Raw genomic sequence first — 115343 nt, 5'->3', positions numbered from 1 at the left:
GGCCAACGTGCTCGTGATGGAGCGCATGGTCGGCGTGCCGATCAGCCAGGTGGACAAGCTGCGCGCGGCGGGTGTGGACATTCCGAAGCTCGCGCGCGAGGGCGTCGAGATCTTCTTCACGCAGGTGTTCCGCGACGGCTTCTTTCATGCCGACATGCATCCCGGCAACATTCAGGTGAGCCTCGATCCCGCGCATTTCGGCCGCTATATCGCGCTCGATTTCGGCATCGTCGGCGCGCTGTCGGACTTCGACAAGAACTACCTCGCGCAGAATTTTCTCGCTTTCTTCAAGCGCGACTATCACCGCGTGGCGACGCTGCATATCGAATCGGGGTGGGTGCCGCCCCATACGCGCGTGGAAGAGCTGGAAAGCGCGATTCGCGCCGTGTGCGAACCGTATTTCGACCGGGCGCTGAAGGACATTTCGCTGGGCCAGGTGCTGCTGCGCCTGTTCCAGACCTCGCGGCGCTTCAATGTGGAAATCCAGCCGCAGCTCGTGCTGCTGCAAAAAACCATGCTCAATGTCGAGGGCCTCGGGCGCTCGCTCGATCCGGAGCTCGATCTCTGGAAAACGGCGAAGCCTTATCTCGAGCGCTGGATGACCGAGCAGATCGGCTTGCGCGGCTGGTACGAGCGCTTCAAGATCGAAGCGCCGCAATGGAGCAAGACGCTGCCGCAATTGCCGCGCCTCGTGCACCAGGCGCTGCTGCACCGCCAGGAGCCGGGCGGTTTCGCGAACGATGAGACGATCCGCGCAATGCTCGCCGAGCAACGCCGCACGAACCGCCTGCTGCAGGGCCTGCTGGTGTTCGGCGTGGCCGTGGGCGTGGGCATGGTGGCGGCACGCGTGTGGCTCGCGTTCGCCTACGGCGGCTGACGGACCACGAGAACAAGGAGTGAGACGATGAGCGACCCGACCCTGCCGCCGCAACCGGGCGACGTGCCCGAGTTCGAAACCCGCGACCCGGCGTCGCCGTCATTCTGGGATGAACGCTTCGTGCGCGGTTACACGCCCTGGGATCAGGCGGGCGTGCAGCGCCAGTTCGAAGCGTTCGCCACGGCGCATCCTGAGGCCGCCGTGCTGATTCCGGGCTGTGGCAACGCCTGGGAGGCACGCTGGCTCGCCGAGCGCGGCCGCGCGGTGCGCGCCATCGACTTCGCGCCAGCCGCGGTCGCGAGCGCGCGTACGGCGTTGGGGCAGTACGCCGGCGTCGTCGAAGAGGCGGACTTCTACGCCTACACGCCGCCATTCGTGCCGGCCTGGGTGTTCGAGCGCGCGTTCCTGTGCGCGCTGCCCAAAGCCCAGCGCGCGAGCTACGCCGCCCGCATGGCCCAGCTGTTGCAGCCCGGCGCGTTGCTCGCGGGCTACTTCTTCATCGGCGAGACGCCTAAGGGGCCGCCGTTCGCCATCGCGCGCGGCGAACTCGACGCCTTGCTCACGCCGTACTTCACGCTGGCCGACGATCAGCCCGTGGCCGACTCGCTGCCCGTGTTCGCCGGGCGCGAGCGCTGGCTCGTGTGGCGCCGCAACGACGTCGCGCCGCCCCGCGTTTGAGCTGTCCGACGCGCTCACGCCATGCGCGCGCCGCCTTGCATGGCCGCGCGCGCTCTTGATGTGCGCCCAACCTGCCCTCATCTGTCCCGAGGCGGCTGCAACCCTTCGACCCATCCCCGATGGACACCCCACCCCGGTAAATGCCAGGGGCGATCCTGGGTTTGCGGCTATAATTCAAGGCTTTGCAAGCAATTATCAGATTTTCATCAGGATAGAGATCATGCCGATCTACGCTTATCGCTGCGAGTCGTGCGGCTTCGACAAGGACGTGCTCCAAAAGATGAGCGATGCGCCCCTGACGCAGTGCCCGAGCTGCGGCGCGGACACGTTTCGCAAGCAGGTCACCGCAGCGGGCTTCCAGCTGAAGGGTTCGGGCTGGTACGTCACCGATTTCCGCGGCGGCAATGGCGGCAAGAGCACTGCGGCGACCGGCGCGAAGGCGGCCGGCGAAAACGCGTCGTCGGAGGGCAGCAAGCCGGCCGGCGAAGCCGCCGCGAGCGCTTCCGGCGATTCGGGCGCAGCCGCGAGCACCACGAGCAGCCCGGCGAGCACGCCCGGCCCGGCAGCTGCCTCGACCTGAAAAACCTGCGGCGCGACTCCTGCATCTGCGGGATCCGCGCCGCGCCGAAGCCGTGCCGGCAGCCCGTTTGCCGCGCGGCCCCGCATGGCGGTGTACATGACGATCAAGAAAGCGACGTTCAAATCGGTATTCCTGACCGGCCTGCTGGTGCTGGTGCCGCTGGCCATCACGCTGTGGGTGCTGAACCTCGTCATCGGCACGATGGATCAGACGCTGCTGCTGCTGCCCGAATCGTGGCGGCCGGAGCGCATGTTCGGCGTGCGCCTGCCGGGACTCGGCGCGGTGCTCACGCTCGCGTTCATCTTCGGGGTCGGTCTGCTCACGCACAACTTCATCGGCCAGAAGCTGGTGGAGTGGTGGAACGCGCTGGTGCGCCGCATTCCGATCATCGGACCGCTGTACGGCAGCATCCAGCAGGTTTCCGATACACTGCTTTCGAGCAACGGCAATGCCTTTCGCAAAGCGCTCCTGATCGAATACCCGCGCAAGGGTTCGTGGACGATCGCGTTTCTCACCGGTATTCCCGGCGGCGACGTGGTCAACCACCTGCAGGAAGATCACGTGAGCGTGTATGTCCCGACTACGCCGAATCCGACGTCGGGATTTTTCCTGATGGTGCCAAAGAGCGAGGTGGTCGAGCTGGACATGACCGTCGACGCCGCGCTCAAGTATATTGTTTCGATGGGCGTGGTCGCGCCGGCAACCTCACCACGCCGCCCCATCGATCCTCCGCTTTAATACCGGACGACGCGCTGCCGCGCGCCGGTCCCGTTCATTCATGCATAACGAAAGACGAACATCATGTCGATGAGATCTGAATACTGCGGTCTGGTGACCGAACAGCTGCTGGGCCAAACTGTTTCGCTGTGCGGATGGGTGCAGCGCCGCCGCGACCATGGCGGCGTCATCTTCATCGACCTGCGCGACCGCGAGGGCCTCGTTCAGGTCGTCTGCGATCCGGACCGCGCGGAAATGTTCAAGATCGCCGAGGGCGTGCGCAACGAGTTCTGCGTGCAGGTCAAGGGTCTCGTTCGCAATCGTCCGGAAGGCACCGTCAACGCGAACCTCACGAGCGGCAAGATCGAAGTGCTGTGCCACGAGATCGTGGTGCTCAACGCGTCGGTCACGCCGCCGTTCCAGCTCGACGACGACAACCTCTCGGAAACCACGCGCCTCACGCATCGCGTGCTCGACCTGCGCCGTCCGCAGATGCAGCACAACCTGCGTCTGCGCTACCGCGTGACGATGGCGGTGCGCAAGTATCTCGACGCGCTCGGCTTCATCGACATCGAAACGCCGATGCTCACGAAGAGCACGCCGGAAGGCGCGCGCGACTATCTCGTGCCGTCGCGCGTGAACGCCGGTCAGTTCTTTGCGCTGCCGCAGTCGCCGCAGCTCTTCAAGCAGCTCCTGATGGTGGCGAACTTCGATCGTTACTACCAGATCGTCAAGTGCTTCCGCGACGAAGACCTGCGCGCCGACCGTCAGCCCGAATTCACGCAGATCGACTGCGAAACGTCGTTCCTCGGCGAGCAGGAAATCCGCGACCTGTTCGAGGACATGGCGCGTCACGTGTTCAAGGAAACGATCGACGTCGACCTCGACGCGAAGTTCCCGATCATGCCCTACGCGGAAGCCATGAGCCGCTTCGGTTCGGACAAGCCGGACCTGCGCGTGAAGCTCGAATTCACCGAGCTGACAGACGCCATGAAGGACGTCGACTTCAAGGTTTTCAGCGCCCCGGCCAACACGAAGGACGGCCGCGTCGCGGCGCTGCGCGTGCCGAAGGGCGGCGAGTTGTCGCGCGGCGACATCGATGGCTACACCGAATTCGTGCGCATTTACGGCGCGAAGGGTCTCGCGTGGATCAAGGTCAACGAAGCGGCGAAGGGCCGTGACGGTCTGCAAAGCCCGATCGTCAAGAACCTGCACGACGCCGCGATTGCCGCGATTCTCGAGCGCACCGGCGCGCAGGACGGCGACATCATTTTCTTCGCGGCAGACCGCGCGAAGGTCGTGAACGACAGCCTGGGCGCACTGCGTCTGAAGATCGGCCACTCGGAGTTCGGCCGGGCCAACGGCCTCGTCGAGAAGGGCTGGAAGCCGCTGTGGGTCGTCGACTTCCCGATGTTCGAGTACGACGAGGAAGAAAACCGCTACGTGGCCGCGCACCATCCGTTCACCAGCCCGAAGGACGAGCACCTCGAGTACCTCGAAACGGATCCGGGCCGCTGCCTCGCCAAGGCTTACGACATGGTGCTGAACGGCTGGGAAATCGGCGGCGGCTCGGTGCGTATCTATCAGGAAGACGTGCAGAGCAAGGTGTTCCGCGCGCTCAAGATCAACGCGGAAGAAGCGCGTGCGAAGTTCGGCTTCCTGCTCGACGCGCTGCAATACGGCGCGCCGCCGCATGGCGGTATCGCGTTCGGTCTGGACCGTATCGTCACGATGATGGCCGGCGCCGATTCGATTCGCGACGTGATCGCGTTCCCGAAGACGCAACGCGCCCAGGACCTGCTCACGCAGGCGCCGAGCCCGGTGGACGAACGCCAGCTGCGCGAACTGCACATCCGTCTGCGTCAGCCCGAGCAGAAGACGGCGCAGTAAGCCGCACTCCTGCTGCGAAGGCCTGCGAGGGCTTTTGCATCGCAACAACAAAAAAGGCGCATCGTGCGCCTTTTTTGCTTTTTGCGTTAAATTATCTTCAGACGCGCCGCAAGCGCGCAGCGCGCGTTCCCTCCCACGCTCCATCACCATGCAGAAGCCGCCGAAGATTCCGGAATCCGTACTCGTCGTCATCCATACGCCGCAACTGGAGGTCCTGATCATCGAACGCGCCGACCGGCCGGGTTTCTGGCAGTCGGTCACCGGCTCGAAAGATCGCCCGGACGAGCCGTTCGCCGAAACCGCCGTGCGCGAGGTGGGCGAGGAGACGGGTATTGCTGTCGGCACGGTGGGCGTTCCGCAGGCGGCACTGCTCGACTGGCATCACGAGATCGAGTACGAAATCTATCCCGTGTGGCGCCATCGCTATGCGCCCGGCGTCACGCGCAACACCGAGCACTGGTTCAGCCTGGAAGTGCCCACGGGCACAGCCGTCACGCTCGCGCCGCGCGAGCATACGGCTTATGTGTGGCTGCCCTACGAGCAGGCGGCGGCGAAGTGCTTCTCGTGGTCGAACCGCGAGGCCATTCGGCAGTTGCCCATGCGGCTGCATGAAGCGCGCGAGGGGCGCGGGTGAGTGCAAGATGAGCGAAACCAGTACCGATCCCGGCATTGAATCGCAGCGCGTGGTGAGGCTGCGCGAGGCGTTGCTTGGCCGGCGCTATCGTTCGCGCTATCGCTTCACGAGCGGCAACGACGTGCGTCTGTTCGGCTCGAGCGCCGATCTGTTCGGCGCGATGATCGAACGCATCGACGCCGCCGAGCGCGACGTCGCGCTCGAAACCTATATCTTCTGCGAAGACGACATCGGCCGCGCGCTCTCCGATGCGCTCGTGCGCGCGGCGGCGCGTGGCGTGCGCGTGCGCGTGATCACCGATGGCATCGGCTCGCCGCGCATCGCGCTCTTCGAGGCCTGGCCGGGCGCGGGGTTGGAGCACCGCGTCTACAACCCGCATATCTTCGGGCGCTTCGGCTTTTCGCGCACGCACCGCAAGCTCGCCGTGATCGACGATCAGTTCGCCTTTTGCGGCGGCATCAACGTGATCGACGATTTCGAACAGGACGGCCACAGGCTGCCGTATGCGCGCTGGGATTTCGCCGTTGAGCTGCACGGTCCCGTGGTCGTGGACGTGCGTCTCGCGATCGAGCAGCAGTGGCGGCGTATCCGGCTCGGCTACCGGCCGCCGCTGCCCCAGCAGGTCTCGCCCGGCGTGCCCGCGAGCGCGGGCTTCATGTCGCCGCATCCCACCGGCCACACGGTGGGGCGCCCCACGCAGATGGTCGACGATGCGCTGCGCGCGCTTGCGCCCACCGTGCGCTCGCCTCGGGCGAAGCGCTTCTTCACGCGTCTGCGCGAGCGCCTTCGCGCGAGCGTGCGCGATCCGCGCGCGGCGCAGGTGCCCTGCGTGGCGTTCGTCGCGCGCGACAACGTGGTGAACCGGCGCGCCATCGAAAAAGCTTATCTCGATGCCATCGGCGAGGCGCGCAAGGAAGTGCTGCTCGCCAATCCGTACTTCATGCCAGGCCGGCGGCTGCGCCGCGCGCTCGTGGGCGCCGCGGAACGCGGCGTGGCGGTCAGGCTTCTGGTCGGGCGAAAGGAATTCAAGGTGCTCGACTACGGGGTGCCGTTCCTCTATCACCAGCTCCTGAGTGCGGGCGTGCAGATTGCCGAGTATGAAAAAACGATGCTTCACGGCAAGGTGGCCGTCGTCGATTCGAGCTGGGGCACCGTGGGTTCCTCGAACCTCGATGCGCTCAGCCTCGTGCTCAACAACGAGGCCAACGTGCTGCTCGTGCAGCATCCGCAGATCGAACAGTTGCGCGGCGAGATCCTCGCCGCGTTCGGCGACGCGGCGCAGATCGACCGCGCGCGTTACGAGGCGCGGCCGTGGCACGTGCGCGCCGTGAACTGGCTCGCCTGGGCGTTCTACCGTGCGCTCATGAAGCTCATCACCGTGGGCGGCTACGACTAGAAACACAACGCTGCCATATGAACCCGCGCACGTGCAATCGAGAGAATGTCGGCTTGCGCGCGGCGCACGAACCCCGAAAATTAGAATACCGGTTAGAAACCGGTTTCTAATAAAGTCCTTGTTTCGCGGACGGCTGTCCTCAACAATAGTACGGCCGTTCGATTTAATTCAGGCCCAGATGTAAGCAGTTAATGAGCAGTTGACGGCGACATCGCGGCCACATCGTTACGGTAAAGAAAGCTATGCGAAAAGGCGAACAGACACGGGCCGCCATTCTGGATGCAGCACTCGACCTCGCAGGTCGCGATGGCCTTGAAGGCCTGACCATCGGCCTGCTCGCCGAGCGCATGCAGATGAGCAAGAGTGGCGTCTTCGCTCACTTCGGATCCCGGGAAGACCTGCAGGTCGAGGTGGTGCGCGAGTACCACCGTCGATTCGAGGAAGAAGTCTTCTTTCCAAGCTTGCGCGAGCCACGCGGTTTGCCGCGTCTGCGTGCGATGCTGTCGCGATGGTTCGAGAAGCGCATTCACGAAGTCACGACCGGCTGCATCTACATCAGCGGGGCCGTCGAGTACGACGACCGCGCGGACAGCCAGGTGCGCGAGACGCTGGTCGCAAGCGTGTCGATGTGGCGCGCGGCGCTCCTGAGGGCCATTTCGCAGGCAATCGAAGAAGGCCATTTGCGCAAGGAGACCGATCCCGCGCTGATGCTCTTCGAACTGTATAGCGTGACGCTCGGCCTGCATCATGACGGCCGCTTCCTGCATCTGCCGGACGCGGTCGAGCATACGTGGGCCGCGTTCGAGAGGCTGATTGTTTCGTATCAGAGCGAGACCCGGTAGCGCCCAGGCCGCAACATCGAAGTCGCGGCGGCGCGCGAGGGACCCGAAGCTCAAATTTTGGAGAGAAGACATGGGACAGTACACCGCGCCGCTGCGCGACATGCAGTTCGTCCTGCACGAACTGCTGAACGTGGAAGGCGAAGTGAAGCAGATGCCGAAGCACGCCGACCTCGACGCCGACACCATCAACCAGGTGCTCGAAGAAGCCGGCAAATTCTGCTCCGAGGTGCTGTTTCCGCTGAACCAGGTCGGCGACCGTGAGGGCTGCACCTACGCCGGCGACGGCGTCGTCACCACGCCGGCCGGTTTCAAGGAAGCGTACAAGCAGTATGTCGAGGCCGGCTGGCCGGCGCTCGGCTGCGATCCCGAATACGGCGGCCAGGGCCTGCCCGCGTTCGTGAACAACGCGCTCTACGAAATGCTGAACTCGGCGAATCAGGCGTGGACCATGTACCCGGGTCTCTCGCATGGCGCCTACGAGTGTCTGCATGCGCATGGCACGCCCGAACTCCAGAAGGCCTATCTGCCGAAGCTCGTTGAAGGCGTGTGGACCGGCACGATGTGCCTGACCGAGCCGCACTGCGGCACCGACCTCGGCATCCTGCGCACGAAGGCCGAGCCGAACGGCGACGGCTCGTACGCGATCACCGGCACGAAGATCTTCATCTCGAGCGGTGAGCACGACATGGCCGAGAACATCATCCACCTCGTGCTCGCGCGTCTGCCTGATGCGCCGCCGGGGACCAAGGGCATTTCGCTCTTCGTCGTGCCGAAGTTCATCCCCGCGGCAACCGGTGAGGTGGGCGAGCGCAACGGCATCCAGTGCGGCTCGATCGAGCACAAGATGGGCATTCACGGCAACGCGACCTGCGTGATGAATCTCGACGGCGCGAAGGGCTGGCTCGTCGGCGAGGCGAACAAGGGCTTGAACGCCATGTTCGTGATGATGAACGCGGCGCGTCTGGGCGTTGGCATGCAAGGCCTCGGCCTGACCGAAGTGGCGTACCAGAATTCGCTCGTGTATGCGAAGGAGCGTCTGCAGATGCGCGCGCTGACCGGTCCGAAGGCGCCCGAAAAGGCCGCTGACCCGATCATCGTGCATCCGGACGTGCGCCGCATGCTGCTCACGCAGAAGGCCTGGGCCGAAGGCGCGCGCGCCTTCACGTACTGGTCGGCGCTGCAGATCGACAAGGAACTCTCGCATGCCGACGAAAGCGAGCGCAAGGAAGCGGCCGACCTCGTCGCGCTGCTCACGCCGATCATCAAGGCCTTCCTTACCGACAACGCTTTCGAGAGCACCAACCTCGGCATGCAGGTGTTCGGCGGGCATGGCTTCATCTCCGAGTGGGGCATGGAGCAGTACGTGCGCGACGCGCGTATCAACCAGATCTACGAAGGCACGAACACGATCCAGTCGCTCGACCTGCTGGGCCGCAAGGTGCTGGGCGACATGGGCGCGAAGCTCAAGAAGTTCGGCAAGCTCGTGACCGGTTTCGTCGAAGCCGAAGGCATCAAGCCGGAAATGCAGGAGTTCGTGAATCCGCTCGCCGACATCGGCGACAAGATGCAGAAGCTCACGATGGAAATCGGCATGAAGGCGATGCAGAACCCGGACGAAGTGGGCGCGGCCGCGGTGCCGTACCTGCGCACGGCGGGCCACCTCGTGTTCGCATACTTCTGGGCACGCATGGCGCGCATCGCGCTCGACAAGGAAAGCTCGGGCGATCCGTTCTACAAGTCGAAGCTGGCCACGGCGCGTTTCTACTTCGCGAAGCTGCTGCCCGAAACGGCCACGTCGATCCGCCAGGCGCGCGCGGGTTCGAAGACGCTGATGGAAGTCGACGAAGCGCTGTTCTAAAAAGCCAACGGGGCGCGCGCCTTGCAAAGCCGTGCGCCCAGCCAACACGATGTCCACAGGCGGCCCACGTCGACACGCGCCGCCCTCACACCTCAATCCGCTCGACATTGCATACCCGCTGGAGGAACAACGTGAGCAACCTCAATATTCGCAAGGTGGCCGTGCTCGGCGCCGGCGTGATGGGCGCGCAGATCGCCGCGCACCTGATCAACGCCCGCGTGCCCGTGCTGCTGTTCGATCTGCCCGCGAAAGAAGGCCCGAAGAACGCTATCGCGCTGAAGGCGATCGAGACGCTCAAGAAGCTCTCGCCCGCGCCGTTCGGCGTGAAGGAAGACGCGCAATACATCACGCCCGCGAACTACGAAGACGACATCGAGAAGCTCGCGGAGTGCGACGTGGTGATCGAGGCGATCGCCGAGCGCATGGACTGGAAGCACGACCTCTACCAGAAGGTCTCGCCGCATATCGGCCCGAACGCGATTTTCGCGACCAATACCTCCGGCCTGTCGATCACCGAGCTCTCGCATGGCTTCGACGACGCATTGAAGGCGCGCTTTTGCGGCGTGCACTTCTTCAACCCGCCGCGCTACATGCACCTTGTCGAGCTGATCCCGACGGCGCACACGCAGCCCGAAATCCTCGACCAGCTCGAATCGTTCCTCACGAGCGTGGTGGGCAAGGGCGTCGTGCGCGCGAAGGACACGCCGAACTTCATCGCAAACCGCGTGGGCGTGTTCTCGATCCTCGCGGTGATCGCCGAGGCGAAGAAGTTCGGGCTGCGTTTCGACGAAGTCGACGACCTCACGGGCTCGCGCCTTGGCCGTGCGAAGTCGGCGACGTTCCGCACGGCCGACGTCGTCGGTCTCGACACGATGGCGCACGTCATCAAGACGATGCAGGACAACCTGAAGGACGATCCGTTCTTCCCGGTCTACGAAACGCCGGCGGTGCTCGCGGGTCTCGTGGCGAAGGGCGCGCTCGGCCAGAAGACGGGCGGCGGCTTCTATCGCAAGGAAGGCAAGGCCATCAAGGTGCTCGACGCCAACACGGGCGAGTACGTCGACGGCGGCGGCAAGGCCGACGAACTGGTGGGCCGCATTCTCAAGCGCCCGCCTGCGGAACGCTTGAAGCTCCTGCGCGAAACGCAGCATCCGCAGGCGCAGTTCCTGTGGTCGATCTTCCGCGACGTGTTCCATTACATCGGCGTGCATCTGCAGTCGATTGCGGACAACGCGCGTGACGTCGATCTCGCGATCCGCTGGGGCTTCGGCTGGAACGAAGGTCCGTTCGAAGGCTGGCAGGCCGCGGGCTGGAAGCAGGTCGCCGAGTGGGTGAAGGAGGACATCGACGCGGGCAAGGCGCTGTCGAATGCGCCGCTGCCCGCCTGGGTGTTCGAAGGCCCGGTCGCGGCGAACGGCGGCGTGCACGGCGCGGAAGGGTCGTGGTCGCCCGCTGAGGCGCGCTTCGTGCCGCGCTCGACTCTGCCGGTGTACGAGCGCCAGGTGTTCCGTGCTGCGCTGTTCGGCGAAACGAGCGCACGCGATCCGAGGACCTATGGCAAGACGCTGTTCGAGAACGACAACCTGCGCGCCTGGGTGGACGACCGCGCGGGCGAGGACGACGTCGTCATCGTCTCGTACAAGAGCAAGATGAACACGATGGGCCCGGGCCTGCTCGACTCCCTCGTGAAGGCCATCGACATCGCGGAAGAGGGCTACAAGGGCCTCGTGATCTGGCAACCGACGTCGCTCAAGCTCGGCGCGCCGGGCGGCCCGTTCTCGGCTGGCGCGAACCTCGAAGAGGCATTGCCCGCGTTCATGATGGGCGGGGCGAAGGGCATCGAGCCGTTCGTGAAGAAGTTCCAGGACACGATGCTGCGCGTGAAGTACGCGAACGTGCCGGTGATCACGGCGGTGTCGGGCATCGCGCTCGGCGGCGGCTGCGAAATCATGCTGCAAAGCGCGAAGCGCGTGGCGCACGTCGAGAGCTATGTCGGCCTCGTGGAAGTGGGTGTGGGTCTCGTACCCGCGGGCGGCGGCCTGAAGGAAGCGGCAATCCGGGCGGCCGAAGGCGCGCAGGCGATCGGCGCTGTGCCGAGCGATCTGCTGCGGTTCCTGCAAAAGTCGTTCGAGAACGCCGCGATGGCGAAGGTCTCGGGCTCGGCGCACGAAGCGCGTGCGATGGGCTACCTGAAGCCTTCGGACACGATCGTCTTCAACGTGTTCGAACTGCTCGACACGGCGAAGAAGGAAGCGCGTGCGCTGAGCGCCGCGGGCTACCGTGCGCCGCTGCGCGCCACGCAGATTCCGGTGGCGGGCCGCTCGGCGATCTCGACCATCAAGGCATCGCTCGTGAACATGCGCGACGGCCGCTTCATCAGCGATCACGACTTCCTGATCGCAAGCCGCATCGCGCAAGCGGTGTGCGGCGGCGACGTCGAGGCGGGCAGTCTCGTCGACGAAGAATGGCTGCTCACGCTCGAGCGCCGCGCCTTCGTCGATCTGCTCGGCACGCAGAAGACGCAGGAACGCATCATGGGCATGCTGCAAACCGGCAAGCCGGTGCGCAACTAAGCGGCACGACGCACACCGATACTGGAGCAAGAGATGAGCAAACAATTGCAGGACGCGTACATCGTCGCCGCGAGCCGCACCCCCATCGGCAAGGCGCCGCGCGGCGTGTTCAGGAACACCCGCCCGGACGAGCTGCTGGTTCACGCGATCAAGTCGGCCGTGGCGCAGGTGCCCGGCCTCGACACGAGCGTGATCGAAGACGCCATCGTCGGCTGCGCGATTCCGGAAGCCGAGCAGGGTCTGAACGTGGCGCGTATCGGCGCACTGCTCGCGGGTCTGCCGCAAAGCGTGGGCGGCGTGACCGTCAACCGCTTCTGCGCGTCGGGCCTCACGGCGCTCGCCATGGCCGCCGACCGCATCCGCGTGGGCGAAGCCGACGCGATGATCGCAGGCGGCTGCGAGTCGATGAGCATGGTGCCGATGATGGGCAACAAGCCGTCGCTCTCGCCGCACATCTTCGATCGCAGCGAAGACATCGGCATCGCCTACGGTATGGGCCTGACCGCCGAGAAAGTCGCGGAGCGCTGGAAGGTGAGCCGCGAAGCGCAGGACGCGTTCTCGGTCGAATCGCACCGCCGCGCGCTCGCCGCGCAGCAGGCGGGCGAGTTCAAGGACGAAATCGCGCCGTACACGATCGTCGAGCGTTCCCCGGATCTCGCTTCGGGTGAAGTGAACGTGAAGGAGCGCCTGATCGAGCTGGACGAAGGCCCGCGTGCCGATACGACGCCCGAAGGCCTCGCGAAGCTGCGCGCCGTGTTCGCGAACAAGGGTTCGGTCACGGCCGGCAACAGCTCGCAGACCTCGGATGGCGCGGGCGCGCTGATCGTCGTCTCCGAAAAGATCCTCAAGCAGTTCAACCTCACGCCGCTCGCGCGTTTCGTGAGCTTCGCGGTGCGCGGCGTGCCGCCGGAGATCATGGGCATCGGCCCGAAGGAAGCGATTCCGGCGGCGCTGAAGGCTGCGGGCCTGAAGCAGGACGACCTCGACTGGATCGAGCTGAACGAGGCGTTCGCCGCGCAGTCGCTGGCGGTGATCCAGGACCTCGGCCTCGATCCTGCGAAGATCAACCCGCTCGGCGGCGCGATTGCGCTGGGGCACCCGCTCGGCGCGACGGGCGCGATCCGCGCCTCGACTGTCGTGCACGGCCTGCGCCGCCGCAACTACAAGTACGGCATGGTGACGATGTGCGTCGGCACCGGCATGGGTGCGGCGGGCATCATCGAGCGGCTGTAAGCGTTCGTCCGTTTAACGCATTGGCGATATCGACACGGTTCGCAGACTTCGCGGTCTGCGGACCGTTTTTCGTATCACGATTGGCAGGCGAGGAGACAGGTAAATGAGCAACGAAATCCTGGTCGCACACGAAAACGGTGTGCTCACGATCACCATCGACCGGCCCGCGCGCAAGAACGCGCTCACGCCCGCGATGTATCAGGCAATGGCCGACGCGCTCAGCGGCGCAAACCAGGACGCCTCGGTGCGCGCGGTGCTGCTGCGCGGCCACGCCGAGATCTTCACGGCCGGCAACGACATCGAAGACTTTCTGAAGGCGCCGCCCGCAGGTGCCGATTCGCCGGTGATCCGCTTTCTCGACGCCATCGCGGCTTTCGAGAAGCCGCTTGTCGCCGCGGTGAAAGGGCCGGCGATCGGCGTGGGTACGACGCTGCTGCTGCATTGCGACATGGTCTATGCGGCCGACAACGCGCGTTTCGCCATGCCGTTCGCGCAACTCGGGCTGTGCCCCGAAGCGGCTTCGTCGCTGCTGCTGCCGCGCATTGCGGGCTACCAGGGCGCGGCGGAAACGCTGCTGCTCGGCGAGACCTTCGACGCGGCGCAGGCGCATCGCATGGGCTTCGTGAACCGCGTGCTGCCGGCAGCCGAACTCGACGCGTTCGTCAGCGGCCAACTGGCGAAGCTCGTGGCGCTGCCCGCGTCGTCGCTGCGCGTGACGAAGTCGCTCATGAAGCGCGCGCAGACTCACGAGATCAAGACGCGCATGAGCGAAGAGTTCGTGCACTTCGGCAAGATGCTGCTCGCACCCGAAGCCCGCGAGGCGTTCACGGCTTTCCTCGAAAAGCGCAAAGCGGATTTCCGGCAGTTCGATTAAGGCGTAAGTGGTGCGTCAGGCCGTTTCGTAATCGACGAACCCGGACTCGCGGCAAAAGCTCACGAGCCGCAGTCCGGCGCGCTTTGCGATGGCGATGGCAAGCGAGGAGGGCGCCGAAATCGTCGCGACCATCGGAATGCCCACGCGCGCGGCCTTGCGCACCAGTTCGTAGCTCGCGCGGCTCGAGAGGAAGACGAACCCCTGCTGCGTGTCGGCGCGCTCCATCACGAGTTGGCCGATGAGCTTGTCGAGCGCGTTGTGGCGGCCCACGTCCTCGAAGGCGCGCAGGATCGCGCCGTGTTCGTCGCACCACGCGGCCGCGTGCAGGCCTCCGGTGAGCTTCGTGAGCGCCTGATGCTGCGGCAGTTCGCGTGCGGCGCGCGCGATGGCGTCGGGCGCGAGGCGCGCAGCGAAGCCCGTATCGGGCACCGGCTCGGGTTCGAGATCGAGCAGGTCGATGCTCTCGATGCCGCACACGCCGCAGCCGCTGCGTCCGGCGAGTGCGCGGCGCCTTTCCTTGAGTTCGACGAACGCCTGCTGCACCACGGTCAAGTGGACTTCGGCATGCGGCAGATCCGACTCTGCATGCCAGTACACCTCGATATCCTGAATATCGGCGTTGCGCCCGACGATGCCTTCGGAGATCGCGAAGCCCACGGCGAACGCTTCCAGGTCGCGCGGCGTGCACATCATGACCGCGTGCGAAATGCCGTTGAAGACGAGCGCGACGGGCCATTCCTGGCCCACGTGGTCCTCACGCGTTTGCACGGCGCCGCCGCGGTGCCGATGCACGCGCAATTCGATGGCGCCAGGCTGGCCTTCGGTTTCGAGGGGATTCGTCGTCGTGATCGGCGGCCGGTTTGCGGTGCTCATTGGCGTGCGGGTTGGGGTGCGGGTTGGGGTGATCGAGCGCGAAGCTCCATCAGTTCTTGTGCGGCGCGGCACCGCAGCGCCGCCGGGGGACGGCGGGGCCGCGCCGCGCGCGGAAGGTTCTAAAATACCTCAAGCGGGCCGCCCGCGCTTGTCTGCGCCTTTGCCCGCCTCGCGAGGATACCGTCATGGCATTGAACGAAGCTCCGCTGCTTTTCCGGTTCGAGGTCGACTCGTCGGAAAACCTCACCTACATCCCGATGTGCGTGCGCTTCAATCTGGATCGCTTTGGTCTGCGCATCTCTCTCTCGCAATGGCAGTTGCTGCCCTACGAGGACCGCCGGCTGCTGGCGTGTTTCCCGGTGGACGAGGACACGCAAATCGAGCCCAATTTCGACCACGCGCTCTTCGAGATGATGCGCACGCACGCGAACGTCGAACCCGAATGGTTCGCGCCCGAGGAGGCGCCGGCCTGGCGCGACTTGAACGCGGTGCCGGGCGGCATTGCGCTGCAGTCCGAGCTTGCCAGCCTGCAAGCGCCCGGCGTGGAAGACTGGGCGCAGCTCAACCCGTTCCAGCGCTACGTGCTCGCGAAGCTCGCGCGCAAACCCGAAAGCAATCACGACTTCGCACCGGCGATGCACGAGTTCGGGCTGGCGGTGCCGCGGTAACGGTTTCCTGCTGTTTCCCAGCTGTTTCCCAGCTGGATCCCGCCGCTCCCGCCGCTCCCGCGCGCCACGATGCATCGCCGATCCAAACCCGATTCCCGCCACGCGCGGCTGCCGGACGCCGCCACGGCTCGTTTTCCGCTTCTTCCTCCCCATTTACCCTCAAGGACCCAGCCGGCCCTGCCGTTATTTCGGGTTGGCGCGTCAGGCGCCGACCGGTCGCGCGCAGTCGTGACCCATCATCCCGCGCTTACGGCGTGGGCGCGAACGACGCTCGGCATTCATGAACCTTCTTTTTTCGAAGCGCCAACTCATCAATCTGGTCGTCGTCGCGGCGGCCGTTGGCGCGAACGCTTTTGTCGCGTGGACGCAGATCGACGGTCAGCGCGAGATCGACCGGCGCGCGAGCCAGGCGGCGGCGATCCACCACGACCTCGACCGCTATCGCGATGCGCTTGGCAGCGGCGTGAGCGCGCTGGGCCGTTTCGCGGTGCAGGGCCGGCCGGAATCAGCCGCCGCGCACGAGGCGCGCACCGCCTTGTTCGACGAAACCGCCCGCGCGCTGCGCGCGGAACTGGCCGGCAACGCAGACCTCGCCGCCCGTTTCGACGCGCTGGCGGCGCAGGGCGCCGCGATTGCGGGCGAGATCGACGTGACGCTTGCGCGCGCCGAGCAGCGCGTTGCCGACGAGCGCGGGCAGGTTGCCGTGGCGGCGGGGGCGAGCAGGACCGCGGCGGCGCAGGCTGGCCCGGCCGACGGTGCGGCCAGCCAGCAATTCGGTACGGCAACGCCCGCGAACGCCGCGCGCTCGCCCGCCGCGCCGTGGGGGGCGAGCGAGGCGCTCGCCCGCGACGCCGCCGCCGCGAAGACGATTCCAAACGGGAGCGCCGACACGCGAACGGCCGGTCATGTCGTGACCGGCACGGTCTTGCCGCTGCGGCCGGCGGCGGATGAGGCGGCGAGCGCCGTGACGCTGGATACGCTAACCGTGGCGCCGGCTGTCGGGAACGGCGCGGCGGACGGTGCCCAGAACCCCGTCACGGCGACCGCTGCACTGCCCGACCCGGCGGCGCCGTCGGCCGCCACTGCCGCGTGGCTCGCCGGCGAATACATCCGCATCGACGATCTCGTGGACCAGATCGACGGGCAGCTCGCGTCGCTGCAACGCGCCGAGGAACTGGCGCTTGCCGCCGCGCTCGCCGACTCGACGCGCTCGGGCGGCCGCGCGTTGTGGCTGCTGATCGTCACGATGCTCGCGGGCGCGACGCTCCTCATCTACACATTCGGCGCGCGCGAGAGCGCCGCTCGCGAAAAGCTGCGCGCCGTGAGCGGCATGCGCCTGCGCAGCGAGCGCTTTCAGGGCCTTTTCGACGCGCATCCGGTGCCGATGTACGTGTTCGACCGCGAGACGCTGCGCTTTCTCGCCGTGAACACTGCCGCGATCCAGCAGTACGGCTACAGCGAGGAAGCGTTCCTCGCGATGACGATCCGCGATATCCGTCCCGCCGAGGACGTCTCGCGGCTCGAGCAGCACCTCGCGCGCTCGGACCTGCTCACGCGGAACGTGCGCACGATGGCCGGCATCTGGCGCCATCGCCGCCGCGACGGCTCGATCATCAGCGCCGACATCTCGCACCACTCGCTCACCTTCCTCGGCCGCGACGCCGTGTTCGTGCTCGCCGACGACGTCACCGAGCAGATCAAGGCCGAAGCGGAGGCGCAGCGCTCGAACCAGATGCTCGAGTCGGTGATCGACAACATTCCGCAGCGCATCTTCTGGAAGGACGCGCAGTCGCGCTATCTCGGCTGCAACATGACCTTCGCGCGCGACGCGGGCCTCGCGTACCCCGAGCAGATCATCGGCAAGTCCGACGACGACCTGCCGTGGCGCGCCTACGCCGACGGCATGCGCGAACAGGACCGCGAAGTGATCGAGTCGGGGCTGCCGCGCATCAACTACGAGGACAACCACACGATAGACGGTCTGCACCGCACGACGCTCACGAGCAAGCTGCCGCTGCTCGACGGCGACGGCCGCGTGATCGGCGTGCTCGGCTCGTACTCGGACACGACCGAAAGCAAGCGCGCCGACCTCGCGCTGCGCCTGCAAAGCCGCGCGCTCGACGCCTGCGTGAACGCCATTCTGATCACCGCGCCGGGCCCCGGCGGCAGCAACCTGATCGAATACGCGAATCCGGCGTTTCGCCGCATCACGGGCTTCGATCCGGCCGAGGTGATCGGCCAGGACTGCCGCTTCCTGCAGCGAGACGACCGCGATCAGGACGGACTTATCGCGGTGCGCAAGGCGCTGCTGTCCAATCGCGAAGTGAGCGCCGTGCTGCGCAACTACCGCAAGGACGGCGCGCTCTTCTGGAACCAGCTGCTGATCGCGCCGGTCCCCGATCTCGATGGCCGCATCACGCATCACATCGGCATCATCAACGACGTGACCGAGCTGATCCGCTACCAGGAGCAGCTCGAATACCAGGCGAACTACGACAGCCTCACGCTGCTGCCCAACCGCAACCTCCTGCGCGACCGTCTCCAGCACGCACTGCTCGCGGCGCAGCGGCACGACACGGGCGTGGCGGTGGTGTTCATCGACCTCGACGGCTTCAAGAACGTCAACGACAGTCTCGGCCACAGCGTGGGCGACCGGCTGCTGGGCGTGGTGGCCGAGCGGCTCCAGCGCTGCACGCGCACGACCGACACGGTCGCGCGCCACGGCGGCGACGAGTTCGTGATCGTGCTTACCGACACCATCGACGAGAAGTCGCTGATCGGCTGGATGGAGCGGGCGCGCTCGCTGATCTCGGAGCCGGTGTGGATCGACGGTACCGAGCTGTATGTGGGCTGCAGCATGGGCGCGAGCGTCTACCCGCAGGACGGCAGCGACGCCGAAACGCTCATGAAGAAGGCGGACGTCGCGATGTACCGCGCGAAGGACATGGGCCGCAACACGTTCCAGTTCTTCGAGCCCGAAATGAACGCGAATGTGGGCGCGCGGTTGAATCTCGAGCGGCGCCTGCGCCGCGCGCTGCGCGACGGCGAGTTCCTGCTGCACTACCAGCCGCAGGTGGAGATCGAGGGCGGGCGCATCATCGGCATGGAGGCGCTCGTGCGCTGGCGCGATCCGGAGGTTGGGCTCGTCTCGCCTGCGCAGTTCATTCCCGTGGCCGAGGAGAGCGGCCTGATCGGCCCGCTTTCCGACTGGGTGCTGCGCGAGGCCTGCCGGCAGAATCGCGCATGGCAGCTAGCGGGGCTGCCGCCGGTGCGCGTGTCCGTGAACTTCTCGGCGAAGACGTTCCACCAGCGCGACATTGCGCAACTGGTGAAGGACGTGCTGCACGAAACCGGGCTGCAAGCCTGCTGGCTCGAAATCGAGCTGACCGAGAGCACGCTCATGCGAAATGCCGAAGAAGCCGTGTCGATGTTGAACGAGCTGCACGCGCTCGGCATCGGCATTGCCATCGACGACTTCGGCACCGGCTATTCGAGCCTGAGCTACCTGAAACGCCTGCCCGTGGACCGGCTCAAGATCGACCGCTCGTTCGTGGCCGACATCGGCACGAGCAGCGACGACGAAACGATCACGGCGGCGATCATCGCGCTTGCGCACGAGCTGCAGTTGCAGGTGATCGCGGAAGGGGTGGAGACTTCGGCGCAGTTCGCCTTCCTGCGCGAGCGCGCGTGCGACGAGCTGCAAGGCTACTTTTTCGCGCCGCCGCTGCCCGGCGACGAGGCCGCGGCGCTGTTGCGCGCGAGCGCAACCTGCGAGGAAGCGCCCGGACTCGCGTGGACGGGCTGAGCCCGGCGCCATGGCCGGGCGTTCGCGGTTGCTCCGGCCGTTGCCCTTATTCGATCGGCGGCAGCTGGCGCGGGCGGCGGTCCGCGCCGGTCGCGACATAGGTGAGCGTGGCTTCCGTCACCTTGACGACTTCCTCCTGGAGGCGCATGCGCTGCGCGTATACCTCGACCTCGACGGTCACCGAGGTGTTGCCGGTCTTGACGATCCCGGCGTAGAAACTCAGCAGGTCGCCCACGAACACCGGTTGCTTGAACACGAACGAGTTCACCGCGACGGTCGCGACGCGTCCGTTGGCGCGGCGACTCGCCGGAATCGAGCCGGCAATATCGACCTGGGCCATGATCCAGCCGCCGAAGACGTCGCCGTGAACGTTGGCGTCCGAAGGCTGCGGCACGACGCGCAGCGCAGGCGATTTTTGGGGGAGCGGGAAGGAGTCGGTCATCGGGCTTCCATTGAAAAGGGATCGAACGGCGCAAGGCGTCGCGGCGCGGGCCTGGGGCAGGCGGGGCGCGTCCGGCGTGGGGCGCTCAGCGGCGCGCGCCGCCTTCTGCGACAATACGTGGATCAGGAATTGTACGGGAAAGCATAAGGCGCGGCGGGCGGGTCGACTAGAGCCCTCCGCCTTCGCGAAACCCGTCGCCGACCGCCCCACATGACTCGCCGTGCCGTTTGCAGTGCGCGAGGCTGAGTTCACCGAACTGGCCTTCGCGCACCGCATGGCACGGGCATCTCGCCGCTTGCCCCATGCGCCGCTTTCCCGCTTCCAACGAACCCGCGCTGCCCGCCACCGGACCGCGCAACGACTGGCAGACGATCGTCTCGCTGCTGCCTTACCTCGCGGCCTACAGATGGCGCGTGGCGTTCGCGCTCACCTGTCTGATCGGCGCGAAGGTGGCCAACCTCGGCGTGCCGATCGTGATGAAGCACATCGTCGACGGCCTCGCCTCGGTGCGTCATCTCACGGCGCTCGGTCGTGCGGAGCACGCGCCCGGCATCGTGCTCGCCGGCGGCATCGGACTGCTCGTGGTGGCGTACGCCGTCGTGCGCCTGTCGACTTCGCTTTTCACCGAACTGCGCGAAATCCTCTTCTCGAAGGTGACCGAGAGCGCCGTGCGCCAGCTCGCGCTCAAGGTGTTCCGCCATCTGCACGCGCTCTCGCTGCGCTTTCACCTCGAGCGGCAGACGGGCGGCATGTCGCGCGACATCGAGCGCGGCACGCGCGGCATCACGCAGCTCATTTCGTACTCGCTCTACAGCATCCTGCCGACGCTCGTGGAAGTGGGCCTCGTGCTTGGCTTCTTCGTGGTGAAGTACGAGGCGTACTACGCGATCGTCACGCTCATCGCGCTCGTGGCGTACATCGTGTTCACGGTGAAGGTGACGGAGTGGCGCACGCATTTTCGCCGCACGATGAACGAGCTCGATTCGCGCGCCAACGCACGCGCGATCGATTCGCTCATCAACTACGAGACCGTGAAGTATTTCGGCAACGAAGAGTGGGAGACGAAGCGCTATGACGAAAACCTGCACCGGTACCGGCAGGCCGCAATCAAGTCGCAGCATTCGCTTTCCGCGCTCAACTTCGGGCAGCAGGCGATCATCGGCACCGGGCTCGTGTTCATCCTCTGGCGCGCCACGCAGGGCGTGATGGCGGGGCGGCTCACGCTCGGCGACCTCGTGCTCATCAACACCTTCATGCTGCAGCTCTATATTCCGCTGAATTTCCTCGGCGTGGTGTATCGCGAACTCAAGCAAAGCCTCACCGACATGGACCGCATGTTCACGCTGCTCACCGTCGAGCGTGAAGTGGCCGATGTGCCCGGCGCGCAGGCGCTCGCGGTGCGCGGCGGCGAGGTGCGCTTTGCGCACGTGAATTTCGCGTACGAGCCGTCGCGCCAGATTCTGCACGACCTGAGCTTCACGATCGCGGCGGGCACGACCACGGCCGTGGTGGGGCATAGCGGCTCGGGCAAATCCACGCTCGCGCGGCTCCTGTTCCGCTTTTACGATCTCGATCGAGCGAGCGGCGGAGCGATTACGATCGACGGCCAGGATATCCGCGATGTGACGCAGGATTCGTTGCGCGCCTCGATCGGCATCGTGCCGCAGGACACGGTGCTGTTCAACGACTCGATCTACTACAACATCGCCTATGGCCGGCCGACTGCGAGCCGCGAGGAAGTCATCGCGGCGGCGCGCGCGGCGCACATTCATGCGTTCATCGAGAGCCTGCCCAAGGGCTACGACACGCCCGTAGGCGAGCGCGGCCTGAAGCTTTCGGGCGGCGAGAAGCAGCGCGTGGCGATCGCGCGCACGCTGCTCAAGAATCCGCCGATCCTGCTGTTCGACGAAGCGACGTCAGCGCTCGATTCGCGCTCGGAGCGCGCCATCCAGCACGAGCTCGACCAGATCGCGCGCGAGCGCACGACGCTCGTGATCGCGCACCGGCTCTCGACGGTCGTGCACGCGCAGCAGATCATCGTGATGGATCACGGGCGCATTGTCGAGCGCGGCACGCATGCGCAATTGCTGCACGCGGGCGGACACTATGCGCAGATGTGGGCGCTTCAGCAGCAGAAGGCGGGCGAGGCGCCCCCGTCGCAACAGGGGCAGGTGCAGGGACAAGTGGAGTTGCCGGCAGCGGGCGGGAAGTAAAGCGCGCCGCGCCGCGTTTGCCCGGCGCGTTGCGTTGCCGGTTTCAGCCGTGGTGCGCGCCAGTCGGGTTGCGCAGCGCGGCGTCGAGTGCTTCGAGCTGCGCGGGCGTGCCGACGTTTTCCCATACGCCTTCGTATAGCTCGCCGCTCACGCGTCCTTGCGCGATCGCCTCGCGATAGTACGGCGTGAGCGCGCGCTTCGTGCCGGGCGCGAGATCGCGGAACATGCGCGTGTCATAGAGGCCGATATTGCCGAACGTGTAGCGCGGCGCGCCTTCGAGCGCGAGCCGGCCGTCCACGCCCAGCGCGAAGTCGCCCTTCGGGTGGAACGGCGGGTTCGGCACCATCACGAGATGCATGCCCGGCTGCGCTTGCGCCGCGAGTGCCCGCGCGTGCGTGTTCAGGCGCGCGAAATCGTAGGCGCTGTAGATGTCGCCGCTCACCGCGAGGAATACCTCGGGTGCGCCTGCCGACTCGATGAGCGGCAGCGCTTTGGCAATGCCGCCCGCCGTTTCGAGCGCATCGTGCTCGGGCGAATAGTGGAGCGTCACGCCAAAGCGCGCGCCGTCGCCGAGCGCGGCTTCGATCTGCGCGCCAAGCCACGCGTGATTGATGACGATGCGCGTGTAGCCCGCCGCCGCGAGCCGCTCGATCTGCCAGACGACGAGCGGTTTGCCGCCCACGGCGAGGAGCGGCTTCGGGCAGGCGTCGGTGAGCGGGCGCATGCGTTCGCCGCGTCCCGCGGCGAAGATCATGGCGGTGCGGCCGTGGCCCGCCCCGGCCGGCGTGTCGTTCGATTGGGTCATGACGGCCCGTTTCAGAAGGTGTAAGCGACTTCGACCGCGCTGCCCTGCAGCTCGTCGATGAGCCGCGCGAATGGCGCGAGCGGGCGGTAGCGGTGCGCGACCTTGCTCGCGTAGGCGAGAAAGCGCGGCAGGTCGGCCATGTAATGCGGTTTGGCGTCGCGATAGTTGATGCGGCAGAAGAGGCCGAGCACCTTGATGTGGCGCTGCAGGCCCATCCACTCGAGCTGGCGGTAGAACTCGCCGAAGTCGGCATCGACAGGCAGTCCTGCCTTCTTGGCGCGCTCCCAGTAGTGCGCGAAGCAGTCGAGCTCGAACGCCTCGTCCCAGCTCAGGAACGCGTCGCGCAGCAGCGAGACGACGTCGTAGGTGATCGGGCCGTGCACGGCGTCCTGGAAATCGAGCACGCCGGGGTTGGGCGTGGCGATCATCAGGTTGCGGGGCATGAAATCGCGCAGCATGAAGGTTTGCGGCTGCGCACGGGCGCTCGCCACGAGCAGGGCGAAGGTGCGATCGAGCACGCCGCGCGTGGCTTCGTCCACCGTGCGGCCCAGATGGCGCACCAGATACCACTCGGGCATCAGCTCCATCTCGCGGCGCATGAAGGCTTCGTCGAAGTCCGGCAGCACGCCCGGGCGCGAGCTGAGCTGCCAGCGGATCAGCGCGTCGATGGCGTCGCGCATCAGCTCGCGCGAGCGCGCGCCGGGGCCGGCTTCCTGCAGCGCTTTCAGGTAGGGCGCGGTGCCGAGATCGGTCACGAGCATGAAGCCCGCGTCGAAATCGGCTTCGAGCACGCGCGGCACGTGTACGCCGGCCGCTTCGAGCCACTGTGCGATCTGGGCGAATTCGCGGCTTTTTTCGGGCGGCGGGGCGTCAACGGCGATCAGCGTCGCGCCGTGCGCACCCGCACTCGCCAGGCGGAAATAGCGCCGAAAGCTCGCGTCGGCCGAGGCCGGGGCGAGTGTTGCGAGGTCGAGGGCGTACTGGCCGGCGTGGCAGCCGAGCCACGCGGTGAGCCGGTCGCGGCGCGGGTCGGTCTGCGAGGCGGCCTCTGAGGTGGCCTTGGAGGCGGCAGGGGAAGCGGCGGGAGAATGCGCGGCGGAAAAGGTCATGAAAGCCAGAGGCAAAATCAGTGGATCAACGTCTTGCCATATAATACCCCACGACTTTTTTGACGCGACTCGCGCCAAAGCCCGCATGACGGTTCGCTCGCCGCATTCATCGTCGCTCCAGGGTTCGATGAATTGTAATTAATTGTTTGCAGCCCGGCCTCGATCCGGTTCATCGGGAGGCGGGTGCCCAGGCGGGCCACCATCATGGAGAGGGCAGGCGGCCGGGCCGATTCGCCAAAACCATACATGCCGCCCAGACAGTTTTTCCAGACGATCTCCCCTAGTGACGACGGCGTGCCGGGCAAGCGGCGGCTCATCGCGGCACTCCTGGCCGTACCGGGTCTGGTGCCCGCGCTCGCGCACGCCCAGCTCTCGGGCGAGGCCGCGCAGCCCCAGCAGCTGGACGGCCCGTGGAGCCTGCGGCTCGCGCCGCAACTCGAGGATCATCCCAATGCGTCGGGCCAGCACCCGGCAACCTTCGTGCTCGGCGATTCGACGACCGGCACGGTGGACACCGACCTCGCCGTGAAAGGCGCCGCGGAGCTGCGCCAGGGTTCGAACGTGGTGAAGGGCGACGCCCTGCACTACGACCAGGACACCGACATGGCCAATGCCTACGGCAATGTCGTGGTGGTGCAGAACGGCACGACGTTCTCGGGGCCCGAGGCACATTTGAAGGTCGAGGCGAACGAGGGCTTCATGCCCGCGCCGAAGTACCATTTCACGCTGACGGGCGGCTCGGGCAGCGCCGCGCGCGCCGACCTGCTGGACAGCGAGCGCTCGGTGCTCACGACCGGCACCTACACCGCGTGCCACTGCTCGACCAATCCGGCCTGGTACATCAAGGGCAGCGAGTTCGATTTCGATACCGGCAGCGACGAAGGCGTCGCGCACAACGCCGTGCTGTTCTTCCAGGACGTGCCGATCTTCGCGAGCCCGTGGCTCTCGTTCCCGCTTTCGGGCGACCGCCGCAGCGGCCTGTTGCCGCCGACGTTCTCGGTCAGCTCGACGAACGGCTACGAAATCTCGCTGCCGTATTACTTCAACATCGCGCCGAACCGCGACTTCACGTTCACGCCCGAGATCATCTCGAAGCGCGGCGTGTTCCTGCAGGGCAACTACCGGTATCTCTCGACGAATTACTCGGGGTCGATCACCGGGACCTTCCTGCCGGACGACGCGATCACGAAGACGAACCGCTACGCGCTGTTCATCCAGCACAACCAGAACTTCGGCAACGGCTTCGGCGGTTACGTCTACTACAACAAGGTCTCGGACAATACCTATCCGTCCGACCTGTCGTCGCCGGCCAACCAGTTCCTGAACGGCACGCAGACGCTGTACCAGCAGGAAGCCGGCCTCACGTACAACAACGGGCCGTGGTCCGTGCTGGGCCGCTACCAGCACTGGCAGACGGTCGAGTCTTCGACGCCGCCGTATGGCCGCGAGCCGCAGTTGAACGTGAAGTACGCGAAGTACAACGTCGGCGGCTTCGACTACGGCATGGAAGCCGACTACTCGCGCTTCCGCATCACGGAAGACAACGCGACCGAAGGCGACCGCGTCGTCTTCAACCCGTACGTGTCGTACTCCCTGATGGGGCCGGGTTACTTCGTCACGCCGAAGGTGCAGTGGCACTTCGCGTCGTACAACCTGAGCAACATCGGCCCGGCGGGCACGACCTTCGGCTCGCCTGTCGGCACGCCGAAGAGCTTCACCGAATCGATCCCGACCTTCAGCTTCGACACGGGTCTCGTGTTCGACCGCTCGGTCCACCTGTTCGGCCAGGATTACATCCAGACCCTGGAACCGCGCCTGTACTACGTGTACACGCCGTATCGCAACCAGCAGTTCGCGCCCCTTTTCGATACCGCCGAGTCGGACTTCGGCCTCGCGGAAATCTTTACGCCGAACACCTTCGTCGGCAACGACCGCATTGCCGACGCGAACCGCATTACGGCCGCGCTCACCACGCGCTTCATCGACGCGGCTTCGGGCGACGAGCGCGCGCGCTTCGTGATCGCGCAGCAGTACTACTTCCAGGACCAGCGCGTCACGCTCAACCCGGGCGAGACCACGAGTCAGGCGACGCATTCGGACCTGATTGCGGGCGCCGCCCTGAAAATCGGAGCCGGTTTCGCTTCGGAAACGGCGTTCCAATATAATGCCGACAGCAACCAGCTCACCAAGGCGAGCGTCGGTTTCGGGTACAGCCCGGGAACGAGCCGCGTGTTGAACGTGGCCTACCGCTATACGCGCGCGAATACCACGCTCGACTTCCAGCCGATCAACCAGATTCTGATCTCGGCTCAGTGGCCGTTCTCGCACCGGGTGTACGCGGTGGGCCGCTTCAATTACGATCTGAACGGCCATCGGATCGTCGACGGCCTGGTCGGCATGCAGTACGACGCCGACTGCTGGGTGCTCGGGATCGGCCTGCAGCGTTACGCGAACGGCCTCAATACGTCGGGCGCGCCGAATTCGTCAACGCGGTTTCTCGCGCAGCTTACGCTCAAGGGACTATCGAACGTCGACAACGGGCTGGTGGCCGCGTTCAGGACGGCAGTGCCGGGGTACACGCAACTGCCGGGTCAGGCGCCGCCGGATTCACGCTTCACTGATTATCAATAACGCGTGATCCGGAGCGCATTGCCTTGCGCAAGGCGCGTCGGGGCAACGCGGTGTCGGTTGCATAGAGACGGGCGAAGCGTGCCCGCCAACATTGGAGTATCTGTGGGAATCATGAAAAAGCTTCGCCTGGCAGCGTATGCTGCGAGTCTCTTCGCCGTTGCAGGCGTGTTGCCGGCCGCGCCGGCGCAAGCTCAAGGTCTCCCGGCTGCCGACAACGGCCAGACGGTCGACACGATCGCCGCAGTCGTCAATGACGGCGTGATCACGCAGCGCGAGCTCGACAGCCGCGCCGCAATGATTGCTCACCGGCTGCAGCAGCAAAACGCGCCGGTTCCGCCCGACGAGCAGTTGCGCGCGCAGGTGCTCAACCAGATGGTGCTCGAGCGCATTCAGCTCCAGAAGGCCAAGGAAGACGGCATCACCGTAGACGACGCCGCCGTGCAGCGCACGCTGGAGCGCCTCGCCCAGGCCAACGGCATGGATCTCGCCAGCTATCGCGCGCGCATCGAGGCGGCCGGGGTGCCGTGGACCACGTTCACGCGCGACGCGCGCACCGAACTCACGCTCTCGAAGCTGCGCGAGAAGGAAGTGGACAGCAAGGTCACGGTGTCCGACGCCGAAGTCGCGAACTACATCGCGAGCCAGCGCGGACCGAACGCCGGCCAGTCGAGCGACCTGCATTTCCAGCACATCTTCATCAAGGCGCCGCTGAACGCCTCGGAAACCGACATCGAAGCTGCGCAGGCGAAGGCCAATGCGCTGCTCAAGGAAGCCCAGTCGGGCAGCAAGTTCGAGAGCCTCGCGAAGTCGAACTCGCAGGCGAGCGACGCGGGCAAGGGCGGCGACATGGGCTTCCTGCCGCAATCGAAGCTGCCGCCGGAATTCGTGACCGCCGCTTCCACGCTGCGTCCGGGCGAGGTGAACCCCACGGTGATCCGCACCAATGACGGCTTCGAAATCGTGCGCCTCGTCGAGCGCCGCCAGGGCCAGGGCACGGCCGCCGACGCGCCCAAGCTCGTGCAAACGCACGTGCGCCACATCCTGCTGCGTGTGGGCGACGGCATGTCCGAGCCTCAGGCGCGCCAGAAGCTGCTGGAAATCCGCCAGGAAATCGCGGCGGGCGGCGACTTCGCCAAGTTCGCGCGTACCTACTCGCAGGACGGCTCGGCCTCGCAGGGCGGCGACCTCGGCTGGATCAGCCCGGGTGAAACCGTGCCTGAATTCGAGCGCGCCATGAATACGCTGCAGGACGGCCAGTTGAGCGAGCCGGTACGCACCGAGTACGGCTACCACCTGATCCAGGTGCTGGGGCGCCGCGACGCCGAAGGCTCGATCGCGCAGCAGATGGAACTCGCGCGCCAGGCCATCGGCCAGCGCAAGGCGGAGCAGGCCTACGCCGACTGGCTGCGCCAGCTGCGCGACAGCGCCTACGTCGATTACAAGATTGCGGGCATGACGCCGCCGCACAACTAAGCGTCATCAATGGATCGAGCCATGAACGCCTCCGCATCGTCGTCGCCGGCTCCGCGGAGGGCGGGGCCGGTCCGCATTGCCATCACCACGGGTGAGCCGGCCGGCGTCGGCCCCGAGCTGACCGCCGCCGCGCTGGCGGGCGCTTCGGCGCACTGGCCCGATGCGCAGTTCGTCGTGCTCGGCGACAGCGCGCTGCTCGAAGCGCGCGCGCGGGCCGCGAACGTCGACTGGGCCGCCGTGCTGGCGAACCAGCCCGTGCAGGTCGAACATGTCGCGCTCGCCACGCCCGCCAGGCCCGGCAAGCTCGACGCCGCCAATGGCCGCTATGTGCTGGCGCTGCTCGACCGCGCCATCGACGGCGCACTGGCAGGCGAATTCGACGCCATCGTCACCGCGCCGCTGCAAAAGAGCACCATCAACGACGCCGGCGTGCCCTTCACGGGCCACACCGAATACCTCGCCGAGCGCACGCACACGCCGCGCGTGGTCATGATGCTGGCGGGCACTGGCGCGCGCCCGCTGCGCGTAGCGCTCGCCACGACGCATTTGCCGCTCAAGGACGTTGCGGCGGCGCTCACCGTCGAGGGGCTCGTCGAAACCCTCGGCATCATCGACCATGACTTGCGCCATCATTTCGGCGTGCCGCTGCCGCGTATCCTCGTGACCGGCCTGAACCCGCATGCGGGCGAGAATGGCTACCTGGGGCGCGAGGAGATCGACGTGATTGCGCCGGCGCTGGCAGCCGCCGCCGCGCAAGGCATCGACGCGCGCGGCCCGTACCCCGCCGACACGCTGTTCCAGCCGCGCTACCTCAAGGACGCGGACTGCGTGCTGGCGATGTTCCACGACCAGGGCCTGCCGGTCCTGAAATACGCGACGTTCGGCGAAGGCATCAACGTCACGCTCGGCTTGCCGATCGTGCGCACTTCGGTCGATCATGGCACCGCGCTCGACCTCGCCGGCACCGGCCGTGCGGACGCGGGCAGCCTGATCGCCGCCCTCGACACCGCCGTTTCGATGGCGCGCCACCGGCGCGTCGTCTGATTGATTCCAGAGAAGATGTCCAACAGCAGCAGACAGCACCAGGGCCATTTCGCGCGCAAGCGCTTCGGCCAGAACTTCCTCGTCGACACGGGCGTGATCGATTCGATCGTCGACGTCATCCGCCCGCAGCGCGGCGAGCGCATGGTCGAGATCGGGCCGGGTCTCGGCGCGCTCACCGAGCCGCTCATCGAACGGCTCGCCACGCCCGAATCGCCGCTGCACGCGGTCGAGCTGGACCGCGACCTGATCGCGCGCCTCACGAAGAAGTTCGGCCCGCTGCTCGAACTGCATGCGGGCGACGCGCTCGCGTTCGACTTCGGCTCGCTCGCGGTGCCGGGAGAGAAGCCCTCGCTGCGCATTGTCGGCAACCTGCCGTACAACATTTCGAGCCCGCTGCTGTTTCACCTCGTGACGTTCGCCGACCGCGTGATCGACCAGCACTTCATGCTGCAGAACGAGGTGGTCGAGCGTATGGTGGCGGAGCCCGGCAGCAAGGCGTTCGGCCGTCTCACGGTGATGCTGCAGTACCGCTACGTGATCGACAAGCTGATCGACGTGCCGCCCGAATCGTTCCAGCCGCCGCCCAAGGTGGATTCGGCGATCGTGCGCATGATTCCCTACGCGCCGCACGAACTGCCGAAGGTGAACGACGCCTTGCTCGGCGAACTCGTGACGGCCGCCTTCTCGCAGCGCCGCAAGATGCTGCGCAACACGCTCGGCGATTACCGCGAGCGCCTCGATTTCGACGCGCTAGGCTTCGATCTGGCGCGTCGTGCCGAGGAAGTGCCCGTCGAGGAGTACGTGAGCCTCGCGCAGGCGCTGGAAGGGGCCGGCGGCGCGTGATGCGCGCGCGGTGCGCCGCCTTGCTGGTGTGCCAGCCGCGCCAGCCGTCGCTTACGCTGCCCCGGCGCGCTGCGCCTCGTAGGCCTTGAGCTGGCTGTAGACGACGCACAGCACCGAAAGCTCGTTCGGCGCGTGCTGTGCCGCGCCGCCGCGCTGGATCAGGTCGCCGAGCACGTGATCGGCCTCGATGCGCGCACCGTTCTGCACGTCGCGCAACATCGACGCCGTGAGCGACGAACCCTTGGCGAACAGCATCGCGCGCGAACGCTCGAGGAAGCTGTCGCGCACGGCGTGGCCGTGTCCGGCTGCGATCGCGCGGCATTCTGCGAAGAGCCGCTCGATGATCGCGGCGCCGTCGGGCGTGTCGAGAATCACGCCAATGGGCGCGCGGAAAAGACACGTGCTGCCTGCAAGCGAAGCGAGGAACACCCACTTCTCCCACATCTCCTGAAGGATGTGATCGCTCGCCTTCACATGGAAACCGGCATTGCCGAACTGATCCGCCACGGCTTGCACACGCGCCGGGACGCCGCCGCCGAGTTCGCCGAACGTGATGGCCTGCACGTCGTTCAGATGCACGATCTCGCGCTTGTCGTTGAGCGTGGACGCGATCAGGCACACGCCGCCCAGCACCGCCTGCGTGCCGAAGCGCGCCTGCAGGACTTCGAGATGACGCATGCCGTTGAGCAGCGGCAGGATCAGCGTGTTGGGGCCGACGGCCGCCGCAAACGAATCGATGGCGTTGTCGAGGTCGTAGGCCTTGCAGCTCAGCAGTACGAGATCGAACGGTTGGCCGCCTTGTGACTCGAGCGCTTCGCGCGTGATGGTCTTGACGTCACGCAGCGTGAGATCGCCCGCCGGACTGCGAATGACGAGGCCGGCTTCGCGCAGTTGCGCGGCGCGCGCCTCGCGTACCAGAAATGTCACGTCACGCCCCGCAGCGGCGAGCCGGCCGCCGAAATAGCCACCCGTCGCACCCGCACCGACTACCAGAATTCGCATGTCTGCTCCTCGTTTCTCACGTTCATTGCTTGCGTGCTTTGCTTACGCGCTTTGCTTACGCCTGGCTGGCGAAATTGCCGAAGCAATCTCGGGATGGCGTCCATGCTAGAGCAAATCGGCACATCTTGCCGGCGCCGGCAGGGCTGGCGCGTTTTTGGTACAGTCCATTTTTTGACGACGGCAAAACGGAGTACACCATGCGCCTGCTGCACACGATGATCCGGGTCGGCGACCTCGATCGCTCGATCAAGTTCTATACCGAACTGCTCGGCATGAAACTGCTGCGCCGCGAGGACTATCCCGATGGCAAGTTCACGCTGGCCTTCGTCGGGTACACGGACGAGCGCGACGGCACCGTGATCGAACTGACGCATAACTGGGATACGGCTTCGTACGATCTCGGGACGGGCTTCGGCCATCTGGCGGTCGAGGTGGAGGATGCCTATGCTGCCTGCGCGAAGATCAAGGAGCAGGGCGGCACGGTGGTGCGTGAAGCCGGTCCGATGAAGCATGGGACGACGGTGATCGCGTTCGTGACCGATCCGGACGGGTACAAGATCGAGTTCATTCAGCGCAAACAGTAAGGACGCGGCACAGGCTGGCAATCCAGCCTGTTGCTTCGGGGAATTGCTTCGAACTGCGAATGAATGAGAAATGCAACTGAAATTCGCGGACCTGCAATGGGGATATCACATCCCCGGCACCATCTCGGGCGGATGCTGCTTAAGCTGCTTCCTCGCCTCGCGAAACTCCGGAAAAATCGATTCCACCGTCTGCCAGAACCGTGGGCTGTGATTCATCTCCCGCAAATGCGCGAGCTCATGCGCGACCACATAGTCCACGACGGAGAGCGGAAAATGAATCAACCGCCAGTTCAGGCGAATTCTGCCTTCGCTTGAACAGCTGCCCCAGCGCGTCGCCGCCGAAGAAAGCGCATAAGACCGGAACGAGACACCGAGCTTCCCGGCATACACCTCGAGCCGCTCACCGAATATGCGCGTCGCTTCCCCCTGGAGCCATCCAGTCACGCGGTCCTTGATCTGCTGCGCGTCAGCATGCGGTGGCATCGGCAACGCAAGCACGCGCGTCTCGTGATCGAACACGAGCAAGGAAGCCCCCAGCTTCACCGTAACCGGCTTGCCAAGAAAGGGCAGCTCAGCCCCATCGCGCCATTCCACGCGCGGCAAGGCGCGCTGTTCCGTGCGCGTCTGCCATTCTGCGAGCTTGGCGAAGATCCACCGCTGCTTCTCGGCGATGGCGGTCTCGATATCGGCGATCGTGACCCACCTGGGCGCCGTGATGCCAAGCCCGCTGCCGTCGATCACGAACCCGATCGATTTGCGCGACGAGCGCTTGAGCCGGTAATGCAGCGTGCGCGCACCCAGCACGACAGTACGCAGCCGCGTGCCATCGGGCGCAAGCGGTGCCTTGCCGGGCTTCGCAGGCGAGGGCGGAGTCGCCGTCTGCGGTGTGAGAGAGGGGGACGAAGCATCAGGCGCCACGGCGGGCGCCGGTTCAGCAAAGAGCGGCAAGTCGAGCTGCCGGTTGTCGAGTGCCGCGTTGGGGCGCGGCGTGGGGGACTTCTGCATCGTCAGGCCTGGTGCGGATGGGCGTGCGCGGCGTGTGCGCGGGGCTTCTGGCGCCGCGTTGCGCGGCGCGCCCGGCCGTGCGGCGAGCAGCGCCCACAGCCGCGCTGCAACGCTTCGCGCGCGCCCGAAGAGCACGCTGTGCGCCTCAAATCCGTGCCGCTTTCGCCGCTGCGCCATCCGTTTCGCGATACGCCTCAGGATCGATCCGCCGCATTTCCGTTTCGATCCACGTTTGCACGCGCGTGTTCACTTCGTCGGGCGTGAGTCCGGTCGTCTCGATCGGCTTGCCGATCGACACCGTGACTATACCCGGATATTTGATGAACGAGTTTCGGGGCCAGACGTGGCCCGCGTTGTGCGCGATCGGCACCACGGGCGCACCCGTTTCGATGGCGAAGCGCGGGCCGCCGGTCTTGTACTTGCCCTGCTTGCCCACCGGTATGCGCGTGCCTTCGGGGAACATGATCACCCATGCGCCTTCGGCCATGCGCTGCTTGCCCTGGCGGATCACCGAGGTGAACGCGTTCTTGCCTTCCTTGCGGTTGATGTGAACCATCTTCAGCATGCCCAGCGCCCAGCCGAAGAACGGCACGAACAGCAGTTCGCGCTTGAACACGTAGCACAGCGGCTGCGGCATGAGCGCGGGGAACGCCAGCGTCTCCCATGCGGACTGGTGCTTCGCGAGCAGCACGGCTGGCCCGTTGGGCAGGTTCTCCATGCCCTCGATGCGGTAGCGAATGCCATTGAGGTGGCGCGCAACGAAAAGGGTGGAGCGGCACCAGCCCACGGCCATCCAGTAGCGCCGCGTTGCGTTCATGAACGGGAACGCGATAAAGCACGCCGTCGCGTACGGCATGGTGTAGACGATGAAATAGATGAACAGCAGCAGGGAGCGGAGAAAGCGCATCGGGCGAGCCGGTTGAATGTTCGCGTGTACCGCCTGCGCCTTCACGCAGGGGCGTTCGCGAGAAAGTCGAGCGCGAAAGCGCGCAGGTCGTCGTGGATCATCGTGCCTTCGGGCAAGCCGCCGGCCGCAAGCGTCTTCTCGCCCTTGCCCGAACGCACGAGGTGCGTGCGAAAGCCGAGCGCCGCGCCTGCCTGCAGGTCGCGCAGCGAGTCGCCCACCACCGGGGTATCGGCCGGGTCGATTTCGAAGCGTTCCGCGATCATCTTGAGCATGCCCGGCTGCGGCTTGCGGCACTCGCAGTGGTCCTGCGCCGTGTGCGGGCAGAAGAACACGGCGTCGATGCGGCCGCCCACGGCTGCCGCCTGGCGGTGCATCTTCGCGTGCATGGCGTTGAGCGCGGCCATGTCGAACAGTCCGCGACCGATGCCCGACTGGTTCGACGCCACCGCGACGCGATAGCCCGCCTGGTTCAGACGCGCGATGGCTTCGAGGCTGCCGGGTATCGCGACCCATTCGTCCGGCGATTTGATGAACGCGTCGGAGTCGACGTTGATCACGCCGTCGCGGTCGAGGATCACGAGTTTTCTGGTGGTGCTGGTCGGCATGGCGTCTCGCTCAGTTCCGCTTCCTTGCGCTTATGCAGCCAGCCGCGAGATGTCCGCGACGCTGTTCATCTGGCGATGCAGCGCCTTGAGCAGCGCGAGGCGGTTCGCACGCAGCGCCGGGTCTTCGGCGTTGACCATCACGTCGTTGAAGAACGTGTCCACGGTTTCGCGCAGCGCCGCGAGCGCGGTGAGCGCACCCGTGTATTCGCGCGCGGCGAGTTGCGTTTCCACGCGCGGCGCGACCTGCTCGAGCTGCGCGAAGAGCGCCTTCTCGGCGGATTCGACGAAAAGGGCGATCTGCACGCCGGCGTCTTGCGCATCCTCGGACTTCTTGAGGATGTTCGAGATGCGCTTGTTGGCCGCCGCGAGCGAGGCCGCTTCCGCGAGCGCTGCGAATTCGCGCACCGCATCCAGACGCGAGACGATGTCGTCGAAGCGCGTGGGATTGAGCGCGAGCACTGCGTCCACTTCGGCGGCCGCGAAGCCGCGCTCGCGCAGCAAGCCGCGCAGGCGGTCGATGCAGAACGCGTAGATGGCCTGGGTCGATTCCGTCACGGCCTCGATGCCTGCGAATTGCGCGTAGGTGGCGCGCAGCAACTCGACGAGGTCGAGCGGCAGTTGCTTCTCGACGAGAATGCGCAGCACGCCCAGCGCGTGACGGCGCAGCGCGAACGGATCCTTTTCGCCGGTGGGCGCGAGCCCGATGCCCCAGATCCCGACGAGCGTTTCCAGCTTGTCCGCGAGCGCGACGATCGTGCCCGTCGTGGTGGCGGGCAGGGCGTCGCCGGAGAAGCGCGGCTGATAGTGCTCCGAGCACGCAATCGCCACTTCTTCGGGCTCGCCGTCGTGGCGCGCGTAGTAGGTACCCATCGTGCCTTGCAGCTCGGGGAACTCGCCCACCATGTCGGTCAGCAGGTCGGCCTTCGCGAGGCGCGCGCCGCGTTGCGCGAGCGCGATATCGGCGCCGCACATCGAGGCGATCTGGCCGGCGAGCGCTTCGAGGCGCTCCACGCGCTGCAGCTGCGAGCCGAGCTTGTTGTGATACACCACGTTCGCGAGCAGCGGCACACGGTCGGCCAGCGGCTTCTTCTTGTCCTGCTCGAAGAAGAACTTCGCGTCGGCCAGACGCGGGCGCACCACGCGCTCGTTGCCCTCGACGATCTCGCCGGGCGTTTGCGTCGCGATGTTCGAGACGATCAGGAAGCGCGAGCGCAGGCGGCCCTGGTCGTCAGTGAGCGCGAAATACTTCTGGTTCGTCTGCATCGTGAGGATCAGGCATTCCTGCGGCACCTGCAGGAATTCGTCCTCGAACCTGCACGCGTAGACGACCGGCCATTCGACGAGCGAATTCACTTCGTCGAGCAGCGACTCGGGCATGACGACCTTGTCGCTGCCGGCCTGCTCGATGAGTTGCGCGCGAATCGACTCGCGGCGCTCGGCGTAGCTCGCGATCACGAAACCCTTGTGCTGCAGCGTGTGCGCGTAGTCGTCGGCGTGCTGGATGGCGATCAGGCCTTCGGAAAGGAAGCGGTGGCCGCGCGTCGTGTCGTCGGCGTCGACGCCGAATGCCGTGACCGGCACGATCTGCTCGCCGTGCAGCACCGTCAGGCGATGCACCGGGCGCACGAACTGGACGTTGCTGCCGTCCGGACGCTGGTAGGTCATGACCTTCGGGATCGGCAGCTTGCCGAGCGCTTCGTCGAGCACGGCTTGCAGGCCGTCGGCAAGCGTGGCGCCGGGCGCCGCGTAGCGCAGGAAGAACGCTTCGTTCTTGCCGTCGCTCGCGCGCTCGAGGTCGCTCACGGGGAAGTCGGCGAAGCCGAGCGCCGCGAGCTTCTTCGCGAGCGGCGCGGTGGGCTGGCCGTCCGCGTCGAGCGCGACCGAAACAGGCAGCACTTTTTCGCGCACCTGCTTTTCGGGCGCGACGCTGCGCACGTTCCGGATCGTGACGGCGAGGCGGCGCGGCGTCGCGTAACGTTCGAACGAGAGATCGCCTTCGATCAGGTCGCGCGCGGCGAGGCGCTGCGCGATGCCTTCGGCGAACGCGTCGCCGAGGCGCGCGAGGGCCTTCGGCGGCAGTTCCTCGGTCAGCAGTTCGACGAGGAGAGTGGCGTGATGAGCTTGCGTCATTGTTCTTGAGATCCGGTCATGCCTCGTCGAACTTGCGTTCGACCTTCAGCGGCGGCGCCCAGGCGGGCATCGCGGCGTCCTGTTCGTCGGTGGTGAGGCCCGGCACGCCGTGCACGGGGTTGCCGAGCATCGGGAAGCCGAGCTTCTCGCGCGAGTCGTAGTACGACTGCGCCACGCTGCGCGAAAGCGCGCGAATGCGGCCGATGTACGCTGCGCGCTCCGTCACGGAGATCGCGCCGCGCGCGTCGAGCAGGTTGAACGTGTGGCCGGCCTTGAGCACGAGCTCATAGGCGGGCAGCGCGAGCTGCAGATCGATCATGCGCTTCGCTTCGGCTTCGTACGCGTTGAAGAACGTGAACAGCAGGTCGACGTTCGCGTGCTCGAAGTTGTAGGTCGACTGCTCGACCTCGTTCTGGTGGTAGACGTCGCCATAGGTGAGGCGGCGCATTTCGGGGCCGTTCGGGCCCGGCTCTTCCCACTCGGTCCAGACGAGGTCGTAGACGTTCTCGACCTTCTGCAGATACATCGCGAGACGCTCGAGACCGTAGGTGATTTCTCCGAGCACCGGCTTGCAGTCGAGGCCGCCCACCTGCTGGAAGTAGGTGAACTGCGTGACTTCCATGCCGTTGAGCCACACTTCCCAGCCGAGACCCCAGGCGCCGAGCGTGGGGTTCTCCCAGTCGTCTTCGACGAAGCGCACGTCGTTCTGCTTCAGGTCGAAGCCGAGCGCCTCGAGCGAGCCGAGGTACAGGTCGAGGATGTTCTCCGGCGCGGGCTTGAGCACCACCTGGTACTGGTAATAGTGCTGCAGACGGTTCGGGTTCTCGCCGTAGCGGCCGTCTTTCGGGCGGCGCGAGGGCTGCACGTAGGCCGCGCGCCACGGCTCGGGGCCGATTGCGCGCAGGAAGGTGTGGACGTGCGAGGTGCCGGCGCCGACTTCCATGTCGATCGGCTGGAGCAGTGCGCAGCCCTGCTTGTCCCAGTAAGACTGGAGCGTCAGGATGATTTGCTGAAACGTGAGCATGTGTGCCTGCAGTGTCTTTCGGGCTTTCGGGGGCGGAATGCGGCGGCCGGAGCCAGACGGGCGCGCCGGCGCGGCGGCCAGCCCGGCGGTTCTCCGCCTTGCCCCTTGCCCTTGTGTGGCCCGGGCCGGGAGGCGGCCAGGTGCTAAAACGTTGAATTTTACCGGATTGCCGGAGCCTTGAGACCTGGACGGGGTTCGGGCGGCCGGCAGCGGGGTGGTTGCGTCGTCGGCGCGACGTCGCGCGTGGCTTACTTTCCGTTCGTCGGCTTGCGCGCTTTCGCGCCCTTGAAGGCCGGTCCGAACGCAAAGCCGAGCGCCAGCAGCAGCAACGAAATGGCGATCACCGTGTTGTTGCCGCTCGTGACGTAGGGCGTGAAGCCGCTCGTGCCTTCCACTTTCACGTCGAGCGAGCCCACCGTGAATGTCGGCAAACGCGCGATCACGCGGCCTTTCGCGTCGATGGCGGCGGTGGCGCCCGTGTTGGTCGCGCGCAGCATCGGGCGGCCGGTTTCGAGCGAGCGCATGCGCGCGATCTGCAGATGCTGGTCGAGCGCGATGGTGTCGCCGAACCACGCGAGGTTCGTCGAGTTGATGAGGATGCCCGGCGAGTCCGGGCTCTCGCGCACGGTGCGCGCGATCTCCTCGCCGAAGATGTCCTCGTAGCAGATGTTCACGGCCACCAGCTCGCCGTGCACGCGGAACGGCGGCTGCACGGGCGCCCCGCGCGCGAAGTCGCCGAGCGGGATGTTCATGAGATTGACGAACCAGCGGAAGCCCCACGGCACGAATTCGCCAAACGGCACGAGGTGGTGCTTGTCGTAGCGATAGAGGCCGTTCTGGCCCGGCGTGATGCCGAAGAGGCTGTTGGTGTAGTCGGTCACGCGGCCGTCGGACGTGATCGTGCCGCCCACGGCGCCAAACAGGATGGCCGTGTTGGTGCCGTCGGCGAAGGCGCGGATATCGCGGCCGAACTTCTGGGGAATTTCCTGCACGAGCACCGGCACCGCGGTTTCGGGCGTGACGACGAGATCGGCGGGCTTTTCGGTAATCAGCTTCTGGAACTCGTTGAGGGCGTCGATCATGCCCTGCTCGGAGAACTTCATGTCCTGCTTGACGTTGCCTTGCAGGAGCCGCACGGTGAGCGGCGTGCCGGAGGGTTGCGTCCACGAGACGAGCGAGAGCAGCAGGCCGGCGGCGATCACGGCGAGCGCGAGCAGCGCGGGCGTGGCCACCGCGCCGCGCCGCGGCGACGCGCCGTGCCCCTTCGTGCCGCCTGCACGCAAAACCGCCTGCGCGATGAGCGCCGCGACTAGCGCGAGCACCCAGCCCACGCCATACACGCCCACGATCGGCGCAAAACCGGCGAGCGGACCGTCCACTTGCGCGTAGCCGCTCGAAAGCCAGGGAAAGCCGGTGAACACATAGCCGCGCGCCCATTCGCCGAGCGCCCACGCACTCGCGAATGCGAACGCGCCGTGCCACGTCGGCGAGAACGGCAGCTCGCCGCTGCTTCCCTGCTTCGCGTGTCCGGCGCAAAACGACCAGACGAGTGCGGCGAGCGCCGGATACAGGCCGAGGTAAAGCGAGAACAGCACGAGCGCGGCGCCCGCGAGCACCGCGGGCATGCCGCCGTAGAAGTGCATGCTCACGTAGAGCCACCATACGCCGCTCACGAAGTTGCCGAAGCCGAACGCCCAGCCCGTGAAGAGCGCGCTCTTCCAGCCGGTGGTGCGCGTGAGCCAGAAGTAGAGCAGCGCAAAGATCGCAATGGCGAGCCAGCCGCCGTGCGGCGTGGGCGCGAACGACAGCGTGTTGAGCGCGCCCAGCGCGGCGGCGGCGAGATAGTGCCAGAAGGGCAGCGCGCGGCGTGCGGCGCCATTGGTAGCGAGGGTGGTTTCCGTCGCGCGCGTCTCGCTGTGCGTGCGGGTATCGATCGGGTCGGCCATGCGGTGCTGTGGAATGCGATGGAAAGCGCGCTGAACAGCGCGAGCGCGAATTGCGCGACGAGCGCAACGATAGCACTTTCGTGCGACGGTACCGGGATGCTCTCCTGGGGATGGATCGAAGCGTCGGCGCGCTCGAAGCAAAAACGCCAGCCCGGAGGCTGGCGTCGTCGGCACACAGGCGGCGCGTTCGCGTTGCGTCGGGTTGCCTCAGGTGCCCGGCGGCTGCAGCGCGGCTTCGCGCTGGCCGGCCAACGGGTCGCGCCGCACCAGCAGCATGTGAACCTGGCGCGCGTCGGCGCGCAGCACCTCGAAGATCAGGTCGTCGATGCGCACCTTCTCCCCGCGATGCGGCACGTGCCCGAAGTGATTCGTGACGAAGCCGCCGATCGTATCGACTTCCTCGTCGGAGTAATGGGTGCCGAACGCCTCGTTGAACTGCTCGATTTCGGTGAGCGCGCGCACGCGGAACCGCCCGTCGGGCGACGCGATGATGTTGCCGCTTTCCTCGTCGAAGTCGTACTCGTCCTCGATGTCGCCCACGATCTGCTCCAGCACGTCCTCGATCGTGATGAGACCGGCCACGCCGCCGTATTCGTCCACGACGATGGCGATGTGATTGCGGTTCTGGCGAAAGTCGTGCAGCAGCACGTTCAGGCGCTTGGACTCGGGGATGAACACGGCCGGGCGCAGCATGCCGCGCACGTCGAATTCCTCTTCGGCGTAGTAGCGCAGCAGGTCTTTGGCGAGCAGCACGCCGATCACGTTGTCGCGGTTGCCGTCGTATACCGGGTAGCGCGAGTGCGCTTTCTCCAGCACGAACGGAATGAATTCGTCAGGACTTTCGGCGATGTTGATCGCGTCCATCTGGGCGCGCGGGATCATGATGTCGCGCGCGCATAGCTCGGATACCTGGAACACGCCTTCGATCATCGAAAGCGAATCGGCGTCGATCAGGTTGCGCGCGTGCGCGTCCTGGAGGATTTCGAGAAGCTCGCTGCGAGAGTCGGGTTCGGGCGAGATGAAGTCGGTCAGCCGCTCGAGCAGGGAGCGCTTTTCCTGCGGTTTGTCGGTCTGGCGTCGACTGGGATAAGAGTCGTTCATGGTGGTGCGCCCTTTGCCGCTTGGGGGCAGGGCGCGCTGTTGCGGAGGGTTAAGGATACAACATGCCTGTGGCGCGACCATGTATTGCCGCACGCGGGGCACGCAGCGGCTGATCCATCCTAACGCAGATGCGGCGTGGTCGCCCGGTGGACGAAAAAGCGGCTCGCCGTGAGTCCCGGCTCAAGCGCAGCGCGCAAGCAGCCGCTCCAGCGCGCGGTCGCGCATCCCGCTTTCGCGCAGGGCCTCGACGGTACGACGCACGTAGTCGAGCGTCGTGCCGTAGCGGCCCGATGCGCAGCCGAACACGGTGCGAACCGTGGCTTCGGAAAGCTTGCCGGTGTAAGACGCCACATCGCGCCGCATGACGAATGCGAGCGCCGCGACGCGGCGCCCGTCTGCGAGCACGCAAGGCAGCCAGGCGGGACGGTACGAGCCCATCGGCATCTCGCGCCGCCAGAGCGCTTCGAGGTGCGGCATCACGCCCTCGGCCGCAAGACGGAACGCGACGCCCGCGCACGAGCCGCCGCGGTCGAGCGCGAGCACGAGTCCGGGCTGCTCGGGCGTGCCGCGGTTCACGCGCGACCACAGGTAAAGCCCGCGATGGTAGCCGTGCACACGCGAACGCACGTTCTCCACCGTGGGCAGCCCTGGGTTCCAGATCAGCGAGCCATAGCCGAAGAGCCAGATGTCGCTCGCGCCGTCCCAGCCTCGCGCTTTCAGCGTGCAGGCGAGCGAGGCCTGCAACTCGTCCTCGCTCAGGAGCCGCGACTCGCCGAGCACCGGCGGGTAGCCGGCGCAGGGCACGCCCGCATCGGCTGCCTCGGGCAGTGCTGAGGGTTCGGCGAAACCGGGCGTGCGTGGGTCGTTCATGGCGGGGGCTTACTTGTACGGATCGGGAAAGCCTAGCGAGTTGAGCACCTCGGTCTCGATGCCTTCCATCTCTTCGGCTTCGGCCTCGTCTTCGTGATCGTAGCCCTGCGCGTGCAGCGCGCCGTGTACGAGCAGATGCGCGTAGTGCGCGGCGAGCGGCTTGCCCTGCTCGGCGGCTTCCTTTTCCACCACGGGGCAGCACAGGATCAGATCGCCCGTGACCGGATCGTCCTCGCTTTGCGCATAGGCGAAGGTGAGCACGTTGGTGGCGTAGTCCTTGCCGCGATAAGTGCGGTTGAGCGTGCGGCCCTCCTCGGCGTCGACGAAGCGCACGGCCAGTTCCGCGTCCGCGAAGAGCGCGGCCTTGAGCCATGCCGCCACGGTGGCGCGCGGCAGCGCAGCCTTGTGCTCGGGGAACGCCTTCGCGGCGGGGAACTGCACGGTCAGTTTGAGTTTCGGTGCGCGGGGCATGGGGCTGAAGCTATGAAACGACGCAGGCGGCGGCGTTAGCGCGCGTCGCCGGCGCCTTCGTCCTTTTTCGAATGCGCGTCATAAGCCTCGACGATACGCGCGACGAGCGGATGGCGCACGACGTCCGCACTCGTGAAGTGCGTGACCGCGATGCCGCGCACGTCCTTCAGCACATGCTGCGCCTCGATCAGGCCGCTCTTGTGGCCGCGCGGCAAGTCGATCTGCGTGGTGTCGCCGGTCACGACCGCCTTCGAGCCGAAGCCGATGCGCGTGAGGAACATCTTCATCTGCTCGGGCGTGGTGTTCTGCGCCTCGTCGAGAATGATGAACGCGTGATTGAGCGTGCGCCCGCGCATGTAGGCGAGCGGCGCGATTTCGATCATCTGGCGCTCGAACATCTTCGCCGTCTTGTCGAAGCCGAGCAGATCGTAAAGCGCGTCGTAGAGCGGTCGCAGATACGGATCGACCTTCTGCGACAGATCGCCGGGCAGGAAGCCCAGACGCTCGCCCGCTTCCACGGCCGGGCGCGTGAGCACGATGCGCTTGACCTGGTCGCGCTCGAGCGCGTCCACGGCGCAGGCCACGGCGAGATAGGTCTTGCCGGTGCCCGCGGGCCCGATGCCGAACGTCACGTCGTGCGAGACGATCTGCTTCAGATATTCGCGCTGCGCGGGCGTGCGGCCGCGCAGGTCGGCGCGCCGAGTGTAGAGTTTCGGGCCCAGTTCCTCGACATCGACGCCTTCGCGCGCGGGCTCGTCGAACGGATGATCGGGGTCGCCGCGGAATCTCACATCCCGCGCATCGATCCCGGCGGCTTCGTTGCCGCCGTCCACACTGCCGCGCACGCCGCCGTTGCCGTTGCCGCGCGGATCGTTCGCCGAATTGGCGCCGAAGTTCGCGGGGTGCCGGGCTTCGACGAGCGCGAGTTGAATGTCGTCGACGGAGAGCGGATCGCGCGCCTGGTTGTAGAAGTTCTCGAGCGCCGCGAGCGCGAGCCTCGCGCCACGCCCGCGAATGGTGATGCGATGGCCGCGCCGCGCGAGCGTCACGTCGAGCGCTTGCTCGATCTGGCGCAGGTTTTCGTCGAGCGGGCCGCAGAGGTTGGCGAGCCGCGCGTTGTCGTCGCGCGGCGCGGTGAATTCCAGATGCTGCTGATTGGGCTTCAAGGTGTCTTTGAACTCCTGAATTCCTGGCTGGGTGCGTCGAACCGATTAATGCGCGAGCGTCGAAGCGTCTTCGTGCGCGAGCACGAGTTCGCCGCGCAGCGAGTGCGGGTACGCGTGGTTGATCTTCACGTCGATCATCTGGCCGATCAGGCGAGCGTGCGAAGCGAGCGGCGCCGGGAAGTTTACGACGCGGTTGTTCTGCGTGCGGCCCGAGAGTTCGCCCGGGTCCTTGCGCGAAGGGCCTTCCACGAGAATGCGCTCGACCCGGCCGACCATCGACTGGCTGATGCGCGCCACGTTCTCCTCGATCGTGGCCTGCAGATGCTGCAGGCGCTTGAGTTTCACCTCGCGCGGCGTGTCGTCTTCGAGATTCGCGGCGGGCGTGCCCGGGCGCGGGCTGTAGATGAACGAGAAGCTCGTGTCGTAGCTCATCTCCTCGACGAGCGCCATCATCTTCTGGAAGTCCTCTTCGGTCTCGCCGGGGAAGCCGACGATGAAGTCCGTGGAGAGCGACAGGTCCGGACGGATCGCGCGCAGCTTGCGGATGATCGACTTGTATTCGAGCACGGTGTAGCCGCGCTTCATGGCCATGAGCACGCGGTCCGAGCCGTGCTGCACCGGCAGGTGCAGGTGGCTCACGAGCTTGGGCACCTTCGCGTAGGTGTCGATCAGGCGCTGCGTGAACTCCTTCGGGTGCGAGGTCGTGTAGCGGATGCGCTCGATGCCGGGGATGTCGGCGACGTATTCGATCAACGTGGCGAAGTCGGCCACATCGTGCGCGGCAGCCGTCGAGGCGCCGCCGAATTTGCCACGATAGGCGTTCACGTTCTGGCCGAGCAGCGTGACTTCACGCACGCCCTGGTCGGCGAGGCCCGCGATTTCGGTGAGCACGTCGTCGAGCGGTCGCGAGACTTCCTCGCCGCGCGTGTAGGGCACGACGCAGTAGCTGCAGTATTTCGAGCAGCCTTCCATGATCGAGACGAACGCGCTCGGGCCTTCCACGCGCGCGGGCGGCAGATGGTCGAACTTCTCGATTTCGGGGAAGGTGATGTCCACCTGCGCGCGGCCCGAGGCGCGGCGCGCGTCGATCATCTGCGGCAGGCGGTGCAGCGTTTGCGGGCCGAACACGAGGTCCACATACGGCGCGCGCGCGACGATCGCCGCGCCTTCCTGGCTCGCCACACAGCCGCCTACGCCGATCAGCAGGTTGGGGTTCGCTTCCTTCAGTTCGCGCACGCGGCCGAGGTCGGAGAAGACCTTCTCCTGCGCCTTCTCGCGCACCGAGCAGGTGTTGAAGAGAATGACGTCCGCGTCTTCGGGGGTGTCGGTCTTCACGAGACCTTCGGCGGCGCCGAGTACGTCGACCATCTTGTCGGAGTCGTACTCGTTCATCTGGCAGCCAAAGGTCTTTACATAAACTTTCTTGGTCATCGGGTTTCGCCGTTCGCAGTGGTTGACCTGGGGGCGTCGTCCGCTTGATGCACGCGCGTGATGCGCGGTCTGCACGTCAGGACTACGGTGTGTTGTGGGGGCCGAATCGGGATGCGGGGAGACCGGTGATGAGACCGGCGTCGGCACCCTGTTTCTGGCGATGCGCGCTTTGCAATCCGCGCTTTGCGATCCGCGCTTTGCAATCCGCGCTTTGCAATCCGTTTTGCAACCCGGACGTTCCCCGTTGCCTTTCACTTCTTTTTCGCTTTCTTTTCTTGCCGGCGCATTTGCCAATGCTTGCCCATGCGGACGCGGCTGCGGATCGCTTTCTGCGCAATCCGACATTATATCCGTTTGCGTCTACGGCTTTGCGGCGCGACGGCTGGATCCGTGCAGGGGACGAGCGCCTCCAGTTCGCCCGAAGTCTGCGCGAAGCGCTCGGTGAGGAAATCGAGCAGGACCCTCACGCGCGGCGCGAGAAAGCGGTTGCGGTGATAGAGCGCGTGCAGCGGCGCATCGGGGTAGCGCCACTCGGGCATCACCGTCTTGAGCCGCCCGGCACGCAGATCGTCGGCGACATCCCAGATCGACTTCACCGCGAGTCCGTAACCGCAGAGCGCCCACTGGCGCGCCACTTCGCCATCCGTGGACTCGAGCGCGCCGTCGAGCGGCACCGTGTAGGTCTGCGTTTCCGTGTGCGTTCCGGTCTGCGCTCCGCCGCCGCGCGTGAAGCGCCATTCGTTCACCGGCCCCGCCGCCGAACCGATCACGATGCAGTCGAAACGGGCCAGATCGTTCGGCTCCCGCGGCTCGCCGCAACGCGCGAGGTACTCGGGCGAGGCGCACAGCACGCGGCGGTTCGGCGCGAGCCAGCGCGCCACGAGCGAGCTGTCCTGCGGCGTGCCGAAGCGGATCGCGAGGTCGATGTCTTCGAGCACGAGATTCGAGAGCGAGTCGGTCAACATCAGCGCGAAACGCACGTCGGGATAGCGGCCGTGGAATTCGTCGAGCCAGGTCATCAGCAGATTGCGGCCGAAATCGGAGGTCGCCGAAATGCGCACTTTGCCGCGCACCGCGTTCTGGCCCTCCTGCAAGGCCGCTTTGGCGTCGTCGAGCGAGCGCAGCGCGTGCTCGCTGCAAGTCAGATAGAGGCGGCCTTCGTCGGTGAGGCGCAGCTGCCGCGTGGTGCGGTCGAAAAGACGCGCACGCAACTCCGCTTCGAGGCGCGCGAGCCGGGCGCTGGCCGCCGCGGGCGTGAGCGCGAGCTTGCGGCCCGCCGCGGAAAGGCTGCCGAGGCGCGCAGCCTCCACAAAAAGACGCACATCGCCGAGGTTATCCATCGCGATTATTAGAAAACAATTGAAAATGATTCAAATGCTACGCCAATTATCAAATTCGAGCGTAGCCGCGACAATGCGCGTGTTTTCAGGATAACTGTCTCGGCCCGCACGCCATGCAACTCGATCACGTCACCCTCGTCACGCCCGATCTCGAAGGCGCATGCCGCTTCTTTCGCGACATCGTCGGCCTCGACGAGGGCGCGCGTCCGCCGTTTCGCGTGGACGGCCACTGGCTCTACGCGAACGGCCGGCCGGTCGTTCATCTGGTCGATGCGACCGGGCCCGCCCGGTCGCCAGGCGCAGCGTCGGTGCTCGTGGCGCCGCGCATCGACCATGTGGCGTTTCGCGTGGCGCCGGGCGCCGAGTGGCGCGCGCTCGTCGAGCGGCTGGCCGCGCACCGCGTGCCGTACCAGCTGGCGGAGGCGTCGGCGAGCGCAGAAGTGCAGCTGTTCGTTGCGCTCGCGCCGGGTGTCGTCGTCGAGTTCGTGACGTCGCCGGCGGCCGGCGCGGCGGCTTGATGGTCGCTGGATGTCGCCGAAGCCCGTTTGAATCCAGGCTGATTTTCGGAGATTTCGATGCCTATCCCCTTGCTCGCGCTGGCCATCAGCGCCTTTGCCATCGGCACGACCGAGTTCCTCATCATGGGGCTGTTGCCCGATGTGGCGCGCGATCTGCACGTGACGATCCCTGCCGCGGGCCTGCTCGTGACCGGTTATGCGCTTGGCGTGGCGGCCGGCGCGCCGCTGCTTGCCGCGCTGACGAGCCGCATGCCGCGCAAGCTCGCGCTGCAACTGCTGATGGCCGTGTTCATCGTCGGCAATGTGATGTGCGCGGTCGCCTCGAACTATTCGCTCCTGATGGTCGCTCGCGTCGTCGCGTCGTTCGCGCACGGCTCGTTCTTCGGCATCGGCGCTGTCGTGGCCGCCTCGCTCGTGCCGCAGGAGAAGCGGGCGAGCGCCATCGCGCTGATGTTCACAGGGCTCACGCTCGCCACTGTGCTGGGCGTGCCGTTCGGCACAGCCATTGGCCAGCAGTTCGGCTGGCGCGTGGCGTTCTGGATCGTGAGCGGCCTTGGCGTGATTTCGCTCGCCGGCGTGACGGCTCTGGTGCCCAACCATCACGACAGCGGACCGGCGGGGCTCGGCCACGAAGTGCGCGTGCTGCGCGACCCGCAGGTGTGGCTCGCGCTCGGCATGACGGTGCTGGGCTTTGGCGGTGTGTTCGTCGTGTTCACCTACATCGCGCCGATTCTCGAACAGGTGGGCGGCTTCTCGCCGCGTGGGGTGACGCTGATGCTCGTGCTGTTCGGCGTGGGCCTGACGCTTGGCAACACATTGGGCGGCAAGCTCGCGGATCGCGCGCTGATGCCTTCGCTCATGGGCATTCTCGTGATGCTTGCCGTGGTCATGGCCGTCTTCACGAAGACGAGCCACGCCATGTGGCCCGCCGCGATCACCGTATTCGTGTGGGGCATCGCCGCGTTCGCGACCGTGCCGCCGCTGCAGATGCGCGTGGTCGCGAAGGCGGCGGCGGCGCCGAATCTCGCTTCGACGCTGAACATCGGCGCCTTCAACGTGGGTAACGCAATGGGCGCGTGGATGGGCGGTCTCGCCATCGCGCACGGGGTGGCGCTCGACTCGCTGCCGTGGGTGGCCGCGGCCGTCTCGGTGGCGGCGCTCGTGCTCACATGGGCGGCGGCGCGGCTCGACACGCGCGCCGTACCGCTGCGCGATGCGCGCCTGGAGGCGCGGCAGCAGAATACGTGAGTGTCCGGCGAGGGCAATGCTCCTTATGCGCCAGGCGCGAAAGCAATCCAGGATTTGCGCTCTGCAATACTGATAACAGTGTGAAGATAACTTCGTTGGGCGCGGCAAACGCCGATGCTAGTCTTGCCTCCATTCATGCTCTTGCGCCGCCATGACGCGGCGCTGCCCGGAGGCAGCCATGCATTCACCTCTCGCGCTCGTACGCGATGCACAGCCCAATCTTGCGCACACTGAAGGATCTTGCGAGACGCTGGAGTCTCTCGTGGGGGTGAACCTCGCCCGGCTGCGCGCCGAACGCCAGCTTTCGCTCGATGCGCTCGCACGCGCCTCGGGCGTCTCGCGCGCGATGCTTGCTCAAGTCGAGTCGGCGCGCAGCGTGCCGTCGATCAAGGTGCTGTGCAAGGTCGCGGCGGCGCTGAAGGTCTCGGTTGCGGCGTTCCTGCGGCGGCATGCCGTGAACGGTTTCGAGCATTTGCCCGCCGAGCGGGCGTCGCGCCTCGTTTCCGCCGACGGGCGCTATTCGGCGCGCGCGCTCTATCCGGAAGGCGAGCCCGCCGCCGCCGAATTCCACGAACTGCGCATCGCGCCTCTGCACACCGAGCCCGGCGTGCGCCGCGCGCCCGGCACGACGGTGAACCTCGTGGTGAGCGAGGGCACACTCGAAGTGAGCGTGCACGATCGGCGCCAGCTGCTCGCAACCGGCGACGCGATCGTATTCGACGCCGACCAGCCGTACAGCCTGCGCAACCCGGGCGATACCGGGGCGCGCGTGTTTCGCGTGACACTCAATGCCGAGACGCCGCCGCGCTGGTACGTGCCGGGCGGGGAAGCGGCATCGGCAGCCGAGGCGGTCAGAACGGCCGAGGCGGCCGGGACGGTCGCAACCGGCGCGGCGCAGCCGGCATGAGCCGCGTCGCATCGTCGAGAAAATTCTCGAGTCGTAGTTTTTCGCGCTGCACAGTTGCGCAGCCTGTTGTATCCTTTGCCCGCCGGTTGATCCGGTAATCAGTGCGTCTTCAGGGCGGGGCGAAATTCCCCACCGGCGGTATGCCGGCCGCGCCGCAAGGCAAGGCCGACGAGCCCGCGAGCGCCTGCGCGAGCCTCATGGTGTCGTGCGCAGGGTCAGCAGATCTGGTGCGAAGCCAGAGCCGACGGTCATAGTCCGGATGAAAGAAGATGTGCAGATGGTCATGTTTGCCCATCCGCCGCGGCGTTTCGGCCGATGCGCGAGCGTCCCCCCTTTCCGGGGCGCGCCGCCTGCCTGCCGAATCACGCGTGCCGGGGATTCCTGTCTGTTTGCAATGCCCTGAAACGTTTTTCGCCTAACTCTCGCGAGGAGCGTTTCATATGTCCCTTAGTGCCAGTACCCCTCTCGCTTCATCCCAGGGCGCGCCGCTCGACGCCGCCGCCGATCTCCCGTTCATCGATTCCGAGCCCGTGCCGCCGCGCATCGCCGCCGCGTTGCAGGCCATGCGCGAAGGCCGCCCGGTCGTGCTGCAGGACGACCACGACCGCGAGGACGAGGCCGACCTGATCGTCGCCGCCGAACGCCTCACGGCCGAAACGATGGCGCTTTTCATCCGCGAATGCAGCGGCATCGTGTGCCTGTGTCTGTCCGACGAAAAGGTGCGCGCGCTCGACCTGCCGCCGATGGTGGCACACAACGAGAGCCGCAACCGCACCGCGTTCACGGTCTCGATCGAAGCGCGCGACGGTGTGAGCACGGGCGTTTCGGCCGCCGACCGCGTGACGACGATCCGCGCCGCGATCGCGCCTGACGCGAAGCCTGCGGATATCGTGCGCCCCGGCCACGTGTTCCCGCTGCGCGCGCAGCAGGGCGGCGTACTGGCGCGCCGCGGCCATACCGAAGGCACCGTCGATCTGGCAGTACTCGCGGGCCTCGCGCCCGCCGGTGTGCTGTGCGAACTGATGAACCCGGACGGCACGATGGCGCGCGGCAAGCAGGTCGACGACTTCGCGAAGCTGCACAATCTGCCGGTGCTTTCGATTGCCGAGCTGGCGGCGTTTCGCGAGTCGCTCGCCGTGGCGCGCGAGCGTTGCGCCGAGCCGGCCTGAGGCGCTGAAGGTAGCGGGGTGAGGGACGTGGCGCCGACGGGCGCCGCGTGCCGTTTTCATTGCGGCGTGCGCGACGTTTGCGGCCGGCGCGCCGGTGGGGCGCGCGGCCTTACGACTGCAGGTCGCCGAATTCGCCGCGCACGCCGGCCTCGACGAGCGCCGGCAGTTCTTCCATGTGCGCCATGATGCGCGTGATGCCCATTTCGCGCAGCACGTCGGCGTAGCCCGAAGGAATGTGGCTCGCGCCCACGAACGCAATCGTCCTCATGCCTGCCGCGCGCGCGGCGTTCAAACCCGAAATGCTGTCTTCGACCACGATGCAGCGCGCCGGCTCCACGCCTAGCTGCTGCGCCGCGTGCAGGTAGACATCCGGGTAAGGCTTGGGCCGCGCGACCTGCTCGGCGCTAAAGATGCGCTCGCCGAAGATCGTGTCGAGCCCGGCGCGCCGCACCGAAGCGTGCACGCGCGTGAGCCGGCTGTTCGAGACGACGGCGGCAGGCAGCGTCACCTGGCGCAGGGCGTCGCGCACGCCGTTGATCGGGCTCACCGATTCGGCAATGGCGGCTTCGCAACGATGTTCGATGGTCTCGAGAAAGTCCTCGGGCATCGTGAGGTCGAAGCGCGCGGCGACGTCGGCGAGAAAGCGCGAGGTCTGCTGGCCGAACGCAGCATTCACGGCGGCGTGAAAATCGATGCCGGGAAAGGTGCTGGAGAGCGTATCGAACAGAACGCGGTCGGCGATGACTTCGCTGTCGACGAGCACGCCGTCACAGTCGCAGATGAGATGGTCGATCATGCGTGAAACGAGAGAGGCCGGGCAGCGCGCGGCCAGCGGCCGGTGCGCGCCTTGAGCCAGGCAGGCGGGAAGGTGGAAACCCCCCATCATACGTGCTTTTGCTCTTTGCACGTACCGCCCAGGCGGCCTGCGATGCCTGGCCGTCGTCCGCTGCGTCTGCGCAGCCGGCGTCGGCCCACGCTTTTGCCGCGACGATCGCGCGCTGCCAGCCCGCCAGGCGCCTGGCTGCATCGCCGCGCGGCAACGAGGGCGCGAAGCGGCGCTCGAGGCTCCAGTGCCGCTGGAGCTCGCCGATATCGCGCCGGCCCGCGCGCGCGTTTTCGCGTGCGCCCTCGACCTGATCGAGAATCCAGCGGATTTTCGTGGCCGAGAAGTACGCGTCGATCGGCAGGCCGGTTTTCGCGCGCACCATCGGCTCGAGGCCGCGCGCTTTCCGTTCGCCGCAATAGCCGGCCGTGCGGCGGTCCTGCCAGACGATGGCGTTGTACACGGGCTGACCCGTTGCACGATCCCATACGATGGTCGTTTCGCGCTGGTTCGTGATGCCGATGCCCGCAATCGCGGCAGCCCCGACGCCCGCCTCAGCCGCGATGCCTGCCTGGCTCGACCAGATGTCGCGCGGATCATGCTCGACCCAGCCGGGCCGCGGGTAAAGTTGCGCGAACTCCCTCTGCGCGAGCGCGACGATTGCGCCGCCGCGCTCGACCAGCAGGGCATGGGAACTCGTCGTGCCCTGGTCCAGCGCGGGGATGTAAGACCCGGCGTGCGGCTGAGGCATCCTACAGTCTCCCTGGAAGGTGCGCGGCGGTAAGCGCGTCGACCCCCGCAACGCGGCGCGCGGCATCGAACCCGGCATAGCCCGAACGCGATTTGCGCCCGCTTCGGCGGCACGCAACGCCCAAGGTGTCGCTCGTGCGGCGCGGTGCGACAATACCTGGTCGGGATGCAGTCGTTCCAACCAGTCGAAAACGATAACGAGGCAATCATGCGTGCAATTGCAATGATCGGTGCGGCCGTGCTGCTCGCGGGGTGCGTGGGCGCGCCGCCGGGCCCGGAGGGCGGGGGGCGCGCGCCCTCGCTCGCCGCTTTGCAGCAGATGTGCGGCGGCCAGGAGGTCGATTTCGGTGCGTATGCGCCAGGCGTTTACGCGGCTATTTTCGACGCGTGGGTCGCGAATCGGCGCGGCAGGCTCCCCCAGGACCAGTTTTGCGGCTTCCAGGGTCAGCTCGCGCAGCACTACACCGCGCTCGGCAAGAGCGGCAATGGCGAGGCGCGGAATGAATGGGTGAACTTCCTCAACACGCAGCGCGCGCAGGCGCTGAGCTGGCGCGCGGCGGTCGACCCCACACTGCGAGCCGGGTAGGCGAACAGCCGATCAGTGCCGCGGCAAGGTGTGCACGTGCCCGCGAGCAAGGAGACACGCGTAAAAAAATGGTCACGCGGGCATGAAGCGCGCGGGTCCGCGTGACCATGCACTGCAGGCGCGTACGTCTACTGCCGTGCGCCTGCATCGGGGACGTGCCCGACAAGCCGGGCGGGCGGACGATCCATGCGTCCGCGCAAATCGAAAAAAGGCTATGGAGCCTGTGGCTGCGCGGGTACTCGGCCCGCGGAATCAGGCTACGAACATCGTTTGATGGCGCGCAACGCGGAGTCGCCGATTTCGGTTAGTCGCCATTGCTGAAGGCCGGATGCAAGGCGCTCCAGTTGGACGAGCTGTCGTTCGAGCAAGGCGTCCAGTTCTTCTCGCTCCATGTCGAGCTGATTGGGGGCGTCCTGGACTAGCAGCAGGGTGGCGAATTCATGCGGACTCAGCATCGTTCTCTCCGTGTTGCCGCATCAGAGGTCGCCGGTTGCGGCCCGCAGGGCGGCGCAGCGACAGGAATGCGGTGGTGTGAGCGAAAGCCTGCGACCGGGGAGAGTCGACTGGCTGGAGGGACCGGCCGCCCGGACCGCCTGTGCGCGGCCCAAACGGCACCCAGCCCGGGATCTACCTCGGGGAACTGGAGTGTAGTCAACGCTGCTGCGTTGTACAAACCACGCCCCGAAAATTTTCCCTTTGACATTTGGGCCCGCAGAGAGCGGTGGTGCAAGCCGCCCAGATTCGCGAAATCACTTGAAGTTCGTACCGCATCGCGGCACGCAGCGAGCGCATCCGCTTCAATACGCTACGCATCAAAACACGGTATGCCCGCGGGTATTGCGTTTGCGCCTCGACCAGAGATCGTTACATGACGTAATTCGGAGAGGTCGTCCATTCCCGGAACTGTGGAAAGCGGGTCCGGTCTGTGCTTTGTGACTGCAGCTACGCGAAAGTACAGCTAAGATGGAAATAGGGATGGCTTGTAACGTTCGCCGCGCGTGACTGGCGCAATTCGCCGGGCCTCGGGCTTCCGGCCGGGTGCCGCGCGTCGCGGGCGTAAAACGCCGCTTCGGGAGTAGGACACAATGCGTAACGACAATGAGCCTCGCCATGTGATGCCCTGGCGCATCGAAGACATCGATCTCACACGTATCGACCGTCAACGCGCTGCCGCCAACGAAGACCTGATGTTGCTCCTCGCCGCCTCTTCGTTCATTGAAAGCGGTTCTGACCTTTACACGAGCAACCTGAACGTGTTCTTCAACGGCGACCCCGAGGTCTCCGAGTGGCTCAACCGCGAATGGGAGCCCGAGGAGCTTCAGCATGGGCGCGCGCTGAAGACGTACATCCAGTACGTGTGGCCCGAGTTCGACTGGGACGCGGCGTTTCAGACCTTCATCGAAGAGTATTCGAAGACCTGTTCGTTCGAGGAGTTCGAGAAAACGCGAGCGCTCGAAATGGTCGCGCGCTGCGTCGTCGAAACCGGCACCGCCACGCTCTACCGCGCGATCGGCGAATGTTCGGATGAGCCCGTGCTCAAGGAAATTACCGACAACATTCGCAGCGACGAAGTACGCCACTACAAGCACTTTTTCAGCTACTTCAAGAAGTACAACCAGATAGAAGGACACGGGCGTCTCGCCGTGCTCGGCGCGCTCATGCGCCGCGTGATGGAAATCAAGAACGAGGATTCCGAGATCGCGCTGCGCCATGTGTACGCGGGCCGCTACCCCGAGCGCGTGCGCGACGAAGCCTATAGCCGCGAACTCACCGCGCGCGTGAACAAGCTGGTGCGCCACAATCTTTCCGCCGACATGTGCGTGAAGATGCTGCTCAAGCCGCTCAACCTGCCCGCGAAGATCCGGCCCGGCGTGCACTATCCGCTCGCGAAGATCACGCAACACGTCTTCTTCCGCTAGGGCCTGTTCACGCTGATAACGGGCCCTGGGACAACGGCCCGCGAAAACAAAAAGCCCGCTGCCGGAGCGGGCTTTTTCGTTTCCGGACGCGAAGATCAGCGATCGCGCTGGCCGTTGCCGTCGCGACGCGAATTGCCGCCCGGGCGGCCGCCGAGCAGCGCGCCCGGGTTGCCTTGCGGCTTGCGTTGTTGCGGGCGGCCCAGTGCGCTCTCGTGCGAAACGCCGCGCTGGCTTTCGCGGCGCGTATGCTCGCCGCGCTCGCCTTGTGCGCCGTGATTGGCGCCTTGCTGCTTCACGGGTTTGGCGGTGCGCATGCCGCTGCCGTTCGAGGCGGGCTTGGCCGGGCGCTGGCCGCCGTTGCCGCCACCGTTGGCTGCATGCGAGCGGTTGCCGTCACGGCCGCTTTCCCGGTTGCCCTCGCCGCGGTTGCCGCCGCGCGGCTCACGCGGCTCGCGCGGTTCGCGCGCCTGCGCGGGGCGGCCGCCGTTCGCGGCATCCGCGCCTTTCGACGCACCGCGGCCCTGGCCTTGCCCCTGGCGCGGCGAGCGCCCTTGGGGCTGGCTGCGGCGCTGGATCGGCTCAGGCTTCGCGTTCGGATCCGGCTCGAAGCCGGCAATGACCTCCTGGGGCACCGCGCGCTTGATGAGCTTCTCGATGTCCTTGAGCAGTTGATGCTCGTCCACGCACACGAGCGACACGGCTTCACCCGTCGCGCCCGCGCGGCCGGTGCGGCCGATGCGGTGCACGTAGTCCTCGGGCACGTTCGGCAGATCGTAGTTGACGACGTGCGGAAGTTGATCGATATCGATCCCGCGCGCGGCGATGTCGGTGGCGACGAGCACCTGGAGCGTGCCGTCCTTGAACTCGCTCAAGGCGCGCGTGCGTGCCGACTGGCTCTTGTTGCCGTGAATCGCGAGGGCACTGATGCCGTCCTTCGTGAGCTGTTCGGCGAGGCGGTTCGCGCCGTGCTTGGTGCGCGTGAACACAAGCACCTGAAACCAGTTGTGCTGGCGGATCAGATGCGTGAGCAGGTCGCGCTTGCGGTCGCGGTCGACGGGGTGGATCTTCTGCGCCACGGTTTCGGCCGTGGTATTGCGGCGCGCGACTTCGATGAGTGCGGGCGAGTCGAGCAGGCTGTCGGCGAGCGCCTTGATCTCATCGGCGAAGGTGGCCGAGAAGAGCAGGTTCTGGCGCTTGGGCGGGAGCTTCGCGAGCACGCGCTTGATGTCGTGGATGAAGCCCATGTCGAGCATGCGGTCGGCTTCGTCGAGCACGAGAATGTCGAGCTGCGAAAGATCGATCGTCTTTTGCTGCATGTGATCGAGCAGGCGGCCCGGCGTCGCGACCACGATATCCACGCCGCGCCTGAGCGCGTCGATCTGCGGATGGATGCCGACACCGCCGAACATCACCGTGGACTTGAGCTTCAGATACTTGCCATAGGCGCGCACGCTTTCTTCGACCTGCGCGGCCAGTTCGCGCGTGGGCGTGAGGATCAGCGCGCGCACGACGCGCTTGCCACCCGCTGCCGGCGGCATGTCCGTGAGGCGCTGCAGGATCGGCAGCGTGAAGCCAGCGGTCTTGCCGGTGCCGGTTTGCGCGCCGGCGAGCAGGTCGCCGCCGCCGAGCACGGCGGGAATGGCTTGCGCCTGGATAGGCGTGGGCGTGCTGTACCCCAGTTCGTTGACTGCGCGGACCAGCGGTTCGGACAAGCCGAGAGAATCGAAAGACATAAACACCTGTTGTATTGCAGTAGCGCGGGCGGCGCTTCGCGGCCCGAAGGCGCGCTGCGCAGCCAGGCAGTTGCCGGGTTCGAATGCGCCCGGTGAAGCCGCCTTTTCGCGTTGTTCGGACGGCGCGCCAGTGCGCGCGCCGCGTTTTTTCTTCATGGAACGGACGGGTCTATCGAGACCCGTCGTCTGGCGTCACGTTGCATCGTGCAGCCGCGGACACTGCGGCGGCCGTACGATGTCTTCGCATTGACGCGTCACGCGACGTAGCGCGCGACGCTCACGAATTGACAGACGCTCCCGGCGAGTACGAACAGATGCCAGATTCCATGTCCGTGCCGGATGCGCTCGTCATTGACGAAAAAATAAATGCCGGCGCTGTAAATGACGCCACCGGTCAGCAGCCACGCCGTGCCCGCGGCCGGCAAGGCTTCGACGAGCGGGCGAACCGCCACCACCGCGAGCCAGCCCATCACCACGTAGAGCACCATCGAAAGTACTCTCGTGCGCCGCCCGAGCGTGAGTTCCTGAACGATGCCAAGGACCGCGAGCCCCCAGCTCACGCCGAAGAGCGACCAGCCCCAGGGCCCACGCAGCGTCACCAGCGTGAACGGAGTATAGCTGCCCGCGATGAGCAGATAGATCGCGGCATGGTCGCACTTTTGCAGCACTGCCTTCAGGCGGAGGCCGCGCACGCCGTGATACAGCGTCGAGATCGTGTACAGCGCGCACAACATCGCCCCGTATACCGCAAAGCTCACGACCTTCCAGGCGTCGTGATCCAGCGCCGCGAGCGTCACGAGCGAGACGAGCCCCGCTACCGACAACATCGCGCCCACGAGGTGAGTAATGCTGTTCAGACGCTCACCGGCGTGCATGACGACCACTCCTTGTTCTTCTTGAGCGCAACGCGCGCTTGCGGAACCGTGTTCCACCGCCGTGCGGCGCCGTGCTCGAGCGCAGCGTTCAAAACCAGGCCTGACGGGCCACGGAACCGTTTTCACCACACGGCCCCGGCGCCAAATAGCGAAGGGCGCAGCCCGCGTGTTCGCCGACTGCGCCCTTATCAGGCAACCGCCACTATAACAAAGGAGCGTCAGTCGAGCGGAGACGAGCGCAGGTCGGCAACCTGCTGCGGGGACACCGGCGTGCCCTTGTTGCCCCAGGACATGCGGATGAACGTCACCACCGCCGCAACCTCCTGGTTCGAGAGCGACTGCGCGAACGGCGGCATGCCGTACGGGCGCGGATTGCCCCCCGTGCTCGGCGGATAGCCGCCGTTGAGCACCATGCGGATCGGGTTCACGGCCGAATGCATCTGGATCGACTGGTTGTTCGCAAGCGGCGGGAAGTTCGGCGGCATGCCGAGACCGTTCTCCGCGTGGCACTTCGCACACTGGTCATGGTAGATCTTCTGACCTTGCTGCAAGAGTTCGCCGCCGAACGCTTCGGACGTCTCCATCTGCATCGTTTCGGGCGCTTCCTTCTTCTGCGGGATGGTCTTCAGATACGAGGCCATCGCGTGGATGTCGTCATCCGAGAGGTATTGCAGGCTGTTGTGGATCACATCCGCCATCGGACCGAACACGGCCCCGCGCTCGGAAACGCCGGTCTTCAGGAGGCTTGCGATGTCCTTGATGTCCCAGTCGCCGAGGCCGCCTTCGCTCGATGTGAGCGAAGGCGCGTACCAGTTCTGCAGCGGGATCAGGCCGCCCGCGAAGGCCGCCGAGTTGACCGGGCCACCCACGGCGTTGATGGACGTATGGCACATGCCGCAGTGGCCGAGGCCTTCCACGAGATACGCGCCGCGGTTCCATTCGACCGACTTGGTCGGATCGGGCTTGTATTCGCCCTCGCGGAAGAACAGCGTGCGCCAGCCGATCAGCAGGTTGCGGTTGTTGAACGGGAACTTGAGTTCATGCGGGCGGCTAGGCACGTTGACCGGCGGGACCGAGCGCAAATAGGCGAAGATCGCGTCGGCGTCGGCGCGCGTGACCTTGGTGTAGCTCGCGAACGGGAACGCCGGATAGAGCAGGCTGCCGTCCTTCGAGCGGCCCGTGTGCATGGCGCGATAGAAGTCGTCTGCACTCCACTTGCCGATGCCGTACTGATCGTCGGGCGTGATGTTGGGGGTGTAGAGCGTGCCGAACGGCGTGGCCATCGGCAGGCCGCCCGCGAACATCTGGCCGCCGCGCACGGTGTGGCAGGCGATACAGTCGCCGGCGCGCGCGAGGTACTCGCCCTTCTTGATGAGATCGGCCTGGTCGACGGGCGTTGCGGCCTGCGCGGCGCCATTGTGCAGATAGTGGGTGCCCGACCAGAGCACCGGTACGAGAGCCGCAGCGGCGGCCACGATGACGGCGGAAAGTGCGAACAGGGACTTGCGGTTCATATTGGCTGTCTCCCCCGGCGCCTTATTGCGGTTCGCTGCCGCAGGCAAGCGGCGTCTTGAGTGAGCCAGCCGGCGCCGGCACGGGGTTCTGCGGCGCGCTCTGCGTGGAGAGCCAGGCCGCAACCGCGTTCACGTCTTCGTCGGTGAGACGCGTGGCGATCTCATGCATGCAGTCAGGCGCCTTCGCATGGCGCGAGCCCGAGCGCCATGCGCCGATCTGCGCGCTGATGTAATCCATGTGCAGGCCGACCAGACCCGGAATGGCAGGCTCCATGCCGGTAAGCTTCGCGCCGTGACAGGCCGCGCAGGCGGGCACCTGCTTGGCCGCGTCGCCATGCAGGACGATCTGCTGACCGCGCGCCAGCGTGTCGCTGCCGACCGAAGGTTTCGCGGGCGGTGGGTAGGGCGGCCGCTGCTGCGAGAAGAACGTCGCGATCTCGTGCAGGTAGTCGTCGGAGAGATAGGTGACCAGATAATTCATCGGGGGGTACTTGCGGCGCCCCTCGCGGAAGTTCATTAGCTGGTTGAACAGGTACTCGGCCGGTTTGCCGGCGAGACGCGGGAAATAGTCGTTGTCGGTGCCCTGCCCATGCGCGCCGTGGCACGCGGTGCAGCCCTGCACGCGTGCGGCGATCGTGTCGGGGGCTTTGGGCTGCGGCGCGGAGGCCGCCGTCTGGGCATATGCAGCGCTGAGAACGCCGGTCGTCCCGAGCAAAAGTGCTGCTGCCAAAGGCGCGACGAGCGGAATGAGTGGCCGGAAGATACGTCTTGGGGACACGCGTAACTCCATCTTTATCGTGGACCTGACCAGGCTTCGAACGGCCCGGCTTCCAGGCTGCGCGCGATGAAAACAGAAGACCGGGCGCGCTGCGGCGACGCAGCAGATTCTAGCATCGGGAACTCGTAGTGACCATTTGCCACATGCGCCACAAGCGCCCTCCGATGCCTCGAGGCGCCACCGCGACAGGCTTGCGGCCGATCGTCGCGTCGGTGCCGGTTATGATTCTGCACCTGTTCGCCGATCGGTGACACGGGGTTGTCCCGCACCCGCGCCACACTCGGCGAGCCGTTTGCTGCTGGGCGCATGCATGACCTGATGCCGGGCGCATGGCGCCGCCGCGTGCGCTCTCGTGCGCCGGCTCGATGCCCGCGCATGCAATGCGCGTTGACGCCGCATCGAGCCGGCATTGAACCGAACGGCGCGGCGGCTATCGAAGCAGGCACCCTGGCGGGACGCGAGGTGAAGCGTCTGCGTGCTGTTGTTGCTGTTTTCATGTTGTTTCCTTGCCACTTGTCTCGATGACTCCAATTGCACTTTCCCTATCGTTGCATCAAGCCGACCGATCCACTTCGCGCGAAGTCCGTGCGACCCGCACTGCGCGGGAGGGCGAGGTCCGATGAAAGCTGACTGGCTCTGGATCGGGCAGGTCGCCATGGCGGCCATTGTCAACATTGCCTACGCATTCGCGCTCGGCTCGGCGTTCTACGGCGCGTGGCTCGACAAGGACGGCCGCACGGCCGTCGCGCCCGCGCGCCTCGCATGGCTGCGTGCGCAACGCTCGCTGCGCGCCGCGGCATTCGTGCTCGTGGCGGCGCTCGTCATGTGGATGCTGTACGAGAGCGCGTCGGTCAGCGGCGAGTCGTTGCCCAGCGCGTTCGGCGTGGTCGGCACGGTGCTTTCGCAAACGCACGTCGGCCACGCGTGGACTGTCGCGTTCGTCGGCGCGCTCGTGCTGCTCGGTTGCGCGTTCGCACCTTCGAGTGTGGCGCGCGACGGCGTGCTGTGGCTCGCGCTCGTCGCCATCGCCGCGGGGCGCGCGGGGCTCGGCCATGCCGCCGATGCGGGCTTCGCCTCGGCCGCGCTCGGGCTGCATACCCTTCATTTGCTCAGCGCGAGCGCGTGGAGCGGCATCGTCATGGCGGGGGGGCTTGCCGTGCTGCCGGCGCTCGGCGCATCGACGGCACGCGGCGTACTGATCCGCACGGCGGGCCAGATTTCGAACGTGGCGTTCTTCGCGGTGGGCTTCGTGATCGCGACGGGCGTGTTCGACGCGCTGCGCGGCAGCGGCGGCTCGCTCGACGCCATCGTCGGCAGCACGTGGGGCCGCGTGCTGATGCTCAAGGCCGTGCTCGTTGCGCTCGCGCTCGCGATGGGCGGCTTCAACCGGCTCGTGGCGATGCCCGAGTTGCGGCGCGCGGCGTCGACAGCGGCGGCGCGCCGTTTCGTCAACGTGATCCATCTCGAAGCGATCGTGATGATCGGCGTGCTCGTGACCGCGGCCGCGCTCGCGCACAGCGTGCCGGCCTACGTGTTGCAGGGCTGAAACGTTGTCGCTGCGCCTTATTCGTAGCCGAGCCGGTGACTCAGGATCGGTGCGAAGAAGAGGGCGAGGGCGCAGCCCGTTGCGTTGCCTTCGAGTTCCGCGAGCGCGGCCACGGACGTTGGATTGGCGATCAGCGCGATCAGTTGCGGCGCGCACCACAGCGCCGCGGCGCCGATCGCGGCGTACTCGACCCAGCGAATGCGCCAGCCGCGCGTGAAGGCGATTGCGGCGGCAAGCACGCGCAGGAAGCCGAAGGCGACGAGCGAGCCGACGGCGGCTTGTTGGCGGATCAGATAGTCGGGAAGCGACGCGTCCATGGAGTCTTTTGCAACACCGAGGTTGGATTGCAAAGGATTCAGCAAGGAGCAGACCAGTGGGCGGCGCTCACTGGCGGCGCGTGCATTCGATAAGGGCCGCGCCTTGCGCGGCGCGGCCCTCCATGAACCGGCTGTGTGCGCAAACGACATAAGCCACGCGCGCGTCTCGCGAGCGCGCGCCCCTTCGAGCGCAAAGCCACGCGAAACGTTGCATCGTCGAAACACGCGATGCCCGGCGCGTCACGTTACGCTGCGCGCCGCGCGACCGGCATTCATGTGCGCATCACCATTCGGCGACGCTGCCGTCTTCGTGACGCCACACCGGATTGCGCCAGCGGTGACCAGTCTTCGCCATCTCGCGCACCTTCTCCTCGTTCACGTCGATGCCGAGACCCGGGCCCTGCGGAATCGAGACGAAGCCGTCTTCGTACTTGAAGACTTCGGGATTCCTGATGTAGTCGAGCAGATCGTTGCCCTTGTTGTAGTGGATGCCGAGGCTCTGCTCCTGGATGAACGCGTTGTAGCTCACCGCGTCGATCTGCAGGCAGGTGGCGAGCGCGATTGGGCCGAGCGGGCAATGCAGTGCGAGCGCGACGTCATAGGCTTCGGCCATTGCCGCGATCTTGCGGCACTCGGTGATGCCGCCCGCGTGCGAGGCGTCGGGCTGGATGATGTCCACATAGCCGCCCGCGAGAATGTGCTTGAAATCCCAGCGCGAATACAGGCGCTCGCCCAGCGCGATCGGCGTGCTGGTCTGGTTGACGATGTCGCGCAGTGCTTCGACGTTCTCCGAGAGCACGGGCTCTTCGATGAACATCAGCTTGAACGGATCGAGTTCCTTCGCGAGCACCTTGGCCATGGGCTTGTGCACGCGGCCATGAAAGTCCACGCCGATGCCGACGTTCGGGCCCACGGCCTCGCGCACGGCCGCGACGTTGTTGATGACGCCCTGGACCTTGTCGAAGGTGTCGATGATCTGCAGTTCTTCCGAGCCGTTCATCTTCACGGCCTTGAAGCCGCGTTCGACCACGGCGCGTGCGTTGTTGGCGACGTCGCTCGGACGGTCGCCGCCAATCCACGAATACACCTTGATCCTGTCGCGCACCTGGCCGCCGAGCAGCGCGTGCACGGGCACGCCATGATGCTTGCCCTTGATGTCCCAGAGCGCCTGATCGACGCCCGCAATCGCGCTCATCGAGATCGGGCCGCCGCGGTAGAAGCCCGCGCGATACATCACCTGCCAGTGGTCCTCGATGAGGAGCGGATCCTTGCCGATCAGATAGTCGGCGAGTTCATCGACGGCGGCGGCGACCGTATGCGCGCGCCCTTCGACGATCGGCTCGCCCCAGCCGACGATCCCCTCGTCCGTTTCGATCTTCAGAAAAAGCCAGCGCGGCGGGACGACGAAGGTTTCGAGCCTGGTGATTTTCACGCGGTGTCTCCATGATCTTAAGCGGTAGGGCGCCGCTCGCGCCACGCGCGAGCGGCAACGTCTTCAGGCGCACATGCTACTGCAAACTCGCCTTTAAGTGCTATTAATAGTATTATTTCGCAACACTTCCCAATATCCAGGAGAACGGCGATTCAACGCGATCTGCACGGCACCGTGGCCTACGAACTCGGCAGCGCGATCCTGCGCGGCGACTACCCGCCCGCGACGGTCCTGCCGCGCGAGGCCGAACTCATGGCCACGTTCGACGTGAGCCGCACGGTGCTGCGCGAAGCGCTGCGCACGCTCACCTCGAAAGGACTCGTGGAGTCGCGCCCGCGCGTGGGCACGCGGGTGCGGGCGCGCGAAGCGTGGAATCTGCTCGATGCCGACGTGCTCGACTGGTACGCGCGCGTGGCGCCGCCGCTCGCGTTCGCGCTCAAGCTCCAGGAAATGCGCGAGATGATCGAGCCGTTTGCGGCAGGGCTCGCCGCGAACGCGCGCGACGCCGATGCGCTCGCCTCGATCGCCGCCGCGCACGAGGCCATGGCCGAGGCGCGTAATGTGGACGAATGGGTGCGCGCGGACCTGCGCTTTCATCTCGCCGTGCTGGGCGCTTGCCGCAACGAATTGCTGGTGCCGCTCGGCACGCTGATCGAGCGCACGCTCGAAGGCCAGTTGCGCGTGAATGCGAAGCGCGCCGACGTGTTCAACGCCGCGCTGCCCGACCACACTCTCGTGTACGACGCGATCGCGCAGCGCGATGCCTACGCGGCGAGCCGCGCGATGGCAGCGCTGCTGCGCGTGACGCGCGAGCGCATCGAGCGTTGAAGGGGTATGGCCGATGGGTGTTTTCGCAACGAGTTGCGGAGGGTGTGGGCGTAGTGGCGTAGGCGTAATCGGACGCAAGGAGCGCGGAAATGAAAAAAGCCGCTGTCCTTGCGGACAGCGGCTTTCTTTTGCAACTGGTGGCGAATCAGGGATTCGAACCCCGGACCTGCGGATTATGATTCCGTCGCTCTAACCGACTGAGCTAATTCGCCGAAGAAGGAAATTATCGCGATACAGCCAGAAGCTGTCAACCCCCTTCGTCATCTTTTTTGCAGGGAAGGCGGCCGCCGGGCGAGAAGCCTTGCCCGGCGGCGCTCCCAGCCTCAATCCTGCGCGTAGATATCCGAATCCTTGGTTTCCTTCACGAACAGCATGCCGATCACGAAGGTGCCCAGCGCGATGATGATCGGATACCAGAGGCCCGAGTAGATATCGCCGCGCGCCGCCACGATCGCGAACGCCGTCGCCGGCAGGAAGCCGCCGAACCAGCCGTTGCCGATGTGATAGGGCAGCGACATCGAGGTGTAGCGGATGCGGGTCGGGAACATCTCCACCAGCATCGCCGCGATCGGCCCGTACACCATGGTCACGAAGATCACGAGGATCGTCAGCATCACCACCGTCATCGGCCAGTTGAGCTGCGCGGGGTCGGCCTTCAGCGGGTAGCCCGCCGCTTTCAGCGTGGCCGCGAGCGTCTTGTCGAACAGCGCGCCGGCTTCCTTGGCGTCAGGCGCACGGCCGTCAAACGTGTCGATGGTCGTGTCGCCCACCTTGATCTGCGCGCGCGTGCCTGCCGGGGCCGCCACGTTCTCGTAGTTCAGGCCAGCCTTCGAAAGTGCGCTCTTGGCGATGTCGCACGAACTCGTGAACTTCGAGGTGCCGACCGGGTTGAACTGGAACGAGCATTCGGCCGGATCCGCGATCACGACGATCGGCGCGCGCTGCGTGGCGGCTTCGAGCGCCGGATTCGCGTAGTGCGTGATGGCCTTGAAGATCGGGAAGTACGTGAGCGCCGCGATCAGGCAGCCAGCCATGATGATGGGCTTGCGGCCGATCTTGTCCGACAGCGCGCCGAAGAACAGGAAGAACGGCGTGCCGATCAGCAGCGCCACCGCGATCAGGATGTTGGCGCTGGCGCCGTCCACCTTGAGCGTCTGCGTCAGGAAGAAGAGCGCGTAGAACTGGCCCGTGTACCAGACCACGGCCTGGCCGGCCGTGACGCCGAAGAGGGCGAGCAACACGACCTTGAGGTTCTTCCACTGGCCGAACGCTTCCGTGAGCGGCGCCTTCGAGACCTTGCCTTCCGCCTTGATGCGCTTGAACGCCGGCGATTCGTCGAGCTGCAGACGGATCCACACCGAAACGGCGAGCAGCAGGATCGAGGCGATGAACGGAATGCGCCAGGCCCATGCGGCGAACTGTTCTTCGCCGGTGAAGGTGCGCACGCCGAGGATCACGAGCAGCGAGAGGAACAGGCCGAGCGTGGCCGTCGTCTGGATCCACGAGGTGTAGAAGCCGCGGCGTCCGGGCGGCGCGTGTTCCGCGACGTAGGTCGCGGCGCCGCCATACTCGCCGCCGAGCGCGAGGCCCTGCAGCAGACGCATGGCGATGAAGATCACCGGCGAGGCGATGCCGATCGACGCATAGCCGGGCAGGAAACCGACCACGAAGGTCGAGATACCCATGATGACGATCGTGACGAGGAACGTGTGCTTGCGGCCCACGAGGTCGCCGAGGCGACCGAACACGATCGCGCCGAACGGACGCACGGCAAAGCCGGCGGCGAAGCCGAGCAGCGTGAAGATGAAGCCGGCAGTGGGATTGACGCCGGAAAAGAAGCTCTTGCTGATGAAGGCCGCAAGCGATCCGGCCAGGTAGAAGTCGTACCACTCGAACACGGTGCCGAGCGACGACGCGAAAATCACGCGTTTTTCGTCGCTGGTCATCGGCGCGTGCGAGACTTGTCCGCCAACGGTTGCCATAGATGTCTCCAGTATTGATATGCGTGTGGTCCGCCGGGCAGGCGACTCGTCGACCCGCGGTCCTGCGGAGCATTATTGGAATGGAAACTTACGGGCTTCTGACGCGCGTATGGGTTTTCGAGTGATGTGTCGAGGTGGGTGAAGTGGTCTATGTTCTACGAACGCACAACTAAAATCGCGCATTCTGCTTTGAACATCTTGTAACGAGATGAACTCGACCCGCGTGTGGCGGAGCGGATAAGGGTAAGTCCCATCCCGGTTTTCTGACGCGATCCGTCAGTTTCGCGCGCGCAGCCGCAGTGTCACGCGCACGAGCGTGCCGGCGAGCCGCGGCGTGTCCTGATAGACGTGATCGTCGATGGCGAGCGTGCCGCCGTGCATCGTGGCGATCTCGCGCACGATCGCGAGCCCGAGCCCGCTGCCTTCGCCGTCGCGCCCGAGGATGCGGTAGAAGCGCTCGAGCACGCGCTCGCGCTCGGGGCCCGGAATGCCCATGCCCGTGTCTTCCACCTCGAGGTGGACCACGCCCGCCGCGGGCTCGGGCCGTACGCGCACGGTGATGCGCCCGCCCGCGGGCGTATAGCGGATCGCGTTGTCAATGAGGTTCGAGAGCATCTCGCGCAGCATCACCGGGTTGCCGTCCACTTCGACGCGCGCGGCTTCGCCATCGTCTTCCTCGCTGTCACAGGCCGTTTCGGGGCCTTCGTAGCCGAGGTCCATCTGTTTGGCGAGCGCCGGCTGCACCCAGTCGCGCACGGCGTGGCGCGCCACATCGGCCACGTCCACCGCCGTGAAGACTTGCCCGGACATGCGGTTTTCCGCGCGCGCGAGTGCGAGCAGCTGTGTGACGAGACGCGCGGCGTGCTCGGAGCTCGTCGCGATCTGCTCGAGCGAGCGGTGCACTTCGGCGGGCGCGTTCTGGCGCAGCGCGAGTTCGGCCTGGGTGCGCAAGCCCGCCAGCGGCGTTTTCATCTGATGCGCGGCGTCGGCGATGAAGCGCTTTTGCAGCTCCATGTTCTGTTCGAGCCGCGTGAGCAGGTCGTTGAACGAGGTGACGAGCGGCTCGATTTCGGGCGGCGCGCGGCGCGCTTCGAGCGGCGAAAGATCGTCGGGGCGACGCATGCGGATGTTCGACTGCAGCGCGTGCAAGGGCGCGAGGCCCCGCGAGAGGCCGAACCACACGAGCAGGATCGCGAGCGGCAAGATTACGAACTGCGGCAGGATCACGCCCTTGATGATGTCGTTGGCGAGCTGGCGGCGCTTGTCGAGCGTTTCCGCGACCTGCACGAGCACGGGCTGACCTTGTCGGTCGCCGGCGCCGAGGTGCGCCGGGTCCACGGTCGTATAGGCGACACGGATGTCGATGCCGCGCAGCGTGTCGTCGCGGAATTCGACGAGGCCCGGCGGCGGGCGGTCGTCGTCGTGCGGCAGCGGCATGTCGCGATCGCCGCCGATCAGTTCGCCACGGCTGCCGAGCACCTGATAGAACACGCTGTCGACGTTATCGGCGCGCAGGAAGTCGCGCGCGGAGGCGGGCAGTGTCAGCTCGGCCACGCCGTTGACGGGCTGGATCTGGCGCGCGAGCACATAGGCGTCGGTTTCGAGCGCGTGGTCGAAGGGGCCGTTGGCGATCGACTTCGCCACGAGATACGTGACCGCGATGCTCATCGGCCAGAGCAGCAGCAGCGGTGCGAGCATCCAGTCGAGAATCTCGCCGAAGAGCGAGCGCGGGCGTGCTTCGGCGGCGGCTTCGGCCTCGTCGGGCGGGGCGAACGGATTGGCGTAACGGGCGTCGCGCGCGTCGTCGTCGAGGGCGTCGCCCGTGAATGCCGACGCCCCGGGAGCGGTTTCGCCGCCCACGCCCGCGGCGCCCTTGGGCGGCGCGGCGCGCGCGATGGGAGGACGCCCGGCCATCGTCGCCCCCTTCTACTTGAAGTAGTGGCTGGCGGGCATCGCCGGCGCGGCGTCGGGCGCGCCGGACCCGGTCTGGGCGGGCGGCTGGCCTGCGCCGGCCTGCGTTTCCTTCGCCTCCTTTTCGAGACAGTAGCCGAGCCCGCGCACGGTCACGATGCGCACGCCGCCTGCTTCGATTTTCTTGCGCAGCCGGTGAACGTAGACTTCGATGGCGTTGTTGCTGACTTCCTCGCCCCATTCGCACAGATGGTCGACGAGCTGCTCCTTCGAGACGAGCCGCCCGAGCCGCTGCAGCAGCACTTCGAGCACGCCCAGTTCGCGCGCGGAAAGATCGAGCACCTGGTCGTTGATGCGCGCAATGCGCCCCACCTGGTCGAACGCAAGCGCGCCGTGCCGCACGACGGTCGGGCCGCCGCCCGCACCGCGCCGCGTGAGCGCCCGCACGCGCGCTTCGAGCTCGTTGAGCGCGAAGGGCTTGGCCATGTAGTCGTCGGCGCCGAGGTCGAGGCCTTTTACGCGCTCGTCCACGCTGTCGGCGGCGGTGAGGATCAGCACGGGCAGGTTGGAATTGCGCGCGCGCAAACGGCGCAGCACCTCGAGGCCCGTCATTTTCGGCAGGCCCAGATCGAGGATCAAGAGGTCGAACGACTGCATCGACAAGGCGGTATCGGCATCCACGCCGCTACGCACGTGATCAACGGCATAGCCCGACTGGCGGAGTGATCTGACGAGCCCGTCCGCGAGTATGCTGTCGTCTTCGGCAATGAGGATTCGCATGTTGCGCCAGCGTCGTCTTCGAGGCTTTTTGACCTCGTAGCCCCGCGCCGCGCCGCGTCCTTGAAGGCGCGGTCAGGCGACGCGCGGCGGTCTCCCGAAATTCACGGTTCCGGATAGCCAGAAAGGCTTGCCAAAACCACTGTTTTTTTATACAGTGTCTGCGTTCGTGTGCATTAGCCCGAATGAGGCGTGCGCATGGTCACGAGACGCCGTTCATCATAGCAAAGGACGATTCATGGAAGATAGCAAGAAAGGCTCGGCTGGGCTGACTGCTGAAAAGAGCAAGGCGCTGGCCGCCGCGCTCGCGCAGATCGAAAAGCAGTTCGGCAAGGGGTCGATCATGCGACTCGGCGACGGCGAGGCGGTCGAGGACATCCAGGTCGTCTCCACCGGTTCGCTTGGCCTCGACATCGCACTCGGCGTGGGCGGTTTGCCGCGCGGCCGGGTGGTCGAGATCTACGGTCCGGAATCGTCGGGCAAAACCACGCTCACGCTGCAGGTGATCGCCGAAATGCAGAAGCTCGGCGGCACGGCGGCGTTCATCGACGCGGAACACGCGCTCGACGTGCAATACGCCGCCAAGCTCGGCGTGAACGTGCCCGAACTGCTCATCTCGCAGCCGGACACGGGCGAGCAGGCGCTCGAAATCACCGACGCGCTGGTGCGCTCGGGCTCGATCGACATGATCGTGATCGACTCGGTCGCGGCGCTCGTGCCGAAGGCCGAAATCGAAGGTGAAATGGGCGACTCGCTGCCGGGTCTGCAGGCGCGTCTGATGTCTCAGGCGCTGCGCAAGCTCACCGGCACGATCAAGAAGACGAACTGCATGGTGATCTTCATCAACCAGATCCGCATGAAGATCGGCGTGATGTTCGGCAACCCGGAAACCACCACGGGCGGCAACGCGCTCAAGTTCTACTCGTCGGTGCGTCTGGACATTCGCCGCATCGGTTCGATCAAGAAGAACGACGAAGTGATCGGCAGCGAAACGCGTGTGAAGGTCGTGAAGAACAAGGTCTCGCCGCCGTTCCGCGAAGCCGTGTTCGACATTCTCTACGGCGAGGGTATCTCGCGTCAGGGCGAAATCGTCGACCTCGGCGTGCAGGCCAAGATCGTCGACAAGGCGGGTGCGTGGTACAGCTATAACGGCGAGCGCATTGGCCAGGGCAAGGACAACGCACGCGAATTCCTGCGCGAGAACGCGGACATTGCTCGTGAGATCGAAAACCGTATCCGCGAATCGCTTGGCGTGAGCACGATGCCGGACGGCGTCAACGATTCCGGCGAAGTCGAAGTCGCTGACGAAGAGTAAATCCACCAGGCTCCCGGGTAAGGCAAGCTGATGCGCAAGGGCGGGCCACATACGTCCTCGCCTTCCGGCGAGCAGGCGAACCCGCATACGGGTTCGCCAGTGGGTTCGCCTGCGGACAGGGGCGCGGGGCGGCGCTCCGCCGTCAAGCCCGCCGACTCGCGCGCGAGCCGCTCAGGTCATTTGAGCCGCGACGCCCAGGCGGGTGATCGCGGCTTTGTGCATTCTGACGCCGCGCATTCCTCGCCCGCCGATCTCAGCGACGATGGCGGTGCGGTTTTCGAAGTCCCGTTCGAGGCTTTCTTCAGCGGGGCCGACGAGGCGGCAAACGCACTGCCCGAGCCGCTGTCCGAGACAGCATTCAAGCGATCGTCTCCATACCCGTCGCGCGCGCCTCGCGAAACAGCGCGTGAATCCAGCGCGCCACAAGCCGACCGCGCCGACCGCGCCGACCAATACGAGCGCAGCTCGGCCAGCCGCGCCGCACGCGCCAGCGAGCGAGAAAAAATGTCCAGGGCGAAGGAGCGCCCCGAGCGCTCCCTCAAGGGCCGCGCGCTCGGCTATCTTTCGCGCCGCGAATACAGCCGCGCCGAACTCTCGCGCAAGCTCATGCCGTACACAGAGGACGCCGACGCACTCGAAGTGCTGCTCGATTCGCTCGAACGCGAGGGCTGGCTCTCCGACGCGCGCTTCGCCGAAAGTGTCGTGCACCGGCGCGCGTCGCGCGTGGGGGCAGGGCGTATCGTCAGCGAACTCAAGCGTCATGCGGTGGGCGAAGCGCTCATCGAAGAGGTGAGCTCGCAACTGCGCGAGACCGAGCTCGTGCGTGCCCGCACGGTCTGGCAGAAGAAGTACGGCCAGCTGCCCGAGACACCGGCCGAACGCGCTCGCCAGGCGCGCTTTCTCGCGGCGCGCGGCTTCTCGATGTCGATCATCGGCAAGATCCTCAAGGGAATCGACGAAGACTGCTCCGACAACTGAGCCGGCCGTCTCGAAAAATCCGCGCAGGCAAGTCCCCGCCCGCCCTGTGTGTTCGCGGCTGTCTCAAATACCCGGTATGTTAAAATCGCGAGGTTTTCCAATCCGGTCTTACCTTTAGCATGCCGCTTTCTCCGCCCGTGCCCCGCCAGTTGCGCCATCAGCGCGCCATCCGGGCGGTTGCCTATGAGCGCGAAGACGGCCTGTGGGACATCGACGCGTGCCTGACCGACCACAAGCCACGCGACGTGCCGCTCGCCGCCGGTGTCCGGCCCAATGGTCTGCCGATCCATGAGCTCTGGCTGCGCATTACGATCGATCGCAAGCTCAACGTCGTCGACGCCGAAGCGTCGTCCGACTGGGTGCCGTACGATGGTCAGTGCCAGAACGCCAATCCCGCCTATCGGGCCCTTATCGGGCTCAATCTCCTCGACAACTTCCGCCGTGAAGCGGGCCGGCTCCTCGCCGGCACGGCCGGCTGCACGCACCTCACAGAAATGTTGGGCGTTTTGCCGACCGCTGCGATCCAGGCGTTCGTCGGGGCAGTGTGGGACACATCGAATGGCTCGCCGGGTGAGGCGCCCGGACCGGAACTCGGCAAGACCGCCGGAGGCAATGAGGCCGCCGGTGAAAAGCCGCCCTTCCAGCTTGGCCGCTGCCACGCGCTGCGGTTCGATGGGGAGGCGGTGAAGCAGTTTTATCCGCGCTGGTATGGCCATGCGCCGCGTTCAACAGCACGCGGCGCGGAAACCCCCGGCGTGCGCGACAGCCGGAGCCCGGGCCAAGAGGGCAGGGCCGACGCCGTCTCGCATGAATAACAACAGCGGAATCGAAGTTCACTCCAACTCTCAGACTGAAGGAATCACGCATGAAGATTCACGAGTACCAGGGTAAGGAAATCCTGCGGAAATTCGGAGTCGCGGTCCCGCGCGGCATCCCGGTATTTTCGGTGGATGACGCGGTCAAGGCCGCTCAAGAGCTGGGCGGTCCGGTTTGGGTCGTCAAGGCGCAGATCCACGCGGGTGGCCGCGGCAAGGGCGGTGGCGTGAAGGTTGCCAAGACGCTCGAGCAAGTGCGCGAATACGCGAACCAGATCCTCGGCATGCAGCTCGTCACGCACCAGACCGGTCCGGAAGGCCAGAAGGTCAACCGTCTGCTGATCGAAGAAGGCGCCGACATCAAGCAGGAACTGTATGTCAGCCTCGTCGTCGACCGCGTGTCGCAGAAGATCGTCCTGATGGGTTCGAGCGAAGGCGGCATGGACATCGAAGAAGTGGCCGAAAAGCACCCGGAACTGATCCACAAGGTCATCGTCGAGCCGTCGACGGGGCTGCTCGACGCCCAGGCCGACGACCTCGCCGCGAAGATCGGCGTGCCGGCTGCTTCGATTCCGCAAGCCCGCGCGATCCTGCAAGGCCTGTACAAGGCATTCTGGGAAACCGACGCGTCGCTGGCGGAAATCAACCCGCTGAACGTCTCCGGCGACGGCAAGGTCATTGCGCTCGACGCGAAGTTCAACTTCGACTCCAACGCGCTGGCCCGTCATCCGGAAATCGTCGCTTACCGCGACCTGGACGAAGAAGATCCGGCTGAAATCGAAGCCTCGAAGTTCGACCTCGCGTACATCTCGCTCGACGGCAACATCGGCTGTCTGGTGAACGGCGCAGGCCTCGCAATGGCGACGATGGACACCATCAAGCTGTTCGGCGGCGAGCCGGCCAACTTCCTCGACGTGGGCGGTGGCGCCACGACCGAGAAGGTCACGGAAGCGTTCAAGCTCATGCTGAAGAACCCGGGCCTGAAGGCGATCCTCGTGAACATCTTCGGCGGCATCATGCGCTGCGACGTGATCGCGGAAGGCGTGATCGCCGGTTCGAAGGCCGTGAACCTGAACGTGCCGCTCGTCGTGCGCATGAAGGGCACGAACGAGGACCTCGGCAAGAAGATGCTGGCCGAATCGGGCCTGCCGATCATCTCGGCAGACAGCATGGAAGAAGCCGCGCAGAAGGTCGTCGCGGCCGCCGAAGGCAAGTAATTTTCACCGGACACGAATGGCGTGGTGCCGGCGCGGCCACGGAAATGAATGTGGTAGTGCGCACGACGCCAGACGAACAGAGGTCAATACATGTCGATTCTGATCAACAAAGACACCAAGGTCATCACGCAGGGCATTACCGGCAAGACCGGTCAGTTCCACACCCGCGCCTGCCGTGAGTACGCGAACGGCCGTGAAGCGTTCGTCGCTGGCGTGAACCCGAAGAAGGCCGGCGAAGATTTCGAAGGCATTCCGATCTACGCCAACGTGCGTGAAGCGAAGGACGCTACCGGGGCGACCGTTTCGGTCATCTACGTGCCGCCGGCAGGCGCGGCTGCTGCGATCTGGGAAGCCGTCGAGGCCGACCTCGATCTCGCGATCTGCATCACGGAAGGCATTCCCGTCCGCGACATGATCGAAGTCAAGGACCGGATGCGCCGCGAAGGCCGCAAGACGCTGCTCCTCGGCCCGAACTGCCCCGGCACGATCACGCCGGACGAGCTGAAGATCGGCATCATGCCGGGTCACATCCACCGCAAGGGCCGCATCGGCGTCGTGTCGCGTTCGGGCACGCTGACGTATGAAGCGGTTGCGCAGCTGACCGCGCTCGGCCTCGGCCAGTCGTCGGCAGTCGGTATCGGCGGCGACCCGATCAACGGTCTGAAGCACATCGACGTCATGAAGATGTTCAACGACGATCCCGATACGGACGCCGTGATCATGATCGGCGAGATCGGCGGTCCGGACGAAGCGAACGCCGCTTACTGGATCAAGGACAACATGAAGAAGCCGGTGGTTGGCTTCATCGCGGGCGTCACGGCGCCTCCGGGCAAGCGCATGGGCCACGCCGGCGCGCTGATTTCGGGCGGTGCGGATACGGCCGACGCGAAGCTGGAAATCATGGACGGCTGCGGCATCAAGGTGACGCGCAACCCGTCGGAAATGGGCCGTCTGCTGAAGTCGGTGCTGTAATACGCAAGAATCGCCACTCCCGTGCAGCACGTATGCACGGGAGAGCGGCGTTTTTTGATATGCTTGCGGAATCCTTTCACGAGGTTTCCGAACAGAAGCGAGGGAGCCAGTCATGGCTTCCTCGCTTTTTTATTTGGCTCGCGGTATGAGCCGCCCATCCTGAGTCACGGCTGAGTCTACGTTTCCATGCTCGAGTTTTTCGCGACGCTCCATTGGGGCGCTGTCATCCAGATCATCATCATCGACATCCTGCTCGGCGGCGACAACGCCGTGGTGATCGCGCTCGCCTGCCGCGACCTGCCTTCGCAGCAGCGCATGCGCGGCATTCTGTGGGGCACCGCCGGCGCGATCGCGCTGCGCGTGGTGCTGATCGCATTCGCCGTGGTGCTGCTCAACGTGCCGTTCCTCAAGTTCGCAGGCGGCCTGCTGCTGCTGTGGATCGGCGTTCGGTTGCTCGCGCCCAGTCACCTCGAGCACGCCAACGTGAAGCCTGCCGAGAAGCTGATGGGCGCGATCAAGACGATCGTCGTCGCCGACGCGGTGATGAGCCTCGACAACGTGGTCGCGATTGCGGGCGCAGCCGAAGCGGCCGATCCGCGCCATCGCATCGCCCTGGTGATCTTCGGGTTGATGGTGAGCATTCCGCTCATCGTGTGGGGCAGCCAGCTCGTGCTCAAGCTGCTCGACCGCTATCCGGTCATCGTGACGCTCGGTGCTGCGCTGCTCGGCTGGATCGCGGGCGGGCTCATCGTCAACGACCCCGCCGGAGACCGCTGGCCGCTGCTCGATACGCCCGCCGCCGAATACGGCATGAGCGTGGCGGGGGCAGTCTTCGTCGTCGCGCTCGGGATCTGGCTCAGGCGCCGCAACGCGCAGCGCAGCGCGGCGCAGGGGCCGCAGTCGCACTGAGCGCGTAGGGCTGTGCCATTGCGCCTGGGCCATCTGGCCGACTGCTGCGCGAAGCGAGCCGCCGATACGATCAAGACGCCTGTTCACGACTGTGAGCAGGCGTTTCTTGTTTCAGGAGCCCTGACGATGACCGTATCCGCACTTCCCATGAGAGCGCCGCTGCGCAACAGCCGCGCGTGTTTTGCCAGACTTTTGCGCTTCGCAAGCATTGCCGGGTGCTGGACGGCGCGCGGCTTCACGCTGATCGAACTGATGATCGTGCTCGCGATCGTCGGTGTGATCGCCGCCTACGCCATTCCCGCGTACCAGGACTACCTCGCTCGCAGCCGCGTGGGCGAGGGCCTGTCGCTCGCGGCTTCCGCGCGCCTTGCCGTGGCGGAGAACGCCGCGAGCGGCAACGCGTTCGGCGCGGGCTACACGGTGCCGCCCGCTACGCGCAACGTGCAGTCGCTGCACATCGACGACACGACCGGTCAGATCACGGTTGCATTCACCTCGCGCGTGGCGCCCGAGGGCAGCAACACCATCGTGCTCGTGCCCTCGGTGCCCGACAATGCCGATGCGCCCACGGCGCGCGTCGCGCTCGCGCAGGGCAGCGTGCAGGGCGGCACGCTCACGTGGGAGTGCTTCGCGGCGGGCAAGACGGCCTCGTCCCTTGGCGCGCCCGGCACGGGCCCGTCGCCGGTGGACGCCGCCACGCTGGCGGGCAATCTCGCGCCGCCGGAGTGCCGCGCATAAAGTTTGCGCATCGGTGCGGGGGCAACCGTGAGCACTTGCGAGCCTGGTCGCGCAGCGCATGTTGCTGCGACCCAACCGGCTGCACCCGCACAGCGGGGGAAAAGTTTTGTATAGTGCCCCGTTGCTGAACGCCCCCGCCCAACCATGCCTTCCAATTTTGCGCGTTACCTTACGTTCGTCTTGCTGGCCCTCGCGTTGACGCTGCCCTATGCGGTCGTCAACCACACCTATCCGATTCCGACTTTCTACGCGGAATTCGTTGCACTGACACTTTATGTGCTGATGGGCGCCGCGACGTTGCTGCTCGTTCGTCCGGCGCGCACGGGCGAGGGCTTCGCGTCGCCCACGGTCGCGCTCGTGCCGCTTTTCTTCGGTCTGCTGCTGATCGTGCAGACGTTCGCACTGCCGCTCGCCGAGCCTTCGATGAACTGGCTCGGTGCGGGTTATCTCCTCGCCGCGTTCCTGGCGGCGCATGCGGGCTACACCATCACGCGCGCGCGCCTCATGCAGTCCGCGCTCGTGTGGGGGGCGTTCGCGTTGCAGTTCGGCGGCCTCTTCGCCGTGTTCACCCAGGTGATCCAGCTCTTTCACCTGGAGACGAAGGTCACCCCGCTCGTGGTGGCGTACAACATTACCGTCGATCGCCGGCCGTTCGGCAACATGGCGCAGGCCAATCACCTGGCCACGTATATCGCCTTCGCGATGGCGGGTGCGATGTACCTCGTGCTCACGCGGCGTCTGAACGTCTTGCTCTGGGGCATGCTGACCGCGATCTACTCGGGCGGTCTTGCGCTCACCGTGTCGCGCGGGCCGTGGCTGCAGATGGGCGTCATTTTTGTGGCGGGTCTGTGGATCGCGTTCACGGGCTGCCGCAGCGAAGCAGACGAGGGACGCGGTGCGCTCGCGCAAGGCCTCGCATCGGCTGCGGGGCGCAAGGCCGGCGGCGTGCGCGCCTGGACCCTCCCCGTCGTGCTCGTGCTGATCTTTTTCGGCATGAATGCGTTCGTGCGCTGGGCCAACCTCCACTACGGCCTGGACCTCGCGCAGTCGGCCGCCGAGCGCATGAAGGACGCCAGCCAGATCGCGCCGCGCCTCGCGCTGTGGCGCTACGGTTGGACGATGTTCAAGTCGCATCCGGTGCTGGGCGTCGGCTGGGGCGATTTCCCGGTGCATCAGTTCGAGCTGGTGCGCTCGCTGGGCGGCGTCGAGATCGCCAACAACGCGCACGACATCTTCCTCGATCTGCTCGCGAAAACCGGCCTCGTCGGCCTTGCCATCGTCGTGATTGGACTCGTCGCATGGTTCGTGCGCGGGCTGCGTGCGCCGCACACCGCCGAGCGCGTGTTTGGCTTCATGCTGATTGGCGTGCTCGTCATGCATGCACTCGTCGAATATCCGCAGCAGTACATGTTCTTTCTGCTGCCGGCGATGTTCGTGTTCGGTCTGCTGGAGACGAAGCCGCTGCGTGTCGTGCCGTCGCGCCTCTCGCTCGGCGTGTATGCGGTGGTCGTGTTCGGCGGCGTCGCGGCGCTGTACCCGGTGCTGCGCGACTACAACCGCGCCGAGGTGCTGTATTACGGACAGCACCCGGCGCGCGACTACGGCGACGATCCTTCGCGCCTGTTCGGCGCATGGGGCGACTACGGCATGGCCACGCTGTTGCCGATGAACGCCGCGAGCCTGTCGAGCAAGCTCTACGCGCACCAGCGCGCCATCGCGCTGCTGCCCGGCGAGACGGTGCTGCGCCGCTACGCGGTCTTGCAGGCGCTGGACGGCGATACGGCGGGCGCATTCGATACGGTGGAGCGCCTGCGCATTTTCGCCACGGAACTGCACGACTGGCAGACGCAGCTCGCTTCGCTCTACGGCCTGCTCGACGAGCAGCCGACGCTCGGCGACTTCAAGGCGCAACTCGTGAAGAAGTACGGGACGCCGGCGAAGTCGGTCGAACAGGACGACGAGGACGATTCGGACGATTGAGCCTCGCGGCCCGTGCGCGAAGCGGCGGCGAGCCGGTTCGCCGCCGCGTTCTGTGCCGCTGCTCGCGCAATCAGAACTCGGAGTATTTCGCGGCGCTGCCCTTCGCCTTCTCCACGGGATAGCGCTGCGCGTTCAGCTTGAGCTTTTCCGCTGCCGCATCGACCAGATCGATCCCGGCGGTGTGCGCGACCAGCAGGAGGTAGATGAACACATCCGCGCACTCGTGCTTCAGATGCGTGAGGTGCGCTGGATCGGCGAGTTGTGCGTCGATCTGCGCATCGGTCTTCCACTGGACCGTTTCCAGCAGCTCGCCTGCCTCGATGCTCGTGGAGACGATCAGGTTGCGCAACGTGTGAAACGGCTTCCAGTCGCGCTCGTCGCGGAAGGCCAGAACCTGTGCGAGCAGTTCGTCGAGCGTCATGGCGTCAGCGCTCCGCTACCCAATCCCCCGACTTCCCGCCGTGCTTTTCGAGCACGCGCACATCGGTGATCGTCATGCCGCGGTCTACGGCCTTGCACATGTCATAGACGGTCAGCAGTCCGACCTGCACGGCGGTCAGCGCTTCCATCTCCACGCCCGTGCGGCCGAGCGTTTCCACCTGCGCCGTGCAGTGAACGCCAGGCAGTGCTTCGTCGAGTGCGAAGTCGACCTTCACTCGCGTAATGGCGAGCGGGTGGCACAGCGGAATCAGATCCGAGGTGCGCTTCGCCCCCTGGATCGCGGCGATGCGCGCAACGCCGATCACGTCACCTTTTTTCGCGTGGCCGTCGCGGATCAGCGCGAAGGTTTCCGGCAACATGCGGATCGTGCCGCTCGCGAGCGCAATGCGCTTCGTCTCTGCCTTGCCGCCGACATCGACCATATGGGCGTCGCCGGCTGCGTCAAAATGCGTGAGTTCGGGCATGGTAGTTCTTCCTTGGGGGATACCTATCTTAACAGTGCCGCACGCCGCGATTTCTACGCGTCTTGCCGCGCCGCAAGGGTTGTAAGCCGGGCTACAATCGACCGGTTGGCGCAAGCGAGCAGGCGCTCCGCACCGGGCGCGCCGCCGCGCCACTGTTCCGTATTCCCCGATCCTGTCATCAATGCGTCTGAAACGGCTGCTTGCTGCCTGGTTGTGCGCGTCGCTCGCGGTTTCGCCGCAAGCGTACGCGCAGGCGTCGAATGCCGCCGTGCTCAATCTCGGCGAGGCACGACCGTCGGCCACGCAGCCTGCCCCGGCCCCCTCCAGCCCCGCACCGACTGTGGCCAATGCCGCGCCCCCACTCGTCAGCGGCCCGTTCGACGATGCGGCGGACCCTGTCATCCCAGCCTCGATCGCGCAGGGCGTGTTCGGCACGTACGGCGGCGCGCAGAGCCGCTTTTCGGCCCAGGGCCAGGCCGGCGCGGCGTCCTCGTCTTCGAGTGGCAATACCAGCGTGCGCGCCCCCGCCTGGGTGCCGCAGCTGCCCGACCTCGGCGACGGCTCGGGCGGCGCGCTCACGCCGCAGGCCGAGCGCCGTATCGGCGAGCGCGTGATGCGCGAGATCCGCCGCGACCCCGACTACATCGGCGACTGGCTCGTGCGCGACTACCTCAACTCGGTCGCCGCGCGCCTCGCTGCCGCCGCGAGCGCCCAGTTCATCGGCGGCTATCGGCCCGACTTCGATCTGTTTGCGATCCGCGACGGCCAGATCAATGCGTTCTCGCTGCCGGGCGGCTTCATCGGCGTGAACTCGGGGCTCATCGTCGTCACGCAAACGGAATCCGAACTCGCCTCCGTGATCGGTCACGAAATGGGCCACGTATTGCAGCGGCACATCGCCCGCATGCTTTCGCAGAGCGAGCGCACGGGTCTTGCCGCGCTGGCGGGCGTGCTGTTCGGCATTCTCGCGGGCGTGCTCGCGCATAGCGGGGATCTCGGTGCCGGGATTGCGCTCGGCAGCCAGGCGTATGCGGTGGACAGCCAGCTGCGTTTCTCGCGCGCCGCGGAGCACGAGGCCGATCGCGTGGGCTTCCAGCTGCTCACGGGCGCGGGCTACGACCCGTGGGGCATGGTGGCGTTTTTCGAGCGGCTCGAGCGCGCTTCGATGGAGGACACGGGCGCACCGGCCTATGCGCGCACGCACCCGCTCACCGGCGAGCGCATCGCCGACATGCAGGACCGCGCGCGCCGCGCCGCTTACCGCCAGCCGCACCAGGCGCCCGAGTACGGTTTCGTGCGCGCGCGCGTGCGCCTGCTTCAGGACCGCACGCGCAACGAGTACATCGACGAGGTCTCGCGCCTGCGCTCGGAAATCGAGGACCGCACGGCCCTCAACGTCGCCGCGAACTGGTACGGCATTGCTTACGGGCAGATGCTGCTGGAGCGCTACGACGACGCTACGGCGTCGCTCGCGAACTCGCGCGCGGCGTTCGCACAGTTCGAGGCCGCGGACGGCAGCAAGACACGCAATTCGCCGAGTCTCGACGTGCTTGCCGTGGACATCGCGCGCCGCTCGGGCCGCACCGACGACGCCGTGCGGCTCGCCGAGGCCGCGCACAAGGCCTGGCCGGGCTCCCACGCGGCCACCGATGGGCTGCTGCAGGCGCTGATCGCGGCGCGGCGCTTCAAGGAGGCGCAGACGCTCGCGCGCAGCGAAACCGAGGCCGAACCGCAGCAGGATGCGTGGTGGCTCTATCTGGCGCAGGCGAGTGCCGGACTCGGCGACGCTCTCACGCAGCATCGGGCGATGGCGGAGAAGCTGGCGCTCGACGGCGCCTGGCCCTCGGCCATCCGTCAGCTCAAGGAGGCGCGCGACATGAAGTCGGTGGGCTACTACGACCTGTCGACGATCGAAGCGCGCTTGCACGATTTCGAGGCGCGCTACAAGCAGGAGCGCCAGGACGAGAAGGATGAGGGCCGCGGCTGAGTCTGCACCCAGTCTGCGGATGCAATGAGGGCCGCGGCTGAGTCTGTACTCAGTCTGCCGATGCAGGCGGCGCGCCGCTCGCGCTGTGCTGCGCGGCCTGCGCTTCGCGCCCGGCGCGCGCCGGGCTCGACACGAAGGCAAAGCGCGTGCTCACGTCGGCGCGCCTGACCGGCTGCAGCGGCAGCGCGGCGCCGGCGCGCCAGTGGAACGTGCCGCTGTGGGCGTCGTCCGCGAGCGTGGCGTGGTCGGAGAAGAGATCGAGGTCGTGGTCGTGCAGCAGCGCCGCGCGCGGCGGCGTGCCCGCATCGACGAAAATCACGCTGCCCGCTTCGTCGAGGTAGGCGGCCACGGGCTCGAACGCCTGGCCGCCCTGATCGGTGAGCGTCAACGCGTCATCGCCGCCGTCATGACCGGTGGCGAGACGCACGATCCACGGCGTGTATTCGAGCTCGACGTACACGCGCTGCGGCCCGTTCTGGAAGTACCACTGGCCATGTTCGTCGCGCTCGTAATTGCGGTTGATGAAGCCGAGCAGCGCTTCGTGGCGGATCGCCGTGCCGGGTGCGTTCTGCGCCTGGGCGGCCTCGTCGCGCATGCGCCAGTTGCCGCGCGCGTCGAGCAGCAGCCAGCCCGTGCAATGCGGCACGTCGGGCCAGCGCGCGAGCGCCCGTTTGACGATGTCATCCATGAGAGACGAAAGGCGAGAGGTAAGCGAACACGCGCTGCGAAAGCCAGTCGCTGCGGCCAGGGAACGGTCCCGTCATGAAGCCGACGTGGCCGCCGTGCGCGGGCTGATCGAGTTCGACGGCGGCGCTCACTTCGTGGCGCGCGGGCAGCGCACGGCCCGGCAGGAACGGATCGTTGCGCGCGTTCAGGATGAGCGTGGGGACGGCGATTTCGCCGAGCTTCGGGCGGATCGTCGCCTGGGTGTAGTAGTCATGGGTGTCGCGAAAACCGTGCAGCGGCGCGGTCACGACATTGTCGAATTCGTACATCGTGCGGCTGGCGAGCACGGCTTGCGCGTCGAACAAGCCGGGATACTGTTCCAGTTTCTGGAGCGCCTTCACCTTCAGCGTTTTCAGGAAGCTGCGCGTGTAGACCATGCCGAAGCCCTGCGTCAGCATCTCGCTGCCTGCGTGCACATCGAGCGGCGTGGAGATCGCGGCGGCGGCGGCGACGATCGCGGCGTCTTCGCGACGCTGCGCGAGCCAGTGCAGCAGCACGTTGCCGCCGAGCGACACGCCCGCGACGACGAGCGGCCCTGTGTGGCGGGCGGCGAAGCGGCGCAGCACCCAGTCGACTTCGGCGGAGTCGGCGAGATGGTAGAAGCGCGGCAGCAGGTTCAACGGACCGCTGCAACTGCGAAAGTGGGGGATCGCCGCATGCCAGCCGCGCGCCTGCGCGGCCGCAGCGAGCGCGCGCGCGTAGTGGGAACTCGAGCCGCCTTCCAGGCCGTGGAACAGGACGAAAAGCGGGGCGTCGGGGGCGTTGTGCGACTGCGCACCGGCACGCTTGCCGTCGAGCCAGTCCACTTCGATGAAGTCGCCATCCGGCGTGTCCCAGCGCTCGCGCCGGTAGGCGGGCGCGGGCAGGCGCGAGAACAGCGCCGGCACGATGGTCTGGATATGCGCACCGGGCAGCCAGAACGGCGCGCGGTAGTCGTTGTCGTAGTGGGCGCCGAGCAGGGCAGTCTGGGCTTCGAGCGCCGCCGCGACGCGGGCTGCTTCGCCGGGCCTGCTGGTGTCGTCGGTCGTACTCATCACTGCCCCCTGCTTTGCGCCTTTATGTCAGTGCAGCGCGCCCTGGCCGTGGCGCAATCTGGCCGAGAACTGGGTGGCTGTGTCGTCGGGCATGCGGCTCGCGTGAATGTGCGCAATGCGCCACTCGCCGCGCTCGTGAACCATCACGTAGGTCGTGAAGATCATGGCAGGAATCGCACTGGGATCGACCGGGCGGTGCGCTTCCACGATCGCGTAGACCACGGTGCCGAGGCTGTCGTACACGCGGATGTCGAGCGGCTCGATCGACACCGGCGCCGCTTCGAGCTGCGCGGCGAGGCCCGCGCGGATGCTCGGCAGGCCGTGCAGATGCGCGCCTTGCGCCGTGATGCAGCTCACGAACTCTTCATCGATCCACAGACCCATCAAGCTGTCGATGTTGACTTCCGCGACGGCCTGGTAGTACGCGTTGAGGGTGTCCGCGGCGGCTTCGAAGATGTGGGCAAAACGTGGCATGGCTCGTTGGTCTTGTGCGCTCGGTGGCGTCTACCTGGGCGCGGGTTGGCGATTGATCGGTTGCGTCGCTGCACGGCTGTCGCTGCGTGCAGCGTGTTTGCCGCGAGCATGCCGCTTTCGCGAGACAGGCCTGTGACGTGCGCCGATGCGGCGCTTTGGTCCCTCGCGCGCCTCGTTGCCTCTATTGGGCGCGCGCAACGCGCATGGCGTCCGTTGCGTGGCGCACATCCATGGGTGTGCGCGCTGTTTTCAGCGTGGCGGGCGGCACATAGCCGCCCAACGCTGCCGGCGATGCCTGTTGCTTGTCGCTGGCTTAGCGCTGCCCGAGCAGCATGCCGCGCAGATCGCCGAAAACCTGCTCCGGGCTCAGTTCGCGCAGGCAGTTCAGATGCCCGAGCGGACACTCGCGCGCAAAGCAGGGACTGCATTCGAGATGCAGCCATTGTACCTTTGCAAGCTCGGACAAGGGCGGCGTGTGGCGCGGATCCGTCGAACCGTACAGCGCGACGAGCGGCCGGCGCAGCGCGGCGGCCACGTGCATCAGGCCCGAGTCGTTGGTCACCACGGCATTCGCGCGCGAGATCAGTGCGCAGGCCTCGCCGAGCGCGGTCTGCCCGCACAGATTGCGCACGTTCGGCGCGCGATCGGCAATGGCCTGGGCGAGCGGGGCGTCCTTGGGGGAGCCGAGCGCGACGATCTGCGTGTACGGGAACGACTGGCCCACCATCTTCGCGAGCGCCGCGAAATGCTCGGGCGGCCAGCGCTTGGCCGGGCCGTACTCCGCGCCGGGGCAGAAGACGAGCAGCGGTACCCGCGTATCGAGGGTAAAGCGCGCCGACACGCGCGACGCCTCGTTCGGGTCCGACTCGAGGCGCGGCATCGGCAGATCGTCGGGCACGGTCGCGCCGGGCGCGTAGGCGAGCGCGGCGTAGTGCCTGACCATCGGCGCTCGCTCGTCCTTCGGCGGATTCGCATGGCGCACGTTCAAGAGGCCGTAGCGGTTCTCCCCCGTGTAGCCAATGCGCAGCCCGACATTGGCGAGCCACGGGATCAGCGCGGACTTGAGCGAATTGGGCAGGACGTAGGCGGCGTCATAGCGCTCGGCGCGCAAGTCGCCCGCCAGTTGCCAGCGGCGCAGCAGCTGCAGCTTGCCGTGGCCGAGGTCGGTGGCGTAGACGTCGCGGATCTCGGGCATGCGCTCGAGCACGGGCGCAACCCAGGTTGGCGCGAGCGCATCGATCTGAATGCGCGGGTGCAGTTTCACGAGCCGCGAAAAAAGCGGCTGCGCCATCAGTGCGTCACCGATCCAGTTCGGTGCGATTACCAGCGCGCGGCGCATCGGGAGTCAGGGTCCGGAGAGGGTAGAGGTTGCACGTGCGGCTCGCCCGCCTGGGTCCGGCTTGGGGCCGGCCTGGGACGTATTGGGCCGCGCGCGAAACACGGTTGGGAAAATGGCGGCGCGCCGCGCGCCGATGAACGGGCGGCGGCAGCACGTCAAGACGCGCCGCCGCATGCACGGCGGCGCGCCGCGAGTCAGGCGAAACGCGTCAGTGGCCGTGGACGACCTCGCCCGCGCGCAGCTTGTAACGCGTGCTGCAGTACGGGCACTTCGCTTCGCCGTGCGTCACGTCGAGAAACACGCGCGGGTGGTTGCTCCAGCGCGGCATCGACGGATTCGGGCAGTAAGCGGGCAGATCCTTGGCCGACAGTTCGACCAGCGGCATTTCCTTGATTTCGCTCATGAGGACGATTCTCTGTGTAGCTGTGGGGGCCGGGCGTTGGATCGCCCGGACCTTTATGTCTTAAACCTTCGCGAGCCAGTGCGCGTACTTCTCGTTCTTGCCCGCAACGACGTCGAAGAAGGCGGATTGCAGCTTCTCCGTGACGGGGCCGCGCGAGCCGTTGCCGATGGTGCGGTTGTCGAGCTCGCGGATCGGCGTGACTTCGGCGGCGGTGCCGGTGAAGAACGCTTCGTCGCAGGTGTACACCTCGTCGCGCGTGATGCGCTTTTCGATCACCGGAATGCCCATGTCGCGCGCGAGCGTGATGACCGTGTCGCGCGTGATGCCGTCGAGGCACGACGCGAGGTCCGGCGTGTACAGCTTGCCGTGGTTCACGAGGAAGAAGTTTTCGCCCGAGCCTTCCGAGACATAGCCGTCCACGTCGAGCAGGAGCGCTTCGTCGTAGCCGTCGGCGGTGGCTTCCTGGTTGGCGAGGATCGAGTTCACGTACCAGCCCGAAGCCTTGGCGCGCACCATCGACACGTTCACGTGATGGCGCGTGAACGACGACGTCTTCACGCGGATGCCCCTGGCGAGGCCGTCTTCGCCGAGATAGGCGCCCCATGGCCACGCGGCGATGGCCACATGAATGGTGTTGCCCTTGGCCGAAACGCCGAGCTTTTCCGAGCCGACCCAGATGATCGGGCGGATGTAGCACGACTCGAGCTTGTTCGCGCGCACGACTTCGAGCTGCGCGCCGGCGAGCGTCTTCGCGTCGAACGGCACGTCCATCTGGAAGATCTTGGCCGAATTGAGCAGGCGCCTGGTGTGCTCGGCGAGGCGAAAGATGGCGGTGCTGCCGTCGGCGGTCTGATAGGCGCGTACGCCTTCGAAAACACCCATGCCGTAGTGCAGCGTGTGGGTCAGCACGTGAATGTTGGCGTCGCGCCAATCAATCAGCCTGCCGTCCATCCAGATCTTGCCGTCGCGGTCGGCCATTGACATACGATTCTCCAGACAAGTGCAGTAAATATCGGGCTTATAGGGGGCTTCGCCGCGCGCCGCGTGGTTGCGGTTGGCAAAGAGCGCTATTTTAGCGTCATTTGACGCCCCCCAGCGCGCCCGCGGGCGCATGGGGCGGGGTTTTCGGGCGATTTTAGGGTCGTTTCGCGCCGCTTCCGGCCAATTTTTTTTCGCCTGAACGCGTGCTGCGACGCAGCAAATGGCGGGAAGGCCCGCCCGGCGAGCAGCGTCTGCCCAAATACGGGAGATTCGCCTGGACACGTCTCAGATCGTCCTGGCTATCAGCTAAAATACCGATCTCGCAATTCGATGCCGGCTCGTGCCAGCGACGAGCAGCGACATGGCGACCCGGGACAGTCGCACCGGATCCCGCGCCGTGCCGTTGAGCACGCCTTGCCGCGCCAGAATGAGGCCCGCGGCGCCGCATCGCCTTGCCTCCGCCTTCCCACCATCAAGATGACATGCCCATGAACAAGGTTCTGCGTCTTTCCGATCTGATCTCCGAAGGCAAATTGAAGGGCAAGCGCGTATTCATCCGCGCCGACCTGAACGTGCCGCAGGACGACAACGGCAACATCACCGAAGACACCCGCGTACGCGCCTCCGTGCCTGCCATCAAGGCCGCACTCGACGCCGGGGCGGCCGTCATGGTCACCTCCCACCTGGGCCGCCCGACCGAAGGCGAATTCAAGCCCGAAGACTCCCTCGAGCCGGTCGCGAAGCGTCTGGCCGAACTGCTCGGCCGCGACGTGCCGCTGGTCGCGAACTGGGTTGAAAACGGCGTGAACGTCGAGCCGGGCAACGTGGTGCTGCTCGAAAACTGCCGCGTCAACAAGGGCGAGAAGAAGAACTCGGACGAGCTTTCGCAAAAGATGGCGAAGCTCTGCGATATCTATGTGAACGACGCATTCGGCACCGCGCACCGCGCCGAAGCGACGACCTACGGCATCGCGAAGTACGCGGGCGTTGCCTGCGCAGGCCCGCTGCTCGCGGCCGAACTCGACGCGCTCGGCAAGGCGCTCGGCGCGCCCAAGCGCCCGCTGGTGGCGATCGTGGCCGGCTCGAAGGTCTCGACCAAGCTCACCATCCTCAAGTCGCTGGCCGAGAAGGTCGACCAGCTGATCGTCGGCGGCGGCATCGCCAACACGTTCATGCTGGCCGCGGGCCTGAAGATCGGCAAGTCGCTTGCCGAAGCCGATCTGGTGGACGAAGCGAAGGCCATCATCGAAGCGGCGCGCGCACGCGGCGCCTCGGTGCCGATCCCGACCGACGTCGTGACCGCCAAGGAATTCTCGCCGACGGCGAAGGCCGAGACGAAGAACGTGGCCGACGTGGCCGACGACGACATGATTCTCGACATCGGTCCCGTCACCGCCAACGCGCTCGCCGCGCAACTCGCGCAGGCCGGCACGATCGTGTGGAACGGCCCGGTCGGCGTGTTCGAGTTCGACCAGTTCGGCAACGGCACGAAGACGCTCGCCGACGCGATCGCCGGTTCGGGCGCGTTCTCGATCGCCGGCGGCGGCGACACGCTCGCAGCCATCGCGAAGTACCACATCGCCGACAAGGTCAGCTATATCTCCACCGGCGGCGGCGCCTTCCTCGAGTTCCTCGAAGGCAAGAAGCTGCCGGCGGTCGAAGTGCTCGAAACGCGGGCGGCTGGTTAAGTGGCGCCGCGAGTCCCGGGGGCGAAGCCGGCGAGCGCCGCCGCCATGAGCAAACTTCCTCGTGCAAGCGGACAGAAGCCGCGCAGCGCAGCCGGGGCCGCAGCAAAACAGAAGGGGCGCGCAGCGCCCCAGGCAGAAACGGATAAGGCGAAGGCGGACGCGACGCCCGCCGCCGCTGTTGCTGCCGAAACGGACCTTGCGGCGACGCAGTCGACTGCTGAATCGACAGCCGCACAGAATCCGGCAGGGCGCCCAGCCACGCCCGCATCGAATACGACTACGCATGAAAAAAGCGCTGCGACGGCTCGGGTGAGCCCCGCGGCGTCCTCCAAGAAAGCGACGCCGGGCTCACCCGGTGCGCGTTCCGGCGCGTCCGCACCTGCGGCGCAGCCGGCCAGTACTTCTCGCAGCAACGGTTTTCCCAGCGATCCTATCCAGACGAGGAGACTCATGCATCGCGCCACCAAGATTGTCGCCACCATCGGTCCGGCTTCCAGCACGCCGGACATCCTGCTGAAAATGATCCGCGCAGGACTGGACGTGGTGCGCCTCAACTTTTCGCACGGCACCGCCGACGACCATCGTCAGCGTGCTGAAATGGTGCGGGACTGCGCCCGCCAGGCTGGCCGCGAAGTCGCGATCATGGCGGACCTGCAAGGCCCGAAGATTCGCGTCGGCAAATTCGAGAATGGCAAGACGGCGCTCGAGCCGGGCCATCCCTTCATCCTCGACGCCGAATGCGAGCTTGGCAATGACGAGCGCGTCGGTCTCGACTACAAGGACCTGCCGCGCGACCTGAAGCCGGGTGACGTGCTGCTGCTCAACGACGGTCTGATCGTGCTCGACGTTTCGCGCGTGATCGGCAGCGAGATTCATACGGTCGTGCGCGTGGGCGGCGACCTGTCGAACAACAAGGGCATCAACCGCCAGGGCGGCGGCCTCACGGCGCCCGCGCTCACCGCGAAGGACATGGAGGACATCCGCACGGCCATGTCGCTCGGCGCGGACTTCGTCGCCGTGTCGTTCCCGAAGAACGCCACCGACATGGAAATGGCGCGCCAGCTCGCGAACATCGCGGGCGCGCCGTACGGCATCAAGCCGAAGATGATCGCGAAGATCGAGCGTGCCGAAGCGATTCCGGCGCTGCAGGAAATTCTCGATTCGTCGGACGGCGTCATGGTCGCGCGCGGCGACCTGGCCGTGGAAGTGGGCAATGCCGCCGTGCCGGCACTGCAAAAGCGCATGATCCGCATGGCGCGCGACTCGAACAAGCTCGTCATCACGGCCACGCAGATGATGGAGTCGATGATCCACGCGCCGGTGCCCACGCGCGCCGAAGTCTCGGACGTCGCCAATGCCGTGCTCGACGGCACGGACGCGGTGATGCTTTCGGCCGAATCGGCGGCGGGCAAGTACCCGGTGCAGACCATCGAGGCCATGGCCGCGATCTGCCTGGAAGCGGAGAAGTCGGAGCAATCCGAGCTGGACAAGGATTTCCTCGACCGCACTTTTACGCGCATCGACCAGTCGATCGCCATGGGCGCGCTGTTCACGGCCTACCACCTGGGCGCGAAGGCGATCGTCGCGCTCACGGAGTCGGGCTCGACCGCACTCTGGATGTCGCGTCACTGGACCCATGTGCCGATCTTCGCGCTCACGCCGCGCCCGGGCAGCGAACGCGCCATGTCGCTCTACCGCAATGTCACGCCGCTGCACCTCGACACGAGCAGCGACCGCGACACGGCGCTGCAGCAGGCCATCGAGGTGGTGGTGAGCAAGGGTTACGCGTCGCGCGGCGACATGGTCGTGCTGAGCGTGGGCGAGCCGATGGGGCAGCCGGGCGGCACGAATACGCTGAAGATCGTGCGCGTGGGGGACGTGCTGTAACTGCGGTGCTGTAACTCGGTGCCGTCAGTTCGGCCCGTATTCTCACGGCGATTTTTTTTCGCATTATTTTCGCGACTCCCGAAAATAAACGCGGCTGGCGTCGACTGGTATCGCACTGGTATCGGATCGGCGCCAGATCGGTGCCATTTAGCCGTCTTTTCCCCGCAATTGCAGCCCGTACGCCGTGGAAACGGCGCGCGGGCTGTCAACTCTTTTTGCACCTTCTCGCGCTTTTGACGCTCCGATACGCCAATTTCATGCCAGTTACGGGCCTGGCCCCGGGAACGGACGCGCTTCGCGATAAAATCACGCCATCGAGCCCGCGGCAGGTCACGCGGGCGGCGGTTGCCAGGCCGCCCTCGACCGGCTGCGCAAGACAGCCGGCGGCAGAAGCATTTCGTTTCAAATCAAAGGAGTAGCAACAATGCCTCTCGTATCAATGCGTCAACTGCTCGACCATGCGGCTGAACACGGTTATGGTCTGCCGGCGTTCAACGTGAACAACCTGGAACAGGTCCAGGCGATCATGGAAGCGGCGAACCAGGTCGGTTCGCCGGTGATCATGCAGGCATCGGCCGGCGCGCGTAAGTACGCGGGCGAGCCCTTCCTGCGCCACCTGATCGAAGCCGCGGTCGAGTCGTATCCGCATATCCCGGTCGTGATGCACCAGGATCACGGCCAGTCGCCGGCGGTCTGCATGGCGGCGATCCGCAGCGGTTTCACCAGCGTGATGATGGACGGCTCGCTCGAAGCCGACGGCAAGACGGTCGCATCGTACGAGTACAACGTCGAAGTCTCGCGCAAGGTCGTCGAAATGGCGCACTCGATCGGCGTGACGGTCGAAGCGGAACTGGGCGTGCTCGGTTCGCTGGAAACGATGAAGGGCGACAAGGAAGACGGTCACGGCGCCGAAGGCACCATGACGCGCGAGCAGCTCCTGACGGACCCGGAGCAGGCCGCCGATTTCGTGAAGCTCACGCAGTGCGACGCGCTGGCCATCGCCATCGGCACTTCGCACGGCGCGTACAAGTTCTCCAAGAAGCCCACGGGCGACATCCTGTCGATCCAGCGCATCAAGGAAATCCACGCGCGCATTCCGAACACGCACCTCGTGATGCACGGTTCGTCGTCGGTGCCGCAGGAACTGCTGGCCGAGATCCGCGAATTCGGCGGCGACATGAAGGAAACGTACGGCGTGCCGGTGGAGGAGATCCAGGAAGGCATCCGTCATGGCGTGCGCAAGATCAACATCGACACCGACCTGCGTCTGGCGATCACGGGCGCGATCCGTCGCTATATGTACCAGAACCCGTCGAAGTTCGACCCGCGCGACTACCTGAAGCCGGCTCGCGAAGCCGCGAAAAAGGTGTGCGTGGACCGCTTCCTCGCGTTCGGCTGCGAAGGCCAGGCGGGCAAGATCAAGCCGGTCTCGCTCGACAAGATCGCCGGGAAGTACAAGTCAGGTGAACTCGCGCAGATCGTTCGCTAAGCGGGCTTCTGTGGCAGGCGCTCGGTACCGCCGCGCCTGAAATAGTCAAAACGTCGCCGTTTCCGCCTGTTTTGGGGGAACGGCGATGGGCTTTTCCGGGAAATTTGCCGGTTTTTGGTTTACCCTCGCATTACCTCCGGTTTTACGGTTTCCTGGCGCGGTTGGAACCGCGATTGCGGACCGAACCCGCCTCCGTTTCGATTGTCCTTTTTGCGAATCACGACGATGTCTACCCTCTACGAATCCACGCTCCGCTCGCTGCCGCTTCTCGGCCGCGGCAAGGTCCGCGACAACTATGCCGTGGGCAACGACAAGCTGCTGATCGTCACCACCGACCGTCTGTCGGCGTTCGACGTCATCATGGGCGAGCCGATTCCGCGCAAGGGCGAGGTGCTCAACCAGATGGCCGACTTCTGGTTCGAAAAGCTCAAGCACATCGTGCCGAACCACCTCACGGGCGTGGCGCCCGAGACCGTGGTGGCCGCCGACGAAGTCGGTCAGGTCAAGGGCCGCGCCGTGGTGGTGAAGCGTCTTGAACCGATCCTCGTCGAGGCCGTGGTGCGCGGCTATCTGGCCGGCAGCGGCTGGAAGGACTATCAGGCAACGGGCGCCGTGTGCGGCGTCGAACTGCCGCCGGGCCTGCAGAACGCCCAGAAGCTGCCCGAGCCGATCTTCACGCCGGCAGCGAAGGCCGAAATGGGCCACCACGACGAGAACATCACGTTTGATGAAATGGAGCGCCGCATCGGCACCGAGCTGTCGCGCACCATCAAGGAAATTTCGATCAAGCTGTACAAGGAAGCGGCCGACTACGCGGCCACGCGCGGCATCATCATCGCCGACACGAAGTTCGAGTTCGGTCTCGACAACCACGGCCAGCTCTATCTGATGGACGAGGCGCTCACCGCCGACTCGTCGCGCTTCTGGCCGGCCGACCAGTATCAGGTGGGCTCGAACCCGCCGTCGTTCGACAAGCAGTTCGTGCGCGACTGGCTCGAAACCCAGGACTGGAAGAAGGAGCCGCCGGCGCCGAAGTTGCCGGACGAAGTGATCGCCAAAACATCGGCGAAGTATCAGGAGGCGCTCGAGCGTCTCACGGGTCAAAAGCTCGCGTGAGCGAGAAGAGGGAAGAAGGAAGCACAATGAGCGAAGTTCAGACGGCTCACCAGCATGCGGCACCGCTCGTCGGCGTGTTGATGGGCTCCAGCTCCGACTGGGACACGATGAAGCACGCGGTCGCGATCCTGCAGGAGTTCGGCGTCGCGTACGAGGCCAGGGTGGTGTCGGCGCACCGCATGCCCGACGAGATGTTCGAGTACGCGGAAAAAGCGCGCGAGCGCGGCCTGCGCGCGATCATCGCCGGCGCGGGCGGCGCGGCGCACCTGCCGGGCATGCTGGCGGCCAAGACCACGGTGCCCGTGCTGGGCGTGCCGGCGGTCAGCAAGTATCTGAAGGGCGTGGATTCGCTCCACTCGATCGTGCAGATGCCCAAGGGCGTGCCGGTCGCGACCTTCGCCATCGGCGAGGCGGGCGCGGCCAATGCGGCGCTCTTCGCCATCTCGATCCTGAGCGTGACCAACACCGAATACGCGAACAAGCTCGCGGCTTTCCGCGTGCGCCAGAACGAAGCGGCGCACGCCATGGCGCTGCCCCCGCTTTGATCGCCCCGCTTTGATTGTCCCCACGCGCCGCGGCCATCCCGCGGCCGACCACAAAGATGACTCCTGACAATTCACCGGTTTCACCGATTCTGCCCGGCGCCTGGCTGGGCATGGTGGGTGGCGGCCAGCTCGGCCGTATGTTCTGCTTTGCCGCGCAGGCGATGGGCTACCGCGTCGCTGTGCTCGATCCCGACGCGACGAGCCCCGCGGGCACCGTGGCCGACCGCCACATCTGCGCCGCATACGACGACGAAGCGGCGCTCACGGAACTCGCGCGCCTGTGCGCGGCCATCTCGACCGAGTTCGAGAACGTGCCCGCGGCGAGCCTCGACACGCTCGCGAAGTCGACCTTCGTGAGCCCGGCCGGGCGCTGCGTGGCGGTGGCGCAGGACCGCATCGCCGAGAAGCAGTTCATCGCGGCGGCCGGCGTGCCGGTTGCGCCGCACGTGGTGATCGAGTCGTCGCAGGCGCTCGCCGGCATCGACGACAAGGCGCTCGCCGCCGTGCTGCCGGGCATTCTCAAGACCGCGCGCATGGGCTATGACGGCAAAGGCCAGATTCGTGTTTCCAACGCCGATGCAGTGCGCGAGGCACACGCGTCGCTCGGCGGCGTGCCGTGCGTGCTGGAAAAACGCCTGCCGCTGAAGTTCGAGGTGAGCGCGCTGATCGCGCGCGGCGCGAACGGCGCGGCCGCGGTCTATCCGCTCGCACAGAACACGCACCGTAACGGCGTGCTCTCGCACACCATCGTGCCCGCGCCGGACGCCAGCCCGGCGCTCGTGCAGCAGGCCCAGCAGGCGGCGATCCAGATCGCGGCCAGGCTCGGCTATGTGGGCGTGCTGTGCGTGGAATTCTTCATCCTCGAAGACGGCTCGCTCGTCGCCAACGAAATGGCGCCGCGTCCGCACAACTCGGGCCACTATACGACCGACGCGTGCGCGACGAGCCAGTTCGAGCAGCAGGTGCGCGCCATGACGGCCATGCCGCTCGGCGACACGCGCCAGCACTCGCCGGCCGTGATGCTGAACATTCTCGGCGACGTGTGGTTCCCCTGCGCCGTGGGCGAGGCGAAGCCCCAGAAGGGCGCCGCGCCCGTCACGCCGCCGTGGGACCAGGTCGCCGCGATGCCGGCTGCGCGCCTGCACCTGTACGGCAAGGAAGAAGCGCGTGCGGGCCGCAAGATGGGCCACGTGAACTTCACCGCGCCGACGCTCGACGAAGCGCGCACGGCCGCTCGCGACTGCGCGCGCCTGCTGCACATCGTCACGAGCTGAGGTTGGGCCCGAAGTTGAGTCATGCCATGTCCGATCAGCAGAATGCGCCGCACGATGGCGCGCCGCCTGTGAGCGCAGCCGACATCGAGCACGCCGCCGCGCTGCTCGACGCGGGCGAACTGGTCGCCTTTCCGACCGAGACCGTCTACGGTCTGGGCGGCGATGCGGCGAGCCCCGAGGCGGTCGCGCGCATCTATGCGGCCAAAGGGCGGCCGGCGAATCACCCGGTGATCGTGCACTTGCCGCCCGGCGGCGACCCGCAGTACTGGGCCGCAGCGTGGCCGGAAGCGGCGCAAAAGCTCGTCGACGCGTTTTGGCCGGGTCCGCTCACGCTGATCGTGAAACGCCACGAACGCATTCCCGACGCCGTGAGCGGCGGCCAGGATTCGGTGGGACTGCGCTGCCCGTCGCATCCGGTCGCGCAAAAGCTGCTCGCGGCGTTTTCCGCGCGTCGCGGCGGCCATGGCGGCGTGGCGGCGCCGTCGGCGAACCGCTTCGGCCATGTGAGCCCGACCACGGCGCAGCACGTGCGCGACGAATTCGGCGCCGCAGTGCATGTGCTCGACGGCGGCGCATGCGACGTGGGTATCGAATCGACGATTCTCGACCTCTCGCGCGGATTTCCCGCGTTGCTGCGGCCCGGCCACGTGACGCCGCACGACATCGCGCGCGTGCTGGGAGAGGCGCCGCGCTTGCCCGACGGCTCGGACGCCACGGCGCCGCGCGCCTCGGGTACGCTCAAGGCGCACTACGCGCCGCGCACGCCGCTCGCGCTGCTGCCGTTCGAGGCGCTGGAGCCGCTGCTCGCCGCCGCGCGCGATGCGGGCGAAACAGTGGCGCTCGTGGCGCGTGCCTCACGCGCCGGCGTTTGGGCCCAGGCCCAGGGCGTGCATTTCGTCGCCGCGCCGGAAGAGCCGCAGGACTATGCGCGTGAGCTATATGGCTTGCTGCGCGCGCTCGATCGCGCGAATGTCTCGCGCATTCTCATCGAGAAGCTGCCGGGGACGATCGAGTGGATCGCGGTCAACGACCGGCTGGGCCGGGCCGCGGCGGCGTTCGAGGCGCAGCAGTAGGGCTTGGTACGCTTTCCCGTGTTCGATAAGAAACACCCCGCGTGCCTTGCGGCGCACGGGGTGTTGTTTCGTGCACCGGAAGCTCCGGTGCAAGCGACGCGTATCAGCGATCAGGGCGCCTTGCCGATGCCCGCAGCAGCGAGCTGCGTTTCGACGTACGTCGCGAATTGCGAGTGCAGCGCCGTGGTCGGGTGCACGAGGTCCGCGAACATGTAGGTCGTGGGCGCGTTGGCCGTCGTCAGCGTTTGCGGCGAGCAGAACAGCGAGCTGCCGAAGCTTTGACCGTAGGCCGCGGCATACGCGTTGATGGTGGCTTGCGGCGTCGTGGCGGGGTTCAACCCGAGCGTTGCCTGCGGGTTGGCGAGCGCGTAGTTGGTCGCGCTGTTCGTCATGGCCGTGAGGTTGCAGGCTGTACCCGTGTTGGTCACGGTGAAGCCGAGGCTTGCCGCGTTCGCGATCGACTGGTCGAGCCACGAGAACGTATCGACCAGCACGACCTTCTTCGCCTGCACGTCGGCTGCGCTCGCCTGGATCAGCGTCAGGTTGTACATCGCCGAAATGAGCGAGAGCGCCTGGTCGGCCGAGGTCGCGGAGCCGGGCGTCGCGCCGACGGCTGCGTCGGCCTTCAGGGCTGCCGGCGTCTTGCCGATGTCGGGTACCGTGACGAGAGCGATCTTCGGATTGCCGGGGACGATATCCGCGTGGACGAGCGCGCCCAGCGTGCCCGCCGCCGTGATGACCGAGGCGATCGACGAGAAGGCGGCCGGATTCGCCTTATAGAGGCCAAGCGCCACGGCCGCCGGCGCGAGCGCCGTGGCCTGGGCCTGCGTGAAGCCTTCCGCCATCAGGGTCGCAACGGCGCTGGGGCCGTTCGCGGTGACAGCGGCCGAGAAGTTGTTTGCGACGAGTGCCGCGCCGAACAACGCCAGGTTCGTCGGACTGCCGTCCGCGGGCACGTCCAGCAGGTTCAGGATTTCATTCGCGCCGCCTTCCACGAGCACGAGCTGATTCGAGTTGAAGCTGCCGTGCTGCGCCAGATACTGCTGGAGCTGCCACGTGACCGGCTGCTCGCTCGCGGCGGCAATCACGGCGCTGGTATTCGCAACGCCGCCGCCCGTCACCAGCGCGCCGCCCTGCGCGTAGTCGAGCCCGCCCATTGCCGTGAGCGGCAGACCGAAGCCGCCTTCGAAGGCCGGCGACAGCGTGTTGCCGAAGTACTCGGACACATGCTGCGCCCAGACTTCGCCCGGGTTGGTCGTGAAGCGCCCGCCGCCGAAGCCCGGCAGGATCTGCTCCGAATACGTGCCCGCGTCGGTCAGGCTCGTGCCGAACGCCACCACCTGCATGTTGACGCCCGACGGCGGCGGCGTGCTCGCGTTGTTGCTCCCCCCGCCGCTGCCGCCGCCGCAGGCGGCGAGCAGCGCAAAGGCGGCGCTCGCGGCAGCGATCTGGGTGGCGCGCAAGAGCGTACGGTGTCTCGGTCCTTGGTGCTTCATGTTCACTTCATCTCCTCTGTGTGTGGCCTTTGAAGCCATGCTTGCCTACTCATGCAATGGGTGCTCGCGGCACGAGCATCCGTTGTCGATGTTGTTCTCTATCGCCGGCCTGGCATGCACCCCCTTGCATGCTGCTGCCCCAGGGCCAAGGCCGACAGACTACGCAATCTCTCAGCGATCGCGCGACCCGAACTCACCCTCGGTGTTGTTTTCCGGCACGTAGTAGCGCTCGCACCAATCGGGCGGCGCGAACAGCGCGGCGAGACGCGAGCGGGAGTCGGGCATGCGCGCGAAATCCCGCGCCATCGCGAGCCATTCATGAAATGTCGCCTTGAGCGGATTGCACGATGCAAGCGGCTTGACGATGCCGTAGTCGGGCGCGTCGCGCGCGTCTTCCTCGGCATAGCTGCCGAACAGGCGGTCCCAGACCGCGAGCACACCGGCGTAATTGCGATCGATATAGCGTGCGTTGCGTGCGTGATGGACGCGATGCATCGACGGCGTGTTGAACACGTATTCGAGCCAGCCGAGCTTGCCTATTGCCTGGGTATGCACGAAGAACTGGAACGCGAGATTGACGAGCACGATCGCGACGATCTGCTCCGGCGCGAAGCCGAGCATGGCGAGCGGAATCCAGAACACCCACATGCCCGCCACGGGATACATGAGGCTCTGGCGAAACGCCGTGGAAAGGTTCAGGCGCTCCGACGAATGGTGGACGACGTGCGCGGCCCAGAGCCAGCGCACGCGATGGCTCGCGCGGTGAAACACGTAGTAGAGCAGGTCCTGCGCGATAAAGAGTGCGCACCACGCGGCGAGCCCCGGCTGCCACGAAACGAGCCGGAAGTGCCGGTAGACATAGGCATAGACGGGCACCGCGACGAGCCACGCAAGCTTGTCGGCGCCCTGGTGCATGAGCGCGAGCGCGGCGTTGCACAGCGTATCGGGCCAGGCGTAGCGGGCGCTGTCGGGGACGTCGTTCGATGCAGCGAGCGGCCGCGTGCGGGAGAGATGCCACGCCTCCCAGCCGATGCAGGCGAGAAACACGGGAGCGAGGGCGAGCAGCAGCCATTGCGCATCGAACTGCACGAACGTCTCCCTCCTTGTCCCGTGGGCGGCGCTGGCGGGCAGCGCGGCGATTGTCGTCTCATGTCTTGTCGGCCGCGTTGATGCGCGTTCTTATGCGTTCGTACGCGCGCGCGGCTCGATTGCCGTGCGCGTATGACAGATTTTTATGACGCGCCTTCGGCCTTTGCCCGTCAGGGTACACGCCCCGCGCCCAGGACGGGCGGCGCTTTGCTAGAGGAAAACTTCGAGCCGGGCGCGCGGCGGCAGGCTCGGGCGAGATGGACGGGGACAGGTCCGCGGCGCCCGCCCGACATGCACACAGCGTGTTCGCCGTGTGCAATCGGCGTGCGCTCAGCGCGTGGTCAATGCGCGATCAATGCGCGCCGCGTTGCCGGGGCGGCGCCTTGTGCGTGGCCTTCGCGAACTTCGACGCCTTTGCCGCGCGCTTCGGATGCGGCTCGACGTACACGGGCTTTTCTTCGGGCATGCCCTTGTAGACCCATTCGAGCAGTGCGTCGTGCGCGGCGCGTGCGGCCTCGGCGTGCGGGTCGTTGATGAGGCTCACCACGATCCAGCTCTCGCCGTTCTCGGCCGCCACGTAACCGGCGATGGCGCGCACGTCGCGCAGCGTGCCCGTCTTGATATGCGCGTTGCCTTCCACGCCCGCGTTGGTGAGGCGGTTGCGCATCGTGCCGTCCACGCCGACGATCGGCAGCGAGTCGATGAACACCTGGGCGACAGGACTCGCGTTCGCGTTCTGCAGCAGGTTGGCGAGCGAGAGCGCGCTGATGTGCTCTTCGCGCGAGAGGCCGCAACCGTTGTCGAGCACGAGTTCGGGCATGTTCAGGCCGCTGCGCCGCAGGAACGCATTGACGGCCGTGGCGGCCTTGGCCGTCGTCGCGGGCGGTCTGCCCTCGACGGCGCCGAGCGTGAGGAACAGGTTGCGCGCCATCACGTTGTTGCTGAACTTGTTGATGTCGTGCACGACGTCCGCGAGCGGCGGGCTCTGGTGCACGGCGAGAAGACGCGCGCGCGGCGGCACGACCCCTTCGCGCACCGCGCCGGCCGGCGTGGCGAAGAGGCTGCCGCCCGTTTGCTGTCCGGTTTGTTGCCAAAGCGCAAGGAAGCCGTCCGCGAAGAACGTGCTGTGGTCTACGGGCGCGGCCATGTTGAGCGTGCGCTCGCCGCAGCGCATGGCGTAACTGCCCGCGAAGCTCGCCGTGACGACGCCGTTGCCGCCGGGCGAAACCTGCGGGCTCGGCAGCATGCCGCCGCACGCGCCGGCGCGCTCGCGGACCTGGTTGTCGATCTGCCACTGCGCAACGGGCGGCACCACGTCGATCGACACTCCCTCGCGGGAGGGCGAGAACGTGAACGAGACCGACTTGAACGCGTACATCAGCGGATCGGGCCCGACGTTGTAGGGCGCGCTGTCGTCGCCGTCGAACGAGGGCAGGTCGCGCGTGGACGGATCGAACTCGCTCTTGTCGAGCACGAGTGCGCCGTCGATGCGCGCGACGCCCGCCGCGCGAATCTTCTGCACGAGGTCGATCAGCTCTTCGGGCACGAGCTTCGGGTCGCCCGTGCCCTTGATGTAGAGATTGCCGTGCAGCGTGCCGCCCGCATCGACTTCGCCGTCGGTATAGGCGCTCGTTTTCCAGCGATAGTCGGGACCGAGCATGGCGAGGCCGCTCCACGTCGTGACGAGTTTCATCGTCGAGGCGGGCATCATCGGCTGGCCGGCATTCACTGCGACGCTGGGCTGGCGGTCGCCGACCTTTTCGATCACCACGCTGACCGACGAGAGCGGCACGTGCGCGCGCTCGAGGCCCGCCATCACGGTGGGCGGCAGCACGGTGGTCACGTTGACCGTGGGAATGCGCGCGCCTGCGGGCTGCGCGTACGCGGCGGGCACGGCGGCCACGCTCGCGGCGAGCGTGGCACAGGCCAGGGCGAGGGCGAGCGGTCGAGGCATGCGCGGTGTGGCGGCGGCGAGGTGCGTGCGGGCGGTGCGCGCGGCAGGCAGTCTGAACAAAGAGCGTAGGCGGGACAGCGAAGCGGGCGGCATGAAAAGCGTTCGGGCGAGTGCAGGGGCGGTACTTGGGCCGGGCGCGGCGCACGGCAAGCGGAGACTCGCCGGTGCTGCGCGCGGGCGCGAAAATCAGGGCAGCGTGGGATTCGTGGTGCGCGCGTGATGCGCTCGCCTGGATGTACGGCCCAGGCCTGCACGCGCGCATCGCGGCCGGATCACGAGTCTTGCGCCGCAAAAGCGCACATTGTAAAGACCTCGCGCCGCATGCGCCCATTGCTGCAAGAAAACGTTGCATATTGCGTGGCGTGATGCAAACACCGCCCGCCGGCGCATCGCGACCGGCTGCACGCCGCAGCGGCGCGGCGCCCCTGTTCAGGCGCTAGAATGCTCGCATTGTCATCCATTCACGCAGCGCGGCGCCGAGGCGCCGCCCGGCCAACATTACGATGCGCATACTGCTAGTCGAAGATGACCGCATGATCGCCGAGGGCGTGCGCAAGGCCCTGCGCGGCGAAGGCTTCGCGGTCGACTGGGTCGAAGACGGCGAAGCCGCCCTTTCGGCCGCGAGCGCGGATTCTTACGATCTCATGCTGCTCGATCTCGGATTGCCGCGACGCGACGGTCTCGACGTGCTGCGCACACTGCGCGCGCGTGGCGCGGCGCTGCCCGTGCTGATCCTCACCGCGCGCGACGCCGTGGCCGACCGCGTGAAGGGGCTCGACGCCGGCGCGGACGACTACCTCATCAAGCCCTTCGATCTCGACGAACTGGGCGCCCGCATGCGCGCGCTGATCCGCCGCCAGGCGGGCCGCAGCGATTCGACCATCCGCCACGGCTCGATCACGCTCGATCCGGCTTCGCACCAGGTCACCCAGGACGGTTCGCCCGTTGCGCTCTCGGCGCGCGAATTCGCGCTGCTCGAAGCGCTGCTCGCGCGTCCGGGCGCCGTGCTCTCGAAAACCCAGCTCGAAGAGAAGATGTACGGCTGGGGCGAAGAGATCGGCAGCAATACGGTCGAGGTCTATATTCACGCGTTGCGCAAGAAGCTCGGGGCCGATCTGATCCGCAACGTGCGCGGCCTCGGCTACATGATCGCCAAAGACGCATGAGACGCCGCACATGAAGTGCGCAGGAGACCCCTTTAGCCGATGAGTTCCATCCGACGACAACTGCTGTTCTGGCTGCTCGCGATCGTGGTCGCGGGCGTGGGGCTCGCGGGCTGGCTGATCTATCGCCAGGCGCTCGCCGAAGCCAACGAGCTGTTCGACTACCAGTTGCAGGAAATCGCCGAGGCGCTGCCCTCCGAGCCATTCAACGAGATCCTCAGTTCGCGCGACACGGGCGACGAAGGCATCGTGCTGCAGATCTGGAATCGCAACGGCGTGCTCATGTACTACTCGCATCCGCGTGCGCCGCTCGCGCCGCGCGCCGAACTCGGCTTTTCGACGGAGCGCACCGATCGCGGCGACTGGCGCGTGTATGGCGCGATCGTCGGCGACAATGTCGTGCAGCTCGCGCAGCCCGTTTCGGTGCGCAACCGGCTCGCCGCGAACGTCGCGCTGCGCACGCTCTGGCCGCTCATCGTGGTGCTGCCGTTTCTCGGCATCGCGGTCTGGATCATGGTGGGGCGCGGGCTCAGGCCGCTTTCGCGCGTCGCGCGCGCGCTCGATACGCGTCATCCCGAAGCGCTCGACCCGCTGCCCGAAGAGCGTCTGCCGCGCGAAGTCACGCCGCTCGTGCATGCGTTGAACGCGCTGCTCGAGCGCCTCGCGCAGGCCATCGACACGCAAAAGGCCTTCGTCGCCGATGCCGCGCATGAGTTGCGCACGCCGCTGGCAGCCGTGCAGATCCAGGCGCAACTCGTTGCGCGCGCAAAGGATGACGAAACGCGCCGCGAAGCGCTCGCCGATCTGCAGGCGGGCGTGACGCGCGCCACGCGGCTGGCCGAGCAACTGCTCGCACTCGCGCGTTCCGAGCCCGACGGTCATGCGCGCGCGCAGAACATCGATCTGCATGCACTGCTCGATGATTGCGTGCTCAACTATGCGCCGCTCGCGCAGCAGCGCGGCGTCGATCTCGGCATCGAGGAAAGCACGGCGGCGAGCGTGTTCGGCGACGCCGATGCATTGCGCGTCATGTTCAACAACCTGCTCGACAACGCGACCAAATACACGCCCGCGGGCGGGCGTGTGGACGTGAGCCTCGCCCTCGTCGATGGGCGTCCGCGCGTGCGCATCGCGGACAGCGGGCCGGGCATCCCGGAGGACGAGCGCGCGCGCGTGTTCGATCGCTTTTATCGCGTAGGTGCGGGCGCGAATCGCGCGCGCACCGATATCGCCGGCACGGGCCTCGGGCTCGCTATCGTGCGGCGAATCGCGGATCAGCATGACGCGACCATCACACTCGGCGATTCGCCCGCCGGCGGCCTGCTCGTAGACGTGCAGCTGTGACCTTCCATCGCCCGCAAATGCCCGCCGCGCGGGCGTTTGCGCGATTATTGCGATTTCTGCGTACTTAAGACTCCTTTAAGCGACACGGCTTACTCTTCGGTACGTCGAGATGAGTCCCCCGCGCAAGGAGTCCGCAATGAATACCAAAGTGCTTTCCCGCAGTGCCGTGGCAGCCGCCGTGATCGTCGCATTGTCGGCGGGCTACGTAGCAGGGCACCGCGATCTGCCTGCTCCGCAGGTCATTTCGCAGGCGCAGGCCGCCGCGATGATGCCCGCCGAAGCCGCGGCCAAGACCGGCATTCCCGACTTCTCGGGTCTCGTGGAAACCTACGGGCCCGCGGTGGTCAACATCAGCGCCAAGCACGTCGTGAAGCAGACGGCGCTGCGCAGCGGCGGCAGCGGCCCGCAACAACTGCCGATCGATCCGAGCGATCCGTTCTACCAGTTCTTCAAGCACTTCTATGGCGGCGTGCCCGGCATGGGCGGCGGCGACAATGGTCCGCAGGCGGACCAGCCGAGCGCGAGCCTCGGCTCGGGCTTCATCATCAGCCCGGACGGCTACATTCTCACGAACGCGCACGTCGTGGACGGCGCCAACGTCGTGACGGTGAAGCTGACCGACAAGCGCGAATACAAGGCGAAGGTCGTCGGCGCGGACAAGCAGTCGGACGTCGCCGTGCTCAAGATCGACGCGAAGGATCTGCCGACCGTGAAGATCGGCGACCCGCGTCAGAGCAAGGTCGGCCAGTGGGTAGTAGCGATCGGTTCGCCGTACGGCTTCGACAACACGGTGACCTCGGGCATCATCAGCGCGAAATCGCGTTCGCTGCCGGACGAAAACTACACGCCGTTCATCCAGACCGACGTACCGGTCAATCCCGGCAATTCGGGCGGCCCGCTCTTTAATCTGCAGGGCGAAGTCATCGGCATCAACTCGATGATCTACTCGCAAACGGGCGGCTTCCAGGGGCTTTCGTTCGCCATCCCGATCAATGAGGCAATCAAGGTCAAGGACGAACTCGTCAAGACCGGCCATGTGAGCCGTGGGCGTCTCGGCGTCGCGGTGCAATCGATGAACCAGACGCTCGCCAACTCGTTCGGCATGGACAAGCCGCGCGGCGCGCTGGTGAGTTCGGTGGACGCGAGCGGTCCGGCTGCAAAGGCGGGGTTGAAGCCCGGCGACGTGATCCTGTCCGTGAACGGCCAGGCCGTGGACGATTCGTCCGATCTGCCTTCGCTCATCGCGGGCATGAAGCCGGGCACGAAGGCCGATGTTCAGGTGTGGCGCGACAAGAGCACGAAGGACCTCACCGCGACCATCGGCACGCTCGGCGACGCAAAGGTGGCCTCGAACGACGCACCGCAGGCGCAGATGCAAGGGCGCCTTGGTGTCGCGGTGCGCCCGCTCACGCCGGAAGAGAAGAGCAACGGCTCGCTCGACCACGGTCTGCTCGTCGAGCAGTCGGGTGGCGCGGCCGAGAATGCGGGTGTCCAGCCCGGCGACGTGATTCTCGCCGTGAACGGCCGCCCGGTGACGAGCGCCGATCAGCTCAAGCAAATGGTTTCGAAGGCTGGCAACAGCATCGCGCTCCTGATCCAGCGAGACGACGCACAAATTTTTGTGCCCGTCGATCTCGGCTGATCCCTGCTGTCGCGAATCCGGCTCCGTGCGCCGGATTCGCGGCGAGAGCAGGTTTCATCACGTTGTACCTGTGCTGCCGCCGTTGGCCTTTGGCCCCGGCGGCAGCGGTTTTTTGGGCGGTGCACAAATCTTCTGCGCGCGGATCGGGCATATCCCTTGCTGAAGCATGGGATCTGACTAACTGAAAGGAGCGATCGATGAAGAGTTTGCATAACTCGCGCCCCGTCCATGCGACCGCTTACGCGACGATCCTCGCGGCCACGCTCGCTCTCGGCCATGCGGGCGGCGCAGCGGCGCAGCAGACCGAAGCCTCCGGCACTGTCGGCGGCACGACCACCGACAATACGAGCGCCGGCAACACCAATGGCGGCGGCATGCCGCAAGTCCAGCAGCAGGGCGACGTGTCGTTCGTCTCCGGCGGCGTGGGCCTCGACGAATCGAAGGCGCTGCTCAGCGCGGAGCGGGAGTGGCCGCTTGCGCTGCGCTTTACCCAGCGCGGCGGCGAGTACGTCGCGGACGTGCGCGTGCAGATCACCGACTCGCACGGCGCAAACGTGCTCGATACGACTTCACGCGGGCCCTATATGCTCGTCAGGGTGCGTCCGGGCCGCTACAGCGTGCACGTGAGCCATGCGGGCGTTGACAAGACGAGCACCGTGACGGTGGGCTCGAACGGCAGCGCGCGGGCGGCGTTCATCTGGTAAGGCGCTTCGCCGGGCCAGGCCGCGTTTGGGCGCTGGCGCACGCGCGCCGCGCATAAGATTCACGCAGCCTGGCCGAGTTTGGCCGATAATAAAGCCGAGGCAGGGCGCCGCAGGCGCCGCCGACCAACAGGGGAGCCGAACATGGCGGTCGAACCGGATGCGGACCATCGCATCGAACTCGTCGCGAACCGTCACCGCGTACGCGTGATTCATGGCGGCATCACCATTGCCGATACGCTGCGCGCCGTCACCCTTTGCGAAACCGGCTACCCCGACGTCTTCTACTTTCCGCGCGCCGACGTGAACATGGCGCGGCTCGAACGCTCCGGACAGACCTCGCATTGCCCGTTCAAGGGGGAGGCGACGTATTTCCATTTGCGTACCGAAGACGGGCGCGTCGACGACGCGGCCTGGAGCTACGAAGCGCCGCTCGATGACGCACGCGGCATCGAGGGGTATCTGGCTTTCCACGCGACTCGCGTGGACCGGATCGACCAGACCTCCTGAAAGGCCCGGTAGCTTGCAAAGGGGAGCCGCCATGGAACTGAACGACGCGTTGAGAATTCCGCTCGAACCGGCCGCCGTCTGGACGGCGCTGCAGGACGTGGCGCTCGTGCGGGCGAGCATGGAGCATTGCGAGTCGTTCAGGCGGCTCGGCCCCGGCGAATACGCGATCACGCTCACGGTGCCGCTCGGGCCGCTGCGCGCCCGCTACGAGGTACGCGCTCACATTGCCAACGACACGGCGCAGGTGCCGCTCACGCCCCGGCGTGTGCTGAGCTTTCGCGCCCGCGCGGACGGCATCGGCTCGCTGCGCGGCCAGATCGACGTCGCGCTGCGCCCGGAAGAGCGCGCTACGACGAAGGAGCCGGGTACGGGCAAGGACGTGGACACGCGGATCGACTACTCGGTGTGGGCCACGCTCACGGGACCGCTTTCCGAGCTGCCTGCACGCCAGATCGAGAACGCCCTGCACGAACTCGCCGACGACTTTTTCACGGAGTTCTGCGCCGTGGTTGCGGTCAAGCATGGCCAGGCGCCGAACCGCGTGGCGGGCGAGCAGCCGCGCCGGCAGCATGTGTTCCTGCGGCCGATCAACCTCGCCGGTCTTGCCCGGCGCGCGCATATCCTGCCGCAGCACCATGCGGGCGGCACGCTTTCGGGCCGCGCCGCAAGCACGCTGAATCACGAGCCGCCGCCGCATGCCATGCCGTATTGGGCGTGGGCCGCGATGATTTTTTTCGTCGCGCTGCTTCTGTATGCGGCGCGCTGGTTTACCGCGACCTGACTTTGGCGGAGGGCGGCGTGCCGCCCGCCGAACTGTTCATCGAACCGCTCACGCCCCTCGAAACTCCCGCCGCCAGGCCGACGGCGAATCCTGAATACCTCCACGAAATGCTGGCGCAGCGACGCGGCCGAGCCGAAGCCCGCGCGCTGGGCGATCGCGTCGATCGGCTGATCGGTGCTTTCGAGCAGCTGCTGCGCACGGGCGAGGCGCTCGCCGAGCAGCCGCGCGCCCACCGTCGTTCCTGTCGTCAAGCGGAACTGGCGCGTGAAGGTACGCCGCTCATCAGAGCGCGCTGCGCGAGCGAGTCGAGCGTGTGGGGCGCGTCGAGGTGGGCGCGCATCCAGTCGAGCAGACCCGGCAGCCGCTCGCCGCGCCCGGCCGCCGCGAGCGGCTGCTGCACGTACTGGGCCTGATTGCCCTGGCGGTGAGGCGGCACGACGAGCCGCCGCGCCACGTAGTTCGCGGCACCCGAGCCGCACAGGCGCCGCATGAGATGCAGGCAGCAGTCGAGTCCCGCCGCCGTGCCCGCCGAGGTGAGCAGGTCGCCGTCGTCGATGTAGAGCACGCCGGGATCGAAGCGCACGGCCGGAAAGCACTGCGCGAAGACGTCCGCGGCGGCCCAGTGCGTGGTGCCCGGGCGGCCGATTCTAGCGAAAGTTGTCATCCGGGCCACTGTCGCGCCGGTGCACGCGGCGCCACAATCCCGCCATCGACTTCGCGTCTTCGGACCGGTCGGTTCCTTTCAACCCCAGGAGGCATGGCCATGTCCGCGAATCCGCGCCGGGCGCTCGTCGTGATCGACGTGCAGAACGAATATGTCGGCGGCGATCTGCCGATCGAATACCCCCCCATCGAGACCTCGCTCGCCAATATCGGCCGCGCGATGGACGCCGCGCGCGCGGCCGGCGTGCCGGTCGTGGTGGTGCAGAACTTCGCCCCGGCGGACTCGCCATTGTTCGCGCGCGGCAGCGTGGGCGCCGAACTGCATCCGGCCGTGGCCACGCGCGAGCGCGATCACTACGTCGAAAAATCGCTGCCGAGCGCCTTCGCGGGCACCGATCTCAAAGCCTGGCTGGCCGGTCGCGGCATCGACACGCTCACGGTGGTCGGCTACATGACGCACAACTGCGACGCCTCGACGGTGTTCGAGGCGACCCACGCGGGTCTTGCCGTGGAGCTTCTGGCCGATGCGACTGGTTCGGTGCCGTATGCAAACGAGGCGGGAACGGCTAGCGCCGAGGAGATTCACCGCGTGTTCAGCGCGGTGATGCACACGCGCTTCGCCGCGGTCGTGAGCACGGATGCCTGGCTTGCCGCCGTCGAAAAGGGCGTGCCGCTCGCGCGCGACAATATCCACGCGTCGAATCAACGGGCCCGCGCGAGCCGCGTGCCGGCCTGAACGGTCAAGAAAATGGCGGCCTCGTCAGCGGGCCGCCTCGATCGGTCCGGGATGCGCGCCGCAGTAGTCAGGCGTCCGACTCGCTCGCGTCAACGCGCAGCGACGGGCTGAAGCGCAGCGCGTCGAGCATCGCGTCGACGTGCCGTTCGGCGTTGCTCGCCACGTCGAACACGTCCGGCAGGATCGCCATGTCGCGCAGCGCGCCGCCTATGAACGAATGGAGCACGCGCGAAGCGCGCTTGGGGTCGAGGTCGGCGGGCAACTGGCCCTTCGATATCGCATTGCGCAAACCCTGCTCGATGCTCGCGAGACCTTCGCGCATATCGGTCTGATGGCGCGCCATCACGGGACCCATCTCCTCGACGAACTCGCACTTCAGGAACAGGATCTCGAACACGCGGCGGCGGCGCACGTCGGTTGCCGTATTGCGCAGACACAGAATGCAAAGATCGCGCATGCGACCGAGCGGGTCGGGCTCGCCGGGATCCGTCGATGCCACCTTCAGTTCGTCGAGCGGCAGCACCACGCGGTCGAACATGGCCGTGAACAGGTCGCCCTTGTTCTCGAAATGCCAGTAAATCGCGCCGCGCGTCACGCCCGCGGCCTGGGCGATCTGGGCCAGCGAAGTGCGCGACACGCCCTTCTCGTAAAAGACGTGTTCGGCGGCGTCGAGGATCCGGTTGCGCGTCTCCAGCGCTTCCTCTTTCGTTCGGCGGACCATTTTGTAAAGTGAGTGCGTTGCAGCGGGTTAGGGGGAATAAATGTATTTGGGGTGAGAACCGTAATGTATTGATTTGTAATATAGAGAGGATGCGTGGATCGCCCCTGAAGTACCCACCAACGGTTACGTAACGTCCTTTTACATTCGTTCGCGAATGTATCTATAATAGCACCCCACCACCTGGGTGCCTCAAGTGGTGATGTCCGGTTAATATCCGTCCTTGGCCAAGTGGTCGTAGAAACCCCAATGCACGACGCCCCTCGCGGCGGCGCGCGGCAGTATCGCCCGGACGGATGTGCAGACCGGAACGCGCCTTTCTAGAAGAAGTACCGGGTTTATCCGTCAGGTATTTGCCAGATGCTGGCGTGCGTGGTCGTCCTCCTCGTTGCAGGACGCCGCACGCTTTTATTGTCAGTTATAGACAGAGGTCGCTCCATGCGCGTCGAACGGGTTCCATTCCGCCTAATCAGTGTCGCGACGGCTGCCATCGTGCTCGCAGCCTGCGGGCAAAAGCAGTCGGCGCCGCCGCCGCAAGCCCCCGAAGTGGGTATCGTTACCGTCCAGCCGACCGCCGTGCCGGTCGTCTCCGAGCTTCCCGGCCGTACCAGTGCCTATCTCGTCGCGCAGGTGCGCGCCCGGGTGGACGGCATCGTCCTGCGCCGCGAGTTCACGGAAGGCGCGATCGTGAAGGCCGGTCAGCGGCTCTACAAGATCGATCCCGCGCCGTATATCGCCGCGCTCAACACCGCCAAGGCCACGCTCGCCAAGGCGCAGGCCAACCTCGTCACGCAGAACGCGCTGGTTTCGCGCTACAAGGTTCTGGTGCAGGCCAACGCCGTCAGCAAGCAGGACTACGACAACGCCGTTTCCGCGCAAGGCCAGGCGGCGGCGGACGTCGCCTCCGGCAAGGCCGCCGTCGATACGGCGCAGATCAACCTCGGCTACACCGACGTCGTTTCGCCGGTCACGGGCCAGGTCGGCATCTCGCAGGTCACGCCGGGCGCCTATGTGCAGGCGAGCGCCGCGACGCTCATGTCGACGGTTCAGCAGCTCGACCCGATGTATGTCGACGTCACGCAGTCGAGCCTCGACGGCCTGAAGCTGCGCCGCGCGATCCAGGACGGCCGCCTGTCGACCAACGGCCCGAATGCCGCGAAGGTCTCGCTCGTGCTCGAAGACGGCCGCGTGTACGCGCAGAAGGGCAAGCTCCAGTTCAGCGACGTCACGGTCGATCAGACCACCGGCTCGGTGACGGTGCGCGCGCTCTTCCCGAACGCCGACCGCGTGCTGCTGCCGGGCATGTTCGTGCGCGCGCGCATCGAAGAAGGCATCAACAACAACGCGTTCCTCGTGCCGCAGGTGGGCGTGCTGCACGACCAGAAGGGCCAGGCCTCGGTGTACGTCGTCGGCAAGGACGACAAGGTCGTGCCGACGCCGATCGTCACGTCGGGCACGCAGGGCCAGGACTGGGTCGTGGAGAGCGGCCTGCAGGCCGGCGACCGCGTGATCGTGCAAGGCACCGACAAGGTCAAGCCGGGTGCGCAGGTCAAGCCTGTCGCGGCGCAACTGCCGCCGCCGCCGCCGCCGGGCGCGCCTTCGGCCGACATGGCGACCGCTTCGGGCTATGCGAACGCTGCCAGCGCCGCGTCGGGTCCCGCAGCGGGCAAAGGCGGTGCCTCGGCTGCGCCTGCCGCCTCCGCAGCGCAATAACCGGGAGCCTGCTTCATGGCAAAGTTCTTTATTGATCGCCCGATCTTTGCATGGGTGATCGCCATCATCCTGATGCTGGCGGGCGTGGCCTCGGTGTTCACGCTGCCGGTCGCGCAGTATCCGACCATCGCGCCGCCTTCCATCCAGATCAGCGCGAACTATCCGGGTGCGTCGGCCAAGACGGTGGAAAACACGGTCACGCAGGTGATCGAGCAGCAGATGAGCGGTCTCGACCACTTGCTGTACATCTCGTCGACTTCCGACGACTCGGGCACGGCCACCATCACGCTGACCTTCGCCGCGGGCACCAACCCGGACATCGCGCAGGTGCAGGTGCAGAACAAGCTGCAGCTCGCCACGCCGATCCTGCCGCAGGTGGTGCAGCAGCTCGGTATCAGCGTGACGAAGTCGAGCAGCAGCTTCCTGCTGGTGCTCGCGTTCGTGTCCGAAGACGGCAGCATGACCAAGTACGACCTCGCGAACTACGTGGCGTCGAACGTGAAGGACCCGATCAGCCGTATCGACGGCGTGGGTACGGTCACGCTGTTCGGCTCGCAGTACGCGATGCGCGTCTGGCTCGATCCACACAAGCTCACGAACTTCCAGCTTACGCCAACCGACGTCACAGCCGCGATCACCGCGCAGAACGTGCAGATCGCGGGCGGCCAGCTGGGCGGCACGCCGGCGGTGGCGGGGCAGGCGTTCCAGGCGACCATCACCGAATCGACGCTGCTGCAAACGCCTGAGCAGTTCGGCAACATCCTGCTGAAGGTGAACCAGGACGGCTCGCAGGTGCGCCTGAAGGATGTGGCGCGTATCGGTCTGGGCGGCGAGAACTACAACTTCGACACGAAGTACAACGGTGCGCCGACGGCCGGTCTCGGCATTCAGCTCGCGACGGGCGCCAACGCGCTGCAAACGGCGAAGCTCGTGCGCCAGAAGATCGACGACCTCTCGAAGTACTTCCCGCACGGCCTCGTCGTGAAGTACCCGTACGACACGACGCCGTTCGTGCGCCTGTCGATCGAGGAAGTGATCAAGACGCTGCTGGAAGGCATCGTGCTGGTGTTCCTCGTGATGTACCTGTTCCTGCAGAACCTGCGCGCAACGTTGATTCCGACGATCGCGGTGCCGGTGGTGCTGCTCGGTACGTTCGCGATCATGGCGGCGGTGGGCTTCTCCATCAATACGCTGTCGATGTTCGGCCTCGTGCTCGCCATCGGCCTGCTGGTGGACGACGCGATCGTGGTCGTGGAGAACGTCGAGCGGGTGATGGTGGAAGAGGGGTTGGGGCCGAAGGAAGCCACGCGCAAGGCCATGGGCCAGATCACCGGCGCACTGGTGGGCGTGGCGCTCGTGCTCTCCGCGGTGTTCGTGCCGGTGGCGTTCTCGGGCGGCTCGGTCGGCGCCATCTACCGGCAGTTCTCGCTCACGATCGTGGCGGCGATGGTGCTGTCCGTGCTCGTCGCGTTGATTCTCACGCCGGCGTTGTGCGCGACCATCCTCAAGCCGATCCCGAAGGGCCATCACGAGCAGAAGAAGGGCTTCTTCGGCTGGTTCAACCGCACGTTCGAGACGAGCCGCGACAAGTACCACAGCGGCGTGTACCACGTGATCAAGCGCTCGGGCCGCTGGCTCATCATCTATCTCGTGGTGATCGTCGCGGTGGGCATGCTGTTCGTGCGCCTGCCGAAGTCGTTCCTGCCCGATGAAGACCAGGGCACGATGTTCGTGATCGTGCAGACGCCCGTGGGCTCGACCCAGGAAACGACGGCGCGCACGCTCGCCAACATCCAGAACTGGCTGCTCAAGGACGAAGCCAGCATCGTCGAGTCGGTGTTCACGGTGAACGGCTTCAGCTTCGCGGGCCGCGGCCAGAACTCGGGTCTCGTGTTCGTGCGGATGAAGGACTACAAGCAGCGTCAGCACGCGGACCAGAAGGTCCAGGCGCTGGTGCGGCGCATGTTCATGCACTACGCGGGTTACAAGGACGCGATGGTGTTCCCGGTGAATCCGCCTTCGATTCCTGAACTCGGCACCGCGTCGGGCTTCGACTTCGAACTGCAGGATCGCGCGGGTCTCGGTCACGAGAAGCTGATGGAAGCGCGCAACATGCTGCTCGGCATGGCTGCGAAGGACCCGACGCTCGCACTCGTGCGCCCGAACGGCCTGAACGACACGCCGCAGTTCACGATCGACATCGACCGTGAAAAGGCCGAGGCGCTCGGTGTGACGGCGGCCGCGGTCGACCAGACCTTCTCGATCGCCTGGGCGTCGGCCTACGTGAACAACTTCCTCGATACGGACGGCCGTATCAAGAAGGTGTACGTGATGGGTGACGCACCGTTCCGCATGACGCCGGAAGACTTGAACAACTGGTATGTGCGCAACAGTGCGGGCGGGATGGCGCCGCTCGGCTCGGTCGCGAGCGGCCGCTGGACCTTCGGTTCGCCGAAGCTCGAGCGCTACAACGGCATCTCGGCCGTGGAAATCCAGGGTCAGGCGGGCCAGGGCAAGTCGACCGGCCAGGCCATGACGGCGATGGAGCAGATCGCGGCGAAGCTGCCCGCGGGTATCGGCTACGAATGGACGGGCCTGTCCTACCAGGAACGCCAGTCGGGTTCGCAGGCGCCGATCCTGTACGGCATCTCGATCCTCGTCGTGTTCCTGTGTCTCGCGGCGCTGTATGAAAGCTGGTCGATTCCGTTCGCGGTCATCATGGTGGTGCCGCTCGGCGTGCTCGGCGCGCTGCTGGCGGTGACCTTGCGCGGCCTCGAGAACGACGTGTTCTTCCAGGTGGGTCTCTTGACCACCGTGGGTCTCTCGGCGAAGAACGCGATTCTGATCGTGGAGTTCGCGCGCGAGCTGCAGGCCGAAGGGAAGATGGGACCGATCGAGGCGGCGCTCGAAGCATCGCGACTGCGTCTGCGGCCGATTCTCATGACGTCGATGGCGTTCATTCTCGGCGTGCTGCCGCTCGCGATCAGCAACGGTGCGGGTTCGGCTTCGCAGCACGCGATCGGCACGGGCGTGATCGGCGGGATGATCACGGCCACGTTCCTCGCGATCTTCATGATCCCGATGTTCTTCGTGGTGATTCGCGCGAAGTTCGCGGGCGAGAAGGAAGACGCGGACACGGCGCTTGCACACTACGAAGAGCACCACGCACACGACCACGACGAAGACAACGGCGCGAATGGTGGCGGCGCCGGCGGTCAGGGCGGCACGGGTGGCAACGACCGTGGTCGCGAAGGTGGCAACGGCGGCGGCAACGGCGACGGCCCGGGCAAGGAAGGACATTGAGATGCATAAACTATCCGTAATTGCAGCGGGCGCCGCTGCGTTGGCCGCCGCGCTTCTCGCGGGTTGCACGATGGAGCCGTGGTACCACCGGCCCGAAGCGCCGGTGTCGCAGAGCTTCCCGCAGGGCGGCGTGTACGCGACTCAGCCCGTCGCGGCGGGTCAGGATGGCCAGCCTGCCCCCAGCGCCAACGGCGCCCCGGCGACCGACATCGGCTGGCGCGAGTTCTTCGTCGATCCGCGCCTGCAGCAGCTCGTCGCTATCGCGCTGAAGAACAACCGCGACCTGCGCGTCTCGGTGCTCAACGTCGAGGCGGCGCGCGCGCAGTATCAGATCACGCGCGCCGAGCTGTTCCCGGCGATCAACGGCGTGGCCACGGACTCGCGTACGCGCGTGCCTCGTGACCTGCAGACCACGCCGAACAATCCGTACAGCGTCTACAACGTGGGCGTGCAGGCGTCCTGGGAAATCGACTTCTGGGGGCGCATCCGCAGCCTGAAGGACCAGGCGTTGGCGCAGTACCTCTCGACGGCCTATGCACGCAAGGCGGCGGAGATCACGCTGGTTTCGGAAGTCGCGGACCAGTATCTGACCATGCTCTCCGACGACGACCTGCTCAAGGTCACGCAGGAAACGCTCAAGACGGCGCAGGACTCGTACAACATCACGAAGGCGCAGTTCGAGACGGGCACCGGCACCGAGCTGGATCTGCGTCAGGCGCAAACGGTGGTCGAGAACGCGCAGGCCAACCTGCAGGCGCAACTGCGGGCCCGCGCCCAGGCCGAGAACGCGCTCGTGCTGCTGATCGGCGAGCCGCTGCCGGCGGATCTGGCGCAAGGTCTGCCGCTCGACGGCCAGGCCCTGCTCAACGACATTCCGGCAGGGCTGCCCTCGGATCTGCTCACGCGCCGTCCGGACATCATGCAGGCCGAAGAGACGCTGCTCGCGGCAAACGCCAATATCGGCGCGGCGCGCGCGGCGTTCTTCCCGAAGATCTCGCTCACGGCGGCGTTCGGCACCGAAAGCCTGTCGCTCGGCGGGCTCTTCAAGGCGGGCACGGCGGCGTGGAGTTTCGTGCCGCAGATCACGCTGCCGATCTTCGAAGGCGGTTCGAACATCGCGAATCTGCAACTCGCGAATGTCGAGAAGCGTATCGAGATCGCCAACTACGAGAAGTCGATCCAGTCGGCGTTCCAGGAAGTGGCCGATGGGCTGGCCGCACGCGGCACCTATGACGAGCAGATCGCGGCGCTCGAGCGCAGCACCTTCGCGAACCAGCGCTCGCTCACGCTTTCGGAGTTGCGCTACAGGAACGGCGTGGACAGCTATCTGCCGGTGCTCACCGCGCAGACGAGCCTCTACACGGCGCAGCAGTCGCTCATCACGGCGCGCCTCGCGCGGCTGACCAACCTCGTCGATCTGTATCGCGCGCTGGGTGGCGGCTGGATCGAGCACGCGGGCGAGACGCCGCGCGCGCCCGACGCGCCGGCCGATTACGGCGCGGCCAGCGCGCCAGTGGCGGCTTCGGCCGCAACGGCGGGCTAACGCTCCAGACTTCTGGATCAGAAGCGGGAACGCCACGGGAGACCGTGGCGTTTTTTTTCGCGTATCAGAAGAAGGGCGAAAAGCGGGCAAAAAAAAGGCGCCATGGTTTCCCGTGGCGCCGAACCAGCAAAAGACCCCGCCCGCATGTGTGCAGATGAACACCTGCGGGCGGGACACCTCTCGCGTCAACTCAATACGTTCAAACCCGGTTCGATCCGTTCAGTGAGATCGACTTAGTGCGCGGCGGAGCGCGGCATTTCGTGGCCCGCCTGCGGCGTCTCGCCTGCATCCGGACGGCCTTCGAGATCGTGCCCGGCGCGGCGGATGGCGCGCTCGGCGGCTTTCTCGCTCTTCGCACCGTTGAAGATCAGGTTCAGCACCACCGCCGAAACCGAAGCGAGCAGGATGCCGCTATGAAGCAGCGGCGAAAGCGCGGGCGGCAGCCTGGCGAAGAAGTGCGGCGACACCACCGGCACGAGGCCGAAACCCACGCTCACGGCCACGATGAAGAGGTTGTGCTGGTTCCTCACGAAGTCCACGCGCGAGAGCACCTTGATACCGTTCGCCGCCACCATGCCGAACATCACGATGCCCGCGCCGCCCAGCACGAAGGCGGGCACGGAGGCGACCATCTGCGCCATCTTCGGAAAGAGGCCGAGCAGCACGAGGATCACGCCGCCCATCGCGCACACATAGCGGCTTTTCACGCCCGTCACGCCGATGAGGCCCACGTTCTGCGAGAAAGATGTATGCGGGAACGAGTTGAAAATGCCGCCGATCATCGTGCCGAGACCGTCGACACGCAGGCCGCGCACGAGCGTGGCCTGGTCGACGGGGCGCCCGACCATGTCGCCCACGGCGAGGAACATGCCCGTCGATTCGATGAAGGTCACGAACATCACGATCACCATCGTCGCGATCGGCAGGATGTGGAACTTCGGCATGCCGAAGTGGAACGGCATGACGATGCCGACCCACGGCGCGCTCGCCATGCCTTCGAGGTTCACGCGGCCGAGCGCGAGCGCGATGGCAAAGCCCGCGACGATGCCGAGCAGCACCGAGATATTGGCGATGAAGCCGCGCCCGAACTTGTTGATGAGCAGGATCAGCATCAGCACGAGCAGCGAGAGGCCGAGGTAAATGGGGTTGCCGTAGTCCGGGTTGCCCACGCCGCCCGCGGCCCAGTTGATGCCCACTTCCATCAGCGAGAGGCCGATCACCGCGATCACGGTGCCCACCACGACAGGCGGGAAGAAGCGCAGCAGCTTGCCGATCATCGGCGCGATCACAATGCCGATCGCGCCCGCCGCGATAGTCGAGCCGAAGATGTCGAGAAGGCCGAGCGAGGGATTGGTGCCGATGGCGATCATGGGGCCCACCGAGGCGAACGTGCAGCCCATGATCACGGGCAGGCGGATGCCGAAGATCCACAGGCCGAGCGTCTGGATCAGCGTGGCGATGCCGCAGGCGAACAGGTCGGCGCTGATGAGGAAGGCGACCTGGTCCTTCGGCAGCCCGATCGCGCCGCCGACGATGAGCGGCACGGCCACCGCGCCTGCGTACATCACGAGCACGTGCTGGATGCCGAGTGTCAGCAACTGGCTGAACGGCAGGCGCTCGTCGCAGGGGTGGACCTGCTTCTGCCCGGACCGCTGGGCGGCCTGGTCCTCAATGCCCTTGGCTTGCATGTCGTCTGTCTCCGTCTCTTCGTTTAAGGATATGGCCTCCAAGGTATGCGGTAAGAAAACAGGCAACAAGACCGCTGGAGACTATTCCGTGCTTTCCGGCGACGATATGCGAGCACCGCGATGGCCGGCCGACATAAGGGTGGGATCGGCGCGCGCGGGCCGCGCCCGGCGGCATCATGGCGGCAACGCCGGGCGCCGGTTCGGACCGCGCGCGCCGCGGGGCAACGCGGCAAGCCCCCTGTTTCCGGCGGTCGAGCGCCCGTGCGCGGTAGGCGCCGCGGCGCGGGCATGACGGTGTGGCCCCATGACGGAGCGTGTGCGGGCGGGTCGAGCCCAGGCTGGCGATGTCCAGCCGGTCATGTCACATATGGCCGCGCCGTTATGATCTCTATTTCGAATGCGCCATGTGAGCCGTTTTGCATCGCGCGCGCACGCACCGGGTTAACCCGCGAACGGGCGTTTTTCGCGCTGAAGTCGGCTGTGTTGCGCGCAGGCTCGCGGCAGGTGTGAAAAGCCTGCTTAACGTGCAGCTGGCAGCGTGCCTCGCGCCCTTATGATGATTTTTTCGTCCTCACCCACCTCGCACACCGTTTCCCATGAGTCCATCGCAGACGCGCTTCCTCGGTATCGACCTCGGCACCGGTTCACTCAAGCTTGGCATCATCGATGGCGACGGCGTCGAGCGCGCCGCCGCGAGCGTGGCCTACGCGCTCGAAACACCGCAGCCGGGCTGGGCCGAGATCGCCGTGGAGCGCTGGTGGGACGCGCTCGTCGCGGCCTGCGCGCGGCTGCCCGGGAGCGAGCGCGCCGCGGTGCGCGGCATCGGCTTTTCCGGACAGATGCATGGCGTCGTGCTCACCGACGAAGCAGGCCGCGCGTTGCGCCCCGCGATGCTTTGGCCCGACACGCGCGCACATGCGCTGCTCGATGCCTGGCCCGACGACGCCGGGCATGCGCAGCCCAATCCCGTTGCACCAGGCATGGCGGGGCCGTTGCTGCGCTGGGTCCTGCAGCACGAGCCGCAAGTCGCGCAAGCCGCGCGCTGGGCACTGCAGCCGAAAGACTGGCTGCGCATGGCGCTGGGCGGCGCAGTTACGGCAGATCCGTCGGACGCATGTGCAACGGCGCTCGCCGCACCCGATGGCGAGTGGGACTTCGCGCTGATCGAGCGGCTGGGATTACCGGCGCGATGGTTCGCGCC

97 protein-coding genes, 1 tRNA gene, 2 pseudogenes and 1 riboswitch (2 of these 101 cut by a window edge) are annotated in these 115343 nt (G+C 66.4%); of the genes and pseudogenes, 55 read left to right on the top strand and 45 right to left on the bottom strand.

The genetic code is table 11. The features are described from left to right. From ubiB to BHE01S_RS18380, 12 genes are all read left to right on the top strand, one after another. A protein-coding gene (gene ubiB, locus BHE01S_RS18435; protein WP_042266398.1) for a ubiquinone biosynthesis regulatory protein kinase UbiB crosses the window boundary here: on the top strand, window positions 1-877 show its 3' portion. It extends 701 nt beyond the left edge of the window; only the last 877 of its 1578 coding nucleotides appear in the window; its start codon lies off the left edge, out of view; it ends in the stop codon at window positions 875-877. 27 nt (window positions 878-904) lie between these two features. Then, a complete protein-coding gene (locus tag BHE01S_RS18430) occupies window positions 905-1555 on the top strand; it encodes a methyltransferase domain-containing protein (RefSeq protein ID WP_042266395.1) in 651 nt (216 codons plus the stop codon). A 220-nt stretch (window positions 1556-1775) separates the two neighbouring features. Further along, window positions 1776-2135 (top strand): FmdB family zinc ribbon protein, encoded by a 360-nt coding sequence (locus tag BHE01S_RS18425; RefSeq protein WP_042266392.1) that lies wholly within the window; start codon window positions 1776-1778, stop codon window positions 2133-2135. A gap of 96 nt (window positions 2136-2231) precedes the next feature. Continuing rightward, a complete protein-coding gene (locus tag BHE01S_RS18420; protein ID WP_042266455.1) occupies window positions 2232-2873 on the top strand; it encodes a DUF502 domain-containing protein in 642 nt (213 codons plus the stop codon). Between the two features lie 63 nt (window positions 2874-2936). Further along, window positions 2937-4742: an aspartate--tRNA ligase gene (aspS, locus tag BHE01S_RS18415; protein ID WP_042266391.1), complete on the top strand. Its 1806-nt coding sequence runs from the start codon at window positions 2937-2939 to the stop codon at window positions 4740-4742. Window positions 4743-4890: 148 nt separating this feature from the next. Then, window positions 4891-5376: a dihydroneopterin triphosphate diphosphatase gene (nudB, locus tag BHE01S_RS18410; protein ID WP_042266390.1), complete on the top strand. Its 486-nt coding sequence runs from the start codon at window positions 4891-4893 to the stop codon at window positions 5374-5376. 7 nt (window positions 5377-5383) lie between these two features. Continuing rightward, complete coding sequence (locus BHE01S_RS18405) at window positions 5384-6772, top strand: phospholipase D-like domain-containing protein (RefSeq protein ID WP_042266453.1); 1389 nt, start codon at window positions 5384-5386, stop codon at window positions 6770-6772. A 242-nt stretch (window positions 6773-7014) separates the two neighbouring features. Beyond that, entirely contained in the window at window positions 7015-7614 is a 600-nt protein-coding gene (locus BHE01S_RS18400; protein ID WP_042266388.1) for a TetR/AcrR family transcriptional regulator, read from the top strand. 70 nt (window positions 7615-7684) lie between these two features. Then, window positions 7685-9472, top strand: coding sequence for an acyl-CoA dehydrogenase C-terminal domain-containing protein (locus tag BHE01S_RS18395; protein ID WP_042266387.1), 1788 nt, complete (start codon window positions 7685-7687; stop codon window positions 9470-9472). A 131-nt stretch (window positions 9473-9603) separates the two neighbouring features. Continuing rightward, window positions 9604-12045: a 3-hydroxyacyl-CoA dehydrogenase/enoyl-CoA hydratase family protein gene (locus tag BHE01S_RS18390; protein WP_042266386.1), complete on the top strand. Its 2442-nt coding sequence runs from the start codon at window positions 9604-9606 to the stop codon at window positions 12043-12045. A 33-nt stretch (window positions 12046-12078) separates the two neighbouring features. Continuing rightward, window positions 12079-13278 (top strand): acetyl-CoA C-acyltransferase, encoded by a 1200-nt coding sequence (locus BHE01S_RS18385; RefSeq protein ID WP_042266383.1) that lies wholly within the window; start codon window positions 12079-12081, stop codon window positions 13276-13278. A gap of 103 nt (window positions 13279-13381) precedes the next feature. Further along, a complete protein-coding gene (locus BHE01S_RS18380) occupies window positions 13382-14152 on the top strand; it encodes an enoyl-CoA hydratase (RefSeq protein WP_042266382.1) in 771 nt (256 codons plus the stop codon). 15 nt (window positions 14153-14167) lie between these two features. On the opposite strand, the gene fdhD is transcribed toward BHE01S_RS18380, so the two are convergent. Next, on the bottom strand, window positions 14168-15025 hold the full coding sequence (fdhD, locus tag BHE01S_RS18375; protein WP_042266381.1) for a formate dehydrogenase accessory sulfurtransferase FdhD: 858 nt from the start codon (window positions 15023-15025) through the stop codon (window positions 14168-14170). Between the two features lie 185 nt (window positions 15026-15210). Between fdhD and BHE01S_RS18370 the strand changes: the two genes are divergently transcribed. Further along, window positions 15211-15693, top strand: coding sequence for a nitrate reductase associated protein (locus BHE01S_RS18370; protein WP_042266378.1), 483 nt, complete (start codon window positions 15211-15213; stop codon window positions 15691-15693). Window positions 15694-15973: 280 nt separating this feature from the next. After that, on the top strand, window positions 15974-19498 hold the full coding sequence (locus BHE01S_RS18365) for an EAL domain-containing protein (RefSeq protein ID WP_084068979.1): 3525 nt from the start codon (window positions 15974-15976) through the stop codon (window positions 19496-19498). A 46-nt stretch (window positions 19499-19544) separates the two neighbouring features. On the opposite strand, the gene BHE01S_RS18360 is transcribed toward BHE01S_RS18365, so the two are convergent. Continuing rightward, a complete protein-coding gene (locus tag BHE01S_RS18360) occupies window positions 19545-19940 on the bottom strand; it encodes an acyl-CoA thioesterase (protein WP_042266376.1) in 396 nt (131 codons plus the stop codon). 302 nt (window positions 19941-20242) lie between these two features. Between BHE01S_RS18360 and BHE01S_RS18355 the strand changes: the two genes are divergently transcribed. Then, window positions 20243-22153: an ABCB family ABC transporter ATP-binding protein/permease gene (locus BHE01S_RS18355; RefSeq protein ID WP_042266374.1), complete on the top strand. Its 1911-nt coding sequence runs from the start codon at window positions 20243-20245 to the stop codon at window positions 22151-22153. Window positions 22154-22196: 43 nt separating this feature from the next. On the opposite strand, the gene murU is transcribed toward BHE01S_RS18355, so the two are convergent. The 3 genes from murU to BHE01S_RS38430 form a co-directional block, all read right to left on the bottom strand. Beyond that, the gene (murU, locus tag BHE01S_RS18350) at window positions 22197-22907 is read right to left on the bottom strand and encodes an N-acetylmuramate alpha-1-phosphate uridylyltransferase MurU (RefSeq protein ID WP_042266451.1); all 711 of its coding nucleotides are present in this window, start codon (window positions 22905-22907) and stop codon (window positions 22197-22199) included. 62 nt (window positions 22908-22969) lie between these two features. Further along, window positions 22970-24145 (bottom strand): aminoglycoside phosphotransferase family protein, encoded by a 1176-nt coding sequence (locus tag BHE01S_RS18345; protein ID WP_245639775.1) that lies wholly within the window; start codon window positions 24143-24145, stop codon window positions 22970-22972. Next, entirely contained in the window at window positions 24085-24384 is a 300-nt protein-coding gene (locus tag BHE01S_RS38430) for a hypothetical protein (protein WP_167337692.1), read from the bottom strand. The genes BHE01S_RS18345 and BHE01S_RS38430 overlap by 61 nt, the downstream gene beginning before the upstream one ends. On the opposite strand from BHE01S_RS38430, the gene BHE01S_RS18340 reads away from it, so the two are divergent. From BHE01S_RS18340 to rsmA, 4 genes are all read left to right on the top strand, one after another. Continuing rightward, window positions 24314-26698, top strand: coding sequence for an LPS-assembly protein LptD (locus BHE01S_RS18340; protein ID WP_042266370.1), 2385 nt, complete (start codon window positions 24314-24316; stop codon window positions 26696-26698). The genes BHE01S_RS38430 and BHE01S_RS18340 overlap by 71 nt on opposite strands. Window positions 26699-26800: 102 nt before the next feature. Then, window positions 26801-28171: a peptidylprolyl isomerase gene (locus BHE01S_RS18335; RefSeq protein WP_245639772.1), complete on the top strand. Its 1371-nt coding sequence runs from the start codon at window positions 26801-26803 to the stop codon at window positions 28169-28171. 21 nt (window positions 28172-28192) lie between these two features. After that, a complete protein-coding gene (gene pdxA, locus BHE01S_RS18330; RefSeq protein ID WP_042266365.1) occupies window positions 28193-29215 on the top strand; it encodes a 4-hydroxythreonine-4-phosphate dehydrogenase PdxA in 1023 nt (340 codons plus the stop codon). 15 nt (window positions 29216-29230) lie between these two features. Beyond that, complete coding sequence (rsmA, locus tag BHE01S_RS18325; protein ID WP_042266449.1) at window positions 29231-30058, top strand: 16S rRNA (adenine(1518)-N(6)/adenine(1519)-N(6))-dimethyltransferase RsmA; 828 nt, start codon at window positions 29231-29233, stop codon at window positions 30056-30058. A 51-nt stretch (window positions 30059-30109) separates the two neighbouring features. Here the strand turns inward: rsmA and panE are convergent, their stop codons facing one another. After that, window positions 30110-31060 (bottom strand): 2-dehydropantoate 2-reductase, encoded by a 951-nt coding sequence (gene panE, locus BHE01S_RS18320; protein WP_042266364.1) that lies wholly within the window; start codon window positions 31058-31060, stop codon window positions 30110-30112. Between the two features lie 197 nt (window positions 31061-31257). Between panE and gloA the strand changes: the two genes are divergently transcribed. Continuing rightward, window positions 31258-31644: a lactoylglutathione lyase gene (gene gloA, locus BHE01S_RS18315; protein ID WP_042266363.1), complete on the top strand. Its 387-nt coding sequence runs from the start codon at window positions 31258-31260 to the stop codon at window positions 31642-31644. 105 nt (window positions 31645-31749) lie between these two features. Here the strand turns inward: gloA and BHE01S_RS18310 are convergent, their stop codons facing one another. The 12 genes from BHE01S_RS18310 to BHE01S_RS18255 form a co-directional block, all read right to left on the bottom strand. Continuing rightward, window positions 31750-32649, bottom strand: coding sequence for a M48 family metallopeptidase (locus tag BHE01S_RS18310; RefSeq protein ID WP_042266447.1), 900 nt, complete (start codon window positions 32647-32649; stop codon window positions 31750-31752). A 145-nt stretch (window positions 32650-32794) separates the two neighbouring features. Then, entirely contained in the window at window positions 32795-33556 is a 762-nt protein-coding gene (locus tag BHE01S_RS18305) for a lysophospholipid acyltransferase family protein (RefSeq protein WP_042266444.1), read from the bottom strand. Between the two features lie 41 nt (window positions 33557-33597). After that, window positions 33598-34161, bottom strand: a complete 564-nt coding sequence (gene gmhB / locus BHE01S_RS18300; RefSeq protein WP_042266362.1) for a D-glycero-beta-D-manno-heptose 1,7-bisphosphate 7-phosphatase — start codon at window positions 34159-34161, stop codon at window positions 33598-33600. Between the two features lie 30 nt (window positions 34162-34191). Then, the gene (gene glyS, locus BHE01S_RS18295; RefSeq protein ID WP_042266360.1) at window positions 34192-36291 is read right to left on the bottom strand and encodes a glycine--tRNA ligase subunit beta; all 2100 of its coding nucleotides are present in this window, start codon (window positions 36289-36291) and stop codon (window positions 34192-34194) included. 16 nt (window positions 36292-36307) lie between these two features. Then, window positions 36308-37315 (bottom strand): glycine--tRNA ligase subunit alpha, encoded by a 1008-nt coding sequence (gene glyQ, locus BHE01S_RS18290; RefSeq protein WP_084068976.1) that lies wholly within the window; start codon window positions 37313-37315, stop codon window positions 36308-36310. Between the two features lie 248 nt (window positions 37316-37563). After that, window positions 37564-39261, bottom strand: coding sequence for an apolipoprotein N-acyltransferase (gene lnt, locus BHE01S_RS18285; protein WP_042266359.1), 1698 nt, complete (start codon window positions 39259-39261; stop codon window positions 37564-37566). Window positions 39262-39468: 207 nt separating this feature from the next. Further along, window positions 39469-40362 (bottom strand): HlyC/CorC family transporter, encoded by an 894-nt coding sequence (locus tag BHE01S_RS18280; RefSeq protein WP_042266357.1) that lies wholly within the window; start codon window positions 40360-40362, stop codon window positions 39469-39471. A gap of 180 nt (window positions 40363-40542) precedes the next feature. Beyond that, on the bottom strand, window positions 40543-41232 hold the full coding sequence (locus BHE01S_RS18275) for a gamma-glutamylcyclotransferase (protein ID WP_042266355.1): 690 nt from the start codon (window positions 41230-41232) through the stop codon (window positions 40543-40545). Window positions 41233-41241: 9 nt separating this feature from the next. Then, on the bottom strand, window positions 41242-41703 hold the full coding sequence (gene ybeY, locus BHE01S_RS18270; RefSeq protein WP_042266353.1) for an rRNA maturation RNase YbeY: 462 nt from the start codon (window positions 41701-41703) through the stop codon (window positions 41242-41244). A 35-nt stretch (window positions 41704-41738) separates the two neighbouring features. After that, window positions 41739-42869, bottom strand: a complete 1131-nt coding sequence (locus BHE01S_RS18265; RefSeq protein ID WP_042266351.1) for a PhoH family protein — start codon at window positions 42867-42869, stop codon at window positions 41739-41741. 45 nt (window positions 42870-42914) lie between these two features. Continuing rightward, the gene (gene miaB, locus BHE01S_RS18260) at window positions 42915-44300 is read right to left on the bottom strand and encodes a tRNA (N6-isopentenyl adenosine(37)-C2)-methylthiotransferase MiaB (RefSeq protein ID WP_042266349.1); all 1386 of its coding nucleotides are present in this window, start codon (window positions 44298-44300) and stop codon (window positions 42915-42917) included. A 344-nt stretch (window positions 44301-44644) separates the two neighbouring features. Then, a complete protein-coding gene (locus BHE01S_RS18255; protein ID WP_042266347.1) occupies window positions 44645-45640 on the bottom strand; it encodes a LysR family transcriptional regulator in 996 nt (331 codons plus the stop codon). A gap of 113 nt (window positions 45641-45753) precedes the next feature. Between BHE01S_RS18255 and BHE01S_RS18250 the strand changes: the two genes are divergently transcribed. The 4 genes from BHE01S_RS18250 (at window position 45754) to ribB (ending at window position 49482) form a co-directional block, all read left to right on the top strand. Then, window positions 45754-46158: a VOC family protein gene (locus BHE01S_RS18250; RefSeq protein ID WP_042266344.1), complete on the top strand. Its 405-nt coding sequence runs from the start codon at window positions 45754-45756 to the stop codon at window positions 46156-46158. Between the two features lie 57 nt (window positions 46159-46215). Then, the gene (locus BHE01S_RS18245) at window positions 46216-47406 is read left to right on the top strand and encodes an MFS transporter (protein ID WP_042266342.1); all 1191 of its coding nucleotides are present in this window, start codon (window positions 46216-46218) and stop codon (window positions 47404-47406) included. Between the two features lie 178 nt (window positions 47407-47584). Further along, window positions 47585-48313, top strand: coding sequence for a helix-turn-helix domain-containing protein (locus BHE01S_RS18240; protein ID WP_042266441.1), 729 nt, complete (start codon window positions 47585-47587; stop codon window positions 48311-48313). Window positions 48314-48414: 101 nt separating this feature from the next. Next, window positions 48415-48588, top strand: a riboswitch (FMN riboswitch). A gap of 165 nt (window positions 48589-48753) precedes the next feature. Then, window positions 48754-49482 carry a 3,4-dihydroxy-2-butanone-4-phosphate synthase gene (ribB, locus tag BHE01S_RS18235; protein ID WP_042266340.1) on the top strand — a complete coding sequence of 243 codons (729 nt, stop codon included), beginning with the start codon at window positions 48754-48756 and terminating at the stop codon, window positions 49480-49482. A 109-nt stretch (window positions 49483-49591) separates the two neighbouring features. Here ribB and BHE01S_RS18230 read toward each other — a convergent pair whose 3' ends face one another. Together BHE01S_RS18230 and BHE01S_RS39110 are read right to left on the bottom strand one after the other, a co-directional pair. Then, entirely contained in the window at window positions 49592-50278 is a 687-nt protein-coding gene (locus BHE01S_RS18230) for an HAD family hydrolase (protein WP_042266338.1), read from the bottom strand. 289 nt (window positions 50279-50567) lie between these two features. Next, window positions 50568-51056, bottom strand: a pseudogene (locus tag BHE01S_RS39110) (FGGY family carbohydrate kinase); the annotation flags it as partial. 207 nt (window positions 51057-51263) lie between these two features. Here BHE01S_RS39110 and BHE01S_RS18220 point away from each other — a divergent pair. Beyond that, entirely contained in the window at window positions 51264-51641 is a 378-nt protein-coding gene (locus tag BHE01S_RS18220) for a hypothetical protein (RefSeq protein ID WP_174479511.1), read from the top strand. 257 nt (window positions 51642-51898) lie between these two features. On the opposite strand, the gene BHE01S_RS36850 is transcribed toward BHE01S_RS18220, so the two are convergent. Beyond that, entirely contained in the window at window positions 51899-52096 is a 198-nt protein-coding gene (locus BHE01S_RS36850; protein WP_028205977.1) for a hypothetical protein, read from the bottom strand. 630 nt (window positions 52097-52726) lie between these two features. Here BHE01S_RS36850 and BHE01S_RS18215 point away from each other — a divergent pair. Further along, window positions 52727-53560 carry a ferritin-like domain-containing protein gene (locus tag BHE01S_RS18215; RefSeq protein WP_042266336.1) on the top strand — a complete coding sequence of 278 codons (834 nt, stop codon included), beginning with the start codon at window positions 52727-52729 and terminating at the stop codon, window positions 53558-53560. A 95-nt stretch (window positions 53561-53655) separates the two neighbouring features. Here the strand turns inward: BHE01S_RS18215 and BHE01S_RS18210 are convergent, their stop codons facing one another. The 4 genes from BHE01S_RS18210 to BHE01S_RS18195 form a co-directional block, all read right to left on the bottom strand. Next, window positions 53656-55293, bottom strand: coding sequence for a DEAD/DEAH box helicase (locus BHE01S_RS18210; protein WP_042266437.1), 1638 nt, complete (start codon window positions 55291-55293; stop codon window positions 53656-53658). 254 nt (window positions 55294-55547) lie between these two features. Then, window positions 55548-56168, bottom strand: a complete 621-nt coding sequence (trhA, locus tag BHE01S_RS18205; protein ID WP_042266334.1) for a PAQR family membrane homeostasis protein TrhA — start codon at window positions 56166-56168, stop codon at window positions 55548-55550. 218 nt (window positions 56169-56386) lie between these two features. Next, complete coding sequence (locus tag BHE01S_RS18200; protein WP_042266332.1) at window positions 56387-57682, bottom strand: c-type cytochrome; 1296 nt, start codon at window positions 57680-57682, stop codon at window positions 56387-56389. Window positions 57683-57704: 22 nt separating this feature from the next. Then, window positions 57705-58472 (bottom strand): c-type cytochrome, encoded by a 768-nt coding sequence (locus BHE01S_RS18195; protein WP_042266331.1) that lies wholly within the window; start codon window positions 58470-58472, stop codon window positions 57705-57707. A 607-nt stretch (window positions 58473-59079) separates the two neighbouring features. Between BHE01S_RS18195 and BHE01S_RS18190 the strand changes: the two genes are divergently transcribed. Beyond that, window positions 59080-60006 (top strand): copper resistance D family protein, encoded by a 927-nt coding sequence (locus tag BHE01S_RS18190; RefSeq protein ID WP_042266330.1) that lies wholly within the window; start codon window positions 59080-59082, stop codon window positions 60004-60006. Window positions 60007-60023: 17 nt separating this feature from the next. On the opposite strand, the gene BHE01S_RS18185 is transcribed toward BHE01S_RS18190, so the two are convergent. Further along, on the bottom strand, window positions 60024-60323 hold the full coding sequence (locus BHE01S_RS18185; protein ID WP_042266327.1) for a hypothetical protein: 300 nt from the start codon (window positions 60321-60323) through the stop codon (window positions 60024-60026). Window positions 60324-60606: 283 nt separating this feature from the next. After that, window positions 60607-61755: a galactonate dehydratase gene (gene dgoD / locus BHE01S_RS18180; protein ID WP_042266326.1), complete on the bottom strand. Its 1149-nt coding sequence runs from the start codon at window positions 61753-61755 to the stop codon at window positions 60607-60609. A 114-nt stretch (window positions 61756-61869) separates the two neighbouring features. Between dgoD and BHE01S_RS18175 the strand changes: the two genes are divergently transcribed. Next, window positions 61870-62583, top strand: coding sequence for a FadR/GntR family transcriptional regulator (locus BHE01S_RS18175; RefSeq protein ID WP_042266325.1), 714 nt, complete (start codon window positions 61870-61872; stop codon window positions 62581-62583). A gap of 135 nt (window positions 62584-62718) precedes the next feature. Here BHE01S_RS18175 and BHE01S_RS18170 read toward each other — a convergent pair. The 4 genes from BHE01S_RS18170 to BHE01S_RS18155 form a co-directional block, all read right to left on the bottom strand. After that, window positions 62719-62795 (bottom strand) — tRNA-Met (locus tag BHE01S_RS18170). Between the two features lie 111 nt (window positions 62796-62906). After that, complete coding sequence (locus BHE01S_RS18165; protein ID WP_042266324.1) at window positions 62907-64565, bottom strand: MFS transporter; 1659 nt, start codon at window positions 64563-64565, stop codon at window positions 62907-62909. 276 nt (window positions 64566-64841) lie between these two features. Continuing rightward, window positions 64842-66479, bottom strand: coding sequence for a sensor histidine kinase (locus BHE01S_RS18160; protein ID WP_084068971.1), 1638 nt, complete (start codon window positions 66477-66479; stop codon window positions 64842-64844). Window positions 66480-66491: 12 nt separating this feature from the next. Beyond that, window positions 66492-67256 carry a response regulator transcription factor gene (locus BHE01S_RS18155; RefSeq protein ID WP_042266322.1) on the bottom strand — a complete coding sequence of 255 codons (765 nt, stop codon included), beginning with the start codon at window positions 67254-67256 and terminating at the stop codon, window positions 66492-66494. A 235-nt stretch (window positions 67257-67491) separates the two neighbouring features. Between BHE01S_RS18155 and recA the strand changes: the two genes are divergently transcribed. The 8 genes from recA to BHE01S_RS18115 all read left to right on the top strand — a co-directional run bounded on the left by recA (window position 67492) and on the right by BHE01S_RS18115 (window position 76177). Further along, on the top strand, window positions 67492-68568 hold the full coding sequence (gene recA, locus BHE01S_RS18150) for a recombinase RecA (protein ID WP_042266320.1): 1077 nt from the start codon (window positions 67492-67494) through the stop codon (window positions 68566-68568). Window positions 68569-68598: 30 nt separating this feature from the next. Next, window positions 68599-69546 carry a recombination regulator RecX gene (gene recX, locus BHE01S_RS18145; protein ID WP_084068969.1) on the top strand — a complete coding sequence of 316 codons (948 nt, stop codon included), beginning with the start codon at window positions 68599-68601 and terminating at the stop codon, window positions 69544-69546. Between the two features lie 119 nt (window positions 69547-69665). Next, entirely contained in the window at window positions 69666-70361 is a 696-nt protein-coding gene (locus tag BHE01S_RS18140) for a DUF2889 domain-containing protein (RefSeq protein ID WP_042266319.1), read from the top strand. Window positions 70362-70411: 50 nt separating this feature from the next. Further along, window positions 70412-71578 carry an ADP-forming succinate--CoA ligase subunit beta gene (gene sucC / locus BHE01S_RS18135; RefSeq protein ID WP_042266318.1) on the top strand — a complete coding sequence of 389 codons (1167 nt, stop codon included), beginning with the start codon at window positions 70412-70414 and terminating at the stop codon, window positions 71576-71578. A 90-nt stretch (window positions 71579-71668) separates the two neighbouring features. Continuing rightward, window positions 71669-72550, top strand: a complete 882-nt coding sequence (sucD, locus tag BHE01S_RS18130; protein ID WP_042266316.1) for a succinate--CoA ligase subunit alpha — start codon at window positions 71669-71671, stop codon at window positions 72548-72550. Between the two features lie 186 nt (window positions 72551-72736). After that, a complete protein-coding gene (locus BHE01S_RS18125; protein ID WP_042266315.1) occupies window positions 72737-73459 on the top strand; it encodes a TerC family protein in 723 nt (240 codons plus the stop codon). A 126-nt stretch (window positions 73460-73585) separates the two neighbouring features. Then, a complete protein-coding gene (locus BHE01S_RS18120) occupies window positions 73586-74197 on the top strand; it encodes a pilin (protein WP_042266314.1) in 612 nt (203 codons plus the stop codon). A 144-nt stretch (window positions 74198-74341) separates the two neighbouring features. Beyond that, entirely contained in the window at window positions 74342-76177 is a 1836-nt protein-coding gene (locus BHE01S_RS18115; protein WP_042266312.1) for a PglL family O-oligosaccharyltransferase, read from the top strand. A gap of 70 nt (window positions 76178-76247) precedes the next feature. Here the strand turns inward: BHE01S_RS18115 and BHE01S_RS18110 are convergent, their stop codons facing one another. Both BHE01S_RS18110 and moaC read right to left on the bottom strand, forming a co-directional pair. Then, window positions 76248-76598 carry a nucleotide pyrophosphohydrolase gene (locus tag BHE01S_RS18110; protein WP_042266310.1) on the bottom strand — a complete coding sequence of 117 codons (351 nt, stop codon included), beginning with the start codon at window positions 76596-76598 and terminating at the stop codon, window positions 76248-76250. A 4-nt stretch (window positions 76599-76602) separates the two neighbouring features. Next, window positions 76603-77082: a cyclic pyranopterin monophosphate synthase MoaC gene (gene moaC, locus BHE01S_RS18105; RefSeq protein ID WP_042266308.1), complete on the bottom strand. Its 480-nt coding sequence runs from the start codon at window positions 77080-77082 to the stop codon at window positions 76603-76605. A 181-nt stretch (window positions 77083-77263) separates the two neighbouring features. Between moaC and BHE01S_RS18100 the strand changes: the two genes are divergently transcribed. Beyond that, on the top strand, window positions 77264-79069 hold the full coding sequence (locus tag BHE01S_RS18100; RefSeq protein ID WP_042266307.1) for a M48 family metalloprotease: 1806 nt from the start codon (window positions 77264-77266) through the stop codon (window positions 79067-79069). Window positions 79070-79118: 49 nt separating this feature from the next. Here BHE01S_RS18100 and BHE01S_RS18095 read toward each other — a convergent pair whose 3' ends face one another. From BHE01S_RS18095 to BHE01S_RS18070, 6 genes are all read right to left on the bottom strand, one after another. Then, window positions 79119-79757, bottom strand: coding sequence for a DUF2946 family protein (locus tag BHE01S_RS18095; RefSeq protein ID WP_042266306.1), 639 nt, complete (start codon window positions 79755-79757; stop codon window positions 79119-79121). Then, entirely contained in the window at window positions 79750-80829 is a 1080-nt protein-coding gene (locus BHE01S_RS18090; protein ID WP_042266303.1) for a YheT family hydrolase, read from the bottom strand. The genes BHE01S_RS18095 and BHE01S_RS18090 overlap by 8 nt, the downstream gene beginning before the upstream one ends. A gap of 27 nt (window positions 80830-80856) precedes the next feature. Next, window positions 80857-81303 carry a nuclear transport factor 2 family protein gene (locus BHE01S_RS18085; RefSeq protein ID WP_042266302.1) on the bottom strand — a complete coding sequence of 149 codons (447 nt, stop codon included), beginning with the start codon at window positions 81301-81303 and terminating at the stop codon, window positions 80857-80859. A gap of 313 nt (window positions 81304-81616) precedes the next feature. Then, window positions 81617-82642: a lipopolysaccharide heptosyltransferase II gene (gene waaF, locus BHE01S_RS18080; protein WP_042266300.1), complete on the bottom strand. Its 1026-nt coding sequence runs from the start codon at window positions 82640-82642 to the stop codon at window positions 81617-81619. Window positions 82643-82850: 208 nt separating this feature from the next. Further along, window positions 82851-83045 carry a zinc-finger domain-containing protein gene (locus BHE01S_RS18075; protein WP_028205950.1) on the bottom strand — a complete coding sequence of 65 codons (195 nt, stop codon included), beginning with the start codon at window positions 83043-83045 and terminating at the stop codon, window positions 82851-82853. Between the two features lie 60 nt (window positions 83046-83105). Next, on the bottom strand, window positions 83106-84029 hold the full coding sequence (locus tag BHE01S_RS18070; protein ID WP_084068967.1) for a branched-chain amino acid transaminase: 924 nt from the start codon (window positions 84027-84029) through the stop codon (window positions 83106-83108). Between the two features lie 485 nt (window positions 84030-84514). Between BHE01S_RS18070 and BHE01S_RS18065 the strand changes: the two genes are divergently transcribed. The 7 genes from BHE01S_RS18065 (at window position 84515) to BHE01S_RS18030 (ending at window position 93098) form a co-directional block, all read left to right on the top strand. Further along, window positions 84515-85714: a phosphoglycerate kinase gene (locus tag BHE01S_RS18065; RefSeq protein WP_042266293.1), complete on the top strand. Its 1200-nt coding sequence runs from the start codon at window positions 84515-84517 to the stop codon at window positions 85712-85714. Between the two features lie 450 nt (window positions 85715-86164). Further along, window positions 86165-87601, top strand: coding sequence for a pyruvate kinase (pyk, locus tag BHE01S_RS18055; protein WP_042266290.1), 1437 nt, complete (start codon window positions 86165-86167; stop codon window positions 87599-87601). Between the two features lie 424 nt (window positions 87602-88025). Continuing rightward, window positions 88026-89090 carry a class II fructose-bisphosphate aldolase gene (gene fba / locus BHE01S_RS18050; RefSeq protein ID WP_042266288.1) on the top strand — a complete coding sequence of 355 codons (1065 nt, stop codon included), beginning with the start codon at window positions 88026-88028 and terminating at the stop codon, window positions 89088-89090. Window positions 89091-89315: 225 nt separating this feature from the next. Then, window positions 89316-90206: a phosphoribosylaminoimidazolesuccinocarboxamide synthase gene (locus BHE01S_RS18045; RefSeq protein ID WP_042266287.1), complete on the top strand. Its 891-nt coding sequence runs from the start codon at window positions 89316-89318 to the stop codon at window positions 90204-90206. A 26-nt stretch (window positions 90207-90232) separates the two neighbouring features. Then, window positions 90233-90751 carry a 5-(carboxyamino)imidazole ribonucleotide mutase gene (purE, locus tag BHE01S_RS18040; protein WP_042266284.1) on the top strand — a complete coding sequence of 173 codons (519 nt, stop codon included), beginning with the start codon at window positions 90233-90235 and terminating at the stop codon, window positions 90749-90751. Window positions 90752-90807: 56 nt separating this feature from the next. Beyond that, complete coding sequence (locus tag BHE01S_RS18035; protein WP_042266282.1) at window positions 90808-92025, top strand: 5-(carboxyamino)imidazole ribonucleotide synthase; 1218 nt, start codon at window positions 90808-90810, stop codon at window positions 92023-92025. Between the two features lie 26 nt (window positions 92026-92051). Beyond that, entirely contained in the window at window positions 92052-93098 is a 1047-nt protein-coding gene (locus BHE01S_RS18030; RefSeq protein ID WP_042266429.1) for an L-threonylcarbamoyladenylate synthase, read from the top strand. 110 nt (window positions 93099-93208) lie between these two features. Here the strand turns inward: BHE01S_RS18030 and BHE01S_RS18025 are convergent, their stop codons facing one another. The 3 genes from BHE01S_RS18025 to dacB form a co-directional block, all read right to left on the bottom strand. Continuing rightward, a complete protein-coding gene (locus BHE01S_RS18025; RefSeq protein ID WP_042266279.1) occupies window positions 93209-94594 on the bottom strand; it encodes a hypothetical protein in 1386 nt (461 codons plus the stop codon). Between the two features lie 171 nt (window positions 94595-94765). After that, window positions 94766-95683: a sterol desaturase family protein gene (locus BHE01S_RS18020; protein ID WP_042266277.1), complete on the bottom strand. Its 918-nt coding sequence runs from the start codon at window positions 95681-95683 to the stop codon at window positions 94766-94768. Between the two features lie 352 nt (window positions 95684-96035). Next, entirely contained in the window at window positions 96036-97730 is a 1695-nt protein-coding gene (dacB, locus tag BHE01S_RS18015) for a D-alanyl-D-alanine carboxypeptidase/D-alanyl-D-alanine endopeptidase (protein ID WP_084068966.1), read from the bottom strand. Between the two features lie 410 nt (window positions 97731-98140). Here dacB and BHE01S_RS18010 point away from each other — a divergent pair, with 410 nt between their 5' ends. From BHE01S_RS18010 to BHE01S_RS17985, 6 genes are all read left to right on the top strand, one after another. Then, a complete protein-coding gene (locus tag BHE01S_RS18010) occupies window positions 98141-98803 on the top strand; it encodes a response regulator (RefSeq protein WP_042266276.1) in 663 nt (220 codons plus the stop codon). A gap of 39 nt (window positions 98804-98842) precedes the next feature. Next, window positions 98843-100144 carry an ATP-binding protein gene (locus tag BHE01S_RS18005; RefSeq protein ID WP_042266275.1) on the top strand — a complete coding sequence of 434 codons (1302 nt, stop codon included), beginning with the start codon at window positions 98843-98845 and terminating at the stop codon, window positions 100142-100144. A 136-nt stretch (window positions 100145-100280) separates the two neighbouring features. Continuing rightward, window positions 100281-101786: a DegQ family serine endoprotease gene (locus BHE01S_RS18000; protein ID WP_042266427.1), complete on the top strand. Its 1506-nt coding sequence runs from the start codon at window positions 100281-100283 to the stop codon at window positions 101784-101786. 197 nt (window positions 101787-101983) lie between these two features. After that, entirely contained in the window at window positions 101984-102490 is a 507-nt protein-coding gene (locus tag BHE01S_RS17995; protein ID WP_042266274.1) for a hypothetical protein, read from the top strand. Window positions 102491-102631: 141 nt separating this feature from the next. Next, window positions 102632-102997: a DUF427 domain-containing protein gene (locus tag BHE01S_RS17990; RefSeq protein WP_042266272.1), complete on the top strand. Its 366-nt coding sequence runs from the start codon at window positions 102632-102634 to the stop codon at window positions 102995-102997. A gap of 31 nt (window positions 102998-103028) precedes the next feature. Beyond that, window positions 103029-103778 (top strand): CoxG family protein, encoded by a 750-nt coding sequence (locus BHE01S_RS17985; protein ID WP_042266269.1) that lies wholly within the window; start codon window positions 103029-103031, stop codon window positions 103776-103778. Window positions 103779-103826: 48 nt separating this feature from the next. Here the strand turns inward: BHE01S_RS17985 and BHE01S_RS17980 are convergent. After that, window positions 103827-104421: pseudogene (locus BHE01S_RS17980) on the bottom strand (helix-turn-helix domain-containing protein); the annotation flags it as partial. Between the two features lie 120 nt (window positions 104422-104541). On the opposite strand from BHE01S_RS17980, the gene BHE01S_RS17975 reads away from it, so the two are divergent. Beyond that, window positions 104542-105177, top strand: a complete 636-nt coding sequence (locus BHE01S_RS17975; RefSeq protein WP_042266425.1) for a cysteine hydrolase family protein — start codon at window positions 104542-104544, stop codon at window positions 105175-105177. Window positions 105178-105244: 67 nt separating this feature from the next. Here the strand turns inward: BHE01S_RS17975 and BHE01S_RS17970 are convergent, their stop codons facing one another. Beyond that, window positions 105245-105898, bottom strand: a complete 654-nt coding sequence (locus BHE01S_RS17970) for a TetR family transcriptional regulator (RefSeq protein WP_042266268.1) — start codon at window positions 105896-105898, stop codon at window positions 105245-105247. Between the two features lie 435 nt (window positions 105899-106333). On the opposite strand from BHE01S_RS17970, the gene BHE01S_RS17965 reads away from it, so the two are divergent. Genes BHE01S_RS17965 through BHE01S_RS17955 form a run of 3 tightly spaced genes read left to right on the top strand, consistent with a single transcriptional unit; the run spans window position 106334 to window position 112454 of the window. Next, window positions 106334-107608: an efflux RND transporter periplasmic adaptor subunit gene (locus BHE01S_RS17965; RefSeq protein ID WP_042266266.1), complete on the top strand. Its 1275-nt coding sequence runs from the start codon at window positions 106334-106336 to the stop codon at window positions 107606-107608. A 15-nt stretch (window positions 107609-107623) separates the two neighbouring features. Further along, on the top strand, window positions 107624-110911 hold the full coding sequence (locus BHE01S_RS17960) for an efflux RND transporter permease subunit (protein WP_042266263.1): 3288 nt from the start codon (window positions 107624-107626) through the stop codon (window positions 110909-110911). Between the two features lies 1 nt (window position 110912). Further along, complete coding sequence (locus BHE01S_RS17955) at window positions 110913-112454, top strand: efflux transporter outer membrane subunit (RefSeq protein ID WP_042266261.1); 1542 nt, start codon at window positions 110913-110915, stop codon at window positions 112452-112454. A gap of 233 nt (window positions 112455-112687) precedes the next feature. On the opposite strand, the gene BHE01S_RS17950 is transcribed toward BHE01S_RS17955, so the two are convergent. Continuing rightward, complete coding sequence (locus tag BHE01S_RS17950; protein WP_042266260.1) at window positions 112688-114142, bottom strand: nucleobase:cation symporter-2 family protein; 1455 nt, start codon at window positions 114140-114142, stop codon at window positions 112688-112690. A gap of 596 nt (window positions 114143-114738) precedes the next feature. Here BHE01S_RS17950 and BHE01S_RS17945 point away from each other — a divergent pair. Then, a protein-coding gene (locus tag BHE01S_RS17945) for a xylulokinase (RefSeq protein WP_042266259.1) crosses the window boundary here: on the top strand, window positions 114739-115343 show its 5' end (the start). It continues 874 nt past the right edge of the window; the window shows 605 of its 1479 coding nt (coding positions 1-605); it begins with the start codon at window positions 114739-114741; the stop codon falls past the right edge of the window.

The organism is Paraburkholderia heleia NBRC 101817 (assembly GCF_000739775.1).
Classification (GTDB): domain Bacteria; phylum Pseudomonadota; class Gammaproteobacteria; order Burkholderiales; family Burkholderiaceae; genus Paraburkholderia; species Paraburkholderia heleia.
Note: the sequence above shows the minus strand (reverse complement) of the source record. Positions and strands in the feature narration are given on the sequence as shown.

Coding starts and splice junctions, on each gene's coding strand:
- BHE01S_RS18035 (WP_042266282.1), top strand. CDS start 90,808: ATGACTCCTGACAATTCACCGGTTTCACCGATTCTGCCCGGCGCCTGG.
- BHE01S_RS18355 (WP_042266374.1), top strand. CDS start 20,243: ATGCGCCGCTTTCCCGCTTCCAACGAACCCGCGCTGCCCGCCACCGGA.
- BHE01S_RS18220 (WP_174479511.1), top strand. CDS start 51,264: ATGCGTGCAATTGCAATGATCGGTGCGGCCGTGCTGCTCGCGGGGTGC.
- ybeY (WP_042266353.1), bottom strand. CDS start 41,703: ATGCCCCGCGCACCGAAACTCAAACTGACCGTGCAGTTCCCCGCCGCG.
- BHE01S_RS18045 (WP_042266287.1), top strand. CDS start 89,316: ATGTCTACCCTCTACGAATCCACGCTCCGCTCGCTGCCGCTTCTCGGC.
- BHE01S_RS18215 (WP_042266336.1), top strand. CDS start 52,727: ATGCGTAACGACAATGAGCCTCGCCATGTGATGCCCTGGCGCATCGAA.
- BHE01S_RS18110 (WP_042266310.1), bottom strand. CDS start 76,598: ATGACGCTCGACGAACTGCTCGCACAGGTTCTGGCCTTCCGCGACGAG.
- BHE01S_RS18385 (WP_042266383.1), top strand. CDS start 12,079: ATGAGCAAACAATTGCAGGACGCGTACATCGTCGCCGCGAGCCGCACC.
- sucC (WP_042266318.1), top strand. CDS start 70,412: ATGAAGATTCACGAGTACCAGGGTAAGGAAATCCTGCGGAAATTCGGA.
- recX (WP_084068969.1), top strand. CDS start 68,599: ATGCGCAAGGGCGGGCCACATACGTCCTCGCCTTCCGGCGAGCAGGCG.
- BHE01S_RS18030 (WP_042266429.1), top strand. CDS start 92,052: ATGTCCGATCAGCAGAATGCGCCGCACGATGGCGCGCCGCCTGTGAGC.
- BHE01S_RS18275 (WP_042266355.1), bottom strand. CDS start 41,232: ATGAACGACCCACGCACGCCCGGTTTCGCCGAACCCTCAGCACTGCCC.
- BHE01S_RS18000 (WP_042266427.1), top strand. CDS start 100,281: ATGAATACCAAAGTGCTTTCCCGCAGTGCCGTGGCAGCCGCCGTGATC.
- BHE01S_RS17955 (WP_042266261.1), top strand. CDS start 110,913: ATGCATAAACTATCCGTAATTGCAGCGGGCGCCGCTGCGTTGGCCGCC.
- BHE01S_RS18190 (WP_042266330.1), top strand. CDS start 59,080: ATGAAAGCTGACTGGCTCTGGATCGGGCAGGTCGCCATGGCGGCCATT.
- BHE01S_RS18005 (WP_042266275.1), top strand. CDS start 98,843: ATGAGTTCCATCCGACGACAACTGCTGTTCTGGCTGCTCGCGATCGTG.
- BHE01S_RS18245 (WP_042266342.1), top strand. CDS start 46,216: ATGCCTATCCCCTTGCTCGCGCTGGCCATCAGCGCCTTTGCCATCGGC.
- BHE01S_RS18200 (WP_042266332.1), bottom strand. CDS start 57,682: ATGAACCGCAAGTCCCTGTTCGCACTTTCCGCCGTCATCGTGGCCGCC.
- dacB (WP_084068966.1), bottom strand. CDS start 97,730: ATGCCGCCCGCTTCGCTGTCCCGCCTACGCTCTTTGTTCAGACTGCCT.
- BHE01S_RS18210 (WP_042266437.1), bottom strand. CDS start 55,293: ATGTCTTTCGATTCTCTCGGCTTGTCCGAACCGCTGGTCCGCGCAGTC.
- waaF (WP_042266300.1), bottom strand. CDS start 82,642: ATGCGCCGCGCGCTGGTAATCGCACCGAACTGGATCGGTGACGCACTG.
- BHE01S_RS18025 (WP_042266279.1), bottom strand. CDS start 94,594: ATGAAGCACCAAGGACCGAGACACCGTACGCTCTTGCGCGCCACCCAG.
- BHE01S_RS18370 (WP_042266378.1), top strand. CDS start 15,211: ATGGCATTGAACGAAGCTCCGCTGCTTTTCCGGTTCGAGGTCGACTCG.
- BHE01S_RS18365 (WP_084068979.1), top strand. CDS start 15,974: ATGAACCTTCTTTTTTCGAAGCGCCAACTCATCAATCTGGTCGTCGTC.
- BHE01S_RS18085 (WP_042266302.1), bottom strand. CDS start 81,303: ATGCCACGTTTTGCCCACATCTTCGAAGCCGCCGCGGACACCCTCAAC.
- BHE01S_RS17960 (WP_042266263.1), top strand. CDS start 107,624: ATGGCAAAGTTCTTTATTGATCGCCCGATCTTTGCATGGGTGATCGCC.
- fba (WP_042266288.1), top strand. CDS start 88,026: ATGCCTCTCGTATCAATGCGTCAACTGCTCGACCATGCGGCTGAACAC.
- rsmA (WP_042266449.1), top strand. CDS start 29,231: ATGTCCAACAGCAGCAGACAGCACCAGGGCCATTTCGCGCGCAAGCGC.
- BHE01S_RS18425 (WP_042266392.1), top strand. CDS start 1,776: ATGCCGATCTACGCTTATCGCTGCGAGTCGTGCGGCTTCGACAAGGAC.
- gmhB (WP_042266362.1), bottom strand. CDS start 34,161: ATGCCGACCAGCACCACCAGAAAACTCGTGATCCTCGACCGCGACGGC.
- BHE01S_RS18400 (WP_042266388.1), top strand. CDS start 7,015: ATGCGAAAAGGCGAACAGACACGGGCCGCCATTCTGGATGCAGCACTC.
- BHE01S_RS18160 (WP_084068971.1), bottom strand. CDS start 66,479: ATGGCCGGGCGTCCTCCCATCGCGCGCGCCGCGCCGCCCAAGGGCGCC.
- gloA (WP_042266363.1), top strand. CDS start 31,258: ATGCGCCTGCTGCACACGATGATCCGGGTCGGCGACCTCGATCGCTCG.
- sucD (WP_042266316.1), top strand. CDS start 71,669: ATGTCGATTCTGATCAACAAAGACACCAAGGTCATCACGCAGGGCATT.
- BHE01S_RS18430 (WP_042266395.1), top strand. CDS start 905: ATGAGCGACCCGACCCTGCCGCCGCAACCGGGCGACGTGCCCGAGTTC.
- BHE01S_RS18095 (WP_042266306.1), bottom strand. CDS start 79,757: ATGGATGACATCGTCAAACGGGCGCTCGCGCGCTGGCCCGACGTGCCG.
- BHE01S_RS18065 (WP_042266293.1), top strand. CDS start 84,515: ATGAACAAGGTTCTGCGTCTTTCCGATCTGATCTCCGAAGGCAAATTG.
- BHE01S_RS18120 (WP_042266314.1), top strand. CDS start 73,586: ATGACCGTATCCGCACTTCCCATGAGAGCGCCGCTGCGCAACAGCCGC.
- BHE01S_RS18360 (WP_042266376.1), bottom strand. CDS start 19,940: ATGACCGACTCCTTCCCGCTCCCCCAAAAATCGCCTGCGCTGCGCGTC.
- BHE01S_RS18395 (WP_042266387.1), top strand. CDS start 7,685: ATGGGACAGTACACCGCGCCGCTGCGCGACATGCAGTTCGTCCTGCAC.
- BHE01S_RS18165 (WP_042266324.1), bottom strand. CDS start 64,565: ATGGCAACCGTTGGCGGACAAGTCTCGCACGCGCCGATGACCAGCGAC.
- miaB (WP_042266349.1), bottom strand. CDS start 44,300: ATGACCAAGAAAGTTTATGTAAAGACCTTTGGCTGCCAGATGAACGAG.
- BHE01S_RS18070 (WP_084068967.1), bottom strand. CDS start 84,029: ATGTCAATGGCCGACCGCGACGGCAAGATCTGGATGGACGGCAGGCTG.
- BHE01S_RS36850 (WP_028205977.1), bottom strand. CDS start 52,096: ATGCTGAGTCCGCATGAATTCGCCACCCTGCTGCTAGTCCAGGACGCC.
- BHE01S_RS18090 (WP_042266303.1), bottom strand. CDS start 80,829: ATGAGTACGACCGACGACACCAGCAGGCCCGGCGAAGCAGCCCGCGTC.
- moaC (WP_042266308.1), bottom strand. CDS start 77,082: ATGCCCGAACTCACGCATTTTGACGCAGCCGGCGACGCCCATATGGTC.
- BHE01S_RS18240 (WP_042266441.1), top strand. CDS start 47,585: ATGCATTCACCTCTCGCGCTCGTACGCGATGCACAGCCCAATCTTGCG.
- BHE01S_RS17975 (WP_042266425.1), top strand. CDS start 104,542: ATGTCCGCGAATCCGCGCCGGGCGCTCGTCGTGATCGACGTGCAGAAC.
- panE (WP_042266364.1), bottom strand. CDS start 31,060: ATGCGAATTCTGGTAGTCGGTGCGGGTGCGACGGGTGGCTATTTCGGC.
- BHE01S_RS18340 (WP_042266370.1), top strand. CDS start 24,314: ATGCCGCCCAGACAGTTTTTCCAGACGATCTCCCCTAGTGACGACGGC.
- aspS (WP_042266391.1), top strand. CDS start 2,937: ATGTCGATGAGATCTGAATACTGCGGTCTGGTGACCGAACAGCTGCTG.
- glyS (WP_042266360.1), bottom strand. CDS start 36,291: ATGACGCAAGCTCATCACGCCACTCTCCTCGTCGAACTGCTGACCGAG.
- BHE01S_RS18305 (WP_042266444.1), bottom strand. CDS start 33,556: ATGCGCTTTCTCCGCTCCCTGCTGCTGTTCATCTATTTCATCGTCTAC.
- BHE01S_RS18230 (WP_042266338.1), bottom strand. CDS start 50,278: ATGATCGACCATCTCATCTGCGACTGTGACGGCGTGCTCGTCGACAGC.
- BHE01S_RS18195 (WP_042266331.1), bottom strand. CDS start 58,472: ATGGAGTTACGCGTGTCCCCAAGACGTATCTTCCGGCCACTCATTCCG.
- BHE01S_RS18185 (WP_042266327.1), bottom strand. CDS start 60,323: ATGGACGCGTCGCTTCCCGACTATCTGATCCGCCAACAAGCCGCCGTC.
- BHE01S_RS18010 (WP_042266276.1), top strand. CDS start 98,141: ATGCGCATACTGCTAGTCGAAGATGACCGCATGATCGCCGAGGGCGTG.
- BHE01S_RS18310 (WP_042266447.1), bottom strand. CDS start 32,649: ATGCAGAAGTCCCCCACGCCGCGCCCCAACGCGGCACTCGACAACCGG.
- murU (WP_042266451.1), bottom strand. CDS start 22,907: ATGATCTTCGCCGCGGGACGCGGCGAACGCATGCGCCCGCTCACCGAC.
- pdxA (WP_042266365.1), top strand. CDS start 28,193: ATGAACGCCTCCGCATCGTCGTCGCCGGCTCCGCGGAGGGCGGGGCCG.
- BHE01S_RS17995 (WP_042266274.1), top strand. CDS start 101,984: ATGAAGAGTTTGCATAACTCGCGCCCCGTCCATGCGACCGCTTACGCG.
- recA (WP_042266320.1), top strand. CDS start 67,492: ATGGAAGATAGCAAGAAAGGCTCGGCTGGGCTGACTGCTGAAAAGAGC.
- BHE01S_RS18255 (WP_042266347.1), bottom strand. CDS start 45,640: ATGGATAACCTCGGCGATGTGCGTCTTTTTGTGGAGGCTGCGCGCCTC.
- BHE01S_RS17970 (WP_042266268.1), bottom strand. CDS start 105,898: ATGGTCCGCCGAACGAAAGAGGAAGCGCTGGAGACGCGCAACCGGATC.
- BHE01S_RS17985 (WP_042266269.1), top strand. CDS start 103,029: ATGGAACTGAACGACGCGTTGAGAATTCCGCTCGAACCGGCCGCCGTC.
- BHE01S_RS18380 (WP_042266382.1), top strand. CDS start 13,382: ATGAGCAACGAAATCCTGGTCGCACACGAAAACGGTGTGCTCACGATC.
- BHE01S_RS18100 (WP_042266307.1), top strand. CDS start 77,264: ATGCGTCTGAAACGGCTGCTTGCTGCCTGGTTGTGCGCGTCGCTCGCG.
- purE (WP_042266284.1), top strand. CDS start 90,233: ATGAGCGAAGTTCAGACGGCTCACCAGCATGCGGCACCGCTCGTCGGC.
- trhA (WP_042266334.1), bottom strand. CDS start 56,168: ATGCACGCCGGTGAGCGTCTGAACAGCATTACTCACCTCGTGGGCGCG.
- BHE01S_RS18115 (WP_042266312.1), top strand. CDS start 74,342: ATGCCTTCCAATTTTGCGCGTTACCTTACGTTCGTCTTGCTGGCCCTC.
- BHE01S_RS38430 (WP_167337692.1), bottom strand. CDS start 24,384: ATGAGCCGCCGCTTGCCCGGCACGCCGTCGTCACTAGGGGAGATCGTC.
- lnt (WP_042266359.1), bottom strand. CDS start 39,261: ATGGCCGACCCGATCGATACCCGCACGCACAGCGAGACGCGCGCGACG.
- BHE01S_RS18125 (WP_042266315.1), top strand. CDS start 72,737: ATGCTCGAGTTTTTCGCGACGCTCCATTGGGGCGCTGTCATCCAGATC.
- BHE01S_RS18420 (WP_042266455.1), top strand. CDS start 2,232: ATGACGATCAAGAAAGCGACGTTCAAATCGGTATTCCTGACCGGCCTG.
- pyk (WP_042266290.1), top strand. CDS start 86,165: ATGCATCGCGCCACCAAGATTGTCGCCACCATCGGTCCGGCTTCCAGC.
- BHE01S_RS17990 (WP_042266272.1), top strand. CDS start 102,632: ATGGCGGTCGAACCGGATGCGGACCATCGCATCGAACTCGTCGCGAAC.
- BHE01S_RS17965 (WP_042266266.1), top strand. CDS start 106,334: ATGCGCGTCGAACGGGTTCCATTCCGCCTAATCAGTGTCGCGACGGCT.
- BHE01S_RS18405 (WP_042266453.1), top strand. CDS start 5,384: ATGAGCGAAACCAGTACCGATCCCGGCATTGAATCGCAGCGCGTGGTG.
- BHE01S_RS18140 (WP_042266319.1), top strand. CDS start 69,666: ATGCCGCTTTCTCCGCCCGTGCCCCGCCAGTTGCGCCATCAGCGCGCC.
- ribB (WP_042266340.1), top strand. CDS start 48,754: ATGTCCCTTAGTGCCAGTACCCCTCTCGCTTCATCCCAGGGCGCGCCG.
- nudB (WP_042266390.1), top strand. CDS start 4,891: ATGCAGAAGCCGCCGAAGATTCCGGAATCCGTACTCGTCGTCATCCAT.
- BHE01S_RS18280 (WP_042266357.1), bottom strand. CDS start 40,362: ATGAACGACTCTTATCCCAGTCGACGCCAGACCGACAAACCGCAGGAA.
- glyQ (WP_084068976.1), bottom strand. CDS start 37,315: ATGCTCACGTTTCAGCAAATCATCCTGACGCTCCAGTCTTACTGGGAC.
- BHE01S_RS18155 (WP_042266322.1), bottom strand. CDS start 67,256: ATGCGAATCCTCATTGCCGAAGACGACAGCATACTCGCGGACGGGCTC.
- BHE01S_RS18250 (WP_042266344.1), top strand. CDS start 45,754: ATGCAACTCGATCACGTCACCCTCGTCACGCCCGATCTCGAAGGCGCA.
- fdhD (WP_042266381.1), bottom strand. CDS start 15,025: ATGAGCACCGCAAACCGGCCGCCGATCACGACGACGAATCCCCTCGAA.
- BHE01S_RS18075 (WP_028205950.1), bottom strand. CDS start 83,045: ATGAGCGAAATCAAGGAAATGCCGCTGGTCGAACTGTCGGCCAAGGAT.
- BHE01S_RS17950 (WP_042266260.1), bottom strand. CDS start 114,142: ATGCAAGCCAAGGGCATTGAGGACCAGGCCGCCCAGCGGTCCGGGCAG.